Below are 111,706 nucleotides of genomic sequence, written 5' to 3' on the forward strand. Positions count from 1 at the left end.
GTAGAGGATTTGGCCGCCGCGCCATGCCCGGATAAAAAGTGAACGACCGTTCTCTTTGCGGTGCGTGCGGCGGCCAAATCCTCTACAATCCGCCGACGCCCGATGCGCCGCCCGCGCACCGGCGTGCTCCGCTTCGACCCCGACGCCGCTGCTGCGGCGCCAACGCGCGCATGCGCGAGGAACCCGCTACCCGATCATGAAAGTCATCAGCTCGATCCAGGAACTGCGCGACCAGCTGCGCGGCCAGAACCGCACGGCGTTCGTGCCGACGATGGGCAATCTGCACGAAGGTCACCTGTCGCTGATGCGCCTCGCGCGCCAGCACGGCGACCCGGTCGTGGCGAGCATCTTCGTCAACCGGCTGCAGTTCGGTCCGAACGAGGATTTCGACAAATATCCGCGCACGCTGCAGGACGATATCGAGAAGCTGCAGAACGAAAACGTCTACGTGCTGTTCGCGCCGACCGAGCGCGACATGTATCCGGAGCCGCAGGAGTATCGCGTGCTGCCGCCCGACGACCTCGGCGGCATCCTCGAAGGCGAGTTCCGGCCCGGCTTCTTCGCCGGCGTATGCACGGTCGTGACGAAGCTGATGTCGTGCGTGCAGCCACGCGTGGCCGTGTTCGGCAAGAAGGACTATCAGCAGTTGATGATCGTGCGCCGCATGTGCCAGCAGCTGGCGCTGCCGGTCGAGATCATCGCGGCCGAGACCGTGCGCGACGAAGACGGCCTCGCGCTGTCGTCGCGCAACCGCTACTTGACGGCCGACGAACGCACCGAGGCGCCCGAGCTCGTGAAAACGCTGCAGCGCGTGCGCGAAAGCGTGCTGGGCGGCGAGCGCGACCTCGGCAAGCTCGAGCAGCACGCCCGCGCGCATCTAGCCGAACGCGGCTGGGCGCCCGACTACATCGCGATCCGCCGCCGCGCGAACCTGATCGCGCCGAGCGCCGCCGAGCTCGAGGCGGGCGAGCCGCTCGTCGTGCTCGCGGCCGCGAAACTCGGCGCGACGCGCCTCATCGACAACCTGGAAATCTGACCGGCCGCGCCGCCTGTCACGCATCACGGAGATACCATGCAGCGCCATATGCTCAAATCGAAGATCCACCGCGCGGCCGTCACGCACTGCGAGCTGCACTACGAAGGCTCGTGCGCGATCGACGAAGACCTGCTCGAAGCGGCCGGCCTGATCGAAAACGAACGGATCGACATCTGGAACATCAACAACGGCGAGCGCTTCTCGACCTACGCGATCAAGGGCGAGCGCGGCAGCGGGATGATTTCGCTGAACGGTTCGGCCGCGCGTCGCGCGCAACTCGGCGACCTCGTGATCATCGCGGCGTTCGCGATGGTCGATGAAGCCGAGCTGCAGGCCGGCTGGAAGCCCAAGCTCGTGTTCATCGACGAAGGCAACAAGATCAAGGGCCACCGCGATCACGTCCCGACACAGAGCTGGACCTGATGCGCACGGCCGCCGGCACGTCGCAGCGGCTTGCCCGAGGCGGCCGCTGCGCCGCCGAGGCACGAAGGGCCTGATCGGGCACGCTGCCGGATCAGGCCCTTCGTCATTCGGCCGAGCTTCGCTGAGCGTCACTGAACGAGCCGGCAGGCGGGTGACGCCCGCCTGCCGCCGACGCGGCAGCGGCCAGTCGACTCACGACGCGCGGGCGGCCTTCTCCGCTTTCGGCGCGCGGCGCTCGGCCCATTCGACGATCGGCCGCCACTGTTCGAGATCCTTCTCGACGCGGCTCCTGGCGACGTCCCACAGCGTCAGGCCGTGCGCGGCGATCTGCACGTAGTTCTGCGTGTCGCGCACGTAGCCGAGCACCGGCAGCCCGAGCCCTTCGACGAAACGGTGCAGTTGGTCGGACGAGCGCGTGCGCGCGTCGACCCGCATCCCGACGATCCCGACCTCGACGCTGCCCTTGCGCACGGCCTTCTCGCCCGCGAGGCGCTCCAGAAACTGCTGGGTCGCGAGAATATCGAACATCGACGGCTGCAGCGGCACGATCACCTTGTCGGCCAGCCGCAGCGCGACGTCGAGCCGGTTGCCGTGCAGCCCGGCCGGCGTGTCGATGACCGCATATTCGAGGCCGCGCGGCGGCTTCGAAGGCGCGTCGGGGTCGAGATTCCACGCCTCGATCTGCGGCAGCCCGGCCGGCCGCAGATCGAGCCACGCATGCGCCGACTGCTGCCGGTCGAGATCGGCGAGCGCGACCCACGCGCCCTGCGCCGCGAAATAGCCGGCAAGATTGGTGGACAGCGTGCTCTTGCCGACGCCGCCCTTCGGATTCGCCACCACGATGACCGTCATGAATTCCCCCGAAAAAGCCGCGCGGCGCCCACCGTCCGGCAGGCGCCGCTCGATTGCGGATACAGGGAGCGATGATATCGGCAAACGGGGCATCACCGAAACCGGTGGAGCCGACGCGGGCGGCGCGCGGTTACGCGGTTACGCGGTTACGCGGTTACGCGGTTACGCGCTGCGCGGCGCGCCGAGCGCGAACGCGCCGCCGCCGAGCAGCGCCTGGACGGCCAGCGTGACGGCCCAGAACGCCGGATATTCCCAACCGCCGTGCGGCGACGCGAAGCTCCAGCCGTTCGGCAAATGCGCGCACACCGCGCCGAGCATGAACGGCAGCAGCACGAGCGCGGCAGTCCGTACGCGCACGCCCGCGAGCAGCGCGAGGCCGCCGGCCAGCTCGACGGCCGTCGTCAGATACGCGAGCCAGCCGGGCAGGCCGATCGACGCGAAGAACTGCGCGGTGCCGGGCAGCGTGAAGACGAACACCTTCTGTGCGACGTGCGCGAGATACAGCACGCCGAGCGCGACACGCAGCAGCGTCGCGCCGAGATCTTGCAGACGGGTGGGGTTCATGGCGGATTCCTTCGTGAGTGGATGACGATGGATCGCACTCTATTCGAAGCTATTTCACCGATAAATGCGCGATATGGCTTTGAATGATTCTCAACAGGAACGAATTGACCCGCAAAAAGGGGCATGCATGGGCCGTGGGCCGGTTATGCCTTGTGCCCTCTGCCGCGCGACGGCCTCCGCGCCGCCGCTGTCGCACCATGCGGCACCCGCCGCACCGAACTCCCGCGCGGCCAAGCCGAACGCGGACGCACGCACCATGCGGCGCCCGCCCTCTCGGCCCCGTCAGCGAAATTCCGCGTACAGCGCGCGCAGGTCGAGGTGCTCGGCGAACGAATCGGCGAGCCGCTCGATCGACGCCTCGCGCAGCGCCGGGTAATCGATGCGCTCCCCGCCGTCGAGCCCCGCCCATGCGAGCAGTGCCGCGCACGCAGCGGGCGTGTCGAACAGGCCGTGCACGTAGGTGGCGAGGAGCTGGCCGTCGGCGGACAGCGCGCCGTCGGCGCGGCTGCCGCCCGCTGCATCGTCCGCCGCCAGCTGCAGCGCCGGCGCCGCGAGCGCGGGGCCGCGCGTGTCGCCCATGTGGATCTCGTAGCCGCGCACGGCGGGCGCGCCGGGCAGCGCCAGTTGGCCGGTCACGTTCTTCAGCGTCTTGTGCGGCAGCAGCGTCGTGTCGAAATCGAACAACCCGAGGCCCGGCACGCTGCCCGGCGCGCCTTCCAGGCCGAGCGGATCGTCGAGCGTGCGGCCGAGCATCTGCATGCCGCCGCAGATGCCGATCACCTTGCCGCCATAGCGCAGATGCCGGCGGATCACCGTGTCCCAGCCCGCGTCGCGCAGCCATTGGAGATCGCGCTGCACGCTCTTCGAGCCGGGCAGGATCAGCAGATCGGCGGCCGGCACCGGGCCGCTCTTCCAGTAGGTGAATTCGACCTGCGGATGCGCACGCAGCGGATCGAAATCCGTATGGTTGCTGATGCGCGGCAGCGCCGGCACCACCACCCGCAGCACGCCCGCGCCGTCGCGCGTGGCGGCGCTGCGCGCCTGCCGCGGCAGCATGTCCTCGGCGTCGAGCAGCAGTCCGTGCAGGTACGGCAGCACGCCGAACACCGGCTTGCCCGTCTGCGCGCGCAGCCAGTCGAGCCCCGGCTCGAGCAGTCCGATGTCGCCGCGGAAGCGGTTGATCACGAAGCCGCGCACGCGCGCACGCTCGCTGTCCGACAGGCACGCGAGCGTGCCGACCAGATGCGCGAACACGCCGCCGCGGTCGATGTCGGCCACCAGCACCACCGGGCAATCGACGCGTTCGGCGAACCCCATGTTGGCGATGTCGCCGTCGCGCAGGTTGATCTCGGCCGGGCTGCCGGCGCCTTCGACGATCACCGTGTCGTAGCCGTCGCGCAGACGCGCATACGACTCGAGCACCGCGTCGAACGCGACCGGCTTGTAGTCGTGATACGCGCGCGCATCGAGGTTCATCCGCGCGGCGCCGTGGATGATCACCTGCGCGCCGCGATCGCTGGTCGGCTTCAGCAGCACCGGGTTGAAGTCGGTATGGGGCGCCACGCCGGCCGCGAGCGCCTGCAGCGCCTGCGCGCGGCCGATCTCGCCGCCGTCGGCCGTCACCGCGCTGTTCAGCGCCATGTTCTGCGGCTTGAACGGCGCGACGCGCGCGCCCGCGCGACGCGCGAGACGGCACAGGCCCACGACCAGCGTGCTCTTGCCCGCGTCGGAGGTCGTGCCCTGGATCATCAACGTGCCGCGCGGCGGTTCGGGTGCGTTCATCGTGGGAATCGTGGGGATCGGGAAGAAAAATCGTGCGACACAAAGCGGGCATTATCGCCCGCGTCGTGCTGCGCGCGCCGTTACAATCACGCGATGATTCCGCACGACCTCACCTTCGTCCTCGGCGGCGCGCGTTCGGGCAAGAGCGCGCACGCCGAGCGTCTCGCCGCCGACAGCGGCCGCCCCGTCACCTATGTCGCGACCGCGACGCCAAGCGCCGACGACGCCGAATTCGAACGCCGCATCGCCCATCACCGCGCGCGCCGGCCGGCCGACTGGGGCTTCGCCGCCGCGCCGGTCGATCTCGCCGGCACGCTCGCGCGGCTCGACGATCCGCACGCATGCGTGCTCGTCGACTGCCTGACGCTGTGGCTCACCAATCTGCTGTGCCCGCTCGACGGCGAACCGCTCGACGACGCGCAGTACGCGGCGCAGGTCGAGCGGCTCGAGCGCGCCTTGTGCGAGACGCGCGCGAAGGTGATCGTCGTCAGCAACGAAATCGGGCTCGGCGTCGTGCCGCTCGGCTCGGTCACCCGCCGCTACGTCGACGAACTCGGGCGGCTCAATCAGCGCATCGCCGCGCTCGCCACGCGCGTGACGCTGCTGGTCGCCGGGCTGCCGCTGACGATCAAGGCCGGAGCGTCGTCATGCTGATGCTGTCGCTGCCGGTCGTCGCCGTGCTCGCGGTCGCCGCCGCCTTGGTCGATCGGCTGATCGGCGAACCGGCCGGCTGGCATCCGCTCGTGGCGTTCGGCCGGCTCGCCGCGCGCATCGAGGCCGCGCTGAACACGGGCCGGCGCGGCCGCATCGTGGGCGTCGCCGCGTGGGGCGCGGCCGTGCTGCCGCCGGTGGCCGTCGCCGCGTGGCTCGCGAGCGTGCTGCCGTGGCCGCTCGCGGCCGCGCTGCACGTCGCGCTGCTGTGGTTCGCGCTCGGCGCGAAGAGCCTCGGCGAGCACGTCGCGCCGATCGCCGCCGCGTTGCTGCGGCACGATCTCGCCGCCGCGCGCGCGCTGACCGCTCGCATCGTCTCGCGCGACACGAGCGACGCCGACGAAGGCGCGCTGTCGCGCGCGGCCGTCGAATCGGCGCTGGAGAACGGCAACGACGCGATCTTCGGCGCGCTGTTCTGGTTCATCGTCGCGGGCGGCCCGGGCGCGCTGCTGTTCCGGCTCGCGAACACGCTCGACGCGATGTGGGGCTACCGCACGCCGCGCTTCCTGACCTTCGGCTGGGCCGCCGCGCGCATCGACGATGCGCTGAACTGGATTCCCGCACGACTGACGGCGGCGAGCTATGCGCTGCTCGGCGACACGGCCGCCGCATGGCGCTGCTGGCGCACGCAGGCGCGCCACTGGGACAGCCCCAACGCGGGGCCCGTGATGGCTGCCGGCGCCGGCAGCCTGAACGTGCGGCTCGGCGGCCCGGCCGTCTATCACGGCGCGCTCGAGGAGCGCCCGATGCTCGGCACCGGCGCGCCGGCGTCGGCCATCCACGTCGCGGCCGCGCTGTCGCTCGTCACGCGTACGCTCGCCCTGTGGCTCGCGCTGCTGGTCGCGAGCGGCGCGCTCATCCTCGCTACCCATCATGTCTGACGCACGTATCACGCACGGCGGCAACCTGCACGAAGCCGCGCGTCGCCATCGCATTCCGTACGACGCGTGGCTCGATCTGTCGACCGGCATCAATCCGGTCGGCTATCCGGTGCCGCCGGTGCCCGCCGACGCATGGCGCCGCCTGCCCGACGACGGCGACGCGCTCGCCGCACGCGCGGCCGCTTATTATCACGCGCCCGACGCCGCGCACGTGCTGCCGGTCGCCGGCAGCCAGGCGGCGATCCGCGCGCTGCCCGCGCTGTTGCCGCCCGGCGACGCCGCCGTCGCGGCGCTCGCCTACGGCGAATATGCGCCAGCGTTCTCGCGTCACGGCCATCGCATCGTCGCGCTCGACATCGAAGCCGACCGCCTGCCCGCGACGCTGCTGCACGCGATCGTCGGGAACCCGAACAATCCGACCGCCGACGCGGTGCCGGTCGAGCGACTGCTGGGCTGGCATGCGCAGCTGTCGGCGCGCGGCGGCACGCTGATCGTCGACGAGGCGTTCGCCGATACGGGCGCGACGCCGTCGCTCGCCGCGCACGTCGATCGCCCCGGCCTCGTGGTGCTGCGCTCGGTCGGCAAGTTCTTCGGGCTCGCCGGGATCCGCGCGGGCTTCGTGCTCGCGCAGCCGGAACGGATCGCCGCGCTCGGCGACATGCTCGGCGCGTGGACCGTCAGCGGCCCCGCCCGTCACGCGGTCACGGCCGCCTTCGCCGATCGCGCCTGGCAGGCCGCCGCGCGCGCGCGGCTCACGGCCGACGGCGAACGACTCGCCGCGCTGCTGCGCGCACACGGCTTCGCGGTGCGCGCGACGCCGCTGTTCAGCTGGACCGACGATCCGCGCGCGGCCGCCTTGCACGAGGCGCTCGCCGCGCAAGGCATCTGGACCCGGTACTTTGCCGCGCATCCGAGCGTGCGCGTCGGCCTGCCGGGCAACGACGCGCAATGGCAGCGCCTCGCGCATGCGCTCGCGCAGTGCGTGCCGACGCTGCACCGGGTGTCCGCGTGAACGCCGCCGTGTGGCGCGTCCCAGTCGCGCTCGCGGCGATCGTTGCGTTCGCACCGATCGCGCGCGCCGACGTCACGGCCCGCGACGACGCCGGCAATACCGTCACGCTGCCGGCGCCCGCGCAACGCGTGATCAGCCTCGCGCCGCACGCGACCGAACTGATCTACGCGGCCGGCGGCGGCGCGAAGCTGGTCGGCACCGTGACGTACAGCGACTATCCGCCCGCCGCGCGCGCGGTGCCGCGCGTCGGCGACAACAAGGCGCTCGACCTCGAACGGATCGCCGCGCTGAAACCCGACCTGATCGTCGTCTGGCGGCACGGCAACGCCGAGCGGCAGACCGATGCGCTGCGTGCGTTGCACATTCCGCTGTTCTTCAGCGAGCCGAAGCATCTCGACGACGTCGCGACGTCGCTGCACCGGCTCGGCACGCTGCTGGGCACCAACGCTGCCGCCGATGCGGCCGCGGCCGCGTACTCGCGCGACATCGCGGCGCTGCGCGCACGCTACGCGGCGCGCCCGGCCGTCACGATGTTCTTTCAGGTATGGGACCGGCCGCTGACCACGCTCAACGGCGCGCACCTGTTCAACGACGTCATTGCGCTGTGCGGCGGCCGCAACGTGTTCGCCGCGCTCGAGCCGCTCGCACCGACCGTCACCGACGAGGCCGTGCTCGCCGCGAATCCGGAAGCGATCGTGACGACGAGCGCCGGCGCGACGCGCTCGGACGCGCCGCTGCCGAGCCTCGCGCGCTGGCGTGCGTGGCCCGCGCTGACGGCCGTTGCACGCAACAACCTGTTCGCGATCGACGGCGATCTGCTGACGCGGCCGTCGCCGCGGATCGCGCAGGGCGCGGCCGCGCTGTGCGCGGATCTCGACGCGGCCCGCGCACGGCGGCCCGCGCATTGAGGGCGGCGCGCGAGCGATCGCCGGTCCAAGATCGGCACGCGGCGTCTACGCGTCCCAGTGGACGATCTTCCACGCACCGGCCGCCTCGCTCATCCGCAGCCACACGACCCCGCCCGTCGGCACCGGTCGCGCGAGCAGCGTGTCGAGCGGCACGCGCAACGCGTACGCGGCGAACGCGCGAATCACGCCCGCATGCGTGAGCGCCCATTGCGCGACGCCCGCCTGCTCGACCGCAGCCGCCACCTGCGCGACGCGCGCGGCGAACTGCGCGACGCTCTCGCCGCCGTGCGCGCATGCATGCAGCAGATCGGCCGCCCACGCATCGAGCGCGGCGCGGTCGATGTCGTCCCAACGCTGCAGCTCCCACGCGCCGAAGTCCATCTCCTGCCAGCGCGGGTCCGGCCGCAACGGCGCGTCGACTGCGTGTGCGAGCCGTTCGGCGACCGACGCGCAGCGCGCGAGCGGGCTCGTCCAGATCTGCTCCGGCAACGGCGCGCCCAGCGCCGCGAGACGCGCACGCACCGCCTGCGCACCGGCGTCCGCCGATTCCGCGAGCGGCACGTCGCTGCGCCCGTAGCAGACGCCGCGCTCGACGCCGACGGCCGGATGGCGAATCAGGACGACGTCCATCCGAGCACCACGAGATAGATCGCCAGTTCGTTCAGCTGCTGCGCGAAGCCGAGGCAGTCGCCCGTATAACCGCCGATCCGCTTCACGAAGTAGCGCGCGGCCCACGCGCGCACGAGCGCCAGCGCGATGAACGCCGCGACGCCCGCGCGCCAGTCCGGCCAGAACAGCCACGGCAGCCCGAACACCGCGGCGGCGCAGGCCGCGCGCGCGCTCATGCGTTGCGCGACGGGCTTCGCCTTGCCTTCCGGGCGGACGTAGTCGAGCGACATCAGCAGGCTCACCGCCGCCGCGCGGCTCGCCGCGTGCGCGGCGATCATCGTCCATGCGGCGCGCAGCGGCGGCATGGCGGCCAGCGCCTGCCATTTCAGGCCGAGCGCGATCACGAGCGCCGCCGCGCCGAACGTGCCGATCCGCGAATCGTGCATGATCCGCAGCACGTCGTCACGCGTGTAGCCGCCGCCGAACGCGTCGCAGCTGTCGGCCAGCCCGTCCTCGTGGAACGCGCCGGTCGCGAGCAAGGTCGCGGCCATCGACAGCCCGACCGCGATCGCCGCGGGCAGCACGCGCAGCGCGGCCAGATAGACCAGCGCGCCCCATGCGCCGACGCATGCGCCGACCAGCGGGAAGTAGCGCGCCGCCTGATCGAGATCGCCGGCCGCGTAGCCGATCGCGCGCGGCACCGGCACGCGCGTGAAATAGCCGAGCGCGACGAAGAAGTAGCGCAGTTCCGCGCGCATGCCGCGTGCCCGCTCACGCATCACGATCGTCGACGCCTGCGGATTCGAAGCTCGCCATCTCGGTCAGGAACGCGGCGGCCGCGCGCACCAGCGGCAGCGCGAGCGCGGCGCCCGTGCCCTCGCCGAGCCGCAGGTCGAGCGCGAGCAGCGGCTTCGCGCCGAAATGCTCGAGCATGCGCCGATGCCCAGCTTCGTGCGACGCGTGCGAGAACACGCAGTAGTCGCGCACGCCGGGCGCGATGCGTTCCGCGACGAGCAACGCGGACGTCGCGATGAACCCGTCGACGAGAATCGTCATCCGCTCGCTCGCGGCGGCCAGATACGCGCCGGTCATCATCGCGATTTCGAAGCCGCCGAACGTGGCGAGCACGTCGAGCGGCGCGATCGCATGCGCATGCCGCGCGAGCGCGCGGCCGAGCACCGCGCGCTTGTGGGCGAGCCCCTGGTCGTCGAGGCCGGTGCCGCGCCCGACGCACGCATCGATCGGCACGTCGAGCAGGCGGCTCATCAGGCACGCGGCCGACGACGTGTTCGCGATCCCCATCTCGCCGAAGCCGATCACGTTCGTGCCGAGCGCTGCGTGCTGGCGGACCCGCGCGGCGCCGGCGGCGAGCGCCGCGTTCGCTTCGTCGAGCGTCATCGCGGGCTCGAGCGCGAAGTTGCGCGTACCGCGCGCGATCGGCAGCGACACGAGCCGCTCCGACGCCGGCAGCGGCGACGCGACGCCCGCGTCGACGATCTCCAGCACGCTCTGCGCGACGCCCGCGAACGCGTTGATCGCGGCGCCGCCGGCCAGGAAGTTCGCGACCATCTGCGCGGTGACCGATTGCGGATACGGGCTCACGCCCTCGGCCGCGATCCCGTGGTCGGCGGCGAAGACGATCGTGACCGGACGCTGCACCTGCGGCCGCTCGGTGCGCTGGATCAGCGCGAGCTGCAACGCGAGCGCCTCGAGCTGGCCGAGACTGCCGGGCGGCTTGGTCTTGTGATCGATCACATGCTGCAGGCGCTCGCGCAGCGTAGCGTCGAGCGGCGCGAGCGCGGGCGGGAAGTCGGTCGGGTTCGTCATCGGGAAAGTGCCTCGTTGGCGCGGCCGGTGCCGCGTGCGAAAGAAGGAAGGTGGATCATCGTCGCTCGGGCCACGCCGGCAGCAGCGCGTCGCGGCCGTTCTCGCGAATCAGCACGAGCGGATAGCCGAACGCATCGCTCGCGCGCGCAGGCGTCAGCACGTCGTGCACGCGGCCCGCCCACGCATGGCCGCGGCCGTCGAGCAACAGCGCGTGAGTCGCGAAGCGGCGCGCGAGATTCAGGTCGTGACACGAAAACAGCACCGTGCGCGGGCCTGCGTCGACCCACGCGGTGAGCGCGGTCAGCGCGTCGATCTGGTGATGCAGGTCGAGATGCGCGAGCGGTTCGTCGAGCAGCAGCAGCGGCGCGTCCTGACACAGCGTCGCAGCCAGCGCGACGCGCTGCCGCTCGCCGCCCGACAGCGACAGTACGTCGCGCGAGGCGAGCGCGGCGAGCCCGAACGTCGCGAGCGCATCGCGCGCCGCGGCGCGGTCGCCGTCGCGCTCCCATCCCCAGCCGCCCAGATAGGGGAAACGGTTCAGCAAAACCGTATCGAACACCGTCGCGCTGAACGCGTCGTGCAGTTGCTGCGGCATCAGCGCGCGGCGGCGTGCGAGCTGCTCGGGCTGCCATGCCGCGAGCGGCCGGCCGTCGTACTCGACGTGCCCGCCGGCCGGCTGCTGCAAACCCGCGAGCGTCGCGAGCAGCGTCGTCTTGCCGGCGCCGTTCGGCCCGGCGACGCACCAGATCTCGCCCGGCCGGAACGCCTGCGTGAAGCCGTCGAGCAGCGTCCGCTCGCCGGCCTCGAGCGTGAGCGCGAGCGCCGTGCAATCCGCGTCGGCAGCGTGCGTCATCGCGGCGGCCTCCTCAGCAGCATCCACAGGAACACCGGGACGCCGATCAATGCGGTCATCACGCCGACCGGCAATTGCGCGGGCGCGATCGCGGTGCGCGCGAGCAGGTCGGCCGCCATCACGCCGCCGCCGCCCGCGAGCATCGCGGCCGGCAGCAGCATGCGCTGGTCGTTGCCGAACGCGAGCCGCAGCGCATGCGGTACGACGAGGCCGACGAAGCCGATCGTGCCGGCCGTCGTCACCGCGGCCGCGGCGGCCAGTGACGCGACCAGGTAAATGCGCACGCGCACGCGCGCGACCGGCACGCCGAGCGCCAGCGCGGTCGCGTCGCCGCGCAACATCACGTTCAGCTGCGGCGCGGCCGGCAGTGCCGCAGCGGCGGCGAGCAGCAACGCGCCCCATGCGAACCACGGCGCGCTCACGCCGCTCAGGTCGCCGGTCAGCCAGAAGATGATGCCGCGCAGCCGCGCGTCGGGCGCGAGCGACAGCAGCAGCGTGACGAGCGCGCCCCACCCGGCCGCAATCACGACGCCGGTAAGGAGCAGCCGCGGCGATGCATCGCGCGAGTCGCCGCGCCGCAATTCGCGGCGCGCCAGGCCGAGCACGAGCGTGACCGACACGAGCGCGCCCGCGAACGCGCACGCATCGACGAGCCACCACGCGGCGCCGGCGATCATCGCGACGAGCGCGAAGCCGGCCGCGCCGCCGGACACGCCGAGCACGTACGGTTCCGCGAGCGGGTTGCGCAGCAGCACCTGCAGCAGCGCGCCGGCCAGCGCGAGCAGCGCGCCGCACGCGAAACCCGCGAGCGCGCGCGGCAAGCGCAACGTGCGCACGATGTCGGCGAACAGCGCGTCGCCGCCGTGCGACACGAGCGATGCGAGCGCCTGCCACGGCGACATCGGCACACTGCCGATCGACAGCGACGCGACGAACAGCAGCGCCACCACGCCGGCGAGCGTGGTCCAGATCGCGACGGCACGCGCGGCATTCATGCGCCGCATCCGACGAAGGTCGAGCAGCGGCGCACGCGCGTGGCGCTGCGGTGAGACGAACGCATGACGGAGATTGCGTTGCGCCGAGGCGAACGCCGAACGGACGTCGCGCTGCGACGTGTCGAACCGATGTGCAGGTTGCCGGCCCCCGTACGGCGAGTTGCTGCGCCGCACTTCGGCGACGCCGGCCCGTGACGGTCGAGATCCATCGAACGGCCGGTCCGCGCGCACGGCGTCGCGCGCACGCTCGCGCCTCGCGCGCTTGCCGGTCGTGCGGCATCGCGCTCGCGTGCGAGGCCGCCGCACTCGCCGAACTCGCCGAGCCCGGCGCAGCCGCACTGGCCGCACGCAACGTGACGGCGGCACACGGCACGCGGCGGCATGCGCAGCGTCGTGCGAATGATTGGGGTCGGCATCGAAGACAGTTCCCGTGAAGCGCTGCGCACCCTGCTTCCCCGCAGCGCGCGCGTCATGAAGCCCGACGGGCTCCTCGTCTCGGCCGGTATCCGGGCTGACGGCGTGCCGGCTCGCCTTCCCGCGCGCATCGCGCGCAGTGGCCCGCGCCCGCATGCGCAAGCTGCATGCGAAACGCGCCCGAGCCGGCCTGCGTCGTACGACGCGGCCGCTTACCGTTGCGGGGGCAGCGCAGGTTGGCGAGCTCCTGGCGAAGCGCACGCCCTGCTTCCCGTTTAACCGCGCGACGCACGCGCGAGCACCGAGGCCGCGCCAGTTTAGGAGCGGGCCGCGCGAGCGTCAAGAAAGCGTCGGCACGCACGCGGCGCATGCGTCGGATGCGCATATTCGCGGCAAGAAGCCGGGGTGTTACGACTGGAAACGTTACAGATGTCGGAAAGCGGGGTATTCCGCGCTAAAATGCTGGGTCTTTAGAGGACGCAGCAGATGCTCAACGAACTCGAAACCTTATCTCAAAATATTGGCCGTCTGATTTCGCTGAACAAGCGCTATCACTCGGAACGGCTCGCGCTCGAGGAGCAGGTCACGCAATTGCGCGCGGACGCGGACACGGTCCGTGCGGAACTCGCGCAGCTGCGCGAAGAACGCAATGCGCTTGCGGCCGAGCGCGACACGCTGTCGGCAAAGATCGACGACGCCCAGGTCAAACTGAACGCGATCCTCGAGAAGCTGCCGCGCACGAAGAGCGTGGAGCAAGCCGACAACCAGCTCGACCTGCTGGATGGGCAGGCGCGCTCCGATAGCGACGACGCAGCCAGCCACGGAGAACATGCATGAGCACCAAGCAGATCGAAGTCTCGATTCTCGGTCAGCCGTATCGGCTCGCCTGTTCGGCCGAGACCGAAGCGGCACTGCTCGAGGCCGTCGCGCGCGTCGATGCCGAAATGTCGAAGATCCGCGCGAACAGCTCGGTGCGCGGCACCGATCGCATCGCGGTGATGGCCGCGCTGTCGCTCGCGTCCGAATTGCTGCGGCTGCAAACGAGCGTGCGGCACGGTGAAGCATTTCCGGCCGAGGAAATCCGTCGTACAATGCACCAGATGAACGAACAGCTCGGCGCTGTGCTCGCACAGCACGAGACGCAGTAACAAGCGCAGTAACGTTTGATTGTTGTGTCGATTCCCCTTGATCTCGGCGATCAACGGTGTTCAAATTGGCGCAACGAAACACAGTTTAGTCAGCTTCCCTGCCTGGTTCGCCAAGGTCATATATTCCTTGAACCAATGCCATGTGCACGGTTGCGGAAATTTGTAGCACGGGCGCGCGCGTCACTCTGTCTGATGTACCCGATGTGCTGCTAACTGCGACCAATTCTGAACCCCAGGTTCAGGATGCCGGCCTAGCGGCCAAGGCGGGGGCCTATTCAACGGCATCGGGCTTGTCCCGATGCCGTTTCCTTTTGCAACAGCCCTTTCTGCGTCGATCACGATCCATGCAATACTGGCTGATGAAGTCCGAACCGGACGAAGCAAGCATCGACGATCTCGCACACGCACCGCAGCGCTCGCTGCCATGGACCGGCGTGCGCAACTATCAGGCGCGCAACTTCATGCGCGACACGATGAAGATCGGCGACGGCGTGCTGTTCTATCACTCGAGTTGCCCCGAACCGGGCATCGCGGGCCTCGCCGAAGTTGCATCGGCGCCCTACCCCGACCCGACCCAGTTCGATCCGAAGAGCCCGTATTACGACCCGAAGTCGACGCACGAAACGCCGCGCTGGCTGCTCGTCGACGTGTGCTTCGTGAAGAAGTCGGCGCTCGTGCCGCTCGCCGCGCTGCGCGAACACGACGAGCTCGCCGACATGCGCGTGCTCGCGCGCGGCAACCGGCTGTCGATCACGCCGGTCACGCGCGCCGAATGGCGCTTCATCACCGAAAGGCTGATGAAGTAGTCGCGCATCGAAGGTCAAATCCGGTCAGAACGCGCGGCCGTCGAGGAACTCGCGGCGCGCTTGCGCAGCCTAAGCAACGGCCGTCGCCCGAACGGGCCGACGGCCGTTTTTTCGTCGCGCGGTACGCCCGCGTCGCGCACGCGCGATCCGCATGCGCGCTCTCGCACAAGGAGTCCAACAATGACCAAGAAATCCGCTCTCGCGCTGTCGCTCGCGCTCGCCGCCGCCGTGCCCGTCGCGCTGACGCTCGCGTCGCCGGCCGCGCACGCACAAACCGCCAACCCGCATTTTCCGGAGCCGGCCGGCGTGCTGTCGCTGTCGTCGCAGGCGAGCGCCGACGTGCCGCAAGACATCATCCACATCACGCTGTTCTACGAACAGCAGGCCAAGGACGCCGGTAGCCTGACGGCTACGCTGAACCAGCGCGCCGACGCCGCGCTCGCGCAGGCGAAGGGCGTGTCGGGCGTCACCGCGCATACCGGTGCGTTCTCCGTCTATCCGAGCACCGATCGCGACGGCAAGATTTCCGCATGGCGCGGCCGCACGGAAGTCGTGCTCGAGTCGCGCGACTTCGCGGCCGCGTCGAAGCTCGCGGGCCAGCTGTCGAACCAGATGCAGATCGCGAACGTCGAATTCTCGCTGTCGCCCGAAGCGCAGCGCGCGGCCGAGCAGAAGCTGACGACCGAAGCGATCAAGTCGTTCCGCACACGCGCGGACGAAGCCGCGAAGGCGTTCGGCTACAGCAGCTACTCGATCCGCGACGTGAACGTCGGCGGCAGCCGCAACGTGCAGCCGTATCCGCGCATGATGGCGATGGCCGCGGCGCCGATGGACAACGCGAAGATGAGCGCACCGATTTCCGTCGAAGGCGGCAAGGCCACCGTGTCGGTCACGGTCAACGGCTCGGTGCAGATGAAGTAAGCACGAAGCAACGCGCGGCGCGCAACGCCGCGCAGATGCGAAAACGCCGGCCCTCGGGCCGGCGTTTTTCGTTCGAGCATCTGCATGCGACGAGCACGTGTGGCGAGCCCGTCGGCGTGGCGTCACGCGGCATGCATGTCACGCAGCCGCATTCGCTCCACGGCGACGATACGCCCACACCAGCATCGCGATGCCGGCGACGATCATCGGCAGCGACAGCCATTGCCCCATCGACAGGCCGAGCGCGAGCAGGCCGAGGAAATCGTCGGGCTCGCGGGCGAACTCGACGGTGAAGCGCGCGAGGCCGTAACCGATCAGGAACAGCGCCGACACCGCCCCCATCGGCCGTGGCTTGCGCGAGAAGAAGAACAGCACGAAGAACAGCACGACGCCTTCGAGCGCGATTTCATAGAGCTGCGAAGGATGGCGCGGCAGCATCTGGTACTGCATGAACACGTCGGCGAGATGCCACTTCTCGACGAGCGCCGGGTGCTTCGGCAGCCATGCGGCGTCGTCGCGCATCGCGCCCGGGAACAGCATCGCCCACGGCGCGCTCGGATCGGTCACGCGGCCCCACAGCTCGCCGTTGATGAAGTTGCCGAGCCGCCCGGCCGCAAGCCCGGTCGGCACCATCGGCGCGACGAAGTCGGTCACTTGCAGCCAGTGCCGCTTGCGCTGCCATGCGAACAGGATCATCGCGAGCGTCACGCCGAGAAAGCCGCCGTGAAACGACATCCCGCCTTCCCATACCTTGAATATGTCGAGCGGGTGCGACAGGTAGAAGTCGGCCTTGTAGAACAGCACGTAGCCGAGCCGGCCGCCGAGCACGGTGCCGAGCACGCCGTAGAACATCATGTCGTCGATGTCCTTCGCGGTCCAGCCCTGCGCCGCGACGTGCGGCAGCTTCAGGCGGACCCGGCCGACGACGATCGCCGCGATGAAGCCGACGAGATACATGAGGCCGTACCAGCGCACGGCCAGCGGGCCGAGATGGATCGCTACGGGGTCGAAATTCGGGTGAATGATCATGAGTTCGCGATGAAGTTTTCGAATGCGGTACGGCTCGCACAGGGCACGCACCGCGCGTTGGACGGCGCCGACGCGCCATCGTTCGCATCGCGCGGCGACTCCGTGCACGCGTGACATCGACGAAGCGGGCGAGCACCGCGCCGACGTCACCGGTGCACCACACGAGCCGCGCGTCGACGACCGGCGCGTCGAGCACGCCGGTGCGCCGCAGGTTACGCAGCGACTGCGGCATCCGTGCGACATCCAGGCCGGCCGACACGAGGCTGACGATCGTCTGCATCTGAATCGCCTGCGGGTCGATCGGCGGGTTTGCCCGGCTGCACCGTAGCAGGCCGTAATGATGTCATAAAAGCCGGGTGCCAAACGAAGCCGGGAGATCACGCGTCGCGACGCGGCGAGGTCGGTCGAGCGCACTGGCCCTTCGGCTTCGGCTTCATCAGCGTCAGCGGCAGGCGCCGCGCCCACCGACCTCGCCATCACGGCCACCTCGCCCGCCATACCGCAGCGCGACTACCGTCACGATACAGCGCACCGCACCTGCGACCGCGTAGCGCGCCCCGACTCGGGAAACGCGCAAAACGCGCGTTCCCTTTGCTCTTATAATGCGCGGACCGTGAAGCCGGCCGTTCGCGCCGGCGGAGGACTGCATGAAACAGACGATATCCGCCGCGCTGCTCGCGGCGCTGTTGGCGGCCGGCGCAGCGGCGGCGCACGCCGAGCCGGCCGGCGACGGGCTCGCACTCGCGCAACGCAAGAACTGCATGGCGTGCCACGCGGTCAACAAGCCACTGATGGGTCCGTCGTTCCGCGACATCGCCGGCAAGTACGCGGCGCGCGCCGATGCGGCCGACTACCTCGCGCAGTCGATCGTGAAGGGCAGCGTCGGTGTGTGGAGCGGCGTGCCGATGCCCGCCAATACGCAGCTCACGAGCGCCGAAGCGCACACGCTCGCGCAATGGGTGCTGTCGCTGCGTTAACGCAATTCCGGGCACAACCCGGCGCGCGCGGCGGCGTCGTGCGACGCGGGCCGCTCCGGCACGCCGCCGCGCAGCAGGCCGCGCGCGTCATCCTAGCCGCGCAGCGCGTTACCCGAAACGACTACACACGCCGCGTGCCGGCCTCTCAGCCCGAATGACCGGCGCGGCGACGATCGATCTCTTCGTCGACCGCGTCACGCACCCATTCCATCACTTCGGTTTCCAACGCAAGCGCCACTTCGCGCGTGATCTGGCCGACCAGCCAGGCCGTGTGGTCGTGCAGCGCGTCGCGACAGCGCGCCTCGATCGCGTCGCGCCCGGCACCGGTCAAATAGTTCGTGAGCCGGTCGCGCAAACGCTCGGCGATATGCTGCGCGTCCTCGGGCGTCAGCGCCGCCGCGGCGGCGGGCGCGCCCAGCGGCGGCGGCGACGCGTCGGCCGGTCGATCCGCGAGCGCCGCGGCAGCGGCCGCAGCCGGCACGAGTGCCTGCGGCAGTGTCGCGTCGTCGAGCGGCGCCGCGGCGAGCTCGGGCTGCGACGGCGCATCGTCCGCCAGGACCGAGCGCAGCGGCGCCGGCGTGGCGGCCGCTTCCTCGGCCACCACGTGCCCGGCCGCGGCCGGTTGCGCCGGCGCATCGCTGTCGCCGGGCAGCTCGACGGTCGGCAGATACGGCGTCGGCACCGGCTCGACGATCACCGCCTCGGTGCCCACCGTGTCGTGATCGAGCGCGTCGAACGCTGCCGTTCGGCCGCGCGCAATCATGTCGTTCAGCACCGGAATGTCGGCATCGTCGCGCGATCGTGCGTCGCCCACTGACGGCGCGGCCGGCACCGGCTTGCCGGGCACCAGCACGTCGGTCAGCGTCGGGATCGAGAATGGTTCGGCTTGTGTCACGGGAACGCTCCGTCGCCGGTTTCGGCTAGCTGCCCTGCTTGTAATTGTTCAGCGCGTATCCGCGATCGCGGTAGAAGCGGTAGCGGTCGCGGCCCGCAGCCAGCTCGTCGGGCGCGTTGCCGACCACTTCGAGCAGGCGCTCGAAGCGCGCGAACTGCGCGGGCACCGTCGCGCCGAGGTTCAGCAGCACCTGATGATGCGGCGCCTGGTCGAGATCGGCGGTGAGCAGAATCGGCGTGGCGGCCGCGTGCGGGCTGTCCACGCTGCAGTGCGGGATGAAGTCGAGCGGCGAAAAGGTCCACAACCGCTCGTCGAGCGCGCGCAGGCGCGCGGCTTCGGCGAGCACGACGACCGGCTGCCCGGCCTGATAGGCCTTGCGCAGCAGCCGGCATGCATACGCGAGCGAATCGCCGACGTTTGAATGGAAATCGATTCGCGTCATTGCCCGCTCGCCCGCATCGTCGTGTGACCGGCCATCACTGCCCGGCGCGGTCGATCAGGAATTGCGCGAGCAACGGCACCGGACGGCCCGTCGCGCCCTTCGCCGCGCCGCTCTTCCATGCGGTGCCGGCGATGTCCAGGTGCGCCCACGGGTAGCTTTCGGTGAAGCGCGACAGGAAGCACGCCGCCGTCACGGCGCCGGCCGGCCGGCCGCCGATGTTCGCGATATCGGCGAAATTCGACTTCAGCTGATCCTGGTATTCGTCGTCGAGCGGCATGCGCCACGCCGCATCGTTCGCTTCGCGCGATGCGTCGAGCAGTTCGCCCGCGAGCGCATCGTCCTTCGAGAACAGGCCGCTGTTGTGGCCGCCGAGCGCGATCACGCACGCGCCCGTGAGGGTCGCCACGTCGATCACCGCGGCCGGCTTGAAGCGCTCCGCATAGGTGAGCGCGTCGCACAGGATCAGACGGCCTTCGGCGTCGGTGTTCAGCACTTCGATCGTCAGGCCCTTCATGCTCGTGACGATGTCGCCCGGCTTCGTCGCGTTGCCGCCCGGCATGTTCTCGCAGGTCGGCACGATCGCGACGACGTTGATCTTCAGGCCCATTTCGGCGACCGCACGCATCGTGCCGAGCACCGAACCGGCGCCGCACATGTCGTACTTCATCTCGTCCATGCCTTCGCCCGGCTTCAGCGAGATGCCGCCGGTGTCGAACGTGATGCCCTTGCCCACCAGCACGACCGGCGCGGCCTTCGCCGCGGCGCCCTGGTAGTGCAGCACGATGAACTGCGGCGGCTCGACGGATGCGCGCGCGACCGACAGGAACGAGCCCATCTTCAGCGCCTGGATCTGCTTGAGCCCGAGCACCTCGGCCTTCAGGCCCCAATCCTTCGCGAGCTTCTTCGCGGTGTTGCCGAGATAGGTCGGCGTGCACACGTTGCCCGGCAGGTTGCCCAGATCGCGCGTGAGGTCCATCCCGTTGGCCAGCGCGACGGCCTGCTTCGCCGCGAGCTTCGCCGCCTTTTCGTCGGACGGATCGACGCTGAACACGACGCGCTTGAGCGCGTGCGACGCCGGCTCCGGCTTGCTCTTCATCTGCGTGAAGCGGTACGTTTCGTTGCGCAGCGCGAGAATCGCGGCGCGCACGCCCCAGTCGGAGCCGCGCTCGTCGACCGGCAGCTGCGCGAGCGTGAACGTGACCTGCCCGACCTTGGTCGCCAGCAGCGCGCGCCATGCGGCCGTAGCCGCATCGTTATAGGCTTTCTGATTGAAAGCATCCTGCTTGCCGAGACCGACCAGCAGCACGCGCGATGCGCCGATCCCCGAGACCTCCGGCAGGAACAGCGTCTTGCCGCGCTTGCCGTCCATGTCGCCGGCCTTCACCACGCGCGAGATCAGCCCCTTGGTGGCCGTATCGATGTCGAGCGCCGCGCCCGAAAGAGTTTGCGCCTCGAAGATGCCGAGTACGATGCAATCGGACTTCCCGGTCAGGAACCCCTTGGCCTCGCCTTTGCTCCAATCACAGCCTTTTATGCTAAAGTCCATCGCGCTTGTCCTCGGATAAAATCTGGGCTAAGGATGAAAGCCGCAATTATCCGCTATTTTTCCCGTGGCGGCGCGAGCGCTCCACCACGCGTGCGCAGCCTCCCGCCCTCTTCTCATCAAGAATGATCTTCGAACGCTCCCTCCAGCGCGAGCTTGCGTATACGGCTGGCGCCGTGTTCATGGTGCTGCTCACGATCATGCTCACGACGATGATGATCCGCATCGTCGGCTACGCCGCGTCCGGCGAAATCGATCCGCGGGACGTGCTCGTGCTGATCGGCCTGACCGTGATCGGCTATCTCGCGGTGATGCTCGTCGTCACGCTGTTCGTGTCGATCCTGTTCGTGCTGACCCGGTGGTACCGGGACTCCGAAATGGTCGTCTGGCTCGCGTCGGGCGTCAGCCTCACGCGCCTGATCAAGCCGATCGGCGTGTTCGCGACGCCGATCATCCTGCTGATCGCGTTCTTCGCGTTCGTCGGCTGGCCGTGGTCGAACCAGCAGAGCAAGATGATCAAGGCGCGCTTCCAGCAGCGCGACGAAATCTCGCTGCTCGCGCCGGGCCAGTTCCGCGAATCGGCGTCGAACCATCGCGTGTTCTTCATCGAAAAAATGTCGCCGGATCAGAGCAAGGTCCAGAACGTGTTCGTCACGTCGACGGAGAACGGCAAGGTCAACGTCGTCGTGTCGCACGCGGGCCATACCGAGACGCGCGACGGCGACCGCTTCGTCGTGCTGGAGGACGGCCGCCGCTACGACGGCACGCCGGGCCAGCCGAACTTCAAGATCATGGAGTTCCAGCGTTACGGCGTGAAGATCACGAGCACGCCGGTCACCAACGTGCCGACCACCAACAGCACGCCGACGCCGGAGCTGCTCAGCAACCCGACGCGCAACAACCTCGCCGAGTTCGCATGGCGTGCGGGGCTGCCGCTGATCGCGATCAACCTGATGGTGCTCGGCATTCCGCTGTCGTACCAGAACCCGCGCCGCAGCCGCACGATCAACCTCGTGATGGCCGTGCTGATCTACCTCACCTACTCGAACCTGCTGAACGTCGTGCAGGCGCAGATCGAGCAGGGCAAGATGTCGTTCGGCGTCGGGCTCGTCGGGCTGCATCTGGCCGTCGCGGCGATCGTCGCGGTGATCTTCTGGTTGCGCGTGCGCAATCGCCCGCTGTTTACACGCGCGCTGTTCGGCCGCTCGGGAGCATGATCGATGCGGCTCTATGAAAAGTATTTCGCGCGACAGATCTACGTCACGTTCGTCTTCATCCTGTTCGCGTTCTCGGGGCTGTTCTTCTTCTTCGACCTGATCAGCGAACTGAACTCGGTCGGCCACGGCAATTACAAGTTCGGCTACGCGGTGCTGCGCGTGGCGCTGCAGACGCCGTCGCGCTTCTACGAGATCATCCCGGTCGCCGCGCTGATCAGCGCGATCTACGTGTTCGCGCAGATGGCCGCGAGCTCGGAATTCACGATCTTCCGCGTGTCGGGCCTCGCGACCAACCAGGCGCTGCGCTCGCTGCTGAAGATCGGCGTGCCGCTCGTGATCATCACCTATCTGATCGGCGAATTCGTCGGCCCGTACGCCGACCAGTTGTCGGAGCGGGTGCGATTGCAGGCGCTCGGCGCATCGGTGTCGTCGAACTTCCAGTCGGGCGTGTGGGTGAAGGACACGCTCGCGGCGCGCGAGAACGGCGAGCAGGTCACGCGCTTCGTCAACGTCGGCAGCCTGTCGCCGGATTCGACGATCAGCAACGTGCGCATCTACGAGTTCGATTCGAAATTCCAGCTGCAGAACGTGCGGATCGCGCAGACCGGCCGCTACGAGCCGCCCGGCCACTGGCTGCTCAAGGGCGTGACGGAAACCGAACTGACGCCGATCAAGCCGATCGCCGGTCAGCCGGCCGACGCGCTGAACCCGGTGTACCGGTCGCAGCAGGTGTCGCTGCCCGAATACCGGCTGCGCTCCGATCTGACGCCGCAGATCCTGTCGGTGCTGCTCGTGTCGCCCGAACGGATGTCGCTGATCAACCTGTTCCGCTACATCCAGCATCTGCGCGAGAACCAGCAGGACACGCAGCGCTACGACATCGCGTTGTGGCGCAAGCTGCTCTACCCGTTCGCGGTGTTCGTGATGCTAGTGCTGTCGCTGCCGTTCGCGTACCTGCATACGCGCGCCGGCGTGGTGGGCGTGAAGGTGTTCGGCGGCATCATGCTCGGCATGAGCTTCCAGCTGCTCAACACGCTGTTCTCGCACATCGGCACGCTGAACACGTGGCCCGCGCCGCTCACCGCGGCAACGCCGGGCCTCATCTATCTCGCGCTCGGCCTGTTCGCGCTGAAGTGGGTCGACCGGCACTGAGCGCCGCCACGATGGAGATCACGACATGAGTTCGCACGGCATCGTCCTGTTCGGTCACGGCGCGCGCGATCCGCGCTGGGCCGAGCCGTTCGAACGGCTCGCCGCGCGGTTGCGCGGCGCCGGCGAACCGGCCGCTCACGTGTCGCTCGCGTTCCTCGAACTGATGACGCCGTCGCTCGACGCGGCCGTCGCCGCGCAGGTCGCGGCGGGATGTACGCGGATCACCGTGGTGCCCGTGTTCTTCGGCCAAGGCGGCCACGTGCGGCGCGACCTGCCGCAGCTGATCGACGCGTGCCGCGCCGCGCATCCGCACCTCGACATCCGCTGCGCGACGGCCGTCGGCGAGGACGACGGCGTGCTCGACGCGATCGCGCGCTACTGCATCGATCAGATCGGCCGCGACGCGTAGCCGAATCGGCGGCATCCAAACAAAAAAGCGCTGGCTTCATCGAAGCCAGCGCTTTTTTTTGCCCGGACGCCAGGTCGATTCAGGCGGCGTTGCGCAACGCATCACCCTCGTTCGCGCGCGCGGCGCGTTCGGCGAACGCGTCGCCGATCATCAGCAGGCTCGGTTCGGCCGGATCGAGCCACGACTGCGCGTCGCCCGCGGCCATCTGCGCGAGCGTCAGCGTCAGCGTGCGTTCGCGCGCGGTGCTGCATGCCTCGACGATCGCCACCGGCGTCGCCGGGGCGCGGCCCGCGTCGATCAGCTGCTGCGCGATGCCCGGCGCGCTGTCGCGCCCCATGTAGTAGACGATCGAATCGGCGCGCGCGGCCTCGCGGATCTCGTCGCTGCCGGGCGCGCGGCTGTGCGTCGCGAACGCGACGCTGCGCGACACGCCGCGCAGCGTCAGCGAGCGCTTCAGCGTCGCCGCGCCGGCCAGCGCCGCGGTGATGCCCGGCACGACCTCGTAGTCGATGCCGGCTGCCTCGAGCGCGCGCATTTCCTCTTCGGCGCGACCGAACAGCATCGGGTCGCCGCCCTTCAGACGCACCACGCACGCATGCTCGCGCGCCGCATCGACGATCTGCTTGTTGATGAAGTGCTGCGCGGTCGAACGCTGGCCGCAGCGCTTGCCCACCGCGATGCGGCGCGCGTTCGGCGCGTAGTCGAGCATCGCCGGCTCGACGAGCGCGTCGTGCAGCACGACGTCGGCTTGCTCGAGCAGCCGCGCGCCGCGCACCGTGATGAGGTCCGCGGCGCCCGGCCCCGCTCCGATCAGATACACCTTGCCCATGTTTGTCGCTTCGCTAGTCGTGCCATGGCGGCTCGCGCGCCGCCGCAGAGGCGGCGCGCGGTGCCCCGCAGTGCCCGTTACGCCGAGAAGGCGCGGATCATGCCGGCGGCGACCGTGTGATGCGTCGCCTCGTCGATCAGCACGAACGCGCCCGTGCCCGGATGCGCGTCGTAGGTGTCGCAGACGATCGGCTTCTGCAGCGTCAGTGCGACGCGGCCGATGTCGTTCATCTTCAGTTCCTGACGGTCGGTCGCGTGCGACAGCGTATGCACGTCGAGCACCTCGTTGACCGCGCCGATCTTCGCGAACACCGTGCTGGTGGTCTGCTTCAGCAGGTACTTGCGCTGCGGCGACAGCGGCGTCTCGTCGAACCAGCACAGGTCCGCGTCGAGCTTCTTCGCCGGTACGACCGGCTCGGCCGCCGTCACGAACATGTCGCCGCGCGACACGTCGACGTCTTCGCCGAGGCGGATCGTGACCGTCTGGCCCGCGAACGCGTACGGGACTGCCGCGGTGCCGCCCGGCACCGGCGCGATGATCTCGGCGATCGTCGCGGTGCGGTTCGACGGCAGCACGACGATCTCGTCGCCGACCTTCACCTCGCCCGATTCGATCCGGCCCATGTAGCCGCGGAAATCGTCGGCCGAGCTGCCGTCCTGGCGCGCGACCCACTGCACCGGGAAGCGCAGCGCGTCATGCGCCTGCGTCTCGACCGGCAGCGATTCGAGCACGTCGAGCAGCGGCTCGCCCGCGTACCACGGCATGCGCTCGCTCGCGCCGACGATGTTGTCGCCCTTGAGCGCCGACACCGGCACGAAGCGCACGTCGGTCAGGCCGAGCTGCTTCGCGAGCGCGACGTACGCGTCGCGGATCTCGTTGAAGCGCGCTTCGCTGTAGTCGACCAGGTCCATCTTGTTGATCGCGACGATCACGTGCTGCAGCGCCAGCAGCTTGACGATCGCGCTGTGGCGTTTCGTCTGCGGCAGCAGCTGCGCGACGCCGTTCTCGATCGTCACGCGCGTCGCGTCGACCAGGATGATCGCCGCGTGTGCGGTCGACGCGCCCGTCACCATGTTGCGCGTGTACTGCTCGTGGCCCGGCGTGTCGGCGATGATGAACTTGCGCTTCGCGGTCGCGAAATAGCGGTACGCGACGTCGATCGTGATGCCCTGCTCGCGCTCGGCCTCGAGCCCGTCGGTCAGCAGCGCGAGGTCGAGCTCGTCGCCGACCGTGCGCTTGTTCTTCGCGCGCGACAGCGCGGACAGCTGGTCCGACAGCACGGCCTTGCTGTCGTAAAGCAGGCGGCCGATCAGCGTGCTCTTGCCGTCGTCGACGCTGCCCGCGGTGATGAAACGCAGCACGCCGAGGTCTTCGGTGTTCTCGATGATGCTCATGATGTGAATGTCCTCGTGTGCTTCAGAAATAGCCTTGCTTCTTGCGCTGCTCCATCGCAGCTTCCGACGCCTGATCGTCCATCCGCGTCGCGCCGCGTTCGGTGATCTCGGTCACGGCCGTCTCGGCGATGATCTTCTCGACGTCGTCCGCATCGCTCTCGACCGGGCACGTGCAGCTGATGTCGCCGACCGTGCGGAAGCGCACCTGCGCGAGCTCGCTCGTCTCGCCGTCACGCATCGGCGTGAGCGGCGTGACCGGCACGAGCAGCCCGTTGCGGCGCACGATCTCGCGCTGGTGCGCGTAGTAGATCGACGGCAGTTCGAGGTTTTCGCGGGCGATGTACTGCCACACGTCGAGCTCGGTCCAGTTCGAGATCGGGAACACGCGCAGGTGTTCGCCCTTGTGCAGACGCGCGTTGTACAGGCTCCACAGCTCGGGGCGCTGCGCCTTCGGGTCCCACTGGCCGAATTCGTCGCGGAACGAGAAGATCCGCTCCTTCGCCCGCGCCTTCTCTTCGTCGCGGCGCGCGCCGCCGATCAGCGCCGTGTAGCCGTGCTGCTCAATCGTCTCGAGCAGCGTGACGGCCTGCGCGGCGTTGCGCGAATCGGTTTCGCGGCGCAGCACGACGGTGCCGCGCTTGATCGAATCCTCGACGTGGCCGACCACCAGCTCGGCGCCGAGCTCTTGCGCACGGCGGTCGCGGAAGTCGATCACTTCCTCGTAGTTGTGGCCCGTGTCGATGTGCACGAGCGGGAACGGCAGCGTCGTCTTGCGGTTCGCGCCGAGGCCGAATGCCTTCAGCGCGAGATGCAGCACGACGACCGAATCCTTGCCGCCCGAGAACAACAGCGCCGGCTTGCTGCATTCGGCGACCAGTTCGCGCAGGATGTGGATCGACTCGGCTTCGAGCCAGTCGAGGTGGCCCATGCGGTTGTCGGCACCGGCGGGCGGGGCAAAGGCGGATTGCTCGAGCGTCGTGCTCATGATTTCGGTCCTTCTCTTCTGGGTTCGTGCGGCCCGTTGTCGCGGGCCGCGCAATATTCGGGTTCTGGTCGGCGTTCAGTGCGCGGCGCCGGCTTCGGCGCTCGCGGGAATCGGCGTGATCGTCGTGATGTGCAGCCCGCATTCCTTGGTGTCGCGCGACTCCCACCACCAACGGCCCGCGCGGCTGTCCTCGCCGGGGCGAATCGCACGCGTACACGGCTCGCAGCCGATGCTCGGGTAACCGCGCGCGTGCAGCGGATTGACCGGCACTTCGAACGCGTTAAGGTACGCCCACACGTCGGCTTCCGTCCAGTCGGCGAGCGGGTTGTACTTCGCGATCCCGCGCGATTCGTCCCTTTCTTCCTCGTGCAGCTCCGCGCGCGTCACCGACTGCTCGCGACGCTGGCCCGTGACCCACGCGCCGACGTCGGCCAGCGCGCGGTTCAGCGGCTCCACCTTGCGGATGTGGCAGCACGACTTGCGCAGCTCGACGCTGTCGTAGAACGCGTTCGCGCCGTGCTCGGCGACGTACTGATCGACCGCCTCCTGGTTCGGATGGAACTGCTCGATCTCGTAGCCGTAGCGCTCGCGCACGCGGTCGATCATGCCGAGCGTCTCCGCGTGCAGGCGGCCGGTGTTCAGCGAGAAGATGCCGATCGGCACCTGCTTCGACAGGATCGCGTGCGTCAGCAGCATGTCTTCCGCGGCGAGGCTGCTCGCGAACTTGACCTTGTCGTGGCTCGCGCCGATCTGCGCGAGCAGCGCGTCGAGCCGCTCGACCTTGGCGGCCAGTTCGGGCGTGAGTGCGGTCGCGGCGCTCATGCGTTCACCTTCGCGTCGGATGCAGCCGCGCGGCGGCGGAACAGCGGCGCCGGCTCGTCGAACGCGCCCTGGTAACGCTGCGTGAATTCGCCGAACGCGTTGAGCGCGTCGTGGATGTCCTTGTCGGCACGCACCGCGAACGCGTCGAAGCCGCAGCGCGACATGTACAGCAACTGATCGCGCAGCACGTCGCCGATCGCGCGCAGCTCGCCGGTCCAGCCGTAGCGCTCGCGCAGCAGCCGCGCGATGCTGTAGCCGCGGCCGTCCGCGAACCGCGGGAAGTCGACCGCGATCAGCGAGATCGCGCCGAAGTCGGCCGCCAGCTCGGCCGGCTCGCTGTCCGGCGCGAGCCATACGCCGAGTTCGTCCTTCGTCTTCGCCGCGACGAGCGCCGCGCGCTCCGCTTGCCACAACGCGAACGGCACCAGCACCTTGCCGGCCGGCAGTGCGTCGACCGCGGGCAGCGCGCCGTCTTCCGCCGCGCGCACGACCTGCCATGCGTCGTCGATCACTGCGCGGTTCTTGATAATCGAAGCCATCTGCAAATTCCTTCTAGCCGGTGGGTTAGGCGTTCACTGCCTGGCGCGCCGCATAGACGCGCTCCTTGAACGGCGCGATGCCGATGCGGTCGTACGTGTCGATGAAGCGCTCGCCGTCGGCGCGCGCATCGACGAACGTGTCGATCAGCTTCGCGATCACGTCGGGCACTTCGTCGGCGGAGAACGACGGCCCGATCACGCGGCCGAGACGCGCGCCGTTCTGGCCCGTGCCCTGCTCGCCGCCGAGCGACACCTGGTACCACTCGGCGCCGTCCTTGTCGACGCCGAGGATGCCGATGTTGCCGACGTGATGGTGACCGCACGAGTTCATGCAACCGGAGATGTTCAGCGACAGGTCGCCGAGGTCGTACACGTAGTCGAGATCGTCGAAACGCTGCTGGATCGCCAGCGCGATCGGGATCGACTTCGCGTTCGCGAGCGAGCAGAAGTCGCCGCCCGGGCACGCGATGATGTCGGTCAGCAGCCCGATGTTCGGCGTCGCGAAGCCAGCCGCCTTCGCCTTTTCCCACAGCGCGAACAGGTCGCGCTTCTTCACGTTGGCCAGAATCAGGTTCTGCTCGTGCGATACGCGCACTTCGCCGAACGAGTACGCGTCGGCCCATTCGGCCACTTGATCCATCTGCTCGGCGCTCGCGTCGCCCGGCGCGACGCGGTGATCCTTCAGCGACAGCGTGACCGCCGCGTAGCCGGCCACCTTGTGCGGCGCGACGTTGCGCTCGACCCAGCGCGCGAACGCCTTGTTCTCGAGCAGATGCTGTTCGAACGACGCGTCGGTGTCGGCCAGCTTCTCGTAGACGGGCGGCGCGAAATACTGCGACACGCGGTCGAGTTCGGCCTGCGTCAGCGTGGACGGGCCGTCCTTCAGGTGCTGCCACTCTTCTTCGACCTGCTGCGCGAACTTCGCCGGTGACAGCGCCTTCACGAGGATCTTGATCCGCGCCTTGTACAGGTTGTCGCGGCGGCCGTAGCGGTTGTACACGCGCAGCACGGCTTCGCAGTACGTCAGCAGATGCTGCCACGGCAGATCTTCCTTGATCACCGCGCCGACGATCGGCGTGCGGCCGAGGCCGCCGCCCGCGAGGATGTTCGCGACCACCTCGCCCTGCGCGTTCTTCTTCAGATAGACGCCGAGGTCGTGGATCTGCACGGCCGCGCGGTCGTCGTGCGAGCCGGACACCGCGATCTTGAACTTGCGCGGCAACCACGCGAATTCGGGATGGAACGTCGACCACTGACGCAGGATCTCGGCCCACGGACGCGGATCGATCTCCTCGTCCTGCGCGACGCCGGCGAACTGGTCGGCCGTGATGTTGCGGATGCAGTTGCCCGACGTCTGGATCGCGTGCATCTGCACCGAGGCGAGCTTCGCGAGGATCTCGGGCGTGTCTTCGAGCTCGACCCAGTTGAACTGGATGTTCGAGCGGGTCGAGAAGTGACCGTAGCCGCGGTCGTGCTCGCGGGCGATGCGCGCCAGCATGCGGAGCTGGTTGCTGCGCAGGTTGCCGTACGGAATAGCGATGCGGTGCATGTACGCGTGGCGCTGCATGTACAGGCCGTTCTGCAGGCGCAGCGGACGGAACTCGTCTTCGCTCAACTCGCCCGACAGGCGGCGGCGCACCTGATCGCGGTACTGTGCGACACGCTCGTCGACGATCGTCTGGTCGTACTGGTCGTACTGATACATTCGGGGACCCCAGGGTGTTCGTGGTGACCGCGCGACGTCCTAGCCACGTCGCGCCCGAATCTCTGTTTCGCCGCTCCGGCCGGCCTTCCGCTGCCCGGCTGGATTGCTAATGACGAAAACAGATATCCATATTTGAAAAACTCCGGTGAATCGTAATAAACTCGCCTTATATTTCAAACGACTAAAAAATTCTGTTGATATGCGGAAGGGTTATAAATGAACCTGCACCAATTTCGCTTCGTGCGCGAGGCCGTCCGGCAGAATTTCAACCTCACCGAGGCCGCCAAGGCGCTCTATACGTCGCAGCCGGGGGTGTCGAAGGCGATCATCGAGCTGGAGGACGAGCTCGGCGTCGAGATCTTCACCCGCCACGGCAAGCGGGTTCGCTCGCTCACCGAGCCGGGCAGAATCATACTCGCGTCGGTCGAGCGGATCCTGCAGGAAGTCGAGAGCCTCAAAAGGGTCGGAAAGGACTACGCCGCGCAGGACCAGGGCAACCTGACCATCGCCGCCACGCACACGCAGGCGCGCTATTCGCTGCCGGCCGCGATCGCCGAATTCAAGAAGCGCTTCCCGAAGGTGCATCTGTCGATCCTGCAGGGCAGCCCGACGCAGGTCGCCGAGATGGTCATCCACGACCAGGCCGACCTCGCGATCGCGACCGAGGCGATCTCTGACTACAAGGAGCTCGTGTCGCTGCCGTGCTTCCAGTGGCATCACGCGGCCGTGGTGCCGGCCGACCATCCGCTGCTCGAGCGCAAGCCGATCACGCTCGACGATCTCGCGCAGTATCCGCTGATCACCTACGACGACGCGTTCGCCGGCCGCAAGAAGATCAACCATGCGTTCGCGCTGCGCGGGCTATCGCCGGACATCGTGCTCGAGGCGATCGACGCCGACGTGATCAAGACCTACGTCGAGCTCGGGCTGGGCGTCGGGATCATGGCCGACATCGCGTTCAATCCGGAGCGCGACCGCAACCTGCGGCTGATTCCGGTCGGCCATCTGTTCGGCAGCAACGTGACGCGCGTCGCGCTCAAGCAGGGCGCGTACCTGCGCAGCTATGTGTATACGCTCGTCGAGCTGCTGTCGCCGACGCTGAACCGCAAGCTGATCGAGCAGGCGCTCAAGGGCGAAGCCGAATCGTACGAGCTTTGACGCACGCGGTATGAACGCGGGGGCGCGGTTCGATATCGCGCCCCTTTTGGTTGCCCGATGCAGATGGAGACTTCCGCATGACGCTTCCCGCCCTGTTGCGCCGCGCCGCTGCCGGCGCCCTGTTGCTCGGCTGCGCGGCCGCGCATGCCGACCTGAAGGTCGGCGTCGACCTGTCGTCGACCGGCCCGGCCGCCGCGATCGGCATCACCAGCAAGAACGCGATCCTGATGTGGCCGAAGACGATCGCCGGCCAGGCGGTGCAGCTGACGGTGCTCGACGATGCGTCCGATCCGGGCGCGGCCGTGCGCAATATCCGCAAGCTGGTCGACGAGGATCACGTCGACGTCGTGGTCGGGCCGAACATCACACCGGCCGCGCTTGCGGCGCTGGACGCGGTGGCCGCGTCGCAAACGCCGATGATCACGCTGGTCGGCTCGGGCGCGATCGTCGAGCCGCAGGAAGGCGCGCGCACCTGGGCGTTCAAGATGGCGCAGAGCGACAGCGCGATGGCCGACGTGATGACGCGCTACATGGCCAATCACGGCGTGAAGACGGTCGGCTTCATCGGCTTCGCGGACAGCTATGGCGACAGCTGGCTGAACGAGTTCACGCGCTTCGCCGAGATCCGCAAGATCCGCGTGATCGCGACCGAGCGCTTCAACCGGACCGACGCGAGCGTGACCGGGCAGGCGCTGAAGCTGATCGCGGCGAAGCCCGATGCCGTCCTGATCGCGGGCTCGGGCACGCCGGCCGTGCTGCCGCAGCGCACGCTGATCGAGCGCGGCTACAAGGGCGCGATCTACCAGACGCACGGAATCGCGACGCCGGAATTCATCCGGCTCGGCGGCAAGGACGTGGAAGGCACGCTGTTCCCGACGCAGCCGGTCGTCGTCGCCCGCACGTTGCCGGCCGACGACCCGGCGCGCAAGGCGGCGCTGGCGTTCGTCGATGCATATGAAGCGCGCTACGGCGCGGGCACGGTCACGCAGTTCGCGGGCGACGCGGCCGGCGTGTATCCGCGCCTCGCGGACGCGGTCGGCCGCGCGCTGAAGGCGGCGCAGCCGGGCACGCCGGCGTTCCGGACGGCGCTGCGGCGCGAACTCGAACGGGCGCACGAGCTGGTCGTGCCGAACGGCGTCGTCAACACGAGCGACAAGGACCACGTCGGACTCGATCAGCGCGCGAGCGTGATGGGGATCGTGAAACAGGGCCGGTTCGTCTACCTGAGCCGGTAACGGGCGGCGCGGCGCGCCGATGGCTTGCCCGACGCCCCATTTTCCGCCATAATCCGCGTTTCGCCGCGCAGCATCGCTGGTGCGGCAACGATCACAAGCCCAGGTGGTGAAATTGGTAGACGCAGGGGACTCAAAATCCCCCGCCGCAAGGCGTGCCGGTTCGATTCCGGCCCTGGGCACCATGACATAGTTCCGGGAAATTCCCGGAAGTCCCAAAACCCGCGACAGCACAAGGCTTCGCGGGTTTTTTCATTCCGGCAAAGTGCCGTGTGGTGCGTAGACAGCCGGGGGCAAGCGGGGGCAACATTGGGGGCAACCCATCCGAAATTGCCTTACCTGTCAGGAGTTGCCCCCGTGCCATTAACCGATACAGCCATCCGGAACGCCAAGCCTGCCGACAAGCCCGTGCGCCTGTTCGACGGAGGCGGCCTCTATCTGGAAATCGCCCCGAGCGGGGGCAAGTGGTGGCGCCTCAAGTACCGATTTGGGGGCAAGGAAAAGCGCTACTCGCTCGGCGTCTACCCGGAAGTTACATTGGCGACCGCACGGAAGAAGCGCGACGAAGCCCGTGAAAAGCTCGCTGCCGGCATCGATCCGGGTGAAGCAAAGAAGGCGGAAAAAAGAGCCAGCCTGCTCGCGGCCGCCCATTCGTTTGAGGTTGTCGCCCGTGGCTGGATGGCCGAGCGCAAGACGACCGTGGAGCCAGCGCAGCATGTCAAGACGCTCGCCCGCATGGAGAACGATGTATTCCCATGGCTCGGCAAGCGCCCTATCGCTGAAATCGACGCCCCGGAGATACTGGTCGTGCTGAAGCGCGTAGACGGGCGTGGAGCCAGATTTACCGCCCATCGCATCCGCAGCGAGATTAGCCGGGTATTCCGCTACGGCATCAAAGAGGGGCACTGCAAGGCCGATCCGGCCCGCGATCTGGTTGATGCAATCCCGCCCGCGCAGACAACACACTTTGCCTCAATCACCGAGCCGGAGAAAGTGGGCGAGATGCTTCGCGCGTTCGACGGCTTCACAGGCACGTTCCCGGTTCTCTGCGCGCTCAAGCTAGCCCCCATGCTGTTCGTTAGGCCGGGCGAGTTGCGGAAGGCAGAATGGGCGCAATTCGACCTCGACAAAGGCGAATGGCGCTATTTCGTCAACAAAACGAAAACGGATCACCTTGTTCCGCTGGCCGCGCAGGCTGTCACGATTTTGCGCGAGCTTCACGCCCTGACTGGCGAAGGCGTCTACGTGTTCCCTGGTGCTCGCGACCGAAATCGGCCGATGAGCGAGGCCGCTATCAATGCAGCCCTTCGTCGGCTCGGCTACGACACTCGCACCGAGATTACCGGTCACGGCTTCCGGGCAATGGCACGGACGATCCTGCATGAAGAGTTGGAGGAAAAGCCGGAAGTGATCGAGCACCAACTAGCGCATACCGTCCCTGACAGCCTGGGGCGGGCGTACAACCGAACGAAATTCATCAAGGCCCGACGTTCGATGATGCAACAGTGGGCGGACTACCTCGACAAGCTCAAAGCCGGTGCGGAAATCATTCCGATCGCGGCGGCAAGATAGATCCGTACCGCTGCGAGTATGACCCCCTTCCGTGCGTCTCCCACCAGTAAAACGGACACGGCCTAGGCATAGGGTAAGCCGTTGATTTGGCCCCTTATTATTATGTGCCCCCCTTGTTTCCGCCGTCAGTAGAGAAAAGACGCGGGTGTGAGCCCCCGCGTCTTTGCCCTAGACGCAGGGTCCCCCGCTTTCCGCCCGCCCCGACACTTGCGGCCGGCGCAACAATGCCCGATCGAGGCGCATCGCGGGCACCCCCCTCCAAAACACGCATCCGACGCCCGTCAAATCCCGGAGAGCCGCGCTCCGCTTGGCTTCGAGTTCGATGGCGTAGGTCGACGTCTCTCCGCTCAGCGCAAATCGAGTTGGAGATTTGGAGATAAACGCCTGAATCGGCCACAAAGCCTTATGGGGTAAGGCTTCGCGTGTCTCCAAACGATTTGGAGAACGCTGGAGATACTGGAGATAAACCGGGCTGGATTGTTACGGAGGCGGCAAGATTCGCGGCAGCCGCCGGCCCGGTTCCGTCTGGAGCGGATCGCTCAAAGTAACTTTGACGCGCGGGCCAAAATGCCGCGCAAAGGAATGCCCGCCACCGCCCTCCCGGACGGCGGCGGCGTCTTTCACAGCTCAAGCGTGAAGATCGACGGCAGCACGCGATAAACCATGAACTTGCCGTGACCGGGGATGTATTCCTGCCGGTACGGATAGCCGTCGCTACGCGGCATCAGCACGCCCCGCTTCATCAGTGCCTTGGCGACGATCTTGTGATCGAAGCCGGCGCACACGTCTTTGCGGAATACGGCCGCTTCGATCAGGTATTCCGTCTCGACGCTTTCCGCATCGTCGGCGCTCATCTTGCCGCCGAACTCGGCGTAATACTCGCGATCGGAGGCGATGGGCGTGCGGCGCTCGTCGCGCTTCACGTGCTGCTTGAAGCCCGCTCGATGCGGCACGTTCGGCCGATGGTCATCCTGCGCCCGGTTCATCCACACGAAACGGTTGTCTCCGTGTGCGGCGAGGAAATGCTGTACCTGCCGCACGGCTTCGGCCTCGTCCGAATTGCCCGTGCCGCCGCGCAGTTCGAGCCAGCCTTCGAAGCAGCGACGCGCGGCCTCGACCGCTTCGCCACGCGGCCAGCCGGTCAGCCCGTGCGCCGTTGCCAGCTCGCCGGCCACCGCAACGAGGCAGAACCGCTTAGCCACGCGTGCAACCTGCGAATGCGAGCCGTCCGGCACCCATTGCCGGACCAGCTCGTCGACGCGCATGCGCAGATGCTCGGCCAGCTCGCCGGCCTGCGACGACGCCCACTCGATGAACGCGGGGCCGGCCGTGCCGTAGTGCATGCCCGCGTGCCGCTCTAGATGCTCGATCAGCGCGGCCGGCGTCGGGAAGCCGTGCAGCTTCTCCACCACGCCCATTTCGCCCACCTCGGCCGGGATCGCGGGCAAGCGCACCTCGATACCGCCTTTCATAGGCTTGTTGCCCTCGGCCATCAGGGCGGACACGCTCTTTTCGCCGTTCGACAGGAACAGCAGCCGCCATGTGAGCACGGGCTTTGCCGAGCCGCTACGCGACGCGCGAGCCTTGCCCGACTCGTTCGCGAGCATGTAAATCACATCGCCGACCAAGCGCGGCTCGACCTGCCCGATTTCATCGAGGATCAGCAGCGCGTCGCTATGCTGCGTGGCCACGGCTTCGAGCGCGTTATCGGTCGCCTTCCAGCTCCGCACGTAGTCCGGCGAGCCAAACACGGATGCGGCGATGACGCCGCCCGTCGACTTGCCTTTCGACGTCGTGCCGAGCAGGTGAAAGCCGCCCGACTGAAGCCCGGAGAAGTGCAGCAACGGACCAGCGAAGGCGGTTGCGACGCAGAACAGCAGCCGGCTATTGCCGACGCAGTAGGCTGCAACCTCCCGTTGCCAGTCGTCCAGCGTGCCGCGCTCTTTGAACTGGCTCTGGATCGGCGTATCGGCCTGATAGATCAACGCCTCTTTGCCGGTGCCGATGACGCGATCGGGCAGCACGAACGCGCCGTGATGCCAGCCGACGCGCGGCACGCAGCGCACGCGCTCGTCCGGCTGCGCCATCTGCACATAGTTCGCGATCTGCGTGCGGGCGATCTGCGTCACGCCAAGCTTCACGCCCATATCGAGCAGCATGCGGCGCAGCTCCGTGCCGTCGCCGGCAAAGAGGCCGGCCGGCACCGCCCACCGTTTCAGGATGCCGTCGCGATCCGTGAATTCGAGCAGGTAGCCCCACTCGCTGTTCATCTCGTTTCGCGTCTCCGCAATCACGTCGATACGCGTGCTGACCCAGTGCGGCGGGAGCGGATCGCCCTGATTGTTGAAGCCGTGAAACCACACGCCCTTGTCGTCGACGACGAACCGCGACTTGCCGTCCTGCGCGCGGGCCGTTTTCGGGCGCTTGGCGGGCTTCGCGACGGCTGGAGCAGCCTTGCCCTTGTCGGCATCCGCCGAGCCGGCCGGTGCGAGCGCAGCACGCACGGCGGCGGCCACCGCATCCGGGCCGAGGTGTGCAGCCAGGTCGTTGAAGTCGGTGCCGGCCGGAGGACGGTTCGAGCCGAAGTCGGGCACGGCGACGATGCCGGCGACGGCCTCGGACGCCGCACGGGCCTTCGTCACGCCCGGATTGCCCTTCGTCGTGTGATCGTCGTCGGCGCACACGACGATGCGGGTGTCCGGATACTGGCCGCGCAGGGTCGTCGCGACCGCGTGCAGGTTGCCGGCGTCGAACGCGACAGCGGCCGGATAGCCCGTCGCGGCCGCGAGCGTCGCGCACGTGGCGTAACCCTCGCCAATCAGCAGCGTGGACGATACTGGACCGCCGATCAGCGAGAAGCAGCCCGCCTTGCGGCCGTTCGGCAGATAGCGTTTCTGGCCGTCCGTGAGGACGAACTCCAGCGTCCACAGCTTGCCGTCCGCGTCACGCGCCGGGATGACGAGGGCGCCGTCGCATGCGGCCGTGCCGATGCACAAGCCGCCGCGATAGACGCGCAGCGCGTCGGCGGGGATGCGCTTGCGAACGAGGTACGGATGATCGGCCGACGCAGGTTCGGCCGCCGACCAGATCGATTCAGCGAGTGCCGACGCGGCTTGCTGTTTCTCGGTCAGTTCGGCCAGCTCGGCCGCTTCGCGGGCCGCGCGATCGGCTTTCTGCCGCTCGCGCTCCGCAGGATCGACCGGCTTCGCTCGATGCGCACGCGGATCGAAGCCACCTTGTTTGGCAAGGTGAAACAGCGTGTTGATGGTGATCTTGCCGCCCTTGAACGACTTCCACACATCGCGCGCGTCCTTGCCGTTGTAGTTCTGCGCGCCTTGGCTCCATTCGTTCCAGAGGGCGAAGCCCTCCTCGCCGAACTCGGCCTTGAGCGCCATCCCCACCTGACTCCACGTGTCGCGGTCGTCGGGCGGAACATAGCCGAGCGCGACTCTCGCCCGCTCGAATTCGGACATGGGTGCGTTACTCATAGGTTCCCACTGGACGCGCGTCGGTCGGCTTCCGATTAGTAGTCCATATCGGGCAAGCAGCCACCCGACGCGCGAAGAATTGAATGATTCGACGATGCCTAGCGGCGCAGCGTCAGCCGGCCGCGCGAGGCACCGACAGAACCGCCCCGCCGGCCGTGACGTCGTTGCTGTAGACGTAGCGGCCGAGCCGCGACTCGCCAAGGGCATCGTTGGCCGCCTCCAGCGCCGCGCCGATCGACGGCAGGGACGCGCGGAACAGGCTCAGCACAAGCCAGTAGTCGTCGTCGGACATGGCTTTGTCGGCCGCCCAATGCAGGCTGTCCAGCAGCTCCATGGCGTCGCTGATGCGCGTGCCGATGCGGTTGCCGTCCGGCCGATTGACCTCGGCCACGAAGTGCGACGCGAGCGGTTGCATGGTTTTCTTGTTCGTCTTTGCCATGGCCGCCCCTCAGTGCGTCGTGCGCGGTTCGCGCGTGACGAGCCCGAGCGCCGCGAACAGGTGCTGTTGCACGCGCCCCATCAGGCCGGCCGCAAACGCTTGCCGGCTGATCGTCACGCGGTGCGCGTCGACGTCGCCTGCGTCCTGCATGGCGGCTTCCATGCCGCGCGCGAACGCGGCGGCTTGATGCGCCGCGTAGTCATGCAGCCGCACGTCGCCTTTCAGGTCGAGCCATGCGTCGGCGCAGATCGCGCCCAGGTCGACGGCGAATTGCAGCTCGATCGGAGCGCCGGTATCGAGTGGCGGTGCGTTGTCGAATCCGTCGACAACCGCGGTTCGGATGCGCCGGTCAGTCATGGCACACCTCCGGCTGCGCGGTACGGCGCATTTCGGCCGAATACCGGCTCGCGACGCTTTGCCCCATGTCGACGAGCGCGCGCTCGTAGGTGCCCTCCGCAAGATGCGAACGGACAGCATCGAACAAGGCTTCGAGCTGGGCGAACTGATGGGCCGCACACACGGCGATCATCGTGACTTCGTTCGGCAGGCGGTATTTAGACATGGCGCACCTCCAGAATCGACGCGAGGAGTTGCCCGACATCGATCGTGCAATCCAGCTCCGCTTCGCCGCGAATCGGCGTGAGGTTCCAGTCGTAGACGGCCGCGTGCATGAAGTCGCCAGACCGGCGACCGCAGACGCTACGCCCCGAGACGGGGCCGCCCAAGATCCGCACGCGCCAATCGTGATCGGGCGTCGGTCGAGCCGATGCCACCTCGACCAGCATGCCGATACGCGAGCGAGCATCGCACTTCGTGACGATCGCCAGATCGCCAATCTTGCAGCGCAGGTCAGCCATGACGCACCTCCGTACGGACGAGCGCGGCGATGGCCGCCAATGCTGCGCCGGTTGCATCGAGCGCGTCTTGATACGTGCTGGCGGTTGCTGCGTCGCGCAGTGCTGCGCGGACGATGGATTGAATGAGGTGGGATTGCTGCCCGGTACGGGCGTGCGTGGACTGGCGCATTGAATGCGACCTCCTTGGACGGGTTGAACCCGCTCCCCACTGCAAATTGGGGTGGGCGGGCAGACGGCAGGGTTTGCAGACCGGCGTCCAAGGGAACCGGCAGGCCGAAGCCTCCCCACCGTCGCCCACCCATTGATCGTAGAGGCGCGCGAAGGCACACGGACGTAAAAAAACCGCACTGCGGCGGTCGTCCGCCTTGGAACTGTCGGGCTGCAAATCCCGGTCGCTGTTGTCTCAGCGACGCGCACAGGATACCGCGCGATGCTGGACGACGCAAATCGCGAGGCCCACGCCGTATATTGCCTAGTGCAAAGCGACTTTGGGCGAGCATCAGGCGGCCTCCCCCTTGAGCACGGCGGTCGCCAGCTTGAGCTGTTCGATATCCAGTCGCGAGCTGCCCTGCGCCAGTGATTGGCCGAGCGCGACACCCCGCAGCAGGGCACTAACTTGCAAGCGGCGCGTCCCGTCCGTGCACTGCGCATCGATGTCGTTGTAAAGCGCACGATAGGCTTTCCGCAGCTGTCGATACTGCCGACGACGATAGTTCGCCGAATCCTGTTCAGCAGCGGCGATCGCCTGGACGAACTTCTCGCACGCGGTGCCAAGTTGCTTTGTCGTCAGATGCGGGGCTTCGAGCGCGAGCGTCGAGGCGAGCGTGACGGCGATCGCTACGAGCTTCCCGGCGTCATCGCCACGATTCCAGAAGCAACCCTCGATGTCATCGAGGATTCCTGCGAGCTTGCGGAGGCGGGCGTCGCGGCAACGCACGAACGCGGCGTCGCGCGCCGTGACGGCCGCGCCCATCGCGCGACCATACGGGCCGCCGCGATCGATCATAAGGGAGGGCGCGCTCATGCTTGCTCCCGCGTCGATTGGCGGGATTCGACCCAGTTCTGGACGTCTTGCGCGCGCCAGCCGACGCTCCTGGCCCCTAACTGGACCGGCGCTGGAAACTTGCCTTCACGAATCCAGCGATACAGCGTCGTTTTCTTGACGCCGACGCAATCCAGCACACCAATAAGTCGAAGAATCTTAAGAGCCATTTTCTGTTCAGAAATGGCCTGTTCCGCAAGAAGGAGGAAAGCGGCGGCAATAAACCACGCCGTACTATCAAAGTACGGGCACAATGAAGTTCGGGGGAGACGCGCAAAGTAACTTTGCAAAGTTACTTTGCACGGCGCGCCGCGCGCGGTATCATTCGTCCTAACAAGAGCTATGCGTTTCCTAGGCGCGGTGGCTCTTGTGGTTCCTCCAATTATGGAACAGGCAGCCAAGCCAAAAATCGCCGGCGGGATGTGTTGGTAGCACACCCCCGGCACCCTCTCGTCAGCGCGACGAAATATGCTCAACGATTGAGCATTCCCCGCCTTTTTCATTGCATCGCCCACAGATTCCTAGAACCGTGTTCGATTAGGTGCTAACAAGTACCGCAATTATATCGAAAGGTCTGCCCCCACAAAAGATTTGTCTCGGATTATCTAAGACCGTAATACGTGGTGTCACTGTTCGACTACAAGCGGTCTGTCGTGATTGTGGACCACGTATTCGCTTTAGTCCTGATTGCGATCATTTAGCTCGACATATACGGGAGTGATCACATAGCTTCAAAAAGTGCCATTCGTGGCCGGCAGCTATGTCACTCCTGTCGCACGGGCCGCAAGCGCGCGGCCCGCGTATCCGGCGCTTACAGCATCGCCCCAAGTCTGCGGAACCACCCCTCAACCTCTCGTGCGGGATCCCTTTCGGCCAGCCGCTCCGCAGTCATCATGGGAAATGCCTTATCCGCGAGGCGTAGCTTTGCTTTTTCATCGCCCATAACCCCATCGTACTGTTGCTTCGCAGAGAAGGCTTCAGCGAAAATCTTCGGGACAGACTTCCCGTCGGCGCCGGGCTGATCGACGACGACAATCTCGACGCCAAAAGCATCCTTGATCGCGTCCGCATGCAGATAGCATTCGATCTCGTGCTTGTTCGTTTGCACGGCCCAGGAGCCATCCGTGCGCAGGTTTACCTCAGCGACAGATTCCGCATACTTGGCCACGTCGCTGTCGTAGATATGGACCTCGGGACGATTGAGCGACCGGAGATAATGTTGTGTGACCCAATGCTTGAGCGTTGAGCCACCGAGCAATACGAAGGCAACTCGGTCATCCGAAGCTAGGTTCGGCAGGGTTGGGTCGGTCGAATGTAACGCCCGACTGAGAGATTTAAAGGCGGCCACGTCTGTCGGTCCTTCGACGCAAAGTAGGACTTTGACACGACTATCCGGCACGACACCGAGCGTTTCAGCCACCTGCCCGAATACGTCTGCGCCCTCCAGGATCACGGGTTGAAGAGCCGCGTCTCGCGTTACAAACCTGATACTGGCGGTAGGCAGATCCGACGCGAAGCCGGGGCTGTGCGTCGTGAGCAAAACCTGACATCCGGGCTCCAAAGCCAACGTCTTGAATGACTCTATAAGGATGCGTTGGTTGTTCGGGTGCTGCGCCGTCTCGGGCTCCTCGATCGCGTAAATGATGCTCCTGCTGGTGCCGGCCTTCAACCTGCGCTCCGCTTCCGCCTTGAAAAAGGCAACCAAGACAAGGCGACGGACGCCGCTGCCGCGCTTGTTTAGCGGAATACCGTCGTCGGTGTCCATGCCGACCGAAAACAACCCGGTCCACTTGGCTGCAGTCGGTGGCATGAATTGCGGCGTCAGCTCCTTGGCAAGGTTGGGGTCGATCGTCTTCAAAGCTTCGTGAGTGATCTTCGCAATTAACTCGGCTTTCTCGCGAACCTTTTCCTGAATCCGGTTGATGTCGTCCTGCACTTCGGCGATGGCGGCTGCCACTGCTGCCCTCATTGGATTTTGTACCTCCCCGTCAGAATCGCGGCTGCTCCGATCGCTCTGAAACAGCGCATACATCGGCAAGTAGTTTTCGAGCTGATCCCAGATCCGCTTGCTATCCTCCTTCGGCTTGGTGACAGGAAGAGCCACTTCCTGCAGTTCGAGGTCTTTCGCCGCCGCCCACAAGGCCCGCCGCATACCTGGATTCCCTTTAAGCGCGGCATCGAGCTTCTGGTCTTTTACAAGCTTTTGAAGATCCTTTTCCTTCAGATCAAGAAGGTCTGCAACCCCGGTTGCCGTCGGGTGATTCGCAAGGATATACACTTCGGCGGACGGCGTCTTCTTGCTGCAATCGAATACCTTTTGGATCTTCAGGGTGCCCCTGGCAGAGAGAAGGTATTCTGCTGCTAGAGTCGTCTCTGCCCCTGCGTCGAGGCTCAACTGGGATGGCAAATCAGAAAATTCGCAGGTGATAGAAACCAGGGGGGCGCCGCTGTAGATGTTCGCGTCACCCTGTTCTATCTTGACAGTTTCGTTGTTGAAGAAGATCTCCAGCGCCTCGAGGACCGAGGACTTTCCTATGTCATTTTTCCCAACAAAAGTCGTCAGGTCCGCCATAGATACCGTGGTCTCTTCACGGTAGCAACGGAAGTTTTTTATCGAAACAGATTCCAGTCTCATCTCGCCCTCCTTATTTGTAGCCCGACAGTTCGAGCCGTCAAATATTACTCTGAGGTGGACGGCGGACCTCTGAGCGCAGCGAACAGAGTCTTGGCCGACGGTTGCCGGCAAAAAACACGCCTTCGCGGCCCAGTTCGAGGAGTGGTCACGTGGGATCCGAGAGCGGCGCGTAACGAGCATCCATATTCAATGCCGTATATTCCACAGCCGTGGATAACCACTTCGACAACGGGTTATCAGATAACGCATGGAACGGCTGGAGTTGCGGTCACGCAGAGGTGGGGGGAATTACAATGCAGCTCATAACGCCGCCCGAACAGGATCATTCAAACACTACATGGCGATCGCGGAGTGGGCGCACCAAGACCTCAATCGACAAACGAAAGTCCTGGTGGCGCCAACGCTCAAGTTCGTGCGGTCGACGTCGTAGGTATCGTCTATAGCAACCGGAACCACCGAACGCCCGCATCAAGCCAACGCTATGAGCCACTTTGACGAGCTACCGCGTCGTGACGGTAATCACGAGATCGAAGACGAGGCGATTGCCGCCTTCCAGATGCGGCTCACCGATAGTGGCGCTTTCATCCTTCAGGCGCAGGACCGCAAGGACTACGGAACGGACTGTCAGATCGAGGTGGTGGCTGATGGGCATGCCACCAACGCCCGGGTACACGTCCAGCTAAAGGGCACTGAGAGTGCGTTGAACGCTGACGGCTCGCTCAGTGTCGAAGTTCGCCGCACGAACCTCAACTATCTGCTTATGCAGCCCTACAGCGTTTACGTTGCCTATCACGCACCGACAGGTTCCTTACGCATTCGCACGGCAGAAAGTGTTGCCCGTCAATATGAGCATAGCGGGAAAAACTGGACCGACCAGCGGTCGCTGACTGTCTCTTTCGTTGAGGAGCTGTCGATTGAGCGCCTTGGCCGGCTCGCGGCTCTCGCCCGTGCCGGGGCAAAGTCATCACGCGATCGGCGCGTAGGCCAAGTCGGGGTGGCCGCCGCCGACCTATCCAATCACGTTCTGGGGTCGCCGCGTGATATTCACGTTCCCCAGGAGACGGCCCTGGCGCGCGAGCTTCTCGTACAACTCTACGAGAAGAACGCCGACGAGGAGATTAGCGCCGGCTTCGCCAAGTTCGCGGCCGTTTTCGGCGTTGGCAGTGACGAAATGGGCGTTTGCTACATGGCCGAAATCAACCTCGGCATGGATGGCATGAGCCGGCACCCAGAGAGAATCGAGGAAGCCATCAGTTTTTTTCGGATCAGGCTTGCAGATGATCGTTATCAAATCGGCGACCTGCACTACACGATCGGAAACGCCTTCCATGCTCTCGGTAACGAGCAAGAAGCAAAGCGGGCTTTCGAAGCCGCGCTCGCCGATCCTGCGCTCGCTGCCACTTCCGAACTAGCAGCTCAGATCCACAAAAACCTCGGCTCCAGTTGCGCCGTGCTTGGCGACGATGGGCAGGCGGTGGCTCACTACCGCGAAGCTTTGCGGTTGAATCCCGATCTTGCGGAGGCCCACAACTCCCTGGGCACCCACTACGTTCGTTTGGGCAAGTACGAGGACGCTTTGCGTCATCTCGACCGAGTCGTCTTCTCGGATCAAAAGCAGGGCAGGACTTCTGCGGTCGTCGGCTGGCGCGCCAACGTTCTTTTCAATCTCGGCGACGGCCGTGCTGCGTTTCGCGAGATCAACGGCCTGGTAGCTCAGGCTGACCGCTTCCGTTGGATTTGGCCGTGGTGTTCCCGTCTGGTCACGGCCTTCGGACGCGCGAATGTGGACAACGCCCGTCAGGCTTTGCCCTTCTGGCAACGCTACGTGAGGGCGAACCCTGAGGATCCCGCCGGAAATTGGGAACTTCTCATGACAACGTTCTATCTGCGCGGCCGAGGAGAGGATGTCTCGAAAACCTATAGTGAATTCCGCGAGGAATTCGATAGGCACATCGCCCACATCGACCCCGACGATGCCGCGCTGCCTTGGGATCGTCTGGGCCACTGGGCGCAGGACGACCAGGACTGGGCGGAGGCGGAGCGCTGCTTTCGCAAGGCGTATGAATTGGCGGGCGGCGAATACGGCTATTGCATGGCGATTGCCCTCATGGAATTGGGGCGGTTCGATGAGAGCGTGCCGCTCCTGCTGGAACAGGCTCAGACCATTCAACCGGATGCCAAGAGCTGGTTTCAGCTGGCTGCAGCTTACGCCTCCCTTAGCAGGTGGTCAGAGGCGATTGACGCCTACGAGAGGACGCTTGGGCTCGACCCAGACGATGCCGTGGCGATGTTCGACCTTGGCGGTGCCCACTGGAATAGTGGTGATGCAGCGACGGCGCTGGACATTTGGACGGCTGCGATAGAACGTTTCCCTAACCATGAACTCAGCGCCAAGCTTAAGCGCGATTTCCCGTCGTTGTTTAGTGATCCGGATACCGACCAACCCGCCGATGGCACTCGGTAGAGGTTCGGGTCTGTCCCAGCGACCGACCGGAAGGCAATCGGCCTCCAATCAAATGCGCCCGTCCAAAACCGATCCCTTTCGGACAACCCCTTTCCGCCCTGTCCAAAAATAAGGGTTGAAGTATTTTGGACAGGCGTCTATATTCGGACATCTATTTCGTACAGATTGAGTGCCCGATATGTCCCGAACCTTCGCTTATGCCCGCGTCAGCACGTCCGACCAGACCACCGCGAACCAGTTACGCGAGATCGAGGCGGCCGGCTTCTCCGTCGACAAGCGCCGCGTCGTATCGGAAAGCATCTCAGGGAGCGTGAGCGCCGATCAGCGGCCGGGCTTCGAAAAGTTACTTGACCGGATGGAAGAAGGCGATGTGCTGATCGTGACGAAGCTCGATCGGCTCGGCCGCAATGCAATGGACGTGCGGGCCACGGTCGAGGGTTTGGCCGAGCGCGGTATCCGGGTTCATTGTCTCGCCTTGGGCGGCGTCGATCTGACGAGTGCGGCCGGCCGGATGACGATGCAGGTGTTGAACGCGGTGGCCGAGTTCGAACGCGATCTGCTGATCGAACGAACGCATGCCGGCATCGCTCGCGCTAAGGCAGAAGGCAAGACGATGGGACGGCCGTCCGCCCTGTCGGACCAACAGCGGGCGGAGGTGCTGCGCGAGCTGGATGCGGGGGCGAGCGTGGCCGCGCTCGCCCGACAATTCGGCACGAGCCGCCAGACAATCATGCGGGTACGCGACGCGGCGTAACGCCTCTCCTACCAAATTCACTTTTCACGGGCCGCAAGGCCCGTTTCTGTTTCTGCGCGCGGAGGAGTGGCGGCACGGGAGATTCTTTGCGCGCAGCGTCCCAGACGGCGGGCCAATTCCCGAGCTGGTCGACGTGGCTCGATGCATTCGACGCTTATCTCCAAACTTATCTCCAGAAAAATAGGTGTGTTGGAGATACACTTGGAGATAACCAAAGCCCCGCCAGATAAGGCAGACAGGCCGAGTTGAGCCGTTATCTCCAACTCTCCAGAAAATTTCGCATCTGGCGAGGCAAGAATGGACCTTGATCTCTTCGTATAGTGGCTGCGCCGGCAGCGCGGGGGCAACTCCGGGGGCAACTCCACAACACCCTCCAAGCAATCCCCTTACAGCACGGGCCTTACAGCGAATAATTTCATTCCGGCCCTGGCACCAGTCTTTCGCAGCGTCGTGCGCTGCGTCTGTCGACACCCGCGCAAGCTCGCCGCTTCGCGGGTTTTTTGTTGGTGCCGCGCGTTCCGCAGCGCATCGGCTAACCGGCGGCGGCCAGCCGCCCGGTGCGCTCAGACCATCAGCTCGCGGACGAAGTCCAGAAACACCCTCACCTTCGCCGAAACGAGATTCGACGCATGGTGATACGCGTAAAGCGGGAAAGTCTCGTCCGCCCACTCGGGCAACAACTGCACCAACCTTCCATCGGCCAGGACGTCCCGCGCATAGAGTTCGAGCAGTTGCGCAATGCCGACGCCGCCCAGGCACGCGCCGAGCAGTCCGCCCGTATCGTTCACCGTCAGCCTGCCGGCGGCGTCGACCGGCACGACTTCGTTGCCGCGATGAAACTCCCATTCATACGGCCGCCCGGTCACCGGATCGCGGATCAGCACGCACCGGTGACCGTCAGCGAGATCCCGCGGGTGCAGCGGTTCGCCATGACGCGCGATGTAGGCCGCCGACGCGCACGTCAGCACGCGCGTCTCGAGCAGCAATCGCGCGCGATATGACGACGGCTCCGGGATGCCGAAGCGCACGGCCACGTCGAAGCCGTCCGCGACGAGGTCGCCCATCCGGTCGCGCACACTGATCTCGACCGACAGCTCCGGATAACGATCGAGAAATTCCGCCATCCGCGGCGCCAGCACGTAGTGGCCGAACGTGCCGTCCACGTTGACCCGCAGCCGCCCTCTCACGCGCGCCTTCGACTGGCCGGCGTCGAGCGCCGCCTCCTCAATGCCGGCCAGCAGCGGCGCGACCGTCTCGTAGAAGCGCCGCCCTTCGTCGGTCAGCGTGATCGCACGCGCCGTCCGGTTGAAGATCCGGATCCCGACGCGCTCCTCCAGCCGCGCCACCGCACGGCTCACCGCCGGCTGCGTCAACCCCATCGCCTCGCCCGCCCGCGCGAAGGTACCCGCCTCGATCACCGCGGAGAGCACGCCGATACCGCTGAGCAATCTGCTGTCGAATCCCATGAGACATACTTTCAGTCATTCATTGACTGATCATTATTCATTATTTTTATTTATCGAGGAAGCCTACAGTGGTCCTGTCGCCGGATCGAACGGCACTCATCCACTCGACAGGAGCAGAACATGAGCACATCGGACCAGGTCGCCATCGTCACAGGTTCGTCGCGCGGCATCGGCGCGGAAATCGCGCGCCAACTCGCCCGGGACGGCTTCCGGGTCGTCGTCGACTATGCCGGGAGCGCCGGCCCGGCCCGCGAAGTGGTCGACGCGATCATCGCCGACGACGGTCAGGCGATCGCCGTGCAGGCGAACGTCGCCGATCCGGCCGCCGTCACCGCGCTGTTCGACGCGGCCCGCGATGCCTTCGGCGGGATCGACGTGGTGGTGAACTCAGCGGGCGTGATGAAGCTCGCGGCGATCGCCGAGTTCGACGACGCGGTGTTCGACGACACGTTCGCGATCAACGTGAAGGGCACGTTCAACGTATGCCGCGCGGCAGCGCAGCGCGTGCGCGACGGCGGCCGGATCGTCAACCTGTCGACCAGCGTGATCGGGATGCGCATGCCGACCTACGGGCTGTACGTCGCGAGCAAGGCGGCGGTCGAAAGCATGACGCAGGTGCTCGCCCAGGAAATGCGCGGGCGCGGCATCCGCGTGAACGCCGTCGCGCCGGGACCGGTCGCGACCGAGTTGTTCCTGCAGGGCAAGAGCCCCGAACTTATCGATCGGCTCGCGAAGCTGAACCCGCTCGAGCGGCTCGGCCAGCCCGACGACATCGCGCGCGTCGTCGCGTTCCTCGCCGGCCCGGACGGCGCGTGGATCAACGGCCAGATCCTGCGCGCCAACGGCGGCATGTGCTGACGGACCGCTCGCCGCCCCCTCATCTTTCCGCCAGGAGATTGCTCATGAAGGAAGTCGTCCTCGTCACCGGCGCGTCCAGCGGCTTCGGCTTGCTGACGGCCCAGGCGCTCGCCCGCGCCGGTCACACGGTCTACGCCTCGATGCGCGAGAGCGCCGGGCGCAATGCACCGCGCGTCGCCGCCGTCGCCGCCTATGCGCAACAACACGGCGTCGATCTGCGCAGCGTCGAACTCGACGTCGGCGACGACGCATCGGTCGACGCCGCCATCGATCGCGTGATCGCCGACAACGGCCGCCTGGACATCGTCGTCCACAACGCCGGTCACATGGTGTTCGGGCCGGCCGAAGCGTTCACGCCCGAACAGCTGGCGCAGCTCTACGACGTCAACGTCGTGTCGACCCAGCGCGTGAACCGCGCGGCGCTGCCGCACCTACGCCGCCAGCGCCGTGGCCTGCTCGTGTGGGTGTCGTCCTCGTCGGCGCGCGGCGGCACCCCGCCGTTCCTCGCGCCCTACTTCGCCGCGAAAGCCGCGATGGACTCGCTCGCGGTGTCCTACGCGGCCGAGCTCGCCCGCTGGGGCATCGAAACGTCGATCGTCGTGCCGGGCGCGTTCACCCGGGGCACGAATCACTTCCTCCATGCGGGCAAGCCGGCCGATACCGTCGTGCAGGCCGCCTACGACGGCGGGCCGTACGCGGGTGTCGCCGATCAGGCGTTGAAGGGCCTCGCCGCGCTCGAACCGGCCGACGCCGACGCCGACGCCGTCGCCACGGCCATTGCCGAACTCGTCGCGGCGCCGGCCGGCAAGCGCCCCTACCGCGTGTTCGTCGACCCGTCGCAGGACGGCGCCGAGGAAGTGTTCCGCGTCGGCGATCGCATCCGCCGCGAGATGTTCAGGAACATCGGGCTCGCCGATCTGCTCGCGCCGCGCGTCGGCGGCTGATCCTTCGCGCGCCGGGCCGGCCGGCACCGTGCTGCTGGCGCGCGCGACACGCCGTACGCGTACGCGCGCAACATGGTCGGCATGGAGCGCGAAGTGCGCGCGCGGCTGCGCGCCGCGTCGATCTTGCCGAGCAGCCACTGCATGCCGGCCAGATGCCGCCGGTCGTGGCGGCACAGGTAGTGGACGAGCCCGCGCACGGTCAGCGAACCGCAGCCGTCGAACTCGCCGTACGCTCGAACTGAACGAACGGGCGCCGCGCGGCGTTCCGGCAGCTTACCGACGCATGCGCGTTCATGCCGTCCCTGCGCCGCCGCTTGGTAGAATGCGCGCGCTATGGACCTCGAAAGCATTCTCTACACGCAGGGCTTCGGCTCGCGCCGCCAGTGCCGCGGCCTGATCGAATCGGGCCGCGTCACCGTCGCGGGCGCGAGCGCGACCGACCCGGACGCAGCCTTCGACACGGACGGCCTCGTGTTCACGCTCGACGGCACCGCGTGGCCGTATCACGCGCGCGCCTATCTCGCGCTGAACAAGCCGGCCGGCTACGAATGCTCGCGCGACCCGCAACACCACGCGAGCGTGTTCAGCCTGCTGCCCGCGCCGCTCCTCGCGCGCGGCGTGCAGTGCGTCGGCCGCCTCGACCAGGACACGACCGGCCTGCTGCTGCTGTCCGACGACGGCCAGTTCGTGCATGCGTACACGTCGCCGAAGCGCAAGGTGCCGAAGACCTACGTCGCGACCGTGCGTCATCCGCTCGACGAAACCCAGTTGAACGCGCTGCGCAGCGGCGTCCAACTGCACGGCGAGCCGAAGCCGATCGCGGCAGTCGCGGCGGTCGCACGCGATACCCACACGCTCGCGCTGACCGTCCTCGAAGGCAAATACCATCAGGTCAAGCGGATGGTGGCGGCCGCCAGCAACCGCGTCGAGGCGCTGCACCGCGAGCGTATCGGCGGTTTCGCGCTGCCGGCCGGGCTGGCGCCCGGTAGCTGGTGCTGGCTCGCAGAGGCTGAGCTGGCAGCGCTGCGCAATCCGGTCGAAACCCTGTAAGGGAAAATCCGCACGACCGTTCGACGCCGCTGCGCATCGCGGCCGCCCGATCCCCCGCTATACTCAAATCACAAGCTGTCCGAGCAGCGAAGCAGGGGAGACATCATGGGCGTCAACCACTCTTTCGAACTGTCGTACGTGATGATCGCGTTCGCAATCATCGGTGTCGTGGCAATCGGCGCGCTGCTGGCCGCGATGCATCTGAAGCACCGCTATCACCCGAACCTGATCGGCGCGCTGATCGGCGCGTTGCTGTGCTTCCTGTTGATCGAGGCGCTACCGGCCCTCACCTGACGCGCGACGCTGCGCCAGCGTTTGAAGGAATTCGTCTACGGTCGGATAGCGCAGCGTCACGCACAATTCGGCCTTGAGGCGGGCATTGGACAGGCGCCGCGACTCGCGCATGAACGACAACAGCGTCGGCTCGAGCCGGCCTTCGGCGTCCGCGCGGCTGATGCGTGGCGGCGGCGGCAGGCCGAACGCCTGCGCGACCCGGTCGAAGTACTCTCCCATCCGCAGTTCGCTGTCGTCCGACGCGTGCACCGCGCGCGCCGGCCGGCCGCGCACGGCCGCACGCCGCAGGATCGCGGCGAGATCGTCCGCGTGGATGTGGTTCGTATAGACGTCGTCGGCCGGCAGCAGCGCCGGCGTGCCGCGCTCGAGCCGCGCGAGCGGCAAGCGGTTCGCCGCGTAGATGCCCGGGATGCGCACGATGCGGGCGGACACCACGCCGCGCACCGTCGCCGCCCGCAGCTGACGCTCGGCCGACACGCGCCGGAACGCGCGCGGATTCGCGGGCCGCAGCGGCTGCGTCTCGTCGATCCGCGCGCCGCCGCAATCGCCGTATACGCCGGTCGTGCTGGCATAGACGAGCGTGGGCGCGCGAAGGGCCTCGGGTACAATACGCGCTGCCCGCGGCGCCACGCCGGCCTGTCGGGTCGCGGCGCGCAGCGTGCGCAGCCGGCCGACCGACGCTACCGCCGGCGCGTGCAGCTGCCGCGCGGGCATGGACAATGCGGCGATCAGCGCGCGAGTGCGCCGGTCGTCGCGACCGTCGGATTGCGGCGGCGCGAGATGCAGGATCGTGCGCGCGACTCGCGCGATGCGCTCGAGCGTGGCCCGCTGGTCGAGGTTGCCGACGATCGGCGTCACGCCTGCCGCACGCAATGCGTCGCGGCGGTCCGGATGGCTCGTCAGTGCGACGATGCGCAGGTCGCGGCGCGCGGCGCGCCATTGCGCGACGCACCGCAGCCCGACGTCGCCGCAGCCGACGATCAAGGCGCGCGGCCGGCGCAGGATTCGAGTCGCGATCATGTTGGTTGCGAAATGAGTAGCCACCGTTGCGCGGCGCACAACGGTTTTGCATTGTAGCTGCCGTGCGCGACATGCACGGTTTCCCCATTTTGTTCTATTCGGTTCTATGGCATTCAACGTTACTCTCAAGCAAAGCGGCCGGCAGTTCCAGGTCGAGTCGGACGAAACCGTGCTGGCGGCGGCGCTGCGCCAGAACGTCCACCTGCCGTACGGCTGCAAGAACGGCGCATGCGGCTCCTGCAAGGGGCAGATCGTGTCGGGCCAGATCGAACAGGGCCCGCACGCAGCATCGGCGCTGTCCAGCGACGAACGCACGCGCGGCCTCGCGCTGCTGTGCTGCTCGAAGGCGCAATGCGACCTCGAGATCGACGTGCGTGAAATCGCCGGCGTCGACGGCGTGCAGGTCAAGAAGCTGCCGTGCCGGGTCGCCGCGCTCGAGCGCCGCGGCGACGACGTGATGATCGTGAAGCTGCAGTTGCCGGCGAACGAACGCCTGCAATACCTGGCCGGCCAGTACGTCGAATTCATCCTGAAGGACGGCTCGCGCCGCAGCTACTCGATGGCGAACGCGCCGCACGAGGAAGGCCCAATCGAGCTGCACATCCGTCACATGCCGGGCGGCAAGTTCACCGATCACGTGTTCGGCGCGATGAAGGAACGCGACATCCTGCGCTTCGAAGGCCCGCTCGGTACGTTCTTCCTGCGCGAGGATTCCGACAAGCCGATCGTGCTGCTCGCGTCGGGCACCGGCTTCGCGCCGATCAAGGCGATCATCGAGCACGTGAAGCACGCGGGCATCACGCGCCCGATGACGCTCTACTGGGGCGCGCGCCGCAAGCAGGACATCTATCTCGGCGAACTCGCCGAGCAATGGGCGCGCGAGATCCCGAACTTCAAGTACGTGCCGGTGCTGTCCGAACCGGAAGACGCCGACCAGTGGACCGGCCGCACCGGCTTCGTCCACCGCGCGGTGATCGAGGATCTGCCCGACCTGTCCGGCTACCAGGTGTACGCATGCGGCGCGCCGGTGATGGTCGAATCGGCGCAGCGCGACTTCACGCAACACCACGCGCTGCCGGCCGACGAGTTCTACGCCGACTCGTTCACGAGCGCCGCCGATCTCGTGAATCCGGTCTGAGCGCCGGGCGCACGCGCGCCCCGCTGCGCGCCGCCGTGTCACATCCGTGGCATCGCGGCGGTTTACAGTGGGGCGCGGGATGCCTTATGCTTGCGCACATGAACCGCTTCCTGTCCGCTCTCCGACGTCGCCGCTCGCCGCTCCTCCCGGATGCCGCCGGCTCGTCACGGACTCGCGCGTAACCCACCTCCGCTTCACCGGTTACGCACAAGCTGTTCGATCCACCAGCCACGGCCTTCCGTGGCTTTTTTATTGCCCGTTTCCCTTTCAACGCCCGCTGGAGTCTGTTGCCATGCCCCTGAACGATTACCCGATCGACTCGCTGATGTACATCACGAACCGCCCCGACATCGTGTTTACGCACGGCAAGGGCTCGTGGCTCTACGATCACACGGGCAAGCGCTATCTGGACTTCATCCAGGGTTGGGCGGTCAACAGCCTCGGTCACTGCAACGACGGCATCGTCGAAGCGCTGAAGACGCAGGCCGAGAAGCTGCTGAACCCGTCGCCGGCGTTCTACAACGAACCGATGGCGAAGCTCGCGGGCCTGCTCACGCAGCACAGCGTGTTCGACAAGGTGTTCTTCACCAACAGCGGCGCGGAAGCGAACGAAGGCGCGATCAAGCTCGCGCGCAAATGGGGCCGCAAGTTCAGGAACGGCGCATACGAGATCATCACGTTCGACCACAGCTTCCACGGCCGCACGCTCGCGACGATGTCCGCGAGCGGCAAGCCGGGCTGGGACACGATCTACGCACCGCAGGTGCCGGGCTTCCCGAAGGCCGAGCTGAACAACATCGAGTCGGTCGAGAAGCTGATCACCGACAAGACCGTCGCCGTGATGCTCGAGCCGATCCAGGGCGAAGGCGGCGTGATCCCCGCGACGCGTGAATTCATGCAGGCGCTGCGCGCGCTGACGCGGCAGCACAACCTGCTGCTGATCGTCGATGAAGTGCAAAGCGGCTGCGGCCGCGCCGGCACGTTGTTCGCGTACGAGCTGTCGGGCATCGAGCCGGACATCATGACGCTCGCGAAGGGCATCGGCGGCGGTGTACCGCTCGGCGCGCTGCTGTCGAAGGCCGACGTCGCGGTGTTCGAGGCCGGCGACCAGGGCGGCACCTACAACGGCAACCCGCTGATGACGGCGGCCGGCTATTCGGTGATCTCGCAACTCGTTGCGCCCGGCTTCCTCGAAGGCGTGCGTGCGCGCGGCGAATACCTGAAGCGCAAGCTGCTCGAGCTGTCGGAGGAGCGCGGCTTCGAGGGCGAACGCGGCGAAGGCATGCTGCGCGCGCTGCTGCTCGGCAAGGACATCGGCCCGCAGATCGTCGAGAAAGCACGCGACATGCAGCCCGACGGCCTGCTGCTGAACGCCGCGCGTCCGAACCTGCTGCGCTTCATGCCGGCGCTGAACGTCACGACCGAAGAAATCGACCAGATGATGGCGATGCTGCGGTCGATTCTCGACACGCTCTAAGGAGACCGCCGCGATGGATGCCGCCGCCGATGTCGTCACCATCCGTCCGTTCGAACGCGCCGACACCGCAGCGGTCCTCGCCGTCTGGCGCGACGCGTTCCCGAACTACAGCGCGGCCGGCGCGCCGCCGCATCGCGATCCGCTGCGATCGATCGAGCTGAAGTTCGCGACGCAGCCGGAGCTGTTCTTCGTCGCGATCTGCGGCGGCCGGCTGGTCGGCACGCTGATGGCGGGCTTCGACGGACATCGCGGCTGGCTCTACTCGTTCGGCGTGGCGAACGACGCGCGACGGCTCGGCATCGGCCGCGCGTTGCTCGATCATGCCGAGCGCGCACTCGCCACGCTCGGCTGCCTGAAGATCAATCTCCAGGTGCTGCCGGGCAACGACGATGCATGCCGCTTCTATGCGGCGCTCGGCTATCGCGTCGAGGAGCGCATCACCTTCGGCAAGGCGCTGCCGGCTGCCTGACGGCACCGGCGCGCCGGCGCATGCCGGCGTCAGTGCGTGATCGGCCCGGCGCCCGGCAGCGGGTTGCCGAGTGCGTCGGTCGGCACGGCCTGCTGCTCGAACGCCGCGAAATACGCGGCCCATTGCGACTCGCTCACGCACACGAACAGCGCGCCGTCCTGCCACACGTCGTTGTGATCGTTGTGGTCGTCGCCGGCGCGATGCAGGTAGTTCGAGCCCGTCGAGCCCTGGTTCATGTGCGTGTCGTGAATCCCGTTGCCTTCCGAATACGTGCGGCCGAACACGACCACGTCGAGCCCTTGCGACTGCGCCGCGTTCACGAGCCGCAGCAGCGACGGAATCGGCTCCGCGTGCTCGGTGCCGTCCATCACCGCGCTCGCGCGCCAGGTGCCCGTTTCGTTCAGGATGTCGCTGCGCAGATAGTCGAGCGCCGGCAGCGCGCTCTGCCCGGTGAGATCGGTATAGCCTTCGGCCGCCGCCGCGAGCGTCGCCGTGAGCGGATGGTGGAAATCGTAGACGAGCTTGTAGTTCAGCAAGTCGTCCGCGTCGTTGGTGCCGACGTTGATCGCGACGTCCCAGTCGCCGCCCGGCAATGCGAGCGTCAGGTGGACGTGATACTGGATCTCGCCGCCATGCGGCGAGCCCTTGAGCCGCGCCACCGACGTCACCTTGGCCTTCACGAAACCGTAGTCCAGACTCATGCGTGCTCTCCGTGTCCTGATGGATCGACCATGCTACGCAATCCGCGTGTCGGTTTGCGCAGCGCCGCCTGCCGGCGTTCGCCTGCCCGGCTTGCGCCCTGTCGAGACAATGGAGTCGCATCGGCGCGCACAGTTCGCCGCGCGGCGCGCCGCATGAAAAAAGGCTGCCACGGTATCCCGTGACAGCCTTTCGAAAGCACCCGGCGACACGCCGGCATGCGCCGGCGCCTCGCCGCGGCGTTCATTCGCCCAGATACGCGGCGCGCACCTTCGGGTCGTCGAGCATCTGCTTCGCGTCGCCTTCCATCGTCACCGTGCCGGAATCCATCACGTAGCCACGGTCGGCGGCCTGCAGCGCGAGGCGTGCGTTCTGCTCGACCAGCAGCACCGTGATCCCTTCCTTCGAGATCTCGCGCACCACTTCGAAGATCTTCTCGACCATGATCGGCGACAGACCCATCGACGGCTCGTCGAGCAGCAGCAGCTTCGGCTTCGACAGGATCGCGCGCGACATCGCGAGCATCTGCTGCTCGCCGCCCGACAGCGTGCCGGCGAGCTGCGTCGCACGCTCCTTCAGACGCGGGAAGAAGCCGAACATGCGGTCGACGTCCTTCTTGATCTGGTCCTTGTCGTTGCGCAGATAGGCGCCCATCTGCATGTTCTCGATGATCGACATCCGCGCGAAGATCCCGCGGCCTTCCGGCACCATCGCGAGGCCGCGCTTGAGCAGCTCGTGCGGCGGAATGCCCTTGATCGACTTGCCCTCGTACTCGATGTCGCCCGCCGAGTACGGCTTCAGGCCGGTGATCGCCTTCATCGTCGTGGTCTTGCCTGCGCCGTTCGCGCCGATCAGCGTCACGAGCTCGCCCTGGCGAACTTCCATGTCAACGCCCTTGACGGCCTGGATGCCGCCGTAGTTGACCTGCAAGCCCTTGATTTTCAACATTGCCGCTGCCATCAGTGCACCCCTGCGCCGAGATATGCCTCAATCACCTTCGGATCCTTCTGCACGTCCTGCGGCAGACCCTCGGCGATCACCTTGCCGTAATCGAGCACCGTCATCCGGTTGCACAGACCCATCACGAGCTTCACGTCGTGCTCGATCAGCAGGATCGTGCGGCCGTCCGAGCGGATCTTGTCGAGCAGGCGCGTGAGTTCGACCTTCTCGGTCGCGTTCATCCCGGCCGCCGGCTCGTCGAGCGCGAGCAGCTTCGGATCGGTCGCGAGCGCACGGGCGATCTCGAGACGGCGCTGGTGGCCGTACGACAGGTTGCGCGACGTGTAGTCCGCGTACTGCAGCACGCCCACGTAATCGAGCAGCTCGATCGCGCGCTCCTTGATCTCGCGCTCTTCCTGGCGCTCGGCCGGCGTCTGGAACACTGCGCCGAGCAGGCCGTGCTTGGTGCGCACGTGGCGGCCCACCATCACGTTCTCGAGCGCCGTCATCCCGCCGAACAGGCGAATGTTCTGGAACGTACGGGCGATGCCGGCCTTCGCGACCTGGTGCACGGCCGTCGGCGTGTAGTTCTGGCCGTCCAGCTTGAAGTCGCCGGAGTCCGGCGTGTAGAGGCCGGTGATCACGTTGAAGAACGTGGTCTTGCCGGCGCCGTTCGGGCCGATCAGCCCGTAGATCTCGCCTTCCCTGATCTGGAGGCCGACGTCGGACAGCGCCTGCAGGCCGCCGAAGCGCTTGTTCACGCCCTGGACGGACAATCGGATTTGCTTGTCGCTCATGTGTGATATCCCCTTGTCCGTTGGTTAAGCGCGCACCGGCTTCTTGCTGTTGCGCTTCGCCAGTTTCGCGATCTTGTCCTCATGCTTCGGCGCCGGCCACAGGCCTTCGGAGCGATACAGCATGATGACGACCATCGCGAGGCCGTACAGCGCCTGACGGATCACTTCGGTGTCGACGATGTCGTGGCCGAACAGCGCGTGCTGCAGCGGGCTCATCGTCGAACGCAGGAATTCCGGGAAGATCGCGAGCAACACCGCGCCGAGGATCACGCCGGGGATGTGGCCCATGCCGCCGAGCACGACGCATGCGAGCACGACGATCGATTCCCAGAACGTGAACGACTCGGGCGACACGAAGCCCTGGAACGCGCCGAACATCGCGCCCGACAGGCCGCCGAACGATGCGCCCATCGCGAACGCGAGCAGCTTCACGTTACGGGTGTTGATGCCCATCGCCTTCGCCGCGATTTCGTCTTCGCGGATCGCCGCCCATGCACGGCCGATACGCGAGTGCTGCAGACGCGTACAGACCCAGATCACCAGCAGCGAGCACAGCACGAACAGGTAGTAATACATGTAGACCGACGGCAGCTGGAAGCCGAAGAGCGAGTGCGTCTGCGACAGGTTGAAGCCGCCGATGTGCACCGGATCGATACCCGTGATCCCCTTCGGGCCGTTCGTGATGTTCACCGGACGGTCGAGGTTGTTCATGAAGATCCGGACGATTTCACCGAAGCCGAGCGTCACGATGGCCAGGTAGTCGCCGCGCAGGCGCAGCGTCGGCGCACCGAGCAGGATCCCGAAGGTCGCCGCCAGCGCCATCGCGATCGGCACGATGATCAGGAACGGGATGTGCAGCCCGTTCGGCGCGAGCGCCGCGATCCACTCGAACTGCGAGGTCAGGTGCGGCGAGCTCAGCAGCGCGGCCGTGTAGGCGCCCACCGCGTAGAACGCGATGTAGCCCAGGTCGAGCAGGCCGGCGAAGCCGACCACGACGTTCAGGCCCAGCGCGAGCATCACGTACAGCATCGCGAAGTCGAGCACGCGGACCCAGTAGTTGCCGCCTGCCGAGCCGATGATGATCGGCGCGGCGATCACGAAGGCCGCGGTCAGGATGCCGATGAGGACGGTCTTCGTCGTGTTGCGCTCTTCGACGAGCGACGTCGACGATTCGATCGGTTGAATGGATGTCATGTTGTTTGCTCCCCTTCCGTTACGCGCGGTCCGCGACACGTTCGCCCAGCAGGCCCGACGGACGGAACACCAGCACGATGATCAGCACCACGAACGCGAACACGTCCTGGTAGTTACTGCCGAACACGCCGCCCGTGAGGTTGCCGATGTAGCCCGCACCCAGCTGCTCGATCAGACCGAGCACCACGCCGCCGACCATCGCGCCGCCGAGGTTGCCGATCCCGCCGAGCACCGCCGCGGTGAACGCCTTCATGCCGGGGATGAAGCCCATGTAGAAGTGCACGTTGCCGTATTCGGACGCGATCATCACGCCGGCCAGCGCGGCGAGCGCGGAGCCGATCATGAACGTCGCCGAGATCACGAAGTTCGGGTTCACGCCCATCAGGCTCGCGGTGTTGGGGCTTTCGGCGATCGCACGCATCGCGCGGCCGAGCTTGGTCTTGTGCACCAGCAGCAGCAGGCCGGCCATCACGATGAACGCCACCGCGATGATCACGATTTCGGTCACCGAGATCACGGCGCCCGGCGTCGTGTCGGTTGCCTTGATCACGTTGATCGGATCGGTCGGCAGCAATTGCGGGAACGGCAGCGGGTTACGCGACCAGATGATCATCGCGGCCGTCTGCAGCAGGATCGACACGCCGATTGCGGTGATCAGCGGTGCGAGACGCGGCGCGCGGCGCAGCGGCCGGTATGCGACGCGCTCGATCGTGTAGCCCACGCACGCGCAGACGACCGCCGCGATACCCAGGCCGATCGTCAGCGTCGCGACGTTGCCGAGTTGGGGGAAGTGATTCTGCAGCACGGTGATCGCCGACAGGGCGACCATTGCGCCGATCATCAGCACGTCGCCGTGCGCGAAGTTGATGATGCCGAGAATGCCGTACACCATCGTGTAACCCAACGCGATGATGGCGTACACACTGCCGAGCACCAGCCCGTTGAGGATCTGTTGGATGAAAATATCCATTTAAAGCTCCTTGGCCCATGCTGCCGGATGACGTTGCGCCCCGCGGGTAAGCGAGGAATCGCGCCTTCTCGGCGACACTGCGGGTACTAGTCGATACCGGTAAGGGTGGATCGTCCCGGCGCGCACCGCCCGGCCTGTACGGCCGGGCTTGCCGCCGGAGCGGATACAAAAACGGCACCGCACTGTTTCGGTGCCATCATGAGTCCTGTCGCTAAATCGTCACGACGTCGAGGACGGTGTACTTGGCCTCCTTGAAGTCGTAGGGCAGCGTGCCGACACGCCCGGCGTCCGGCTGTCCGGAATCCGTGCCTTTTTCCGTCCGGGCCGCGGCGAACGCCGTGTCCGGGCCGATCAGGTTCCGCGCCGCGTCGCCCGCGGGCTCGACCACCTTGGCGACGCACGCGCCGATGTCGCCAAGGGTTTGTACTCCGATGCCGAACGGCGCCGCCTGCGCTGCAAGCCCGCCGTCCGCTGCCCGCGCGGCGCCGGAACCGGCTGCGCGAAGAACGCGCCCGACTTTCGTCCGGCACGCGTCGGAATTCATGGACCGAAACAGGCCGCCGGCCACGACGCGATGCGTCGTGCCGACACGCTGCCAGGTCGAATCGATATGAAAGGAGAGCGGTGCCATCTGCACGTCGCCTGCGTTGCCGCGGGTCTTGCCGCGAATCTGGCCGCAAAGCGCACGCGCCGGCGGTGTGCCGCGTGCCGCCGTCGTCGCCTCGCGGTTGCCCGCGCGGGCTGCGGCAATCGCCGTGCCCGTTGCGCTGCCGCGCGCGGCGCACCGTGCCGAATGCATGCCGTGCTTCGGGCGCTGCGCGTTGAATGCGTCGCTCGCCAAACCTGCCCCGTTATCCGTATCACTGTCCGATTGCGCGATGCGGCACACGGCCCGCCGCGCATGACCGGTGATGGCAACGCGCACGTCGTTGGCTGCCGGAACCGCATATGCCACTACTGCCCTGCCATCGCTCTTTTTGCTGCCCCGGCCGAGCATTGCAACCGGTGCGGCGACGGACATGGCGTACACCAACTTCACATGCATTGAATAGGTCTCCCGCGCCTTGCCAAAACCCGATTTCAAAGCCATTCCGGCCTGAAAACGGGCGCATTGTAACTCCATTTACAAGACGCCAATAATCCTGATGCGATGGGGTTTTCCTGCATTGCAACCAATTTTGAGAGGGGCTTAATCGCGCGGATAGCAACCCGGTTGCACCAATGGTGTGAATAATGGTTGCGCCTGCATTTTCGCGGTGCAAAAAAAAGCGCGCCGGGAGGCGCGCTTCGGGTATTGCGAAAGCGGAGCGGACAATCAGGCGGCGGGCGGCAGATTCAGCCCGCGCGGCAGCGGAAACGCCACGTTTTCCTCGATGCCTTCGAGTGCGCGGACATTGCGCACGCCGAGTTCGCGCAGCCGGGCGATCACGGCCTGCGCGAGCACTTCCGGCGCCGATGCGCCGGCCGTCACGCCGATGCGGCGCTTGCCGGCGACCCACGCCGGATCGATCTGCTCGGGCGCGTCGACCATGTACGCGGCCACGCCGCGCTTCTCCGCGACTTCGCGCAGGCGGCTGGAATTCGAACTGTTCGGGCTGCCGACCACGATCACGACGTCGCACTGCGGCGCCATGAACTTCACCGCGTCCTGACGGTTCTGCGTCGCGTAGCAGATGTCCTGCTTCTTCGGCTCGCGGATCTTCGGGTACTTCGCCTTCAGCGCGCCGATGATTTCGGCTGCGTCATCAACGGACAGCGTCGTTTGCGTGACGAGCGCGATGCGCTCCGGATCGGCGAGTTCGAGCTTCTGGACGTCCTCGACGCTTTCGACCAGATGCATGCCGCGCTCGACCTGCCCCATCGTGCCTTCGACTTCCGGGTGGCCCTTGTGGCCGATCATCACGATGTCGACGCCGTCCTGGCGCATCTTCGCGACTTCGACGTGCACTTTCGTGACGAGCGGGCAGGTCGCGTCGTAAATGCGCAGTCCGCGCACGTCGGCCTCGTCGCGCACGGCTTTCGACACGCCATGCGCACTGAAGATCACCGTGTTGCCGGCCGGCACTTCCTCGAGCTCTTCGACGAAGATCGCGCCCTTCTTCCTCAGATCCTCGACCACGTACTTGTTGTGGACGATTTCGTGACGCACGTAGATCGGTGCACCGTGCATCGCGATCGCGCGCTCGACGATCTCGATCGCGCGGTCGACACCGGCGCAGAAGCCGCGCGGCTGTGCCAGCAGGATTTCGGCATCGGCTGCGACGGTCTGCCCGGGCAGCGTATCGGTGTTGCTCATGGTTACAGAATTCCGATGATTTTCACTTCGAACGTGAGCGCTTGGCCCGCGAGCGGATGATTGAAATCGAACAGGGCCGAGGTTTCGCTGACTTCCTTCAGCACACCTGCATAGCGGCCGCCGTCCGGCGCGTTGAATTCGATCAGGTCGCCCGGCGTGAAGTCTTCGCCGACCATGCCGTTCTCACGCAGCGTCGACAGCGTCACGCGCTGCAGCATGTCGGGATTGCGGGGACCGAACCCTTGCTCCGGCGTTAGCTGAAAAGTCGAATGGTCGCCGACCCGCAGCCCGAGCAGAATCTGTTCCAGCGACGGCGCCAGTTGTCCAGCGCCGAGCAGCAGCGTGGCTGGCTTGTCGGAAAAGGTGTTGACGATGTCGGCGCCGTCGGCCAGCGCAAGCCGGTAATGCAGCGTGACATGGGAACCGGGCTTCACTTCGGATAGATCGATGAGGCTCATGAATGACTCGTGTTCGTCGGCGCCCGAACGGGCCGCAAGGCCCGGCGCAAAGTCAATATTGTAAGTCACCTTCGCGCGCAAGGCTGAAAGTGCGACGACGTCGCGCCCGCGCCCGCCGCCATTGGAGTTTCGAACATGCCTTCATCCTGCGTCGTCGCCCCGGCGACGGAATGTCGCGACCTCGCGGACCCCGCGCCCGCTCCGGCCCACCGGGTCGCCATCGAGTGGCCGCGCAAGCGGCGCGCGCGGAACTGGAAGCCGCACCTGCCGCGCGAGCGGCTGCTCGAACGCGGGCCGGCCGCGCTGACCGACGCGGAACTGGTCGCGCTGCTGCTCGGCACTGGCGGCGGCGGCCGCGACGTGTTCGACAGCGCGCGCGCCCTGCTCGCCCGGTTCGGCGACTCACTGCGCGACATGCTCGATGCGCAGCCCGGCGTATTCACCACGCATCCCGGCATCGGCGACGCGCGCGCCGCGGTGCTGATCGCCGTGACCGAGATCACGCGGCGCGCGCTGGTCGAGAAGGCGCGCAGGCGGATGCCGATCGACTCGCCCGGCGCGGTGGAGGACTATCTGCGGCTCAGGATCGGCATGCGCCCGTACGAAGTGTTCGTCACGCTGTATCTGGATGCGCGGCACGGCCTCATCGAGGTCGAGGAAAGCGCGCGCGGCTCGCTCACGCGGATGGCCGTCTATCCGCGCGAAATCGTGCGGCGCGCGCTGATGCTCAATGCCGCGTCGCTGATCATCGCGCACAATCATCCGTCGGGCGCCGTGCAGCCGAGCGCGGAAGACCGTCGGCTCACGCGCGTGCTGCACGAGGCGCTCGCGCTCGTCGACGCGAAGCTGCTCGATCACGTCGTGGTCGGCACGGCCGATACATTTTCCTTCGCACGCGCCGGTTGGCTGTAGACTGTGGCCCGGCGAACCGTTTGCGGGTCGCCGCGACGGCAACGCGAAATTAGGTTTGATTTTTCTGAACTTTTTCTGCTAGAATCGCCGTCTGTCTTTTTTCCAACCAGTTCTAGCCATCGAAGGGCCTTGTCTGTAAGGGCTTCGGCGTTCTGAGTGCAGCCATGGATCACGTGGCGGTGCGATGAGAACCTTCACCGGCGATCGAACCCCGAATTTAGCGTATTAGGAGTGCTCTCATGGCACGCGTATGCCAAGTAACTGGGAAAGCGCCGATGAGCGGCAACAACGTTTCCCACGCCAACAACAAGACGAAGCGCCGCTTCCTGCCGAACCTGCAAAACCGCCGGTTCTGGGTAGAGAGCGAAAACCGCTGGGTGCGCCTGCGCGTTTCGAACGCCGGCCTGCGCCTGATCGACAAGAACGGCATCGATTCCGTGCTCGCTGACCTGCGCGCACGCGGCGAAGCCTAAGCCCAAGGAGCACAATCATGGCAAAAGGCGCACGCGACAAGATCAAGCTCGAGTCGACCGCTGGTACGGGTCATTTCTACACGACCACGAAGAACAAGCGCAACATGCCGGAAAAGATGGCGATCAAGAAGTTCGATCCCGTCGTCCGCAAGCATGTGGAATACAAAGAAACCAAGATCAAGTAATCTCCTGGTTTCTGCAGCCTGACGGCGACCGAGAAGCCCCGCACATGCGGGGCTTTTCGTTTTGCACGCACGTTTCCGCACGCACATGCAAGCCCGACGCGGTATGCTCTCCCCTTTCCGTCGCGACGGCCGACGGAGCGCACGAGACCTGAAGCGTAACGATGGAGATAGCATGAAATTCGATGTGGCGATCGTCGGCAGCGGCCTGGCAGGGCTGTCGGTCGCGCTGAATCTGGCCAGCACGCGGCGCGTCGCGCTGATCGCGAAACGATCGATGATGGAAGGCGCCAGCGACTACGCACAAGGCGGCATCGCCGCCGTGCTCGACTCGGCGGACAGCATCGAGAATCATGTCGACGACACGCTCGTCGCCGGCGGCGGGCTATGCGACGAAGGCGCGACGCGCTACATCGTCGAGCACGGCCGAGAAGCGATCGAATGGCTGATCTCCCACGGCGTGCCGTTCACGAAGGACGACGCGGCCGAACTCGGCTTCCACCTCACGCGCGAAGGCGGCCATAGCCACCGCCGGATCATCCACGCGGCCGACGCGACCGGCCATGCGGTGCTCGCGACGCTGTCCGAGCGCGCACGCCAGCATCCGAACATCACGTTCTTCGAGAACCACCACGCGATCGACCTGATCACGTCGGACCGGCTCGGCCTGCCCGGCCGGCGCTGTCACGGGTTGTACGCGCTCGACGTCGACAACGACCGCACGATCACCATCGAGGCGCCGCACACGGTGCTCGCCACCGGTGGCGCCGGCAAGGTCTATCTGTACACGACCAATCCCGACACCGCGACCGGCGACGGTATCGCGATGGCGTGGCGCGCAGGCTGCCGCGTGTCGAACATGGAGTTCATCCAGTTCCATCCGACCTGCCTGTTCCATCCGTATGCGAAGTCGTTCCTGATTTCGGAAGCCGTGCGCGGCGAAGGCGGCCTGCTGAAACTGCCCGACGGCACGCGCTTCATGCCCGCGCACGATCCGCGCGCCGAGCTGGCGCCGCGCGACATCGTCGCGCGCGCGATCGACTTCGAAATCAAGAAGCGCGGCATCGACTGCGTGTATCTCGACATCAGCCATCAGCCGGAGGCGTTCCTGCGCGAGCACTTCCCGACGATCTACGCGCGCTGCCTCGAATTCGGCATCGACATCGCGAAGCAGCCGATTCCGGTCGTGCCGGCCGCGCACTACACGTGCGGCGGCGTCGTCACCGACCTCGCCGGACGCACCGACCTCACCGGCCTGTATGCGGTCGGCGAAACGTCGTACACCGGGCTGCACGGCGCCAACCGGCTCGCGAGCAACTCGCTGCTCGAATGTCTCGTGATCGGCCGCGCGGCCGCCGAGGCGATCGAGGCGGCGGGCTTCGACACCCAGACGCCGGCCGAGCTGCCCGCATGGGACGAAAGCCGCGTGTCCGATGCGGACGAGGAAGTCGTCGTCGCGCACAACTGGGACGAACTGCGCCGCCTGATGTGGAATTACGTCGGCATCGTGCGCACCGACAAGCGCCTGGAACGCGCGAAGCACCGGCTGTCGCTGCTGCGCGACGAGATCCAGGAGTATTACGCGAACTTCCGCGTGACGCGCGATCTGCTCGAACTGCGCAATCTCGTCGATGTCGCGACGCTGATCGTGAAGAGCGCGTATTCGCGCCGCGAAAGCCGCGGGCTGCACTTCAGCCGCGACTGGCCGCACACGCTGCCGAAGGCGCTGCCGAGCGTGCTCACGCCGCGCTCGCGCCGCTGAGCGGCTACGCAGGTCGCAAAAAAAAGCCGCCGGCGTGCAAGCGCCGGCGGCCTTTTCATATCGGACGACAGGTCGGGCTCAGTCGACGATGCGCATCGAATAGTCCGTTGCGCGCACGTCCTTCGTCAGCGCGCCGATCGAGATGCGGTCCACGCCCGTCTCCGCGAACGTGCGCACCGTATCGAAATTGACGCCGCCCGACACTTCGAGCACCGCCTTGCCGGCCGCGACGCGCACGGCCTCGCGCATCATGTCGAGCGTGAAGTTGTCGAGCAGCACCGACTGCGCGCCATGGGCGAGCGCCGTGTCGAGCTGCGCGAGCGTCTCGACCTCGATCTGCACCGGCACGCCGGCGTTCAGCGCGAACGCGGCGTCGAGCGCCTCGCCCACTCCGCCGGCCGCCGCGATGTGGTTTTCCTTGATCAGAATCCCGTCGTACAGCGCGAGCCGCTGGTTCTCGCCGCCGCCGACGCGCACCGCGTACTTCTGCGCGAGCCGCAGGCCCGGCAGCGTCTTGCGCGTATCGAGGATCTTCGCGCGCGTGCCTTCGACACGATCGACGTAACGGCGCGTCGCCGTCGCGACGCCCGACAGCAACTGCAGGAAGTTCAAGCCGTTGCGCTCGGCGGTGAGCAGCGCACGCGCCGGCCCGTCGAGCTCGCAGACGGTCGAGTCGGCCGTCATCCGGTCGCCTTCGCGATAGCGCCACTGCACGACGATCGACGGATCGATGCGCGCGATCACGGCCTCGAACCACGGCACGCCGCACAGTACCGCTTCCTCGCGGACGATGATGCGCGCGCGCCGCCGCTCGTCGGCCGGCACGAGGCGTCCGGTCTGGTCGCCGGCGCCGACGTCTTCGGCAATCGCGTCGGCGACGTTGCGCGCGATCGCTTCGTCGAATGCCGCGCCGTATTGCACACGGACGCTGTCGAACAGCGGGGATACCGCGTCGCTCATGCCGCCCCCACGTTCGCGAACAGTTGCTGATCGCGCTGCAGATCGCCGCTCGCCTGCACGCGCTTCTTGTGGGCCGCTGCGAAATCGAGCATCCGGTCGATCGGCACGCGCGCACGCGCGGCGATCACCGGATCGACGAAGATCTCGTTGTGGCCGCGCTCGAGCACGTCGGCGAGGTTCGCGAGGCCGTTCATGGCCATCCACGGGCAATGCGCGCAGCTCTTGCAGGTTGCGCTGTTGCCTGCCGTCGGCGCGGCGATGAAGGTCTTGCCCGGTGCGGCGAGCTGCATCTTGTGCAGGATGCCGAGATCGGTCGCGACGATGAAGTGCGTCGCGTCGAGCTTCACCGCGGCGTCGATCAACTGCGTCGTCGAACCGACGACGTCCGCCTGCGCGACGACGTTTTCCGGCGACTCGGGGTGCACGAGCACCTTCGCGTCCGGGTATTCGGCGCGCAGCAAGTCGAGCTCGATCCCTTTGAATTCGTCGTGCACGAGGCACGAGCCTTGCCACAGCAGCATGTCGGCGCCGGTTTTCTTCTGGATATAGCTGCCGAGATGGCGGTCCGGCGCCCAGATGATCTTTTCGCCGCGTGCGTGCAGGTCGGCGACGATCTCGAGGCCGATCGACGACGTGACCATCCAGTCCGCGCGCGCTTTCACGGCGGCGCTGGTGTTCGCATAGACGACGACGGTGCGATCGGGATGGGCGTCGCAGAACGCGGAGAATTCGTCGGCCGGACAGCCGAGGTCGAGCGAGCAGGTGGCGTCGAGATCGGGCATCAGCACGCGCTTGCCGGGGCTGAGGATCTTCGCGGTTTCGCCCATGAAGCGCACGCCGGCGACGACGAGCGTTTGTGCGTCGTGGTCGCGGCCGAAGCGGGCCATTTCGAGCGAATCGGCGACGCATCCGCCGGTTTCGTCGGCCAGTTCCTGCAGTTCGGCGTCCACGTAATAGTGGGCGACCAGCACGGCCTTTTCGCGTGCGAGCAGCGTCTTGATGCGTGCCTTGAGAGCGGCGCGCTCTTCGGCGGACGGTGCATCGGGCACTTTGGCCCATGCTTGCCCGACGCTACAGACGGTCCCGGCCGAGACCGGTCGGTCGTACTCGACGGCTTTGATCGTCGATTCCATCTCCATATCTCCTGTCGACCCACGTTAGCGCTTTAGCGCTTACGTGGGTCCCATGCTTCGCGGTCGACCCACGTTGGCGCTTCAGCGCTTACGAAGGCCCCATGCTTTGCGGTCGGCCCACCTTGGCGCTTCAGCGCCTACGTGAACTCCACACTTCCCGGACGCCCGAAGTTTCAACCCTATTCCGCCGCCTTCATCCGACCTGGACAAAACGTCGGCCCAAAAGAAAAAACCCCGCCAGCGCGGGGTTTGTGACGTCCTAAGATTCTAATCGATTTCGAATCAGGCGTAGCGACGCAGGCGCGTCGCAAATTCCTGCAGCGACTTGATGCCGCTTTGTTCCGCGCGATGGCACCAATCCTGCAATTGCGCGAGCAGCTGTTCTCGCGATGCGGTAGAGCGATCCCAGATCGCAGCCAGATCCTGGCGCAGCTGGTAGTACGTATGCAACTTCTGGCTGTTCGCGAAAATCTCCGGGAGCAGCTTCTTCTGCGGCTCGTCGAGACCGTCGGCATCCTTGTGGAACCACTTGCGCGCGCCGCGCATCAGCTGGTACTTGTCACGCGAACCGAGCTCCTTCAGATGCGCAAGCTCCTGACGGTACGCACGCTTGACGGCCTTGCCGTAGCGCGCCATCACTTCGTAGCGGTTCGACAGCACGGCCTGCAGCGTTTCCTGGTCGAGCACCGTCTTCGGTTTGTTCAGGCGCGGCGTCGGCGCGATCTTCTTCACCTTCGCGAGGCTGAATGCCGACATGATGCGGATGTACATCCAGCCGATGTCGAACTCGTACCACTTGTTCGACAGCTTCGCCGACGTCGCGAACGTGTGGTGGTTGTTGTGCAGCTCTTCGCCACCGATCACGATGCCCCACGGGAACAGGTTCGTGCTCGCATCGGCCGAGTTGAAGTTGCGGTAGCCCCAGAAGTGGCCGAAACCGTTCACGACACCGGCGGCCCAGAACGGGATCCAGACCATCTGCACGGCCCACACGGTCAGACCGAGCACGCCGAACAGCGCGACGTCGATCACCATCATCAGGCTCACGCCGAGGATCGGATACTTCGAGTACACGTTGCGCTCGATCCAGTCGTTCGGCGTGCCGTGACTGAACTTGCGCATCGTCTCCTCGTTCTTCGCTTCGGCGCGATACAGCTCGGCGCCTTCGAGGAATACCTTCCAGATGCCGCGCGTCTGCGGGCTGTGCGGGTCTTCCTCGGTTTCGCACTTCGCGTGATGCTTGCGGTGGATCGCGGCCCACTGACCCGTCAGCATGCCGGTCGTCATCCACAGCCATACGCGGAAGAAGTGGCTGGCGATCGGATGCAGCTCCAGCGCGCGGTGCGCCTGGCAGCGGTGCAGATACACCGTCACGCCGATGATCGTCACGTGCGTGACGGCCAGCGCGAACAGCGCGACCTGCCACCACGAAAAGCGCAGAAGCCCGTGGGAAAGAAAATCGAGCAGGGAATTCAACAAGGCAGTTACCTGTGGTGAGAGCGATGCCGGCCAAGCCGACGTCAGAAAAATGAAAGCATACCGCGTGTAGACCGGAATTTTACTTCAACCGTTCCAAGTCTTTGTAAAAAATGAATATTTTCTTGTCATGACGCAACGACGATAGTCCACCTCCGGACCGGTGACGGCCAACGATCCGGTTGTGGCCGCCGCTGCGTCAGACTCGCAGCGCCCGCCGCGCTACGCCGCCGACGCATGCCCGGCCGGGGCGCTGGCATCGGCCGAAACCGGCGAGCCTTCCGCCACCACGCCGGTCGCGCCAAAACCAAAACCTTCCGGCAGCCCGACCACGCGCACTTCCCGCTGCGGAAACGGGATCGAGATGCCGTGCTCGGTGAACAGCCGCCAGATGTTGCGATTCACGGCCGAACGCACGCCCGACGTGCCCTTCGCCGAATCCTCGATCCAGAAACCCAGCTCGAGGTCGATCCCGTCCGCCCCGAAGCCGACCAGATACGGCGTCGGCGCCGGTTCGTCGAGCACGCGCGGCACGCCCTGCGCAGCCTCTGCCAGCAAGGCGAGTGCCTGCTCGACGTCGCTCGTGTAGGCGACCTGTACCGCGAGCTTCGCGTAGCCGCGCGTCAGGTACGACGACTGGTTCTGCACGACGTCCGTGATCAGTTTTTCGTTCGGAATCAGCGTCTCGTTGCCGTCCAGCCCGCGCACGACCGTATAACGCGTGCGGATCTGCGTGACGACGCCTTGCAGGCCGCCGACGCTGATCGCATCGCCGAGCCGCAGCGAACGATCGAGCAGGATGATGAAGCCCGATACGTAGTTGCTGGCGATCTTCTGCAAGCCGAAGCCGAGGCCGACGCCGAGCGCGCCGCCGAACACGCCGAGCACGGTCACGTCGATGCCGACCAGCGACAGGCCGATCAGGACCGCCGCGAACACCAGCAGCGCGCGGCCGACGCGCGACATCACGACCTTCAGGTTCGCGTCGAGCGTGGTCGCGCGCGCAAGACGCTCCTCCAGCACCGAGCCGAGCCACATTGCGACCATCAGCGTCACGCAGACCCACAGCGCGCCGGAGATCACCGACAGCAGCGTCAGATGCGCGTTCGCGACGCGAAACTGCACGCTGTCGAGCCAGCCGAGCACGTCGCGCTGGATGCCGAGCACGGTCAGCACCATCGCGACCCAAACGACGCTCGACACGATCTTCTCGACGATCGACAGCCACGCATGCGTGTGTCCGTCGCGCGCGAACACGCGCCGCGCGAAGAAGAACAGCACGTAGATCAAGCCGATGCCGAACAGCGGCACCAGCGCGAGCGACAGCAGCGACGTCGACATGAACGGCTCGAAGCCGAGCTCCGCGATGCCGACGAACACCCCGCCGAACAGCGGAAACAGCGCACGCTGCAGGCTCTGCGCGCCCGCGCCGGGCGCACGGCCGGCCGCCCGGCGGCGCGCGTCGATGCGCGCGTGCGCGAAGCGCGCGGCGAGCCACGCGAAGCACAGCGCGCCGACGAGGATCGCCGCCTGCCAGATCATCACCGGCTGGTGGAAATCGCGAATCACCGACGCCAGCCGGTGCGACAGCAGACGGCTCTGCAGACTCTCCATCATGCCGGCCCGCCGTCGTTACTGCGCACGCCGCTCGAGCACCGCGGCGAAGAAGCCGTCGGTCGCGTGGCGATGCGGCCACAGCGACAGGTAGTCGCCGGTATCGAGCTCGATGCGCTGGTCGGCCAGCACCTTCTGCGCGGGCACGAGCACGAAGTCGGGGTGATCGGCCAGGAACTGCTCGACGATCGCCTCGTTCTCCGCGTCCAGCACGCTGCAGGTCGCGTACACGAGCCGGCCGCCCTTCTTCACGAGCCGCGCGGCGCTCGCGAGGATCGACGCCTGCTTCGGCGCGAGCTCGTCGATCGACGTGCGCGTCTGACGCCACTTCAGGTCGGGATTACGGCGCAGCGTGCCGAGCCCGCTGCACGGCGCGTCGACCAGCACGCGGTCGATCTTGCCGGCGAGCCGCTTGATCTTCGCATCGTGCTCGCTGTCGATCAACACCGGGTTCACGTTCGACAGCCCGCTGCGCGCGAGGCGCGGCTTGAGCTTCGCGAGACGCTTTTCCGACACGTCGAACGCGTACAGGCGCCCGGTCGAACGCATCATCGCGCCGAGCGCGAGCGTCTTTCCGCCGGCGCCCGCGCAGAAATCGACGACCATCTCGCCGCGACGCGGCGCGACCAGCGAGCACAGCAGCTGGCTGCCCTCGTCCTGCACTTCGATCTGGCCTTCCTCGAACAGCTTCAGGCGCGTGAGCGCCGGCTTGCCGACCACGCGCACGCCGTTCGGCGCGAACGGCGTCGCGCCCGCCTCGATACCGTTCGCGCGCAGCGCGTCGATCACCTGGTCGCGCGTCGCCTTCTGCACGTTGGCGCGCAGGTCGAGCGGCGCCGGGTAGTTCAGCGCGGCGGCGAGCTGCGCGAGCTCGTCGGCATCGAAACGCGCCGACAGCGCCTGGTAGATCCAGTCCGGCAGGTTCGTGCGCACGCGCACCGGCAGGCTCGCCGGGTCGATCTTCGACACGTGCTCGAGCCACGCGGCCTCGTTGTCCGACACGAACGGCTTCAGCGCGTTGCGGCCGAGCGTCTGCATCAGGCCCAGCAGCGTCAGGCGCCGCGCGGGGCTGCCCGTGCCGCTTTCGGCGAGGTGCGAAAACTCCATCTTGCGGCGCAGCACCGCGAACACCGCCTCGGCGATCACGCCGCGCTCGGCATGGCCGAGCTTCGGGTGCGCGCGGAAGAACCGGCTCGTGGTCGCGTCGGCCGGGCCGGCGAACTTGAGCACCTCCGCCAGCAAGGTCTCGGTCTGGCCAATCAGAAATCCGTGCAGCTTCATACGCCCTCGCTCGTTTCGGTATGCGGTTGATCCGCGAAAATCCAGCGCGCCTCTTGCGGCGCCACCACTGCCCGGCCGTTCTCGAGGCGCAGGCTGCCTTCGACGAACCAGCGCACCGCACGCGGATACAGCACGTGCTCGACCGCCAGCACGCGCTGCGCGAGCGCCGCGGCGTCGTCGCCGGCCAGCACGGGCACCGCGCCCTGCGCGACGATCGCGCCGCTGTCGAGTTCGGGGCTGACGAAATGCACGGTCACGCCGTGCAGCGCGACGCCGGCGTCCAGCGCCTGCTGATGCGTGTGCACGCCCTTGAAGCTCGGCAGGAGCGACGGATGGATGTTCAGCAGCCGACCCTCATATCGTCTGACGAAATCGGGGGTGAGAATGCGCATGAAGCCGGCCAGCACGACGAGATCGGGCGCGAAGCGGTCGATTTCGGCGGCGAGCGCCGCGTCGAAGCTGTCGCGGCCGTCGAAGGCGCGATGGTCGACCACCGCGGTCGCCACGCCGTGCGACGCGGCAAAAGCCAGGCCGGCCGCGTCGGGCCGGTTGGCGATCACGGCGGCGACCTGGGCCGGCCAGCGTTCCTGCGCGCACGCGCGGACGATGGCCTCCATGTTGCTGCCGCGACCGGAAATCAGGATCACGAGTTTTTTCATCCGCGAATTTTACCATTCGCCCCCGCGTTTCCTGCCTTCTCGGCCGCCAGGCCGCCCGAACGTTTATAATCTTCTGCTTTGCGGCATTCCACCGCTCATTCCCCGACGCTGCATCCGCTATCGTGAAAGTCTTCCGCGGCCTGCCCAACGCCGAGAGCCGCGCGCCCTGCGCGCTGACGATCGGCAACTTCGACGGTGTCCATCGCGGCCACCAGGCCTTGCTCGCGCGCGTGCGCGCGGCAGCGGACGCGCGTGGGCTGCCCGTGTGCGTGATGACCTTCGAGCCGCATCCGCGCGAGTTCTTCAACCCGGCCGGCGCGCCGCCGCGCATCGCGATGCTGCGCGACAAGCTCGAGGCGCTGCGCGAGCACGGCGTCGATCGCGTCGTCGTCGAGCACTTCAACCACACGTTCGCGAGCCAGTCGCCGCAGGCGTTCGTCGAACGCACGCTGGTCGGCGGCCTGCACACGCGCTGGATGATGGTCGGCGACGATTTCTGCTACGGCGCGAAGCGCGCGGGCACCTTCGACACGCTGAAGGCCGCCGGCGAGCTGCACGGCTTCGAGGTCGAGCAGATGGACACGGTGGCCGGCAGCGACGGCACGCGCATTTCGAGCTCCGGCGTGCGCGCGGCGCTCGCCGCCGGCGATCTCGACGCGGCCGCGCAGGCGCTCGGCCACGGCTACGCGATCAGCGGCCACGTCGCGCACGGGCTGAAGCTCGGCCGCGACCTCGGCTTCCCGACGCTGAACCTGCCGATCGCGCACAAGCGGCCGGCGCTCGCCGGCATCTTCGTCGTGCAGGTGCACGGCCTCGGGCCGGCGCCGCTGCCGGGCGTCGCGAGCCTTGGCGTGCGCCCGACCGTCGACGATTCCGGCCGCGTGCTGCTCGAAGTCCACCTGCTCGACTGGCATGGCGACGCGTACGGCAAGCTGATCCGCGTCGAATTCCTGAAGAAGCTGCGCGACGAGGCCAAATACGACGATCTCGAGGCGCTGTCGCGCGCGATCGCGCTCGACGTCGCGAACGCGCGCGCGTATTTCGTGGAGCGCGCACGCGCACCGGGCAGCCGCGCGACCGGCTTCTCGACGTCGGCGACCGACCGAATTAGCTGATCCGGACGGCGGCGCCGCGCGCCGCACCCTCGCGCCGCCGAACCGCGCGCATCCCCGATTCACGACGCTCGAGCGTCCCCCGATTTAGATAGCGATCCCACCATGAGCAACAAGAAAGCCGATTCGAAACCGCAGGCCAAGTATCCGGTCAACCTGCTCGACACGCCGTTCCCGATGCGCGGCGATCTGCCCAAGCGCGAGCCGCAGTGGGTGAAGGAGTGGGAAGAGCGCGGCATCTACGAGAAAATCCGCGCGGCCAGCAAGGGCCGGCCGAAGTTCATCCTGCACGACGGCCCGCCGTATGCGAACGGCGACATCCACCTCGGTCACGCGGTCAACAAGATCCTGAAGGACATCGTCGTGAAGTCGCGCAACATGGCCGGCTTCGACGCGCCGTACGTGCCCGGCTGGGATTGCCACGGGATGCCGATCGAGATCCAGATCGAAAAGCAGTTCGGCAAGTCGCTGCCGGCCGCCGAAGTGATGAGCAAGGCGCGCGCGTACGCGACCGAGCAGATCGAGAAGCAGAAGGTCGGCTTCAAGCGCCTCGGCGTGCTCGGCGACTGGGCCAATCCGTACAAGACGATGAACTTCGTGAACGAGGCGGAAGAGATCCGCGCGCTCGGCAAGATCATCGAGAAGGGCTACGTGTACCGCGGGCTCAAGCCGGTGAACTGGTGCTTCGACTGCGGCTCGGCGCTCGCCGAGGCGGAAGTCGAGTACAAGGACCGCACCGACCCGACGATCGACGTGATGTTCGCGTTCGCGGAGCCGGAAAAGACCGCACAGGCGTTCGGCCTGCCGGCGCTGCCGCGCGCCGACGGCGGCATCGTGATCTGGACCACCACGCCGTGGACGATCCCGGCGAACCAGGCGCTGAACCTCCATCCCGAGATCGTCTATGCGCTGGTCGACACCGAGCGCGGGCTGCTGATCATCGCCGAGGAGCGCGTCGAAGCCTGCATGGCCGACTTCAAGCTGACCGGCCGCATCGTCGCGACCGCGCCGGGCGTGAAGCTCGCGAACCTGCGCTTCCACCATCCGCTCGCCTCGGCCCACCCCGGCTACAAGCGCACCGCGCCCGTCTACCTCGGCGACTACGTGACGACCGACACCGGTACCGGCGTGGTCCATTCGTCGCCCGCGTACGGCATCGAAGACTTCGTCTCGTGCAAGTCGCACGGGATGACCGACTCCGACATCATCAACCCGGTGATGGGCGACGGCCGCTACATCGAATCGCTGCCGCTGTTCGGCGGCCTGTCGATCTGGGATGCAAACCCGAAGGTCGTCGAGGCGCTGCGCGCGGCCGGCTCGCTGCTGCGCAGCGAGAAGTACACGCACAGCTACATGCACTGCTGGCGCCACAAGACGCCGATCATCTACCGCGCGACGTCGCAGTGGTTCGCCGGCATGGACGTGACGCCGCACGCCGGCGGCAAGACGCTGCGCGAAACGGCGCTCGAAGGCATCGACGCGACCGCGTTCTACCCGTCGTGGGGCAAGCAGCGGCTGTTCAGCATGATCGCGAACCGTCCCGACTGGACGCTGTCGCGCCAGCGCCAATGGGGCGTGCCGATGGCGTTCTTCGTGCACAAGGAAACCGGCGAGCTGCATCCGCGCACGCTCGAGCTGCTCGAGGAAGTCGCGAAGCGCGTCGAGCAGTCGGGCATCGAGGCGTGGCAGTCGCTCGACCCGCGCGAGCTGATCGGCGACGACGCGAACCTCTACGAGAAGAACCGCGACACGCTCGACGTGTGGTTCGACTCGGGCACGACGCACTGGCACGTGCTGCGCGGGTCGCACAAGGATCAGCTGCAGTTCCCGGCCGACCTCTACCTCGAAGGCTCGGACCAGCATCGCGGCTGGTTCCACTCGTCGCTGCTGACCGCGTCGATGATCGACGGCCGCGCGCCGTACAAGGGGCTGCTCACGCACGGCTTCACGGTCGACGGCGAAGGCCGCAAGATGAGCAAGTCGCTCGGCAACGGCATCGATCCGCATGAAGTCGCGAACCGCCTCGGCGCGGAAATCATCCGGCTGTGGATCGCGTCGACCGACTATTCGGGCGAACTGGCGATCTCCGAAGAGATCCTCAAGCGCGTGACGGAAGGCTACCGCCGCATCCGCAACACGCTGCGCTTCCTGCTCGCGAACCTGTCGGACTTCGATTTCGCGCAGCACGCGGTGCCGGTCGACGAATGGCTCGAGATCGACCGTTATGCGGTCGCGTTCTCCGCGCAGCTGCAGACCGAGCTGCTCGGCCACTACGAGAAGTACGAGTTCCATCCGGTCGTCGCGAAGCTGCAGACGTACTGCTCGGAAGATCTCGGCGGCTTCTACCTCGACGTGCTGAAGGACCGGCTGTACACGAGCGCGGCCGATTCGCGCGCGCGCCGCTCCGCGCAGACGGCGCTCTACCATCTGACGCAGGGGCTGCTGCGCGTGCTCGCGCCGTTCCTGTCGTTCACCGCGGAAGAGGCATGGAAGGTGTTCCAGCCGGCGAGCGACACCGTGTTCACGGAGACGTACTACGCGTATCCGGAAGTCGCCGGCGCGGCCGCGCTGATCGAGAAGTGGGCGCTGCTGCGCGACGTGCGCGGCAACGTGACGAAGGCGCTCGAGGAAGCCCGCACCGCCAATCGCATCGGCTCGTCGCTGCAGGCCGAAGTGGCCGTGCACGCGAGCGGCGCGCGCTACGACGCGCTCACGAGCCTCGGCGACGATCTGAGGTTCGTGCTGATCACGTCGGCGGCAAGCGTCGTGAAGGTCGACGACGAAGCGCACGAAAGCGTCGACGTCGCGGCGTCGAAGTACCAGAAGTGCGAACGCTGCTGGCACTACCGTGAAGACGTGGGCGCGCACGCCGAGCATCCGACGCTGTGCGGCCGCTGCTTCTCGAACCTGTTTGAAAACGGCGAAATCCGGAGCGCTGCGTAACCATGGCGAAAACCCTGTCGAAACCGGCCAGCGGCGCGCTCGCGCCCTGGCTCGGCATTTCGCTGATCGTGATCCTGTTCGACCAGCTGTCGAAGATCGCGATCCTGAAAACGTTCGCGTACGGCGCGCAGCATGCGCTGACGTCGTTCTTCAATCTCGTGCTGGTGTACAACCGCGGCGCCGCGTTCGGCTTCCTGTCGACCGCGAGCGGCTGGCAGCGCTGGGCGTTCACCGCGCTCGGCATCGGCGCGACGCTGGTGATCTGCTACCTGTTGCGCCGGCACGGCCAGCAGCGGCTGTTCAGCCTGTCGCTCGCGCTGATCCTCGGCGGCGCGCTCGGCAACGTGATCGACCGGTTGCTGTACGGCCACGTGATCGACTTTCTCGATTTCCATCTCGGCGGCTGGCATTTCCCGGCGTTCAACCTCGCCGATTCCGCGATCACGGTCGGCGCGGTGCTGCTGATCTACGACGAACTGCGTCGCGTGCGCGGCACGCGCTGAGCGCGCATACTCCGTGTCGACGGCCGGCTTCACGCCGGCCGTTCCGTTTGATCCTTGGAGACCCGAGTTGGCACACGCAGAACTCGCAGGAAAACACCTCGTCCTCGGCCTCACGGGCGGCATCGCCTGCTACAAGATCGCCGAGCTCACACGGCTGCTGACGAAGGCCGGCGCGACCGTCCAGGTCGTGATGACCGAAGCCGCCGCGCAGTTCATCACGCCCGTCACGATGCAGGCGCTGTCCGGCCGGCCCGTCTACACGAGCCAGTGGGACGCCCGCGTCGACAACAACATGGCGCACATCGACCTGTCGCGCGAAGCCGATGCGATCGTGATCGCGCCGGCCTCCACCGACTTCCTCGCGAAGCTCGCGCACGGGTTCGCCGACGACCTGCTGTCGACGCTGTGCGTCGCGCGCGACTGCCCGCTGCTCGTCGTGCCGGCGATGAACCGGCAGATGTGGCAGAACCCGGCCACCCAGCGCAATGCGGCGCAGCTGCGGGCCGACGGCGTGTCGGTGCTCGGCCCCGATTCGGGCGCGCAGGCGTGCGGCGAGGTCGGCGACGGCCGCATGCTCGAGCCCGAGGCGATCTACGAAGCGATCGTCGCGCACTTTGCGCCGAAGCTGCTCGCGCACCGCCGCGTGCTGATCACGGCCGGCCCGACGTTCGAGCCGCTCGATCCGGTGCGCGGCCTCACGAACCGCTCGAGCGGCAAGATGGGCTTCGCGCTCGCGCGCGCCGCGCAGCAGGCCGGCGCGGACGTGCATCTGGTGGCCGGGCCGGTCGCGCTCGACACGCCGTGGGGCGTGTACCGGCAGGACGTGCAGACCGCGCAGCAGATGTACGACGCGGTCATGCATGCGGTATCGGACGCGGACATCTTCATCGCGGTGGCCGCGGTCGCCGACTGGCGCGTCGAGCAGCCGGCCGAGCACAAGATGAAGAAGACCGCCGATCGCAAGATGCCGGCGCTCACGTTCGTCGAGAACCCCGACATCCTCGCGTCGGTCGCCGCGCTGCCCGATCCGCCGTACTGCGTCGGCTTCGCGGCCGAAAGCGGCGACCTCGACGTGCACGGCGACGAAAAGCGCAAGCGCAAGAACGTGCCGCTGCTGATCGGCAACCTCGGCCCTCTGACGTTCGGCCGCGACGACAACGAAGTGGTGCTGTTCGAAGCGGCCGGCCTCACGCCGCTGCCGCGCGCGCCGAAGGACGAACTCGCCCACGTGCTCGTCGCCGAAATCGCGCGGCGCCTGCCCGACAACCGACTGATCTGATCTCCCGCGCGGCGGCTCGCGCCGCCGCGCCCTACCCGAACGACTCGACCACCGCATGAAACTCGATCTGAAGATTCTCGACGCGCGCATGCGCGACTACCTGCCCGCCTATGCGACTACCGGCAGCGCAGGCCTCGACCTGCGCGCGTGCCTCGACGCGCCCGTCACGCTGCAACCGGGCGAAACCACGCTGGTGCCGACCGGCCTCGCGATCCATCTGGCGGACCCCGGCTATGCGGCGCTGATCCTGCCGCGCTCGGGCCTCGGTCACAAGCACGGGATCGTGCTCGGCAACCTCGTCGGCCTGATCGATTCCGACTACCAGGGCCAGCTGATGGTGTCGACGTGGAACCGCGGCCAGAGCGAGTTCGTGCTGAACCCGTTCGAACGGCTCGCGCAACTGGTGATCGTGCCGGTCGTGCAGGCGCAGTTCAACATCGTCGACGACTTCGCGCAAAGCGAGCGCGGCGAAGGCGGCTTCGGCAGCACCGGCCGGCACTGAGCCGCGCCGCATCGAAAAGGGGCCGCGCGGCCCCTTTTGCTTTTCCGGGTGCCACTCAGCGGCCGGCCGTTTGCGCGATGCGCACGGGTGTCCGCTCGCGGCGCCGCGCCTGCGCGATGCTCGCGTAGATCACCATCGCGACCAGCACGCCGAGCAATACGGCAGACGAGCCGACCGTGCCGAGTGCCAGGCCGCCCTTGGCGGCCGGTTTCGTGAGCCAGTCCCCGAGCGTCGCGCCGAACGGACGCGTGAGCACGAACGCCGCCCAGAACAACAGCACGCCGGAGACGCGGGTGAGATAGCGCGCGAGCACGATCGCCGCGAGCAGGCTGCCGATCAGCAATGCGCCGCCGCCGAAACCGAGGCCCGAACTGTCCGCGAGAAAGTCGCCGAGCGCGGTGCCGAGCGTGTTCGAGAACAGGATCGCCACCCAGTACAGCAGCTCGACGCGACGCGTGCGGATCAGGTCCACCGAAAGCGATTCGCCGCTGAGCCGCCACACCGCGAAAGTCGCCAGCAGGATCGCGACGAGAATCGACGAGCCGGCTGCGTAGCCGAGGCCGAGCGTGCGGTCCATGAAGTCGGACATCGTCGTGCCGGCCGTGCTGGTGGCGACGATCACGGCCCAGTAGAGCGCCGGGCGATAGTGCGTGGCCCGCAGCTGCGCGCCGAGCGTGACGAGAAAGAAACCGAGCAGCAGCAGCGAGCTTGCCGCGTAGCCGACGTCGAGGGTCATCGACAGCAGGTCGCCGCCCGTTTCGCCGAGCGTCGTCGCGCAGATCTTCATGATCCAGAACGCGAGCGTGATTTCAGGAAGCTTCTTCATCCGAACCCCTTTGCGAATGGCGATGGGCCGCCAGGCGGCCCTGAATCGCGAACGGGTTCGACTGTACGCGCCGCCGGCTTAACGCAAGCTTAGCGGCTCGCCGGCGCGCCCGGCCGCGTGCCGCCATGCATCACCGCGCGTGCTGGTGCCGGTAATGCAGCGCGTACGCGAGCGTCAGCAGCACGACGAACACGACGCCGACCACCATCGTCATCCGGAATGCGTGCGTGAACGCGGTCGTGAGCAGGATCGCGCCGACGAGCGCCGCACCGAGCAGGCTGCCGAACGGATGCGCCCACATGCGGAACGCGAGCGCCGGGCCGCGGTAGCGCGCACGAAAGCGCAGGTGCGTGACGAAGATCATCAGCCACGTGAACAGCGCGCCGAACATCGCGATCGCCATCATCACGGTGAACGCGGTGCCGGGCGAAAGCGCGACCAGCACGGCCGCGACCGCGACGCCGCTGGTCGAGATCCACAGCGCCGCACGCGGCACGCCGTTGTCGCCCACCCGCCCGAACACCGCCGGCGCGAGCCGCGCGCGCGACAGGCTGAACATCATCCGCGTCGTCACGTAGAGCTGGCTGTTCATCGCCGACAGCGCCGCGATCAACAGCACGAAGTTGATCACGCCGGCCGCGTAAGGCACGTGCGTCGCGGCCATCACCTTCACGAACGGGCTTTCGTCGGTGCCGGCCTGCGTCCACGGCACGATCGCGAGCATCAGCGCCAGCGTCAGCAGATAGAACAGCACGAGCCGGAATACCGTCGAGCGGAACGCGCGCGTGACCGCATGCTGCGGATCGCGCGCCTCGCCGGCCGCGATCGCGACCGCCTCGATGCTCATGTAGCTGAAGATCGCGACGATCACCGCGACCCAGGTGCCCCACGGCCCTTTCGGCATGAAGCCGCCGTGGCCGGTGTAGTTCGCGAAGCCGATGCCGGACGCCGGCGGCGCCGACCACACCAGATAGGCGCCGAGCACGATGAACACGATGATCGCCGCGATCTTCAGCAGCGAGAACGCGTATTCGACCGACCCGTACAACGTGACGCTCGCGAGGTTCACGGCGATCAGCAGCGCGGAGAAGCCGATCACCCAGTACCAGCCGGGCACGGCGGGAAACCAGTACTTCATGAACACGGCGATCGCGCTGATCTCGGTGCCGATCGCGAACACCACGGCGAACCAGTACGCGTAGCGCACCAGAAAGCCCGCGAGCGGACCGACGTAGTGCTCCGCATAGGCGCCGAACGAGCCGGCCGTCGGATGCGCGACCGTCATTTCGGCGAGCGCGCCCATCAGCAGCAGCGCGATCAGCGCGCCGATCGCATACGAAACCAACACGCTCGGGCCCGCGAGCCCGATCGCGAACCCGCTGCCGAGGAACAGCCCCGTGCCGATCGCGCCGCCGATCGCGATCATCGCCATCTGCCCCGATGTGAGCGCGTGGCGCAACCCTTGTTCGCGCGCGACGATGTTGTCGAACGATCGTTGTTGTCGTGTCACTGCGTTACCACTCCCCTGCACCGCCGTGGCGCCGCTGGCGCCGGATAAAACGAAACGGCGCGGAGAACTTCCCGCGCCGTTCGCATGAACCGCCAATTATCGCTTACTCGACTTCGACCGTCTCTTCGTTCGGCTTGTGCGGCGGATTCGCCAGCTTGTCGAACGACAACTGCACCTTGTCGTTCTCGTCGACGTCGACCGTCACGTGACCGCCCGCCACCAGCTTGCCGAACAGCAGCTCGTCCGCCAGCGCACGACGGATCGTGTCCTGGATCAGCCGCTGCATCGGCCGCGCGCCCATCAGCGGGTCGAACCCGTGCTTGGCCAGATGCTTGCGCAGCGCGTCGGTGAACAGCGCATCGACCTTCTTCTCGTGCAGCTGCTCCTCGAGCTGGATCAGGAACTTGTCGACCACGCGCATGATGATTTCCTCATCGAGCGAGCGGAAGCTGATGATCGCGTCCAGACGGTTGCGGAACTCCGGCGTGAACAGGCGCTTGATGTCGTTCATCTCGTCGCCCGTCTCGCGCCGCGTCGTGAAGCCGATGGTCGCCTTCTGCATCGACTCGGCGCCCGCGTTCGTCGTCATGATGATGATGACGTTGCGGAAATCCGCCTTGCGGCCGTTGTTGTCCGTCAGCGTGCCGTGGTCCATCACCTGCAGCAGCACGTTGAAGATGTCCGGATGCGCCTTCTCGATTTCGTCGAGCAGCAGCACGCAATGCGGCTTCTTCGTGACGGCTTCGGTCAGCAGCCCGCCCTGGTCGAACCCGACGTAGCCCGGCGGCGCGCCGATCAGACGGCTCACCGCATGACGCTCCATGTATTCCGACATGTCGAAGCGGATCAGCTCGATGCCGAGCGTAAACGCGAGCTGGCGCGCCACTTCGGTCTTGCCGACGCCGGTCGGGCCGGAGAACAGGAACGCGCCGATCGGCTTGTCCATCTTGCCGAGGCCCGCGCGCGCCATCTTGATCGACGCCGCGAGCGCGTCGATCGCCGGATCCTGGCCGAACACGACGCTCTTCAGGTCGCGATCGAGCGTCTGCAGCTTGCTGCGGTCGTCCTGCGACACGCTCTGGGCCGGCACGCGCGCGATCTTCGAGATGATTTCCTCGATCTCGCTCTTGCCGATCGTCTTCTTCTGCTTCGACTTCGGCAGGATGCGTTGCGCGGCGCCCGCTTCGTCGATCACGTCGATCGCCTTGTCGGGCAGATGGCGGTCGGTGATGAAGCGCGCCGACAGTTCGGCCGCGGCCGACAGCGCGCCCGACGAATACTTGACGCCGTGATGCTCCTCGAAGCGCGACTTCAGCCCGCGCAGGATCGCGACCGTCTGCTCGACGGTCGGCTCCGACACGTCGACCTTCTGGAAGCGCCGCGACAGCGCCGCATCCTTCTCGAAGATGCCGCGATATTCGGTGAAGGTGGTCGCGCCGATGCACTTGAGCGTGCCCGACGACAGCGCGGGCTTCAGCAGGTTCGATGCGTCGAGCGTGCCGCCCGACGCGGCGCCCGCGCCGATCAGCGTGTGAATCTCGTCGATGAACAGGATCGCGTGCGGACGCTCCTTGAGCTCCTTGAGCACCGTCTTCAGACGCTGTTCGAAGTCGCCCCGATACTTGGTGCCCGCGAGCAGCGCGCCCATGTCGAGCGAATACACCTGCGCGTTCGCGAGAATGTCCGGCACCTCGCCGCGCGTAATGCGATAGGCGAGCCCTTCGGCGATCGCCGTCTTGCCGACGCCGGCTTCGCCGACGAGCAGCGGATTGTTCTTGCGCCGACGGCACAGCACCTGCACCACACGCTCGACCTCCGGCTCGCGGCCGATCAGCGGATCGATGCGGCCGTCCTTCGCCATCTGGTTCAGGTTCTGCGTGAACTGGGCGAGCGGGGTCTCCTTCTGCGCGTTCGCGTCTTCGCTTTCCGCATTGCCGTCGGTCGACTTCGCGGCTTCGCCGCCATTCGTCTTCGCGATGCCGTGCGAAATGAAGTTCACCACGTCGAGACGCGTCACGCCCTGCTGCTGCAGGTAATAGACGGCATGCGAATCCTTCTCGCCGAAGATCGCGACCAGCACGTTCGCGCCGGTCACCTCCTTCTTGCCGTTCGACGTCGACTGGACGTGCATGATCGCGCGCTGGATCACGCGCTGGAAACCGAGCGTCGGCTGGGTATCGACATCGTCGGTGCCCGGCACGGTCGGCGTGTTGTCGTGGATGAAATTGCGCAGGTTCTGACGCAAGTCCTCGATATTGGCCGCACACGCGCGCAACACCTCGGCTGCCGTCGGATTATCCAGCAGGGCCAGCAACAGGTGCTCTACCGTAATGAATTCATGGCGCGCCTGACGTGCTTCCATGAACGCCATGTGCAGGCTGACTTCCAATTCCTGGGCAATCATGCTTCCTCCATCACGCACTGCAGCGGATGCCCGGCCTGCCGCGCATGGGTAACGACTTGCTCAACCTTGGTCGACGCGATGTCCCGCGTATAGACCCCACATACCCCTCGCCCTTCGCGATGGACCTTCAGCATGATCTGCGTGGCCGTCTCGCGATCCTTCTTGAAATACTCCTGGACGACCATGACGACGAACTCCATTGGCGTGAAGTCGTCGTTGAGCAGCACCACCTTGTACATCGAAGGCGGCTTGAGCTTCTGCTGCTTGCGTTCCAGGACGGTGCTGTCCTGCTTGTCCGGGATAATCGCCATACACCCATTCTAAACAACTCGGACAGGCCCGCAATCCTGCCATTACCCGACCGACAGGCCGGCGCCCTTCGTGGTTCCCGACGACGCGCGATCGTCTTCGTGCCATACGAAAGCCGGCTGCGGTGCCGGCTTTCACGCGTGGCGCGGAACACGAACCGTCAGGAGGAAACCGCACCGGACCGTCGCATCCGCATCCAGTATCCCACAAGCCGGGACGACTCGATCGCGTGTCACTCGAGCCTGGTATATGAACCGATTATGCGACTTTTCAAGTGCGCGCGCTCGGCGGCATGCTGCGAAGCAAAGCCGGAAAAACCCTGAAAATGGGTTCTTTACAACGTCCCTCCAAACGTCTAAAAATTCCGCTTGACACTCAAATAAAGAGCGCCAACAATCAAGCTGGCACCTTTTTTCATTCGCCGGCTGGCGAAATGAAAAGGGCCGAAGGTGAGCTTGTGAGGGGGGAACGGCTGTATTTACGGTCGTTTAGCTTTTCGAGCGTGCTCGTGGTAAGTAGCAGCGACTGTGTGACAGGGGAAGTAGGAAATGGCAACTGGTATCGTTAAGTGGTTCAACGACGCGAAGGGCTTCGGTTTCATCACTCCCGACGAGGGCGGTGAAGATCTGTTTGCGCACTTCTCGGCCATCAACATGCAGGGCTTCAAGACCCTGAAGGAAGGCCAGAAGGTAAGCTTCGAGGTCGTTCAAGGGCCGAAGGGCAAGCAAGCGTCGAACATCCAGGCCGCGTAAGGGCACCGGATATCGGACGAAGAAACCCGGCATTGCGCCGGGTTTCTTTTTTTCAGGCCGGCCAATCGTTAATTCGATTGGCCGGCCTTTTCGTTCAATCCCAATAATTGAACGCGCATTGTCCACGCGTACACGCAAATCGAATGCGTTCATACGCGTGAAACAAAATGATTCGCCGTTACACGACTTTCAGCGTGCCCATCATGCCCAGGTCCTCGTGCTCCAGAATATGGCAGTGAAACATGCGCTCGCCGGGCATGTCCTGCTTCACCAGTAGCGTGACGGTTTCGCCGCTGCGCACGTTCACCGTATCGCGCCAGGCACGGAACGGCTCGGCCGTGCGCGTGCCGCCGGATGCACGTTCGGTCACCTGAAACTGCGTGCCGTGCAAGTGGAACGGATGATCCATGTCGGTGGTGTTGCGGATCGTCCAGCGCTCGAGTTCGCCGCGCCGGCTCGTCAGCGTCGCCCGGTGCGGCGCGTAGGTCGCGCCGTTGATCATGAAGCGCATCCCGGCCGGCCGGCCGTGCGCCGGGCCGCTCATCATCGCGTTCATGTCCATCGCCTCGCCGAGCGCGACGTCCTTGTCCGCGACCGGCTCGCCCGGCGCGGGCACGGCGCGCAACGTGGCCGGCAGCGCCCGCGCGGCGGCCGGCGCGAACGTGACGTCGGCCAGCGGCAGCGCCGGATCGGGCGGCAGGCTGCCGCGGCCGCCGTCGTGCGACATCGCCATCTTGCGGCGATCGTATTCGGCCGCCTGCAGCACGGCGCGTGACGCGCGATCGCCGGCCCGCACCAGCAGTTCCGCGCGCTCGCCCGGAGCCAGCAGCAGCGAGGTCACGCGACGCGGCGTTTCGAACAGCCCGCCGTCGGTGCCGACATGCTCGAATGCGCGTCCGTCGTCGAACGCGACGCACACGTAGCGCGCGCTGCATGCGTTCCAGACGCGCCAGCGCTCGTCGCCCGCGACGTCGATGCGCGGCCGGCGCGCGCCGTTGACCAGCGCGAACTGGCCTTCGCGGCCGTTCATCCAGTCCATCATGTCGTTCGGCGGAATCGAGCCGTCGCTCGCGAGCTTCAGATCCGACACGAACAGGTGGCGCTCGGGCCAGCCGGCGAGCGGATCGTCGGCCGCACGCACGATGAACGGACCGGCCAGCCCGCGAAACGCCTGCTCGGCCGTCATCATGTGCGGATGCGGGTGATACCAGTACGTGCCCGCACTGCCCTTCGGCAGCGTGAAGCGATAGACCCGCGACGCGCCCGGCGCGACCGGATCCGACGGGTTGCCGTCCTGCTCGGGCGGCACCGGCAGGCCGTGCCAGTGGATCGTCGACGGCTGCGGCAGCTTGTTCACGAAGCGGATTTCGACGGTGTCGCCCTCGTGCACGTCGATCAGCGGGCCGACCACCGGCCCGGCAGTGCCCGCGCCGAACTGCCAGAAGGTCGTCGGATGCGTATGTTGCAACATCGGACGCGCGACCGGCTGCGCGACCAGCGTCGCGCGGAACGTGCCGGCTTCGCCGCTTTCGTTCGCGAGCGTGCGCAACGGTGCGAGCGGCGCGCCGGCCGGCAGCGCGTCGACGGCCGCGAGCGCGGCCGGTGCAGGCTTCGCGTGCTGCGCGTGATCCGCCATCCCCGCCATGCCGGGCATGTCGTCCATCGGTTCCATGCCGGCCATGCCCGCATGAGCGGCCTGCTGCGCCCACGCGCTGCGTGCAAACAGCGATGCGGCTGCGACACCGATCGCGTACGACAGGAAGGTTCTCCGTATCATCAATCGTTCCTCGTTATGGGTGCTGTATCGCGCGGCCGCCGCGACACCGGTGCCACCGGTGCCACCGGTGCCGCCGGTGCCGCCGGTGCCGCCGGTGCCGCCGGTGCCGCCGGTGCGTAATGGACCCGCCGCGACGAGAAACCGGATGGCCGCGCCATCATAACCGCAGCCTCGGGCGACGGCGCAGCGCGGGCCGCCAAGGGCCTGCCCGCGTCAATACGCCGCAGCGCTCGGGGGCTCGCATGACTCGCCTGCCTCGAGCGGCGCCTGCGCGCGATTCCCGACGCCCCGACGCGCTCCAGACCCCGCTCCAACGAGCCCGGCCACACCACACGCTATGCGCAATCGACACAGCGTTCGCCGGTTGTATCTACCGGCCTAACCCGCGCGACAGGCGCGCCCTGTCGAAAATCCGCCAATTTTTCACGATGCGGAACAACGCCTTGCGTTATAAAAATTCGTGGTGCAGGGCACAAATTCGCTGTTTCGCGATGCCAAAAATCGTTCCGCAATACAAAACACACGACGTAAGCCAATGTTTATAAAGCAATATTTTTCTCTCGAAAAAGCACTCTACGCGCACCATCGGACGCGGCCGCAGACGTAGACTTTGTTCCATGCACTGACGCTTCGCCGCGACGTTCAACACGGCACCCGATACGGACCACCGGCCGGGCCACCGTCGGACCAACCGGCAGACGTCACAACAGAATCGCTTGCAATCAGATAGGGAGAACGGAAATGAAGGGATTTCGCTTTGGTTCGGCGCTCGGGTCGTTCTATATCCTGCCCGGCAACGGCGGCTGGGAAGCCAGCTTCGGCAACGCTCGGCTCGGCGCGTTCTCGTGCCCCGAAGTCGCAGCCGACCACATCTCCCGCGGCGACTGCGAGCAGTTGTCCGACCTCGACACGGCCACGCTCGAAGTGCCGCACGAAATCGCCGAATGGGAAATCGTTCACGTCTGAATGAACGCCCCGCAACGCAAAACGCCCCGGGCGACCGGGGCGTTTTCATGTTCGGCGCGACGGCGAGCCGCGCAGGCTGCTGCCGTCGCCGCGACGCGGCCGCTGTCAGGCGACTGCGTCGACGATCGCGTTCAGCGTCGCGCTCGGACGCATCGCCTGGCTCGTCAGCGCGACGTCCGGACGGTAGTAGCCGCCGATCGCCTGCGCCTTGCCCTGCGCCGCACCGAGTTCTTCCAGAATGCGCGCTTCGTTGTCGGCGAGCGACTTCGCGACGCCTTCGAATTGCGCCTTCAGTGCTGCGTCCTCGGTCTGCTCCGCCAGCGCCTGCGCCCAGTACATGCACAGGTAGAAGTGGCTGCCGCGGTTGTCGATGCCGCCGACCTTGCGCGCGGGCGAGCGGTTTTCATCGAGGAACTTGCCGGTCGCGCGATCGAGCGTCTTCGCGAGCACCAGCGCCTTCGGGTTGTGGTACGCGTTGCCGAGGTGCTCGAGCGACGCAGCCAGCGCGAGGAATTCGCCGAGCGAATCCCAACGCAGGAAGCCTTCTTCGACGAACTGCTGCACGTGCTTCGGCGCCGAACCGCCCGCACCCGTTTCGAACATGCCGCCACCGGCCATCAGCGGCACGATCGACAGCATCTTCGCGCTGGTGCCGAGTTCCATGATCGGGAACAGGTCGGTCAGGTAGTCGCGCAGCACGTTGCCGGTCACCGAGATCGTGTCCTTGCCCGCACGGATGCGCTCGAGCGAGAAGCGCGTCGCGTCGACCGGCGTCATGATGCGGATATCGAGGCCGTTCGTGTCGTGATCCTTCAGGTAGCGTTCGACCTTCGCGATGATCTGCGCGTCGTGCGCGCGCACCGGGTCGAGCCAGAACACGGCCGGTGCGCCGGTCGCGCGCGCGCGGTTGACCGCGAGCTTGACCCAGTCCTGCACCGGTGCGTCCTTCGTCTGGCACATGCGCCAGATGTCGCCCGACTCGACCGCATGTTCGAGCAGCACGTTGCCGGCTTCGTCGGTGACGCGCACCACGCCGTCAGCGGGGATCAGGAACGTCTTGTCGTGCGAACCGTACTCCTCGGCGGCCTGCGCCATCAGGCCCACGTTCGGCACGCTGCCCATCGTGACCGGGTCGAACGCGCCATGCTGCTTGCAGTCCTCGATCACCGCCTGATAGACGCCCGCGTAGCAGCGGTCCGGAATCACGGCCTTCGCGTCGTGCAGCTGGCCGTCGACGCCCCACATGCCGCCCGAATCGCGGATCATCGCCGGCATCGACGCGTCGACGATCACGTCGCTCGGCACGTGCAGGTTGGTGATGCCCTTGTCCGAGTTGACCATCGCGAGGCGCGGGCGCACCGCGTACTCGGCCTTGATGTCGGCTTCGATCGCTTCGCGCGTATCGGCCGGCAGGTCCTTCAGGCGCGCGTACAGGTCGCCGATCCCGTTGTTCGGGTTGAAGCCGGCCTGCGCGAGCACGTCGGCGTGCTTCGCGAGCACGTCGCCGTAGAACACCGACACGAAGTGGCCGAACATGATCGGGTCCGAGACCTTCATCATGGTCGCCTTCAGGTGCACCGAAAACAGCACGTCCTGCGCCTTCGCGTCGGCGATTTGCGCTTCGATGAAGCTGCGCAGCGCCTTGCGGCTCATCACCGATGCGTCGATGACTTCACCGGCCTTCACGGCCGTCTTTTCCTTCAGCACCTTCTTCACGCCGTCGGTCGTCGTGAGTTCGATCTTGACGCTGCCGGCGTCGGCGATCAGCGCCGACTTCTCGCTGCCGTAGAAATCGCCGTCGGTCATGTGCGCGACGTGCGACTTCGACGTGGGCTTCCATGCGCCCATCTTGTGCGGATGCTTGCGTGCGTAGTTCTTCACCGACAGCGGCGCGCGGCGGTCCGAGTTGCCTTCGCGCAGCACCGGGTTCACCGCGCTGCCCTTGATCTTGTCGTAACGGGCCTTGACCGCCTTTTCCTCGTCGGTCGACGGCTCTTCCGGATAGGCGGGCAGCTTGTAGCCCTGAGCCTGGAGTTCGGCGATCGCCGCCTTCAGCTGCGGCACCGATGCGCTGATGTTCGGCAGCTTGATGATGTTCGCTTCAGGCTTCAGCGTGAGCTGGCCCAGGTCGGCCAGATCGTCGGAACCCTTCTGCTCCGGCGGCAGCACGTCGGCGAATGCCGCGATGATGCGGCCGGCGAGCGAGATGTCGCGCGTTTCGACGGCGACGCCCGACGAGTGCGTGAAGGCCTTGACGATCGGCAGCAGCGAGTAGGTCGCGAGCGCGGGCGCTTCGTCGGTGAGGGTGTAGATGATCTTGGGCGAAGTGGACATGGTCGATGCGTTGCTACGTGAAAATTTGGGGCTGAATAGCGCCGGCGGTAACCGGCGGGGGAGCGACCGGGTGGATCGCGAAAGGAGCGCGCCGGCTAGCCGGGCGGTGGTGTTGCGAGGGCCGTCATGTTCTACCTTGCAGGGCATGCACGCCGCTTCGCGGCGCCGCGGCCCGCATGCCGGACCGTCCTGCCAACAAACCTGCCGTTCGTGAAACGCCCCGGCGCCGGCAGTAGGCGCCGGGGCGGCCGGCATGCGCCGGCCTGCCCGCGAGGGGCGCTTACATGTTCTCGATCAGCACGTCGCCGAAGCCCGAGCACGACACCTGCGTCGCACCTTCCATCAGGCGCGCGAAGTCGTACGTGACGCGCTTCTGCAGGATCGACTTCTCCATCGCGGCGATGATCGTGTCGGCCGCTTCCGTCCAGCCGAGGTGGCGCAGCATCATTTCGGCCGACAGGATCTCGGAACCGGGGTTCACGTAGTCCTTGCCCGCGTACTTCGGCGCCGTGCCGTGGGTCGCCTCGAACATCGCGACCGAGTCCGACAGGTTCGCACCCGGCGCGATCCCGATCCCGCCGACCTGCGCGGCCAGTGCGTCGGAGACGTAGTCGCCGTTTAGGTTCAGCGTGGCGATCACGTCGTATTCGGCCGGACGCAGCAGGATCTGCTGCAGGAACGCGTCGGCGATCGAATCCTTGATGACGATCTCGGCGCCCGTCTTCGGGTTCTTCACGCGCATCCACGGGCCACCGTCGATCAGCTCGCCGCCGAATTCCTTCTGCGCGAGCGCATAACCGGCGTCACGGAACAGGCCTTCCGTGAACTTCATGATGTTGCCCTTGTGCACCAGCGTGACCGACTTGCGATCGTTGTCGATCGCATACTGGATCGCCTTGCGCACGAGACGCTCGGTGCCTTCGGTCGACACGGGCTTGATGCCGATCCCCGAGGTTTCCGGGAAGCGGATCTTCTTCACGCCCATCTCGTCCTGCAGGAACTTGATGACCTTCTTCGCCTGCTCGGAGCCGGCCGCCCACTCGATGCCCGCGTAGATGTCTTCCGAGTTCTCGCGGAAGATCACCATGTCGATCTTCTGCGGCTCGCGCACCGGCGACGGCACGCCCTTGAAATACTGGATCGGGCGCAGGCACACGTAGAGGTCGAGCTCCTGGCGCAGCGCGACGTTCAGCGAGCGGATGCCGCCGCCGACCGGCGTCGTGAGCGGCCCCTTGATCGAAACGACGTATTCCTTCAGCACCTGCAGCGTTTCGTCGGGCAGCCATACGTCCGGGCCGTACACCTTCGTCGCCTTCTCGCCGGCGAAGATCTCCATCCAGTGGATCTTGCGCTTGCCCTTGTACGTATGCGCGACCGCCGCATCGACGACCTTGATCATCACCGGCGTGATGTCGAAGCCGGTACCGTCGCCTTCGATGTAAGGGATGATCGGCTGATCGGAAACGTTGAGCGAGAAGTCCTTGTTGACGGTGATCTTGTCACCGCCTTCCGGAACCTTGATGTGCTGATACGGCATGATCGACTCCAGTGACGTGGCTGAGCAGGTGATGCTGGTCGAAACTGCGCGCGCGGCGGGTGGCCCTTGCCACCGTCGTGACGGCAACAGCGAGCCGCTATTCTAGCGCCCCAACCGCGGCCGGCGGCACGAAGCGCGACGCTGCGTATCAAGTCTTCCCTTATGTCTTATATAAGACAGAGGACTTGCCGTTCCGTATTATGCATTAAGATTCCGCCATTTGCCATAGACCGCCCGCCGCGCCGCCCGCGCCTTGCGCACGACAGGCCGCGGGCCGCCCCGCCATGACCTTGATCGCCCTCAACAAGCCGTTCGGCACGATTTGCCAGTTTTCCGCGCACGAGACGCGGCCGTCGCTCGGCGACTGGGTAAAAACGCCCGGCGTGTACGCGGCCGGCCGGCTCGACGCCGACAGCGAAGGGCTGCTGCTGCTCACCGACGACGGCGCACTGCAGGCGCGCATCGCCGAGCCGCGCCACAAGCTCGTCAAGCGCTACTGGGCGCAGGTCGACGGCGCGCCGGACGCGGCCGACCTGAAGGCGCTCGCGCGCGGCGTCGATCTCGGCGACTATGTGACGCGCCCGTGCCGCGCCGAATTCATCGAGCCGCCCGCCGCGCTGTGGCCCCGCACGCCGCCGATCCGCTACCGCGCCGCGATCCCGACCACCTGGATCGAACTCGCGATCACCGAAGGAAAGAACCGCCAGGTGCGCCGGATGACGGCCGCGGTCGGCTTCCCGACGTTGCGTCTCGTGCGCGTCGGCATCGGCGCACTAGATATATTCGCGCTCGGCATTGCGCCGGGCGAAACAATCGAGCTGCCGCCGCGGGCGCCATGGGACGGTTTCGCGCGTGCCGACTGAAAGCTCGGCCGGGCCGAAAATCGAGCGTCGATTTTTTCGTCATCTGTTTCGTCAACCGCCCGCGAAGATCGCGCGTTAAACCACGCAGATGCCACCCTGAGCTATCCGGCATTGGCAGCCGAGCCGTTATTTACGCGTTTGCGTCACGAAAGTGACGTTTTCTTCGAATACGATTCGGCGCCCGCAGCGCAATGAGAAATTTCTCGAAGCGTCTGTCAACCGAAAGGTGGATGGCACCGTTAGACGTCATGACTCCTATGCCGGGTCATTTGGTTAATTAACTAAAGCTGAGGAACACAACATGAACAAACTGATCGCCGCTCTGGTCGCTGGCCTCTTCGCAACGGCTGCTTTCGCACAAGCATCGGCTCCGGAAGCTGCTTCGGCTGCTGCTCCGGCAGCTGCTTCGGCACCGGCAAAGCACGCTGCCAAGAAGCACCACGCAAAGAAGAAGCACCACGCAGCTAAGAAGGCAGCTAGCGAAGCCGAAGCTCCGGCAGCTGCTTCGAACTAAGCAAGCTTGCTGTAATAACGCAGTCAAGAACACGCAGTCTTGCCGTTCTTACGGCGTTGAAAGGCAGATCACCGCGAGGCGATCTGCCTTTTTCCTTTTGTGCCCGCCGCTACGCTTCGCGTACCATGCGGGTCTCGTTTTCCCGATAGGAGCCTTGCTGTGCGACTCTCCCTGCGCTCGTCGCTCGGCCGCCTTGCGCGCGCCGCCGTGTTTCCCGCCGCGCTCGCCGTGCTCGCGCTCGGCATGCAGACCGTCCACGCCCAGGTGCCGCCCGGCGCGAAGCAGCCGAGCGAGTTCCCGCGCGTGAAGCTGCGCGCCGGCATGTACGTGATCGACGCGGCCGTCGCCGCCAATGACGCCGATCGCGAACAGGGGCTGATGTACCGCTCGCAGCTCGCGCCGAACGAAGGCATGCTGTTCGTGTTCAACGAGAACGCCGTGCACTGCTTCTGGATGAAGAACACGCTGATCCCGCTGTCCATCGCGTTCATCCGCGCCGACGGCACGATCACCGACATCGACGAGATGAAGGCCGAGACGACCGACAACCACTGCCCGCGCAACAACGGCGTGTATGCGCTCGAAATGAGCAAGGGCTGGTTCGCGGCGAAAGGCATCAAGCCGGGCATGAAGCTCGACGGGCTGCCCAAGGCCCCGTAATACATCGGCGGCGGCACCGCCGCGCATCGAACCAGGCCGGTCGCCCGTGGCGCACCGGCTTTTTTTGCGCCGCCCGCCGGCCCTCGCCTTGATTCGGTCGCCGCCGACCGCATCTGCAAAAGCCACGGACAAGCGCTATCCTTTAAATCTCGCTAGTTCCAGTCCGGGCCGCCATATCAGCCGGCCCGCTTACGATCCGAACCACCAGGAGGTTCACGTGCCCCGCAAAACCCCCATCGAGCGCTATCGCAATATCGGGATCAGCGCTCACATCGATGCCGGCAAGACCACCACGACCGAGCGCATCCTGTTTTACACCGGCGTGAGCCACAAGATCGGTGAAGTGCACGACGGCGCGGCCACGATGGACTGGATGGAGCAGGAGCAGGAACGCGGCATCACGATCACGTCGGCCGCCACCACGGCCTTCTGGAAGGGCATGGCCGGCAACTATCCGGAACACCGCATCAACATCATCGACACCCCCGGGCACGTCGACTTCACGATCGAGGTCGAGCGCTCGATGCGCGTGCTCGACGGCGCGTGCATGGTCTACGACTCGGTCGGCGGCGTGCAGCCGCAGTCCGAAACGGTGTGGCGTCAGGCGAACAAGTACAAGGTGCCGCGCATCGCGTTCGTCAACAAGATGGACCGCATCGGCGCGGACTTCTTCCGCGTGCAGAAACAGATCGGCGAGCGCCTGAAGGGCGTCGCCGTGCCGATCCAGATTCCGATCGGCGCGGAAGATCATTTCCAGGGCGTCGTCGACCTCGTCAAGATGAAGGCGATCGTATGGGACGACGAAAGCCAGGGCGTGAAATTCACGTACGAGGACATCCCGGCGAATCTCGTCGAGCTCGCGCACGAGTGGCGCGAGAAGATGGTCGAGGCGGCCGCGGAAGCGAGCGAGGAGCTGCTCGAGAAGTACCTGCACGACCATGAATCGCTGACCGAGGACGAGATCAAGGGCGCCTTGCGCAAACGCACGATCGCCAACGAGATCGTGCCGATGCTGTGCGGCAGCGCGTTCAAGAACAAGGGCGTGCAGGCGATGCTCGACGCGGTGATCGACTATCTGCCGTCGCCGGTCGACGTGCCCGCGATCCTCGGCCACGACTTCGCCGATCCGGACAAGCCTGCGGAACGTCATCCGAGCGACGACGAGCCGTTCTCGTCGCTCGCGTTCAAGATCATGACCGACCCGTTCGTCGGCCAGCTGATCTTCTTCCGCGTGTATTCGGGGGTCGTCGAGTCGGGCGACACCGTGCTGAACGCGACCAAGGACAAGAAGGAGCGGCTCGGCCGGATCCTGCAGATGCACGCGAACGAGCGCAAGGAAATCAAGGAAGTGCGCGCGGGCGACATCGCGGCGGCGGTCGGCCTGAAGGAAGCGACCACCGGCGACACGCTGTGCGACCCGGCCAAGCCGATCATCCTCGAGAAGATGGAGTTCCCGGAGCCGGTGATCTCGCAGGCCGTCGAGCCGAAGACGAAGGCCGACCAGGAAAAGATGGGCCTCGCGCTGAACCGTCTCGCGCAGGAAGACCCGTCGTTCCGCGTGCAGACCGACGAGGAATCGGGCCAGACGATCATCTCCGGGATGGGCGAGCTGCACCTCGAAATCCTGGTCGACCGGATGAAGCGCGAATTCGGCGTCGAGGCGACGGTCGGCAAGCCGCAGGTCGCGTATCGCGAAACGGTGCGCACCACGGCGACCGACGTCGAGGGCAAGTTCGTCAAGCAGTCGGGCGGGCGCGGCCAGTACGGCCACGCGGTCATCACGCTCGAACCGAATCCCGGCAAGGGCTACGAGTTCCTCGACGAGATCAAGGGCGGCGTGATTCCGCGCGAATACATCCCGGCCGTCGACAAGGGCATCATCGACACGCTCAAGAGCGGCGTGCTCGCGGGCTACCCGGTCGTCGACGTGAAGGTGCATCTGGTGTTCGGCTCGTACCACGACGTCGACTCGAACGAAAACGCGTTCCGGATGGCCGGCTCGATGGCGTTCAAGGAAGCGATGCGCCGCGCGAAGCCGGTGCTGCTCGAGCCGATGATGGCCGTCGAGGTCGAGACGCCCGAGGACTTCATGGGCAACGTGATGGGCGACCTCTCCAGCCGCCGCGGCATCGTGCAGGGGATGGAGGACATCGCGGGCGGCGGCGGCAAGCTGGTGCGCGCCGAAGTGCCGCTCGCCGAGATGTTCGGCTACTCGACGTCGCTGCGCTCGGCGACGCAGGGCCGCGCGACCTACACGATGGAGTTCAAGCACTACGCGGAAACGCCGGCGAACGTGTCGGAAGCCGTGATCAACGCGAAAACGAAGTAAGCGCGGGGCGGCGCGCGCCGCTGCGCGGCAAGCTGCCATCCGTCCAGCCCGTCCGAATCCGGACGGGCTTTTTTTCGTCCGCGCGCGGGCACGCGTTTTTGACCCGCGAACCCGGCGACTTTTTCGCGTGACACAATCGGCGCTCGATTCGTCCGAAGGAAACGCCGCGATGCCGCCGACCCCTGCCCTGCGCCGCCTGCTGATGCTGTATGCCGGCTTGATCGCCGCCAACTTGGCCGTCTGGGTTTGGGCGCTCGCGGTGCTGCGCGACCATCCGCTGCTGCTCGGCACCGCCGCCGTCGCGTACGGGCTCGGGCTGCGTCATGCGGTGGACGCCGATCACATCGCGGCGATCGACGTCGCGACCCGCAAGCTGATGCACGACGGCCGGCGGCCGGTCACGGTCGGCCTGTTCTTCTCGCTCGGCCATTCGACGATCGTGGTCGCCGCGACGCTCGGCGTCGCGCTGACCGCGTTCGCGCTGCGCGAGCGCTTCGACGCGTTCCGCGAACTCGGCGGCACGCTCGGCACCGCGGTGTCGGCGGCCTTCCTGCTGGTGCTCGCATGCATGAACCTCGCGATCCTGCGCGACGTGTGGCGGCGCTATCGCCGCGCGCCCGGTCACGCACACGGCGGCACGCATACGCATCGCCCGGCCGGCTTCGTCGCGCGGCTGCTGCGCCCGCTGTTCCGGTTCGTGTCGAAGAGCTGGCACATGTATCCGGTCGGCGTGCTGTTCGGACTCGGTTTCGACACCGCAACGGAAATCGCACTGCTCGCGATCGCGGCGGCACACGCGAGTCACGCGCTGCCGGTCTATGCGGTCATGCTGTTCCCCGCACTGTTCGCGGCCGGCATGACGCTGATCGACTCGACCGACAACGTGCTGATGATGCATGCGTACGGATGGGCGATGGACGACCCGCAACGCAAGCTGCTCTACAACGCGAGCATCACGTTGGTGTCGGCGGTCGTGGCACTGGCGGTCGGCGGGATCGAGGCGGCCGGCCTGCTGGCGGACAAGCTGTCGTTGACCGGCCCCGTGCGCGATGGGCTCGATGCCGTCGGTCAGCACTTCGGCGCGCTCGGCTACGGGATCGTCGCGCTGTTCGTCGTCGCCTGGGTCGCGTCGATCCTCTGTCATCGCTGGCCGCGCGCGGCCGACACGACGGCGCGCTGAACGTAGTCCGACGCTTCATCGCGGCAACACAGCGCACACCGGCGACGGTGTTTCCAACGCTGTAGTGCGGCATATCCGCGCGTAGTCGGTCGATGGCGTGAGCTCGCCGTCTGCGCGGTACACGGCGGTCCGTGTGCGCAGAAGCGAACGACAACGGCAACCGCGGCGCCACCAACCGGCGCACCGCATCCCGCAATCGCTTCAGAGCATTTCGAGCGCGCGCTTGCTGCGCGGCGGACGGAAGTACGCGTCGAGCTGCGCGCGCTCGTCGTCGCTCAGCACGAGATCGAGCGCCGCACGATTGTCGCGCACGTGTTCGATCCGCGACGCCTTCGGAATCGCGATCACCTGCGGCTGCGCGAGCACCCATGCAAGCGCGACGCGCATGACCAACACGCCGCGCTGCCGCGCGATCTCGTCGAGCGGCGAATGCTTCGGCAACCGTCCGTGATCGACCGGGCTGTACGCCATCGCCGGTATCCGGCGCTCGCGCAGCCACGGCAGCAGATCGAATTCCGGACCGCGGCGCGCCAGGTTGTACAGGATCTGGTTGGTCGCGCAGGCGCCGCCGCCCGCGTCGTCGACGAGTTCGGCCATGTCCGACGTGTCGAAATTGCTGACGCCCCAATGGCGAATCTTCCCGGCGCGCCGCAGCGCCTCGAAGCCGTCGACCGTCTCGTCGAGCGGCACCGCGCCGCGCCAGTGCAGCAGGTACAGGTCGATGCGATCGGTGTGCAAGCGCTTCAGGCTCGCGTCGCACGCAGCGACGACGCCGCGCCGGCTCGCATGATGCGGATACACCTTGCTGACGATGAAGACATCGTCGCGCAGGCCGGCGAGCGCGTCGCCGACCAATTCCTCGGTCGCACCGTCGCCATACATCTCCGCGGTGTCGATCAGCGTCATCCCGAGCGCGATGCCCTCGCGCAGCGCGGCGATCTCGTCCGCGCGCCGGGCGGGCCGCTCGCCCATTTCCCAAGTACCGAGGCCGAGCTTCGGAATCGTCTCACCGTTCGGCAGGACGACCGTGGCGATCGTGTCTGTCATGCGCTCCTCGCTGCGGATAGTCGGCCGCACACCGCGGCCGACGCATGGGCCAGTGTAGTCAATCGCCGCGCGGCCCGCCTGTTACTGGGCAAAATCCCGTTATAACGGCACCGCATGTTGACTTAGAATGGCCGGCAACCTGATCGATACCCATTCCATGAAGGCACCCACGGACGACCGCTGGCAGGACCTGCGCCCCGACCCCGACAACGACACGCCGCTTTATCTGCAGCTCGCCCGCAAGCTCGGCGACGCGATCCACGACAACCGCTGGGCGGCCGGCGAGGCGCTGCCGTCCGAGCGCGTGCTGTCCGAAGCGCTCGGCGTGTCGCGCATCACCGCGCGCAAGGCGATCGCGCTGCTGGTCGAGCAAGGGCTGATCCGCCGCACGCAGGGCGCCGGCAATTTCATCCAGCCGCGCTACGAGGATCCGCTGTCGCGGCTGTCGAGCTTCAGCGAGATGCTCGAGCGCCGCGGCTTCAAGCCCAGCTCGCAATGGCTCGAGCGCGAGATCCAGCCGGCGAACCGCGACGAAGTGATCCAGCTCGGCCTGTCGCCGGCCGCATCGGTCACGAGGCTCAAGCGCCTGCGCCTCGCCGACGGCATCGTGATGGCCGTCGAGAACTCGACGTTTCCGGCCACGCTGATTCCCGATCCGCAGGCGATCAGCGGTTCGCTGTACAGCTATCTCGAAGCACGCGGCACGCCGATCGTGCGCGCGCTGCAGCATTTCCGCGCGGTCAACGCGAGCGACGAGATCGCGCAGCAGATGGGCATCGCGCCGCACGACGCGCTGCTGCTGATCACGCGCATCGGCTACACGGCCGACCAGCGCGCGATCGAGCTGACCGACACCTACTGCCGCAACGACTACTACGACTTCGTCGTCGAACTGCGCAGGTAGCGCGGGGCGCGCCGCCTTGGCTCACAGCCAGCGCGCGTCGTCGCTGCCGAGCGGCACCGGCGGTTGCGTGAAGCGCGGCGGCGTCGCCGACAGGCGTTCGGCCGGACGCACGGCATCGATCGTGCCGAACGGCGACGCCATCCGCTCCAGCCGGTCGCGCACGTCGTCCGGCGCGAACTCCGGCGCTTGCAGGCCGTCGGGCACGACACCGAACGATTGCAGCCAGCGCCCCGTCTGCGCCAGCGATACGCGCACGTGCCAACTGCCGCCTTGCGTCGCACGCCGCGCGAGCGCGATCATCGCGCCGAACGCCGCGAGATAACCCGTCGCGTGGTCGAGCGCCTGGCACGGCAGATGGCGCGGGCTCGCCGCACCGGCCGCGTGCTGCTCCTGCCACGCGATGCCGCTCGCCGACTGCACGAGGCTGTCGAAGCCGCGCCGCTTCGACCACGGCCCCGCATGCCCGTACGCGGACACCGACACGCAGACGATACCCGGCCGTCGCTGCGCGAGCGCCTCGGGCACGAAGCCGCGTGCCGCGAGCGCGCCCGGGCGGTACGACTGCACGAACACGTCCGCGTCGCGCGCCAGCGCATGCAGCGCGGCGGCGCCTGCGGCGTCGCGCAGGTCGATCCACGTCGAGCGCTTGCCGCGGCCGTTGTCGATCACGAGCGACGCGATGTTCGGCAGGTGCGGGCCGTTGACGAGCAGCGTCTGCGCCCCGTGCGATGCGAGCGTGCGGCCGGCGACCGGCCCCGCGATGATGCGCGTGAGGTCCAGCACGCGTACGCCGGCGAGCGGCCGGTCCGGCTCGCCGCGGCCGATCGCCTCGACCGGCGCGTCGCCGATCCGCTCGATCTCGAACAACGGCAGCGCCGCAAGCGCGCGCGCCTGCTCGTGCGTGGCCCATTCGTCTGCGCTCCTGATCAAGGCCGCGCACAGGCCGGCCTCGGCCAGCGCGGTATCGAGCGCCGCGCCGTCCCAGGTGCGAATCGCCGCGGCGACGTCATCGGGCTGCGGGCCGCAGCCCAGCACGTCGAGAATCCCGTGCAGATGGTGCGGGAAGTTCGCGTGCAACTGGATCCAGCGCGCATCGCGCGTCGCATAGAAGCCGGTGACCGGATGGCGCGGCTCCGGCGGCGGCCCGCCGTCGACGCGCAGATAGCGCTCGCTGCGGAACGCGACGAGCGCGTCGCGCAGCGACACGTCGACACGCTGCGCGACGCCCGTGCGCAGCCGATGACATTCGGCGGCCGCGAGCCCCGCCGCCGCGATCGTCGCCGCGGCCAGCGTGCCGACGTGGAAGGTGGACGGCAACGTCGGGTCCTGCCCGGTCACGGTCACGCGAGCCAGTGCGTCGGGCTCGCCGTGTGCGAGTTGCCACAAACGGGTCAATGCGAGTTCGGGTGTCATCGTGCGAGTGCGCCGTTGGGAAAACGGAATCGAGTCTAGAATTCGCGACGGACGCGATCAATCTTGATTGCGCGAATCAACGCATAACGAATAGTTGTAGCCGGGCCGCGCTTCATGCGCACCGACAGGAGTGATCGAATGAGGTCTCTCAGCGCGCCGCAAGCCGCGGACATTCTCGGCGTCAGCATCAGCACGCTCTATGCGTACGTGAGTCGCGGCCTGCTGCGCTCGCTGCCGGACGGCGCGAGCAAGCGCCGCCGCTACGATGCGGACGAAGTGCATCTGCTCGCACGCCGCCGCGCCGATGCGAAGCGCGCGGGCGGCGTCGCCGAGCGCTCGCTCGACTGGGGTGTGCCCGTGCTCGAATCGAGGATCACGCAGATCGCCGATGGCCGCCTCTACTATCGTGGCATCGATGCGCTCACGCTCGCCCACGACGCGACGCTCGAGGAAACGGCCGCGCGGCTATGGGATTGCGCGCCGGCGCGGCTTGCCGCTGCGTCGCTCGCGTCGACCGGTTTCGACGCCGCGCAATGGCGCGACTGGGCGCGCCGCTGGGCGCATCTCGCGCCGCTGGAGCGCACGCTGGTGCTGCTGCCGGCCGCGGCCGCATCGCTGCCCGGCCGGTGGGCGCCAGGATGCGACGCGCAACTCGACACCGCCGCGCTGCTGCTGCGCGTGACGGCCGCGGCGCTGGCCGGCGTCGCGCCGCGCGACGCGCCCGTGCATCGGCAGCTCGCCGCCGCGTGGGGCATCCGGCGGCGCGCCGACGCCGATCTGCTGCGCCGTGCGCTCGTGCTGTGCGCCGACCACGAGCTGAACCCGTCGACCTTCGCGGTGCGCTGCATCGCGTCGACGGGCACCCATCTGTTCGGCGCGATCGCGGGCGGGCTCGCCGCACTGTCGGGCCCGCGGCACGGCGGCGAGACGTTGCGCGCCGGTGCGCTGCTCGACGAAGCGGCGCACGCCGCCGACCTCGATCGCTACCTCGCGCAGCGGCTCGCGCGCGACGAGCGCAGCGAGGGCGCGCGCACGGCGCTGGCCGGCTTCGCGCATCCGCTCTATCCCGACGGCGATCCGCGCGCACGCGCGCTGCTCGATGCGCTTTGCACGACGCAGCCCGAACGGCAGCCGCTGCGCGCAGCGGGCGCGCTGGCCGCGCGCGTCGAGGCGGCCACCGGCCTGCGGCCGACGATCGATTTCGCGCTCGCGGTGCTGGAGCGCACGCTCGCGCTGCCCGCAGGCGCCGGCTTCACGCTGTTCGCGGCCGGCCGCACGGCCGGCTGGATCGCGCATGCGATCGAACAGTATGCGGACGGCAAGCTGATCCGGCCGCGTGCGCGTTACGTCGGCAGCGACGCGCCGGGCTGACCCACGCGGCCGCGCGCAGCGTCGAGCCAGCGCCACGTGAGCGGCACAGCCTGGCGAGCGCGAGCGGCCTGCGGACCGAACGCGAACACCGCACCGCCGGCCGCCGCGCTGACCCACACGCGCATGCCGGGCAGCAGCGCCAGCGATTCGCCGGCGTGCAGCCAGTAATCGGCCGGGCGGCCCTCGATCGTCACCCACAGGTCGCCGTCGGCGACGTGCAGGTCGGTGCGATCGACGATGCGCCACCGCGCGGCCGGTTCGTTGCCGTCCATTTCGTAGAGTCGCAGTTCGCGCATGGTCGCCTCCGGTCCGCGTGGTTTCGATGGCTCCAGTATTCCGGACCCGGGCACGACGCCGACAGATACGCCTGCGGACAGTTTCGGCTGAACTGTACCGGCGCGCCGGCGCACGAGCGTCCGTTCGACGCTGCTGCGGCGGCTGCCCCGTTCTGCGGGGTTCGGCGGCTTTCCCTACAATGGCGGCTGTCCCGCACCATCGGTCCACTCCATGTTCCAGCGCCCGCCCGCCGCCGCTCCCGGCGAAAAGAACCTCACCGTGATGCTCTGGCTCGTTGCAACGGGCTTCTTCATGCAGACGCTCGATGCGACGATCGTCAACACGGCGCTGCCGTCGATGGCCGTGAGCCTCGGCGAATCGCCGCTGCGGATGCAGTCGGTCGTGATCGCGTATTCGCTGACGATGGCCGTGATGATCCCCGTGTCGGGCTGGCTCGCCGACACGTTCGGCACGCGCCGCGTGTTCTTCAGCGCGATCCTCGTGTTCTCGCTCGGTTCGCTGCTGTGCGCGAACGCGCATACGCTGTCGCAACTCGTCGTGTTCCGCGTCGTGCAGGGCGTGGGCGGCGCGATGCTGTTGCCGGTCGGGCGGCTCGCGGTGCTGCGCACCTTTCCGGCCGAGCGCTATCTGCCCGCGCTGTCGTTCGTCGCGATTCCGGGGTTGATCGGCCCGCTGATCGGCCCGACGCTCGGCGGCTGGCTCGTGAAGATCGCGTCGTGGCACTGGATCTTCCTGATCAACGTGCCGGTCGGCATCGCCGGCTGCGTCGCGACGTTCTACTCGATGCCCGATTCGCGCAATCCGGCCGTCGGCCGCTTCGACCTGAAGGGCTATCTGCTGCTGACGATCGGGATGGTCGCGATCTCGCTGTCGCTCGACGGCCTCGCCGATCTCGGCATGCAGCACGCGGCGGTGCTCGTGCTGCTGATCCTGAGCCTCGCGTGCTTCGTCGCGTACGGGCTCTACGCGGTGCGCGCGCCGCAGCCGATCTTCTCGCTCGAGCTGTTCCGGATCCACACGTTCAGCGTCGGCCTGCTCGGCAACCTGTTCGCGCGCATCGGCAGCGGCGCGATGCCGTACCTGATCCCGCTGCTGCTGCAGGTGAGCCTCGGCTATTCCGCGTTCGAGGCCGGGCTGATGATGCTGCCGGTCGCCGCCGCGGGCATGTTCTCGAAGCCCATCATCACGCAGCTGATCACCCGGCACGGCTACCGCAAGGTGCTGCTGGTGAACACGATCATGGTCGGCGTGATGATGGCGAGCTTCGCGCTGATGCGCGACACGGTGCCGGTCTGGGTGAAGGTCGTCCACCTCGCGCTGTTCGGCGGCTTCAACTCGATGCAGTTCACCGCGATGAACACGCTGACGCTGAAGGATCTCGGCACCGGCGGCGCCAGCAGCGGCAACAGCCTGTTCTCGCTCGTGCAGATGCTGTCGATGAGCCTCGGCGTCACGGTCGCGGGCGCGTTGCTCGCCACCTTCACCGGGATGCTGCGCACGGTGACGCCGAGCAACACGCTGCCGGCGTTTCACGCGACCTTCGTCTGCGTCGGGATCATCACCGCGGCGTCCGCGTGGATCTTCGCGCAGCTCGCGCCGGAAATCCGCGGCCGCGCGCCGCACAAGACCGATCCGTCCGAACGCGCATGATGCGCGCCCACGGGCGCCGATCATGCGCCGACGATCGCCACGGCACGCCCGCGATCGCCACGACGGCGCGTGGCGCACCATGTCGGTGCAGCGCCGCCGCATCGGGCCGCAGCAAAGGACGGCAGACGGTCGCGGCGGGCCGCTGCACGGGGCGCAATGCCGTGCATGCTTCTTGCTGACCTATTCTGTAGGTAAACTGGCAGTCTTCCTCCGGCCGACATCATGAGCATGATCGACATCGATCCCCCCGGCTTTCAGCCGCCCCGCCCCGTTGCCGGCGACGACGGCAAGCGCCGCACCGTGCTGTACGGCGCCTACACCGTATTCAGCGTGTTCCAGCCGGTCTTCTCGGTGTCGCATCGCCGCGCGATCGGCTATCACGCGTCGCTGCGCGCGCACGACGAGGAAGGCCGGCAGGTCGCGTCGCACGAGGTGTTCACGCAGGCGGCGCGGCGCGGCGATCTGCTCGAACTCGGCCGTCTCGCCGAATCACTGCACCTCGGTAACTTTCACGCGTTCGACAGTCACGACGAATGGCTCTTCCTGAGCCTGCATCCGGCCGCGCTGATGGACACCATCTACGGCGACGCGCTGCTCGCGAACCTGAAGGCGCTCGGGCTGCCGCCGCATCGCGTGGTGCTCGAGGTGCCCGAGCAGGCCGGCGGCGAGACGCCGCGCTACGCGGCGATCGTCGACGGGCTGCGCAAGGCCGGCTTCCTGATCGCGCTCGGCGGCTTCGGCGCGAAGCATTCGAACATCGACCGCGTGTGGCACCTGCATCCGGACATCGTCACGCTCGACCGCGGCATCCTCGCGCAGGCGAGCGAACACTCGCATCTGGAACGCGTGCTGCCGGGGCTCGTGTCGCTGCTGCACGAATCCGGGCAGCTCGTGCTGATGGGCGGGCTCGCGACTGAGCGCGACGCGCTGATCGCGCTCGAGTGCGACGTCGATTTCGTGCAGGGACAATACTTCGCCGGTCCGAGCGTCGACCCGGTGCAGCCGCAGGCCGCGGCCGGCTGCATGGATACGCTGTCGGCCGCGTTGCGGCTGCGCGTCGCGCAGCGCGAGCGCACGCAGGCCGAACGGCTCGCGCCCTACGTCGCCGCGCTCGAGGAAGCGAGCCGCAAGCTCGCCGCGGGCGAACCGCTGATCGACGCGGCCGGCTGCGTGCTCGGGCTGGCCGAGACCGCGCGCTGCTTCCTGCTCGACGCATCGGGCCGCCAGATCGGCGACAACGTGCTCGCACGCGGCAGCGTTTCGCAGCGCGCGAAACGCTTCCGGCCGCTGCTGCATTCTGAAGGTGCGAGCTGGGAACGCCGGCCGTACTTCATCGAAGCGATGCGCGCGCCGGGCCGCGTACATCTGACGGCGCCGTACCTGTCGATCAACGAGGCGCACCTGTGCGTGACGGCGTCGATCGCCGCGCCGGCCGCGCAGGGCATGCAGGTGCTCTGCGTCGACATCAACTGGGAAGCGGCGCTCACCCGCGCATGAACGCGCGGGCCGCGCTCATGCCGTGGCCGTGCGGCGCGCGATCAGCCGGTGCACGCGCTTGCCTGACGACGCACTGACCACTTCGTGCTCGTCGAGCACGTCCATGTCGGCGCCGAGCGCGGCACGCATGCGCGCCGCATCGAGCGGCGTATAGAGCCGGCCGCGGTCGTCGCGCAGCGCGCCGTTGCCGGCGACTCGCCAGCTCAGATAGAGCGTGCCGCCGGGCATCAGCAACGTGGCCAGCCGCGCAACCGCCGCGGCCGCATCGGCATGCTCGAGGTGCATCACCACCGTCTCGCACAGCACGTTACGAAACGCGCCGGACGGCACGCCGTCGAGCGCCGGCAGCGCGGCGAGCTCGAACGTCAGCGACGGATGCGACGCGCGCGCCTCGGCGAGCAGCGCGGCGCTCGCGTCGTAGCCGCGCACGTCGTATCCCTGCGACGCGAGCCACGCGGCGTCGCGCCCGACGCCGCAGCCGACGTCGGCCGTCGGCCCCGGCGTGAAATACTGCTCGAGCAGCGCATACATGTCGTCTGGCGCGGCCTGGTCGAGCCAGTCCTGCGCGTATTGCGCGGCATGCGTGTCGTACGCATCCAGAGTCGGGCGATCCGCCATGGCGATTGCTCCACGTAAGCGTCGGATGACGCACCCAGCATCTTAGCCGCTGCGCCGCGCGCACGATACGCGGCCGCAGCAGCGGCCGGCGCCGCCCTTACGCCCTTGCCGCGCGGGCGACGCTCACACGTGCGAATGCGCGCCGCCGCGCAGCGGCCCGGCGCGCCGCTCGACTTCGCGGCGCAGGTCGCCGCGCAGGCCGGCGAAGAACGCCACTTCGGCGACGACGAACAGCGGCCCGACCGCCAGCCCGATCAGATCGTCGACGAACGCGGGCTTGCGTCCCTCGAACCAATGACCGACGAACTGCACGATCCAGCCGACCACGAACGCGCCGATGCCGATGCCGAGCCAGCGCGCCGTCGGCAACAGCGCGACGGTGTGCGCCGCCCACAGGCCGACGGCGAGCAGCGCGGTCATCGCGAGCCCGAAGCGCAGATCCAGGCGCAGGTAGAACGCCGCGAACGCGGTCGCGAACAGCAGCGCCGGCGACCCCGCGACGCCGGCCAGCGTGCCGAGCAGCGGCCGCGACAGCAGCACTTCGACCGCGAACACGATCAGCGGAATGCCGACCAGATGGGTCGCGATGTTGCGCACGTCGCGGTGGTAGGCCGCATACTGGGACAGGTGGTCTTCGAGGGTCTTCATCGCGTCTCCTGAACGGTCATCGAGCGCTATGATGCGCGTCACGCCCGAGAACCTCTGTCAGCTATCCGACATCGCGCCGCCATGACCTCGTCGCTCGCCCCGTACCTGCCGCAACTCGAAGCGCACCCGTGGTTCGCCGCGCTGCCGCCGGCGTTGCGCGCGGCGCTGCTCGAGCGCGCCGCGCTGCGCCGCCTGCCGGCCGGCCATCCGCTGTTCCGGCGCGGCGATCCGCCGTGCGGGCTGTATGCGGTGCTGAGCGGCTCCATCACGATAGGCGCCGTCGACGCGCACGGCAAGGAAGCGCTGCTGACGGTCGCCGAGCCCGTCACGTGGTTCGGTGAAATCGCGCTGTTCGACGGCCTGCCGCGCACCCACGATGCGGCCGCGCTCGACGACACGCTGCTGCTGCACGTGCCGCAGCCCGCGCTGCTCGCGATCCTCGACGCGACGCCGCAATACTGGCGGGAGTTCGCGCTGCTGATGGCGCAGAAGCTGCGGCTGAGCTTCGTGTCGGTCGAATCGCTGAGCATGATGACGGCCGCGCAGCGGCTGGCGGCGCGCCTCGCGATGATCGCGGACGGCTACGGCGGAGTCAGCGTCGGCCGCACGCGGGTCCGGCTGTCGCAGGAGAAGCTGGCGGCAATGCTGTCGCTGACGCGGCAGACCACCAACCAGCTGCTGAAGGCGCTGGAAGCGGACGGCGCGGTGCGGCTGCACGTCGGCGAAATCGAAATCGTCGACCTCGACGCGCTGCGGCGCGCCAGCGGACTGCCCGACGACATGCCGTGACGGCGGCTGCGGCCGCGTGCGTGAAGCCGCCGCGCTATCGCAGCGCCGCATTTCCGTCGTCACGGCATCGCACTATCGCGCTATCGTGGCGACGCCTCCCCTCTCACCTCTTGCCCGAATCCACTCTTGAACCACGACACCTCGACCGTCACCGCTGCACCGCGCCACGCATGGCCCGTGTTCGTCGCGTTCCTGCGGCTTGGCCTCACGTCGTTCGGCGGCCCCGTCGCGCATCTCGGCTACTTCCGCGAGGCGTTCGTCACGCGGCGCGGCTGGCTCAGCGAGCGCGCGTATGCGGATCTCGTCGGCCTGTGCCAGTTCCTGCCGGGCCCGGCGAGCAGCCAGGTCGGGATGGCCATCGGGCTGTCGCGCGCCGGCTATGCCGGGATGTTCGCCGCGTGGCTCGGCTTCACACTGCCGTCCGCGCTCGCGATGACGCTGGTCGCGCTCGGCATGCACGCGGCCGGCATGCCGATCGCGACCGGCGCGCTGCACGGGCTGCGGATCGTGTCGGTCGCGGTGATCGCGCAGGCGGTGTGGGGCATGGCGCGCACGCTGTGCCCGGATGCGCGCCGCGTCACCCTGATGGCGCTCGCCGCGTGCGTCGCGCTGTTCGCGCCGGCCGCATGGCTGCAGGTCGTCGTGATCGCGGCGGCCGGCGCGGCCGGCCTCGTGCTACTGCCGCAGCCCGAGCGCGGCGCGCACGAGCCGTTGCCGCTGCACGTCTCGCACCGCGCGGGCGCGTTGTGGCTCGTGCTGTTCGCCGCACTGCTCGTCGCGCTGCCGCTCGCGGCCGATGCGCTCCATTCGCACGCGCTCGCGGTGGTCGACGCGTTCTTCCGCACCGGTGCGCTGGTGTTCGGCGGCGGCCACGTGGTGCTGCCGCTGCTGCAGGCCGCCGTCGTCGCGCCGGGCTGGGTCGGCGATTCGGCGTTTCTGGCCGGCTACGGTGTCGCGCAGGCGGTGCCGGGGCCGCTGTTCACGTTCGCGGCGTTCCTCGGCGCGGCGCTGCGCGATGCGCCGAACGGCTGGCTCGGCGCAACGCTCGCGCTCGTGTCGATCTTCGCGCCGTCGTTCCTGCTGGTCGCGGGCACCACGCCGTTCTGGGAACGCCTGCGCCGCAGCACGCGCATGCAGGCGGCGCTCGCGGGCGTCAATGCGGCGGTCGTCGGGCTGCTGCTCGCCGCGCTGTATCAGCCGGTATGGCGCGAGACGATCGTGTCGGCGCGCGATTTCGCGGCCGCGCTCGTCGCGTTCATTGCGCTGGTGTTCTGGCGCGTGCCGCCGTGGGCCGTCGTGATCGCGAGCGCGGCGCTCGGCTGGGCGGCGACGACGTTGATCTGATCCCGCGCCGCGTGAGGCGCAGCGCGACGGAAAACGAAAAAGCCCTCGAAGCGTTCCGTTTCGAGGGCTTTTAGCTGGAGCGCACGGCGCGCCGTGACGGCGCGCGGCACCCGCGGACTTACGCGAAGTTCTTCGCTGCGAAGTCCCAGTTCACGATGTTCCAGAACGCTTCGACGAACTTCGGACGTGCGTTGCGGTAGTCGATGTAGTACGCGTGTTCCCACACGTCGATCGTCAGCAGCGGCTTGTCGGCCGTCGTCAGCGGCGTCGCGGCGTTGCTCGTCGACACGATGTCGAGCGAACCGTCGGCCTTCTTCACGAGCCATGCCCAGCCCGAACCGAACGTGCCGACCGCAGCCTTCGTGAAGGCTTCCTTGAATGCGTCGTACGAACCCCACTTCGCGTTGATCGCGTCGCCCAGCGCGCCCGACGGTGCGCCGCCGCCGTTCGGCGACAGGCTGTTCCAGAAGAACGTGTGGTTCCAGATTTGCGCGGCGTTGTTGAAGATGCCGCCCGACGACTTCTTCACGATCTCTTCCAGCGGCAGGTTTTCGAATTCCGTGCCCGGGATCAGATTGTTCAGGTTCGTGACGTATGCCTGGTGATGCTTGCCGTAGTGGTACTCGATCGTCTCTTTCGAGATGGTCGGCGCGAGTGCGTCTTCTGCGTACGGGAGCGGCGGGAGCGTATGAGCCATGGCAATTCCTTCGTTGAGTATGTAGGGGGGCTGTGTTGAATGCTGCCGAGCGTCCGATTGTAGGCGAGTCCGAATATCCCCGCAAACTCACGGGTATTCGTCCGCCGTATGCGGAAAATCGGCGCTGGCGCTGCATCCGGCGGGATAGCGGGCAAGCCGATGCGGCGCGCAGTATCCGTTCCTGCCGCGCGCACGGCGCACACGTGCGCGCGACGTGCGCAGCGCAGCCGCCGCGGGCGGTCAGATCGTGTCGGTGAGCCGCGGCTGCACGTCGGCGAGCGACACGTCGGCGGAGCCTTCGGCGAGATGCACGGTCAGGCGCCGCTGCGGCTTCAGCGCGCTCGGCGAGCGCACCGCACGGCCCGTCTGCGCGTCGATCAGCGCCGCGTAGCCGCGCTCGAGCGTGCGTTGCGGGCTCAGCACCTCGAGCCGCGCCGCGCATGCCGACACGCGCGCGCTGTCGCGCTCGTGGCGGCGCTGCAGCGCGACCGCGAGACGCTGCGACAAACCGGCGAGCACGTGACGCGCCTGCGCCGGATCGGGACGCGCGCGTTGCCAGCGCAGCTGCGCGAGCGCGAAGCGCGCACGCGCGTCGCGCACCGGGCGCGACGCCGCCGACGCGAGCCGCGCGGCCAGTTGGTCGACGTGGACGCGTTGCCGCTGCAGCCGCTCGGCCGGGCTGACGAGCCGGCGCGCGAGCCAGTCGAGCTGCTGCGCGCGCTGCTCGAGCCCGCGCGCGACGCAGCGCGCGAGCGCACGCTGCCGCTCGCTCAACTCTCGCAGCAACAACGCGCGCTGCGGACTCGCGAGCTCGGCCGCGCCGGTCGGCGTCGGCGCGCGCACGTCGGCCGCGAAGTCCGCGATCGTGAAATCGGTTTCGTGGCCCACGCCGCAGACGACCGGCAGCTCGCTCGCGGCGATCGCCCGCGCGAGCGCTTCGTCGTTGAACGACCACAGATCCTCGATCGATCCGCCGCCGCGACACACGAGCAGCACGTCCACCTCGCGCCGCGCGTTCGCGGTCTGCACGGCCGCGACGAGCTTCTCGGCGGCGCCCGCGCCCTGCACGGGCGCCGGGTAGACGATCACCGGCAGATGCGGCGCGCGGCGCGCGAGCGTGGTCAACACGTCGCGCAGCGCGGCCGCCTGCAGCGACGTGACGATGCCGATCGCGCGCGGATGCACGGGCAACGGCCGCTTGCGCTCGGGCGCGAACAGCCCCTCGGCCTCGAGCTGCGCCTTCAGGCGCAGGAACGCCTCGTACAGGCGCCCCTGCCCGGTGCGCCGCACGGCCTCGACGTTGAGCTGCACCTCGCCGCGCGGCTCGTACATCGTGACGACCGCGCGCACCTCGATGCGATCGCCCTCGCGCGGCGTGAATTCCGCATACTGCGCCCGGCCGCGAAACATCACGCAGCGCATCTGCGCCTGCTGGTCCTTGATCGAGAAATACCAGTGCCCGCTCGCGGCGCGCGTGAAGTTCGACACTTCGCCCGCGATCCACAGCAGCGGAAACGAGCGCTCGAGCATCGTCGAAATCGCCCGGTTGAGCGCCGAAACGGGGATCACTTCGTCGCCGCCGCGCGAGGCGCCGGGTGCGGAAAAAGGGGTATCGGAAGGCATGAGCGGTCGGATGAATGCTGGCGGCGACACGATAGTCCGACGCGCGCGCCGCGTCCAGCGCCGACCGTCCGCGGCGCGCCGCTGAAAATGTTTCCACATTCCGACAATCGTCCGGCAAAACCATTTGAAAAGCCCGGAAAAAGCCAGACGATTCTTCGCAACGCATTGATTTTTATATATTTTTAAGCCTTGCAAGGCGATTCGGAGTCGATTCGATGTCCGTCCGACGGGCATTCGGCGGGAGCGGACGGGGAGTTCTTCACAGAGTTGTCCACAGGCCACCTCGATCCGGCCCCACCAGCGGCGTCGGCCGGCGGCGCTTGCCGCGTGCGCCTGCGGCGCGCTAGAGTGCCGCCTTCCGAAGACCTAGCGGCATCCGCCGCCCAACGGAGCATCCGTGTTGACGAATCCGTTCCACGCCGCGGCGCACGACACGCCGCGTCCGGCCCGATGAGCGCCCGCGGCGGCCCGCTCGCGCGGCTCGAAGCGCGCATCACGCGCGAATGGCAGCGCCGCGGCGCGCTCGCGTGGGCGCTCACGCCGTTCGCGTGCGTATTCGGCCTGTGCGCGGCGCTGCGCCGGACCGCGTACACGCAGGGCTGGAAGCAGCCCATCGACGTCGGCGTGCCGGTCGTCGTGGTCGGCAACGTGACCGTCGGCGGCACCGGCAAGACGCCGACCGTGATCGCGCTCGTCGATGCCCTGCGCGCGGCCGGCTTCACGCCGGGCGTCGTATCGCGCGGCTACGGCGCGAACGTGCAGGCGCCGACCGCCGTCACCGCCGCGTCGCGCGCGAGCGCGGCCGGCGACGAGCCGTTGCTGATCGCCCGCCGCACCGGCGCGCCCGTGTGGGTGTGCCCCGACCGCGTGGCGGCCGCGCAGGCGCTGCGCGCCGCGCATCCGGAGGTCGACGTGATCGTCAGCGACGACGGGCTGCAGCACTACCGTCTCGCCCGCACGGTCGAACTGGTCGTGTTCGACCACCGGCTCGGCGGCAACGGCTTCCTGCTCCCGGCCGGGCCGTTGCGCGAGCCGCTGTCGCGCCATCGCGACGCGACGCTCGTCAACGATCCGTACAGCGGCGCGCTGCCGCCGTGGCCCGACACCTACGCGCTCGCGCTCACGCCGGGTGCCGCATGGCATCTCGACCAGCCGACGCTGCGCCGTCCGCTGTCGCAGTTCGCGAACGAGCGCGTGCTCGCCGCGGCCGGCATCGGCGCGCCCGAGCGCTTCTTCGCGACGCTGCGCGCGGCCGGCCTCGCGCCGGCGACGCGCGCGCTGCCCGACCATTACGCGTTCGCCGACAATCCGTTCGTCGACGACGCCGTCGACGCGATCCTGATCACCGAGAAGGATGCAGTAAAATTGGGCGCTTCCTGGCGCGACGCTCGGCTGTGGGTCGTCCCCGTCGAAGCCGCGCTCGATCCTCGCCTCATTGCCCTCGTTGTGGAGAAACTCCGTGGACGCTCGCCTGCTTGAAATTCTTGTGTGCCCTATCTGCAAAGGCCCGCTCCACTATGACCGTGCCGCGCAGGAGCTGATCTGCAACGCGGACAAGCTCGCCTACCCGATCCGCGACGGCATCCCCGTGATGCTCGTCGACGAGGCGCGCCAGACCGTCGAAGGCACGCCGGTCGATCCGGCCGGCCCCGCCGGCAGCTGAACG

The 111,706-nt window shown here is 67.2% G+C and carries 107 protein-coding genes, 1 tRNA gene, 1 other RNA gene, 2 pseudogenes and 1 riboswitch; of the genes and pseudogenes, 52 read left to right on the forward strand and 59 right to left on the reverse strand.

Annotated elements, in window-relative coordinates; all coding sequences use genetic code 11:
- Positions 1-196 precede the first annotated feature (196 nt).
- On the forward strand, positions 197-1,036 hold the full coding sequence (gene panC / locus C3Y15_RS07425) for a pantoate--beta-alanine ligase (protein ID WP_011885715.1): 840 nt from the start codon (positions 197-199) through the stop codon (positions 1,034-1,036).
- A gap of 36 nt (positions 1,037-1,072) precedes the next feature.
- The gene (gene panD / locus C3Y15_RS07430; RefSeq protein WP_011885716.1) at positions 1,073-1,459 is read left to right on the forward strand and encodes an aspartate 1-decarboxylase; all 387 of its coding nucleotides are present in this window, start codon (positions 1,073-1,075) and stop codon (positions 1,457-1,459) included.
- A 192-nt stretch (positions 1,460-1,651) separates the two neighbouring features.
- On the opposite strand, the gene C3Y15_RS07435 is transcribed toward panD, so the two are convergent.
- The 3 genes from C3Y15_RS07435 to C3Y15_RS07445 form a co-directional block, all read right to left on the reverse strand.
- Positions 1,652-2,311, reverse strand: a complete 660-nt coding sequence (locus tag C3Y15_RS07435; RefSeq protein ID WP_011885717.1) for a ParA family protein — start codon at positions 2,309-2,311, stop codon at positions 1,652-1,654.
- A gap of 162 nt (positions 2,312-2,473) precedes the next feature.
- Positions 2,474-2,875, reverse strand: a complete 402-nt coding sequence (locus C3Y15_RS07440) for a DoxX family protein (RefSeq protein WP_014723466.1) — start codon at positions 2,873-2,875, stop codon at positions 2,474-2,476.
- Between the two features lie 282 nt (positions 2,876-3,157).
- Positions 3,158-4,657 carry a cobyric acid synthase gene (locus C3Y15_RS07445; RefSeq protein ID WP_060044848.1) on the reverse strand — a complete coding sequence of 500 codons (1,500 nt, stop codon included), beginning with the start codon at positions 4,655-4,657 and terminating at the stop codon, positions 3,158-3,160.
- A 93-nt stretch (positions 4,658-4,750) separates the two neighbouring features.
- On the opposite strand from C3Y15_RS07445, the gene cobU reads away from it, so the two are divergent.
- From cobU to C3Y15_RS07465, 4 genes are read left to right on the forward strand one after another with little or no spacing between them, the layout of a single operon-like run.
- The gene (cobU, locus tag C3Y15_RS07450) at positions 4,751-5,311 is read left to right on the forward strand and encodes a bifunctional adenosylcobinamide kinase/adenosylcobinamide-phosphate guanylyltransferase (RefSeq protein ID WP_059668399.1); all 561 of its coding nucleotides are present in this window, start codon (positions 4,751-4,753) and stop codon (positions 5,309-5,311) included.
- A complete protein-coding gene (gene cbiB / locus C3Y15_RS07455) occupies positions 5,305-6,249 on the forward strand; it encodes an adenosylcobinamide-phosphate synthase CbiB (RefSeq protein WP_045578872.1) in 945 nt (314 codons plus the stop codon). The genes cobU and cbiB overlap by 7 nt, the downstream gene beginning before the upstream one ends.
- The gene (cobD, locus tag C3Y15_RS07460) at positions 6,242-7,261 is read left to right on the forward strand and encodes a threonine-phosphate decarboxylase CobD (RefSeq protein WP_124259765.1); all 1,020 of its coding nucleotides are present in this window, start codon (positions 6,242-6,244) and stop codon (positions 7,259-7,261) included. The genes cbiB and cobD overlap by 8 nt, the downstream gene beginning before the upstream one ends.
- Complete coding sequence (locus C3Y15_RS07465; protein ID WP_069246391.1) at positions 7,258-8,169, forward strand: cobalamin-binding protein; 912 nt, start codon at positions 7,258-7,260, stop codon at positions 8,167-8,169. The genes cobD and C3Y15_RS07465 overlap by 4 nt, the downstream gene beginning before the upstream one ends.
- Positions 8,170-8,214: 45 nt before the next feature.
- Here the strand turns inward: C3Y15_RS07465 and cobC are convergent, their stop codons facing one another.
- The 5 genes from cobC to C3Y15_RS07490 are packed head-to-tail and all read right to left on the reverse strand — an operon-like array spanning position 8,215 to position 12,462.
- Entirely contained in the window at positions 8,215-8,799 is a 585-nt protein-coding gene (gene cobC / locus C3Y15_RS07470; RefSeq protein WP_011885724.1) for an alpha-ribazole phosphatase, read from the reverse strand.
- A complete protein-coding gene (locus C3Y15_RS07475; RefSeq protein ID WP_224056643.1) occupies positions 8,784-9,536 on the reverse strand; it encodes an adenosylcobinamide-GDP ribazoletransferase in 753 nt (250 codons plus the stop codon). The genes cobC and C3Y15_RS07475 overlap by 16 nt, the downstream gene beginning before the upstream one ends.
- 13 nt (positions 9,537-9,549) lie before the next feature.
- Positions 9,550-10,605: a nicotinate-nucleotide--dimethylbenzimidazole phosphoribosyltransferase gene (gene cobT, locus C3Y15_RS07480; RefSeq protein ID WP_011885726.1), complete on the reverse strand. Its 1,056-nt coding sequence runs from the start codon at positions 10,603-10,605 to the stop codon at positions 9,550-9,552.
- Between the two features lie 55 nt (positions 10,606-10,660).
- The gene (locus C3Y15_RS07485) at positions 10,661-11,458 is read right to left on the reverse strand and encodes an ABC transporter ATP-binding protein (RefSeq protein WP_011885727.1); all 798 of its coding nucleotides are present in this window, start codon (positions 11,456-11,458) and stop codon (positions 10,661-10,663) included.
- Positions 11,455-12,462, reverse strand: a complete 1,008-nt coding sequence (locus tag C3Y15_RS07490) for an iron ABC transporter permease (RefSeq protein WP_224056644.1) — start codon at positions 12,460-12,462, stop codon at positions 11,455-11,457. Before C3Y15_RS07490 ends, C3Y15_RS07485 begins: the two co-directional genes overlap by 4 nt.
- A 470-nt stretch (positions 12,463-12,932) precedes the next feature.
- Positions 12,933-13,188, reverse strand: a riboswitch (cobalamin riboswitch).
- 165 nt (positions 13,189-13,353) lie between these two features.
- Between C3Y15_RS07490 and C3Y15_RS07495 the strand changes: the two genes are divergently transcribed.
- From C3Y15_RS07495 to C3Y15_RS07515, 5 genes are all read left to right on the forward strand, one after another.
- Positions 13,354-13,704: a hypothetical protein gene (locus C3Y15_RS07495; RefSeq protein WP_046425691.1), complete on the forward strand. Its 351-nt coding sequence runs from the start codon at positions 13,354-13,356 to the stop codon at positions 13,702-13,704.
- Positions 13,701-14,015, forward strand: a complete 315-nt coding sequence (locus C3Y15_RS07500; protein WP_011885730.1) for a cell division protein ZapA — start codon at positions 13,701-13,703, stop codon at positions 14,013-14,015. The genes C3Y15_RS07495 and C3Y15_RS07500 overlap by 4 nt, the downstream gene beginning before the upstream one ends.
- 92 nt (positions 14,016-14,107) lie before the next feature.
- A non-coding RNA gene (ssrS, locus tag C3Y15_RS07505) (6S RNA) lies at positions 14,108-14,289 on the forward strand.
- 70 nt (positions 14,290-14,359) lie between these two features.
- On the forward strand, positions 14,360-14,821 hold the full coding sequence (locus tag C3Y15_RS07510; RefSeq protein ID WP_059460516.1) for an EVE domain-containing protein: 462 nt from the start codon (positions 14,360-14,362) through the stop codon (positions 14,819-14,821).
- A gap of 180 nt (positions 14,822-15,001) precedes the next feature.
- Positions 15,002-15,742 (forward strand): SIMPL domain-containing protein, encoded by a 741-nt coding sequence (locus C3Y15_RS07515; protein WP_011885732.1) that lies wholly within the window; start codon positions 15,002-15,004, stop codon positions 15,740-15,742.
- Between the two features lie 138 nt (positions 15,743-15,880).
- Here the strand turns inward: C3Y15_RS07515 and lgt are convergent, their stop codons facing one another.
- Positions 15,881-16,771: a prolipoprotein diacylglyceryl transferase gene (gene lgt / locus C3Y15_RS07520; RefSeq protein WP_034192612.1), complete on the reverse strand. Its 891-nt coding sequence runs from the start codon at positions 16,769-16,771 to the stop codon at positions 15,881-15,883.
- A gap of 88 nt (positions 16,772-16,859) precedes the next feature.
- A pseudogene (locus C3Y15_RS32190) lies at positions 16,860-17,230 on the reverse strand (LysR family transcriptional regulator); the annotation flags it as partial.
- Positions 17,231-17,418: 188 nt separating this feature from the next.
- Here C3Y15_RS32190 and C3Y15_RS07530 point away from each other — a divergent pair.
- Positions 17,419-17,748 (forward strand): c-type cytochrome, encoded by a 330-nt coding sequence (locus tag C3Y15_RS07530; protein ID WP_011885733.1) that lies wholly within the window; start codon positions 17,419-17,421, stop codon positions 17,746-17,748.
- A 145-nt stretch (positions 17,749-17,893) separates the two neighbouring features.
- Here the strand turns inward: C3Y15_RS07530 and C3Y15_RS07535 are convergent, their stop codons facing one another.
- The 3 genes from C3Y15_RS07535 to C3Y15_RS07545 are packed head-to-tail and all read right to left on the reverse strand — an operon-like array spanning position 17,894 to position 20,631.
- Positions 17,894-18,643 (reverse strand): DUF2486 family protein, encoded by a 750-nt coding sequence (locus tag C3Y15_RS07535; RefSeq protein ID WP_011885734.1) that lies wholly within the window; start codon positions 18,641-18,643, stop codon positions 17,894-17,896.
- Positions 18,644-18,668: 25 nt separating this feature from the next.
- Positions 18,669-19,085 (reverse strand): DNA polymerase III subunit chi, encoded by a 417-nt coding sequence (locus C3Y15_RS07540; RefSeq protein ID WP_011885735.1) that lies wholly within the window; start codon positions 19,083-19,085, stop codon positions 18,669-18,671.
- A 34-nt stretch (positions 19,086-19,119) separates the two neighbouring features.
- On the reverse strand, positions 19,120-20,631 hold the full coding sequence (locus C3Y15_RS07545) for a leucyl aminopeptidase (protein ID WP_011885736.1): 1,512 nt from the start codon (positions 20,629-20,631) through the stop codon (positions 19,120-19,122).
- Positions 20,632-20,753: 122 nt separating this feature from the next.
- On the opposite strand from C3Y15_RS07545, the gene lptF reads away from it, so the two are divergent.
- Genes lptF through C3Y15_RS07560 form a run of 3 tightly spaced genes read left to right on the forward strand, consistent with a single transcriptional unit; the run spans position 20,754 to position 23,406 of the window.
- On the forward strand, positions 20,754-21,845 hold the full coding sequence (gene lptF / locus C3Y15_RS07550) for an LPS export ABC transporter permease LptF (RefSeq protein WP_011885737.1): 1,092 nt from the start codon (positions 20,754-20,756) through the stop codon (positions 21,843-21,845).
- A 3-nt stretch (positions 21,846-21,848) separates the two neighbouring features.
- Complete coding sequence (gene lptG, locus C3Y15_RS07555; RefSeq protein ID WP_011885738.1) at positions 21,849-22,997, forward strand: LPS export ABC transporter permease LptG; 1,149 nt, start codon at positions 21,849-21,851, stop codon at positions 22,995-22,997.
- A 25-nt stretch (positions 22,998-23,022) separates the two neighbouring features.
- The gene (locus tag C3Y15_RS07560) at positions 23,023-23,406 is read left to right on the forward strand and encodes a CbiX/SirB N-terminal domain-containing protein (protein ID WP_011885739.1); all 384 of its coding nucleotides are present in this window, start codon (positions 23,023-23,025) and stop codon (positions 23,404-23,406) included.
- A gap of 79 nt (positions 23,407-23,485) precedes the next feature.
- On the opposite strand, the gene cobA is transcribed toward C3Y15_RS07560, so the two are convergent.
- From cobA to C3Y15_RS07590, 6 genes are all read right to left on the reverse strand, one after another.
- Positions 23,486-24,235, reverse strand: a complete 750-nt coding sequence (gene cobA, locus C3Y15_RS07565) for a uroporphyrinogen-III C-methyltransferase (RefSeq protein WP_011885740.1) — start codon at positions 24,233-24,235, stop codon at positions 23,486-23,488.
- Positions 24,236-24,312: 77 nt separating this feature from the next.
- Positions 24,313-25,629: a sulfate adenylyltransferase subunit 1 gene (locus C3Y15_RS07570; RefSeq protein ID WP_059460515.1), complete on the reverse strand. Its 1,317-nt coding sequence runs from the start codon at positions 25,627-25,629 to the stop codon at positions 24,313-24,315.
- Positions 25,630-25,651: 22 nt separating this feature from the next.
- A complete protein-coding gene (cysD, locus tag C3Y15_RS07575; protein WP_034192618.1) occupies positions 25,652-26,614 on the reverse strand; it encodes a sulfate adenylyltransferase subunit CysD in 963 nt (320 codons plus the stop codon).
- A 75-nt stretch (positions 26,615-26,689) separates the two neighbouring features.
- A complete protein-coding gene (locus C3Y15_RS07580) occupies positions 26,690-27,436 on the reverse strand; it encodes a phosphoadenylyl-sulfate reductase (RefSeq protein ID WP_014723478.1) in 747 nt (248 codons plus the stop codon).
- Positions 27,433-27,975, reverse strand: a complete 543-nt coding sequence (locus C3Y15_RS07585) for a DUF934 domain-containing protein (protein WP_011885744.1) — start codon at positions 27,973-27,975, stop codon at positions 27,433-27,435. The genes C3Y15_RS07580 and C3Y15_RS07585 overlap by 4 nt, the downstream gene beginning before the upstream one ends.
- A 25-nt stretch (positions 27,976-28,000) precedes the next feature.
- Complete coding sequence (locus tag C3Y15_RS07590; RefSeq protein ID WP_124259764.1) at positions 28,001-29,680, reverse strand: nitrite/sulfite reductase; 1,680 nt, start codon at positions 29,678-29,680, stop codon at positions 28,001-28,003.
- Positions 29,681-29,896: 216 nt separating this feature from the next.
- On the opposite strand from C3Y15_RS07590, the gene C3Y15_RS07595 reads away from it, so the two are divergent.
- From C3Y15_RS07595 to C3Y15_RS07610, 4 genes are all read left to right on the forward strand, one after another.
- On the forward strand, positions 29,897-30,838 hold the full coding sequence (locus C3Y15_RS07595; protein WP_011885746.1) for a CysB family HTH-type transcriptional regulator: 942 nt from the start codon (positions 29,897-29,899) through the stop codon (positions 30,836-30,838).
- Between the two features lie 77 nt (positions 30,839-30,915).
- Positions 30,916-32,073, forward strand: a complete 1,158-nt coding sequence (locus C3Y15_RS07600) for an ABC transporter substrate-binding protein (protein WP_059460514.1) — start codon at positions 30,916-30,918, stop codon at positions 32,071-32,073.
- Positions 32,074-32,170: 97 nt separating this feature from the next.
- Positions 32,171-32,255, forward strand: a tRNA-Leu gene (locus C3Y15_RS07605).
- A gap of 172 nt (positions 32,256-32,427) precedes the next feature.
- Complete coding sequence (locus tag C3Y15_RS07610; protein WP_124259763.1) at positions 32,428-33,642, forward strand: integrase arm-type DNA-binding domain-containing protein; 1,215 nt, start codon at positions 32,428-32,430, stop codon at positions 33,640-33,642.
- A gap of 620 nt (positions 33,643-34,262) precedes the next feature.
- On the opposite strand, the gene C3Y15_RS07615 is transcribed toward C3Y15_RS07610, so the two are convergent.
- From C3Y15_RS07615 to C3Y15_RS07660, 9 genes are all read right to left on the reverse strand, one after another.
- On the reverse strand, positions 34,263-37,115 hold the full coding sequence (locus C3Y15_RS07615) for a DUF927 domain-containing protein (protein WP_166677045.1): 2,853 nt from the start codon (positions 37,113-37,115) through the stop codon (positions 34,263-34,265).
- A 127-nt stretch (positions 37,116-37,242) separates the two neighbouring features.
- Positions 37,243-37,569 (reverse strand): hypothetical protein, encoded by a 327-nt coding sequence (locus C3Y15_RS07620; protein ID WP_085504166.1) that lies wholly within the window; start codon positions 37,567-37,569, stop codon positions 37,243-37,245.
- A gap of 9 nt (positions 37,570-37,578) precedes the next feature.
- On the reverse strand, positions 37,579-37,926 hold the full coding sequence (locus C3Y15_RS07625; protein WP_119637671.1) for a hypothetical protein: 348 nt from the start codon (positions 37,924-37,926) through the stop codon (positions 37,579-37,581).
- Positions 37,919-38,131 carry a hypothetical protein gene (locus C3Y15_RS07630; RefSeq protein ID WP_006758151.1) on the reverse strand — a complete coding sequence of 71 codons (213 nt, stop codon included), beginning with the start codon at positions 38,129-38,131 and terminating at the stop codon, positions 37,919-37,921. The genes C3Y15_RS07625 and C3Y15_RS07630 overlap by 8 nt, the downstream gene beginning before the upstream one ends.
- Positions 38,124-38,426: a hypothetical protein gene (locus tag C3Y15_RS07635; RefSeq protein WP_124259767.1), complete on the reverse strand. Its 303-nt coding sequence runs from the start codon at positions 38,424-38,426 to the stop codon at positions 38,124-38,126. Before C3Y15_RS07635 ends, C3Y15_RS07630 begins: the two co-directional genes overlap by 8 nt.
- Positions 38,419-38,595: a hypothetical protein gene (locus tag C3Y15_RS07640; protein ID WP_122836041.1), complete on the reverse strand. Its 177-nt coding sequence runs from the start codon at positions 38,593-38,595 to the stop codon at positions 38,419-38,421. The genes C3Y15_RS07635 and C3Y15_RS07640 overlap by 8 nt, the downstream gene beginning before the upstream one ends.
- Before the next feature lie 330 nt (positions 38,596-38,925).
- Entirely contained in the window at positions 38,926-39,450 is a 525-nt protein-coding gene (locus tag C3Y15_RS07650) for a hypothetical protein (protein ID WP_085509506.1), read from the reverse strand.
- Positions 39,447-39,722 (reverse strand): AlpA family phage regulatory protein, encoded by a 276-nt coding sequence (locus tag C3Y15_RS07655; protein WP_243860197.1) that lies wholly within the window; start codon positions 39,720-39,722, stop codon positions 39,447-39,449. The genes C3Y15_RS07650 and C3Y15_RS07655 overlap by 4 nt, the downstream gene beginning before the upstream one ends.
- A gap of 557 nt (positions 39,723-40,279) precedes the next feature.
- The gene (locus C3Y15_RS07660) at positions 40,280-42,103 is read right to left on the reverse strand and encodes an ATP-binding protein (protein WP_076891693.1); all 1,824 of its coding nucleotides are present in this window, start codon (positions 42,101-42,103) and stop codon (positions 40,280-40,282) included.
- A 481-nt stretch (positions 42,104-42,584) separates the two neighbouring features.
- Between C3Y15_RS07660 and C3Y15_RS07665 the strand changes: the two genes are divergently transcribed.
- Together C3Y15_RS07665 and C3Y15_RS07670 are read left to right on the forward strand one after the other, a co-directional pair.
- Entirely contained in the window at positions 42,585-44,567 is a 1,983-nt protein-coding gene (locus C3Y15_RS07665) for a tetratricopeptide repeat protein (RefSeq protein ID WP_124259761.1), read from the forward strand.
- A 178-nt stretch (positions 44,568-44,745) separates the two neighbouring features.
- Entirely contained in the window at positions 44,746-45,321 is a 576-nt protein-coding gene (locus C3Y15_RS07670) for a recombinase family protein (RefSeq protein WP_124259760.1), read from the forward strand.
- Positions 45,322-45,884: 563 nt separating this feature from the next.
- Here the strand turns inward: C3Y15_RS07670 and C3Y15_RS07675 are convergent.
- Positions 45,885-46,787 carry a LysR family transcriptional regulator gene (locus C3Y15_RS07675; protein ID WP_011885748.1) on the reverse strand — a complete coding sequence of 301 codons (903 nt, stop codon included), beginning with the start codon at positions 46,785-46,787 and terminating at the stop codon, positions 45,885-45,887.
- A 120-nt stretch (positions 46,788-46,907) separates the two neighbouring features.
- Here C3Y15_RS07675 and C3Y15_RS07680 point away from each other — a divergent pair, with 120 nt between their 5' ends.
- The gene (locus C3Y15_RS07680; RefSeq protein WP_059460513.1) at positions 46,908-47,645 is read left to right on the forward strand and encodes an SDR family oxidoreductase; all 738 of its coding nucleotides are present in this window, start codon (positions 46,908-46,910) and stop codon (positions 47,643-47,645) included.
- A gap of 44 nt (positions 47,646-47,689) precedes the next feature.
- Positions 47,690-48,589, forward strand: a complete 900-nt coding sequence (locus C3Y15_RS07685) for an SDR family oxidoreductase (RefSeq protein WP_059460512.1) — start codon at positions 47,690-47,692, stop codon at positions 48,587-48,589.
- 110 nt (positions 48,590-48,699) lie between these two features.
- Here C3Y15_RS07685 and C3Y15_RS07690 read toward each other — a convergent pair.
- A pseudogene (locus tag C3Y15_RS07690) lies at positions 48,700-48,816 on the reverse strand (DinB family protein); the annotation flags it as partial.
- Between the two features lie 106 nt (positions 48,817-48,922).
- Between C3Y15_RS07690 and C3Y15_RS07695 the strand changes: the two are divergent.
- Both C3Y15_RS07695 and C3Y15_RS07700 read left to right on the forward strand, forming a co-directional pair.
- Complete coding sequence (locus C3Y15_RS07695) at positions 48,923-49,639, forward strand: 16S rRNA pseudouridine(516) synthase (protein WP_011885751.1); 717 nt, start codon at positions 48,923-48,925, stop codon at positions 49,637-49,639.
- A 105-nt stretch (positions 49,640-49,744) separates the two neighbouring features.
- Positions 49,745-49,933 (forward strand): hypothetical protein, encoded by a 189-nt coding sequence (locus tag C3Y15_RS07700; RefSeq protein WP_011885752.1) that lies wholly within the window; start codon positions 49,745-49,747, stop codon positions 49,931-49,933.
- Here C3Y15_RS07700 and C3Y15_RS07705 read toward each other — a convergent pair.
- Positions 49,916-50,953: an NAD-dependent epimerase/dehydratase family protein gene (locus C3Y15_RS07705; protein ID WP_045578849.1), complete on the reverse strand. Its 1,038-nt coding sequence runs from the start codon at positions 50,951-50,953 to the stop codon at positions 49,916-49,918. The genes C3Y15_RS07700 and C3Y15_RS07705 overlap by 18 nt on opposite strands.
- Positions 50,954-51,059: 106 nt before the next feature.
- Between C3Y15_RS07705 and C3Y15_RS07710 the strand changes: the two genes are divergently transcribed.
- From C3Y15_RS07710 to C3Y15_RS07720, 3 genes are all read left to right on the forward strand, one after another.
- Positions 51,060-52,091 (forward strand): CDP-6-deoxy-delta-3,4-glucoseen reductase, encoded by a 1,032-nt coding sequence (locus C3Y15_RS07710; RefSeq protein ID WP_011885754.1) that lies wholly within the window; start codon positions 51,060-51,062, stop codon positions 52,089-52,091.
- A gap of 292 nt (positions 52,092-52,383) precedes the next feature.
- Complete coding sequence (locus tag C3Y15_RS07715; protein ID WP_011885755.1) at positions 52,384-53,568, forward strand: acetylornithine transaminase; 1,185 nt, start codon at positions 52,384-52,386, stop codon at positions 53,566-53,568.
- A gap of 13 nt (positions 53,569-53,581) precedes the next feature.
- Complete coding sequence (locus C3Y15_RS07720) at positions 53,582-54,037, forward strand: GNAT family acetyltransferase (RefSeq protein WP_011885756.1); 456 nt, start codon at positions 53,582-53,584, stop codon at positions 54,035-54,037.
- Positions 54,038-54,066: 29 nt separating this feature from the next.
- Here the strand turns inward: C3Y15_RS07720 and C3Y15_RS07725 are convergent, their stop codons facing one another.
- The 8 genes from C3Y15_RS07725 to C3Y15_RS07760 all read right to left on the reverse strand — a co-directional run bounded on the left by C3Y15_RS07725 (position 54,067) and on the right by C3Y15_RS07760 (position 61,390).
- Positions 54,067-54,738 carry a DUF2278 family protein gene (locus C3Y15_RS07725; RefSeq protein ID WP_046427470.1) on the reverse strand — a complete coding sequence of 224 codons (672 nt, stop codon included), beginning with the start codon at positions 54,736-54,738 and terminating at the stop codon, positions 54,067-54,069.
- 241 nt (positions 54,739-54,979) lie between these two features.
- Entirely contained in the window at positions 54,980-55,696 is a 717-nt protein-coding gene (locus C3Y15_RS07730; RefSeq protein WP_011885758.1) for an ABC transporter ATP-binding protein, read from the reverse strand.
- Positions 55,696-56,472: an ABC transporter ATP-binding protein gene (locus tag C3Y15_RS07735; RefSeq protein ID WP_011885759.1), complete on the reverse strand. Its 777-nt coding sequence runs from the start codon at positions 56,470-56,472 to the stop codon at positions 55,696-55,698. Before C3Y15_RS07735 ends, C3Y15_RS07730 begins: the two co-directional genes overlap by 1 nt.
- A gap of 24 nt (positions 56,473-56,496) precedes the next feature.
- On the reverse strand, positions 56,497-57,666 hold the full coding sequence (locus C3Y15_RS07740; protein WP_011885760.1) for an ABC transporter ATP-binding protein: 1,170 nt from the start codon (positions 57,664-57,666) through the stop codon (positions 56,497-56,499).
- Positions 57,667-57,685: 19 nt separating this feature from the next.
- Positions 57,686-58,636 (reverse strand): branched-chain amino acid ABC transporter permease, encoded by a 951-nt coding sequence (locus C3Y15_RS07745; RefSeq protein ID WP_011885761.1) that lies wholly within the window; start codon positions 58,634-58,636, stop codon positions 57,686-57,688.
- A 211-nt stretch (positions 58,637-58,847) separates the two neighbouring features.
- Positions 58,848-59,726 carry a hypothetical protein gene (locus C3Y15_RS07750; protein ID WP_043291467.1) on the reverse strand — a complete coding sequence of 293 codons (879 nt, stop codon included), beginning with the start codon at positions 59,724-59,726 and terminating at the stop codon, positions 58,848-58,850.
- A 225-nt stretch (positions 59,727-59,951) separates the two neighbouring features.
- Positions 59,952-60,932, reverse strand: coding sequence for a 4-hydroxy-3-methylbut-2-enyl diphosphate reductase (ispH, locus tag C3Y15_RS07755; protein WP_011885763.1), 981 nt, complete (start codon positions 60,930-60,932; stop codon positions 59,952-59,954).
- A gap of 2 nt (positions 60,933-60,934) precedes the next feature.
- On the reverse strand, positions 60,935-61,390 hold the full coding sequence (locus C3Y15_RS07760) for a peptidylprolyl isomerase (protein ID WP_059455004.1): 456 nt from the start codon (positions 61,388-61,390) through the stop codon (positions 60,935-60,937).
- A 135-nt stretch (positions 61,391-61,525) separates the two neighbouring features.
- Between C3Y15_RS07760 and radC the strand changes: the two genes are divergently transcribed.
- From radC to nadB, 4 genes are all read left to right on the forward strand, one after another.
- Positions 61,526-62,302 carry a DNA repair protein RadC gene (radC, locus tag C3Y15_RS07765; RefSeq protein ID WP_060044839.1) on the forward strand — a complete coding sequence of 259 codons (777 nt, stop codon included), beginning with the start codon at positions 61,526-61,528 and terminating at the stop codon, positions 62,300-62,302.
- Between the two features lie 239 nt (positions 62,303-62,541).
- Positions 62,542-62,775 carry a 50S ribosomal protein L28 gene (gene rpmB, locus C3Y15_RS07770; protein WP_004186391.1) on the forward strand — a complete coding sequence of 78 codons (234 nt, stop codon included), beginning with the start codon at positions 62,542-62,544 and terminating at the stop codon, positions 62,773-62,775.
- Positions 62,776-62,792: 17 nt separating this feature from the next.
- Positions 62,793-62,960 (forward strand): 50S ribosomal protein L33, encoded by a 168-nt coding sequence (rpmG, locus tag C3Y15_RS07775; RefSeq protein WP_006478046.1) that lies wholly within the window; start codon positions 62,793-62,795, stop codon positions 62,958-62,960.
- A gap of 172 nt (positions 62,961-63,132) precedes the next feature.
- Positions 63,133-64,719, forward strand: a complete 1,587-nt coding sequence (gene nadB, locus C3Y15_RS07780) for an L-aspartate oxidase (protein ID WP_011885766.1) — start codon at positions 63,133-63,135, stop codon at positions 64,717-64,719.
- A gap of 78 nt (positions 64,720-64,797) precedes the next feature.
- Here the strand turns inward: nadB and nadC are convergent, their stop codons facing one another.
- From nadC to purN, 6 genes are all read right to left on the reverse strand, one after another.
- On the reverse strand, positions 64,798-65,679 hold the full coding sequence (gene nadC / locus C3Y15_RS07785; RefSeq protein WP_045578847.1) for a carboxylating nicotinate-nucleotide diphosphorylase: 882 nt from the start codon (positions 65,677-65,679) through the stop codon (positions 64,798-64,800).
- On the reverse strand, positions 65,676-66,812 hold the full coding sequence (nadA, locus tag C3Y15_RS07790) for a quinolinate synthase NadA (RefSeq protein WP_014723490.1): 1,137 nt from the start codon (positions 66,810-66,812) through the stop codon (positions 65,676-65,678). Before nadA ends, nadC begins: the two co-directional genes overlap by 4 nt.
- Before the next feature lie 282 nt (positions 66,813-67,094).
- Positions 67,095-68,291: an acyl-CoA desaturase gene (locus C3Y15_RS07800; protein ID WP_069246302.1), complete on the reverse strand. Its 1,197-nt coding sequence runs from the start codon at positions 68,289-68,291 to the stop codon at positions 67,095-67,097.
- Positions 68,292-68,510: 219 nt separating this feature from the next.
- The gene (locus C3Y15_RS07805; protein WP_011885770.1) at positions 68,511-69,902 is read right to left on the reverse strand and encodes a mechanosensitive ion channel domain-containing protein; all 1,392 of its coding nucleotides are present in this window, start codon (positions 69,900-69,902) and stop codon (positions 68,511-68,513) included.
- Between the two features lie 18 nt (positions 69,903-69,920).
- On the reverse strand, positions 69,921-71,183 hold the full coding sequence (locus C3Y15_RS07810; protein ID WP_011885771.1) for an RsmB/NOP family class I SAM-dependent RNA methyltransferase: 1,263 nt from the start codon (positions 71,181-71,183) through the stop codon (positions 69,921-69,923).
- Positions 71,180-71,842: a phosphoribosylglycinamide formyltransferase gene (purN, locus tag C3Y15_RS07815; protein WP_011885772.1), complete on the reverse strand. Its 663-nt coding sequence runs from the start codon at positions 71,840-71,842 to the stop codon at positions 71,180-71,182. Before purN ends, C3Y15_RS07810 begins: the two co-directional genes overlap by 4 nt.
- 122 nt (positions 71,843-71,964) lie before the next feature.
- Here purN and C3Y15_RS07820 point away from each other — a divergent pair, with 122 nt between their 5' ends.
- From C3Y15_RS07820 to dut, 5 genes are all read left to right on the forward strand, one after another.
- A complete protein-coding gene (locus tag C3Y15_RS07820; RefSeq protein ID WP_011885773.1) occupies positions 71,965-72,957 on the forward strand; it encodes a bifunctional riboflavin kinase/FAD synthetase in 993 nt (330 codons plus the stop codon).
- A 102-nt stretch (positions 72,958-73,059) separates the two neighbouring features.
- The gene (ileS, locus tag C3Y15_RS07825) at positions 73,060-75,897 is read left to right on the forward strand and encodes an isoleucine--tRNA ligase (RefSeq protein WP_034192629.1); all 2,838 of its coding nucleotides are present in this window, start codon (positions 73,060-73,062) and stop codon (positions 75,895-75,897) included.
- 2 nt (positions 75,898-75,899) lie between these two features.
- Positions 75,900-76,400 (forward strand): signal peptidase II, encoded by a 501-nt coding sequence (gene lspA / locus C3Y15_RS07830; RefSeq protein WP_011885775.1) that lies wholly within the window; start codon positions 75,900-75,902, stop codon positions 76,398-76,400.
- 67 nt (positions 76,401-76,467) lie between these two features.
- Positions 76,468-77,679 carry a bifunctional phosphopantothenoylcysteine decarboxylase/phosphopantothenate--cysteine ligase CoaBC gene (coaBC, locus tag C3Y15_RS07835; protein ID WP_011885776.1) on the forward strand — a complete coding sequence of 404 codons (1,212 nt, stop codon included), beginning with the start codon at positions 76,468-76,470 and terminating at the stop codon, positions 77,677-77,679.
- Positions 77,680-77,734: 55 nt separating this feature from the next.
- Complete coding sequence (gene dut / locus C3Y15_RS07840; protein ID WP_011885777.1) at positions 77,735-78,181, forward strand: dUTP diphosphatase; 447 nt, start codon at positions 77,735-77,737, stop codon at positions 78,179-78,181.
- 55 nt (positions 78,182-78,236) lie between these two features.
- Here the strand turns inward: dut and C3Y15_RS07845 are convergent, their stop codons facing one another.
- From C3Y15_RS07845 to clpS, 4 genes are all read right to left on the reverse strand, one after another.
- Positions 78,237-79,007, reverse strand: coding sequence for a membrane protein (locus C3Y15_RS07845; RefSeq protein ID WP_011885778.1), 771 nt, complete (start codon positions 79,005-79,007; stop codon positions 78,237-78,239).
- Between the two features lie 130 nt (positions 79,008-79,137).
- Positions 79,138-80,517, reverse strand: a complete 1,380-nt coding sequence (locus tag C3Y15_RS07850; protein WP_045578846.1) for an amino acid permease — start codon at positions 80,515-80,517, stop codon at positions 79,138-79,140.
- Positions 80,518-80,620: 103 nt separating this feature from the next.
- The gene (gene clpA / locus C3Y15_RS07855; RefSeq protein WP_011885780.1) at positions 80,621-82,921 is read right to left on the reverse strand and encodes an ATP-dependent Clp protease ATP-binding subunit ClpA; all 2,301 of its coding nucleotides are present in this window, start codon (positions 82,919-82,921) and stop codon (positions 80,621-80,623) included.
- Positions 82,918-83,232 carry an ATP-dependent Clp protease adapter ClpS gene (gene clpS / locus C3Y15_RS07860; protein WP_006398529.1) on the reverse strand — a complete coding sequence of 105 codons (315 nt, stop codon included), beginning with the start codon at positions 83,230-83,232 and terminating at the stop codon, positions 82,918-82,920. Before clpS ends, clpA begins: the two co-directional genes overlap by 4 nt.
- A 546-nt stretch (positions 83,233-83,778) precedes the next feature.
- On the opposite strand from clpS, the gene C3Y15_RS07865 reads away from it, so the two are divergent.
- The gene (locus C3Y15_RS07865) at positions 83,779-83,982 is read left to right on the forward strand and encodes a cold-shock protein (protein ID WP_004196460.1); all 204 of its coding nucleotides are present in this window, start codon (positions 83,779-83,781) and stop codon (positions 83,980-83,982) included.
- A gap of 178 nt (positions 83,983-84,160) precedes the next feature.
- Here C3Y15_RS07865 and C3Y15_RS07870 read toward each other — a convergent pair whose 3' ends face one another.
- Positions 84,161-85,759 carry a multicopper oxidase family protein gene (locus C3Y15_RS07870; RefSeq protein ID WP_069246304.1) on the reverse strand — a complete coding sequence of 533 codons (1,599 nt, stop codon included), beginning with the start codon at positions 85,757-85,759 and terminating at the stop codon, positions 84,161-84,163.
- Between the two features lie 741 nt (positions 85,760-86,500).
- On the opposite strand from C3Y15_RS07870, the gene C3Y15_RS07880 reads away from it, so the two are divergent.
- Positions 86,501-86,725 carry a hypothetical protein gene (locus tag C3Y15_RS07880; RefSeq protein ID WP_011885782.1) on the forward strand — a complete coding sequence of 75 codons (225 nt, stop codon included), beginning with the start codon at positions 86,501-86,503 and terminating at the stop codon, positions 86,723-86,725.
- Positions 86,726-86,830: 105 nt separating this feature from the next.
- Here the strand turns inward: C3Y15_RS07880 and C3Y15_RS07885 are convergent, their stop codons facing one another.
- Both C3Y15_RS07885 and icd read right to left on the reverse strand, forming a co-directional pair.
- On the reverse strand, positions 86,831-89,059 hold the full coding sequence (locus tag C3Y15_RS07885; protein WP_014723497.1) for an NADP-dependent isocitrate dehydrogenase: 2,229 nt from the start codon (positions 89,057-89,059) through the stop codon (positions 86,831-86,833).
- Positions 89,060-89,339: 280 nt separating this feature from the next.
- Positions 89,340-90,596 carry an NADP-dependent isocitrate dehydrogenase gene (gene icd, locus C3Y15_RS07890; protein ID WP_011885784.1) on the reverse strand — a complete coding sequence of 419 codons (1,257 nt, stop codon included), beginning with the start codon at positions 90,594-90,596 and terminating at the stop codon, positions 89,340-89,342.
- Between the two features lie 284 nt (positions 90,597-90,880).
- On the opposite strand from icd, the gene C3Y15_RS07895 reads away from it, so the two are divergent.
- The 5 genes from C3Y15_RS07895 to C3Y15_RS07915 all read left to right on the forward strand — a co-directional run bounded on the left by C3Y15_RS07895 (position 90,881) and on the right by C3Y15_RS07915 (position 96,142).
- Positions 90,881-91,459, forward strand: coding sequence for a pseudouridine synthase (locus C3Y15_RS07895; protein WP_014723498.1), 579 nt, complete (start codon positions 90,881-90,883; stop codon positions 91,457-91,459).
- A 301-nt stretch (positions 91,460-91,760) separates the two neighbouring features.
- Entirely contained in the window at positions 91,761-91,973 is a 213-nt protein-coding gene (locus tag C3Y15_RS07900) for a hypothetical protein (RefSeq protein WP_072465376.1), read from the forward strand.
- Positions 91,974-92,132: 159 nt separating this feature from the next.
- Positions 92,133-92,633 (forward strand): DUF192 domain-containing protein, encoded by a 501-nt coding sequence (locus tag C3Y15_RS07905; protein ID WP_059739857.1) that lies wholly within the window; start codon positions 92,133-92,135, stop codon positions 92,631-92,633.
- A gap of 217 nt (positions 92,634-92,850) precedes the next feature.
- Positions 92,851-94,962 (forward strand): elongation factor G, encoded by a 2,112-nt coding sequence (fusA, locus tag C3Y15_RS07910; RefSeq protein ID WP_011885787.1) that lies wholly within the window; start codon positions 92,851-92,853, stop codon positions 94,960-94,962.
- 169 nt (positions 94,963-95,131) lie between these two features.
- Positions 95,132-96,142, forward strand: coding sequence for a HoxN/HupN/NixA family nickel/cobalt transporter (locus C3Y15_RS07915; protein ID WP_124259759.1), 1,011 nt, complete (start codon positions 95,132-95,134; stop codon positions 96,140-96,142).
- A 201-nt stretch (positions 96,143-96,343) separates the two neighbouring features.
- Here C3Y15_RS07915 and C3Y15_RS07920 read toward each other — a convergent pair whose 3' ends face one another.
- Positions 96,344-97,189 (reverse strand): aldo/keto reductase, encoded by an 846-nt coding sequence (locus tag C3Y15_RS07920; protein WP_124259758.1) that lies wholly within the window; start codon positions 97,187-97,189, stop codon positions 96,344-96,346.
- A 157-nt stretch (positions 97,190-97,346) separates the two neighbouring features.
- On the opposite strand from C3Y15_RS07920, the gene C3Y15_RS07925 reads away from it, so the two are divergent.
- Positions 97,347-98,093: a GntR family transcriptional regulator gene (locus C3Y15_RS07925; protein ID WP_034192708.1), complete on the forward strand. Its 747-nt coding sequence runs from the start codon at positions 97,347-97,349 to the stop codon at positions 98,091-98,093.
- Between the two features lie 21 nt (positions 98,094-98,114).
- Here the strand turns inward: C3Y15_RS07925 and C3Y15_RS07930 are convergent, their stop codons facing one another.
- Complete coding sequence (locus tag C3Y15_RS07930; RefSeq protein ID WP_124259757.1) at positions 98,115-99,506, reverse strand: CoA transferase; 1,392 nt, start codon at positions 99,504-99,506, stop codon at positions 98,115-98,117.
- A gap of 138 nt (positions 99,507-99,644) precedes the next feature.
- Between C3Y15_RS07930 and C3Y15_RS07935 the strand changes: the two genes are divergently transcribed.
- Positions 99,645-100,877 carry a citrate/2-methylcitrate synthase gene (locus C3Y15_RS07935; RefSeq protein WP_124259756.1) on the forward strand — a complete coding sequence of 411 codons (1,233 nt, stop codon included), beginning with the start codon at positions 99,645-99,647 and terminating at the stop codon, positions 100,875-100,877.
- Here C3Y15_RS07935 and C3Y15_RS07940 read toward each other — a convergent pair.
- Positions 100,850-101,173: a DUF2917 domain-containing protein gene (locus C3Y15_RS07940; RefSeq protein WP_014723505.1), complete on the reverse strand. Its 324-nt coding sequence runs from the start codon at positions 101,171-101,173 to the stop codon at positions 100,850-100,852. The genes C3Y15_RS07935 and C3Y15_RS07940 overlap by 28 nt on opposite strands.
- Positions 101,174-101,384: 211 nt before the next feature.
- Between C3Y15_RS07940 and mdtD the strand changes: the two genes are divergently transcribed.
- On the forward strand, positions 101,385-102,824 hold the full coding sequence (mdtD, locus tag C3Y15_RS07950) for a multidrug transporter subunit MdtD (RefSeq protein WP_011885793.1): 1,440 nt from the start codon (positions 101,385-101,387) through the stop codon (positions 102,822-102,824).
- Positions 102,825-103,046: 222 nt separating this feature from the next.
- Positions 103,047-104,321 carry an EAL domain-containing protein gene (locus C3Y15_RS07955; protein WP_011885794.1) on the forward strand — a complete coding sequence of 425 codons (1,275 nt, stop codon included), beginning with the start codon at positions 103,047-103,049 and terminating at the stop codon, positions 104,319-104,321.
- A 15-nt stretch (positions 104,322-104,336) separates the two neighbouring features.
- Here C3Y15_RS07955 and C3Y15_RS07960 read toward each other — a convergent pair whose 3' ends face one another.
- Positions 104,337-104,939, reverse strand: a complete 603-nt coding sequence (locus C3Y15_RS07960; RefSeq protein ID WP_059475199.1) for a methyltransferase domain-containing protein — start codon at positions 104,937-104,939, stop codon at positions 104,337-104,339.
- Between the two features lie 123 nt (positions 104,940-105,062).
- Positions 105,063-105,587, reverse strand: a complete 525-nt coding sequence (locus C3Y15_RS07965; protein ID WP_011885796.1) for an Mpo1-like protein — start codon at positions 105,585-105,587, stop codon at positions 105,063-105,065.
- Positions 105,588-105,668: 81 nt separating this feature from the next.
- Between C3Y15_RS07965 and C3Y15_RS07970 the strand changes: the two genes are divergently transcribed.
- Together C3Y15_RS07970 and chrA are read left to right on the forward strand one after the other, a co-directional pair.
- Positions 105,669-106,376 (forward strand): Crp/Fnr family transcriptional regulator, encoded by a 708-nt coding sequence (locus tag C3Y15_RS07970; RefSeq protein ID WP_059460505.1) that lies wholly within the window; start codon positions 105,669-105,671, stop codon positions 106,374-106,376.
- Between the two features lie 126 nt (positions 106,377-106,502).
- Complete coding sequence (gene chrA / locus C3Y15_RS07975; RefSeq protein ID WP_059460504.1) at positions 106,503-107,720, forward strand: chromate efflux transporter; 1,218 nt, start codon at positions 106,503-106,505, stop codon at positions 107,718-107,720.
- A gap of 118 nt (positions 107,721-107,838) precedes the next feature.
- Here chrA and sodB read toward each other — a convergent pair whose 3' ends face one another.
- A complete protein-coding gene (gene sodB / locus C3Y15_RS07980) occupies positions 107,839-108,417 on the reverse strand; it encodes a superoxide dismutase [Fe] (RefSeq protein WP_014723511.1) in 579 nt (192 codons plus the stop codon).
- Between the two features lie 240 nt (positions 108,418-108,657).
- Entirely contained in the window at positions 108,658-110,040 is a 1,383-nt protein-coding gene (gene xseA / locus C3Y15_RS07985) for an exodeoxyribonuclease VII large subunit (protein ID WP_011885809.1), read from the reverse strand.
- A 450-nt stretch (positions 110,041-110,490) separates the two neighbouring features.
- Between xseA and lpxK the strand changes: the two genes are divergently transcribed.
- A complete protein-coding gene (lpxK, locus tag C3Y15_RS07990) occupies positions 110,491-111,519 on the forward strand; it encodes a tetraacyldisaccharide 4'-kinase (RefSeq protein ID WP_059455023.1) in 1,029 nt (342 codons plus the stop codon).
- Positions 111,500-111,703, forward strand: coding sequence for a Trm112 family protein (locus C3Y15_RS07995; RefSeq protein WP_006750935.1), 204 nt, complete (start codon positions 111,500-111,502; stop codon positions 111,701-111,703). Before lpxK ends, C3Y15_RS07995 begins: the two co-directional genes overlap by 20 nt.
- The last annotated feature ends 3 nt before the right edge of the window (positions 111,704-111,706 follow it).

It is taken from the genome of Burkholderia sp. B10, assembly GCF_004368385.1.
GTDB classification, from domain to species: Bacteria; Pseudomonadota; Gammaproteobacteria; order Burkholderiales; family Burkholderiaceae; genus Burkholderia; species Burkholderia vietnamiensis.

Bases quoted from the DNA above. Each gene is read 5' to 3' on its own strand.
- panC (WP_011885715.1), top strand. From the start codon at position 197: ATGAAAGTCATCAGCTCGATCCAGGAACTGCGCGACCAGCTGCGCGGC.
- panD (WP_011885716.1), top strand. From the start codon at position 1,073: ATGCAGCGCCATATGCTCAAATCGAAGATCCACCGCGCGGCCGTCACG.
- C3Y15_RS07435 (WP_011885717.1), bottom strand. From the start codon at position 2,311: ATGACGGTCATCGTGGTGGCGAATCCGAAGGGCGGCGTCGGCAAGAGC.
- C3Y15_RS07440 (WP_014723466.1), bottom strand. From the start codon at position 2,875: ATGAACCCCACCCGTCTGCAAGATCTCGGCGCGACGCTGCTGCGTGTC.
- C3Y15_RS07445 (WP_060044848.1), bottom strand. From the start codon at position 4,657: ATGAACGCACCCGAACCGCCGCGCGGCACGTTGATGATCCAGGGCACG.
- cobU (WP_059668399.1), top strand. From the start codon at position 4,751: ATGATTCCGCACGACCTCACCTTCGTCCTCGGCGGCGCGCGTTCGGGC.
- cbiB (WP_045578872.1), top strand. From the start codon at position 5,305: ATGCTGATGCTGTCGCTGCCGGTCGTCGCCGTGCTCGCGGTCGCCGCC.
- cobD (WP_124259765.1), top strand. From the start codon at position 6,242: ATGTCTGACGCACGTATCACGCACGGCGGCAACCTGCACGAAGCCGCG.
- cobC (WP_011885724.1), bottom strand. From the start codon at position 8,799: ATGGACGTCGTCCTGATTCGCCATCCGGCCGTCGGCGTCGAGCGCGGC.
- C3Y15_RS07475 (WP_224056643.1), bottom strand. From the start codon at position 9,536: ATGCGCGCGGAACTGCGCTACTTCTTCGTCGCGCTCGGCTATTTCACG.
- cobT (WP_011885726.1), bottom strand. From the start codon at position 10,605: ATGACGAACCCGACCGACTTCCCGCCCGCGCTCGCGCCGCTCGACGCT.
- C3Y15_RS07485 (WP_011885727.1), bottom strand. From the start codon at position 11,458: ATGACGCACGCTGCCGACGCGGATTGCACGGCGCTCGCGCTCACGCTC.
- C3Y15_RS07490 (WP_224056644.1), bottom strand. From the start codon at position 12,462: ATGCGGCGCATGAATGCCGCGCGTGCCGTCGCGATCTGGACCACGCTC.
- C3Y15_RS07495 (WP_046425691.1), top strand. From the start codon at position 13,354: ATGCTCAACGAACTCGAAACCTTATCTCAAAATATTGGCCGTCTGATT.
- C3Y15_RS07500 (WP_011885730.1), top strand. From the start codon at position 13,701: ATGAGCACCAAGCAGATCGAAGTCTCGATTCTCGGTCAGCCGTATCGG.
- C3Y15_RS07510 (WP_059460516.1), top strand. From the start codon at position 14,360: ATGCAATACTGGCTGATGAAGTCCGAACCGGACGAAGCAAGCATCGAC.
- C3Y15_RS07515 (WP_011885732.1), top strand. From the start codon at position 15,002: ATGACCAAGAAATCCGCTCTCGCGCTGTCGCTCGCGCTCGCCGCCGCC.
- lgt (WP_034192612.1), bottom strand. From the start codon at position 16,771: ATGATCATTCACCCGAATTTCGACCCCGTAGCGATCCATCTCGGCCCG.
- C3Y15_RS07530 (WP_011885733.1), top strand. From the start codon at position 17,419: ATGAAACAGACGATATCCGCCGCGCTGCTCGCGGCGCTGTTGGCGGCC.
- C3Y15_RS07540 (WP_011885735.1), bottom strand. From the start codon at position 19,085: ATGACGCGAATCGATTTCCATTCAAACGTCGGCGATTCGCTCGCGTAT.
- C3Y15_RS07545 (WP_011885736.1), bottom strand. From the start codon at position 20,631: ATGGACTTTAGCATAAAAGGCTGTGATTGGAGCAAAGGCGAGGCCAAG.
- lptF (WP_011885737.1), top strand. From the start codon at position 20,754: ATGATCTTCGAACGCTCCCTCCAGCGCGAGCTTGCGTATACGGCTGGC.
- lptG (WP_011885738.1), top strand. From the start codon at position 21,849: ATGCGGCTCTATGAAAAGTATTTCGCGCGACAGATCTACGTCACGTTC.
- C3Y15_RS07560 (WP_011885739.1), top strand. From the start codon at position 23,023: ATGAGTTCGCACGGCATCGTCCTGTTCGGTCACGGCGCGCGCGATCCG.
- cobA (WP_011885740.1), bottom strand. From the start codon at position 24,235: ATGGGCAAGGTGTATCTGATCGGAGCGGGGCCGGGCGCCGCGGACCTC.
- C3Y15_RS07570 (WP_059460515.1), bottom strand. From the start codon at position 25,629: ATGAGCATCATCGAGAACACCGAAGACCTCGGCGTGCTGCGTTTCATC.
- cysD (WP_034192618.1), bottom strand. From the start codon at position 26,614: ATGAGCACGACGCTCGAGCAATCCGCCTTTGCCCCGCCCGCCGGTGCC.
- C3Y15_RS07580 (WP_014723478.1), bottom strand. From the start codon at position 27,436: ATGAGCGCCGCGACCGCACTCACGCCCGAACTGGCCGCCAAGGTCGAG.
- C3Y15_RS07585 (WP_011885744.1), bottom strand. From the start codon at position 27,975: ATGGCTTCGATTATCAAGAACCGCGCAGTGATCGACGACGCATGGCAG.
- C3Y15_RS07590 (WP_124259764.1), bottom strand. From the start codon at position 29,680: ATGTATCAGTACGACCAGTACGACCAGACGATCGTCGACGAGCGTGTC.
- C3Y15_RS07595 (WP_011885746.1), top strand. From the start codon at position 29,897: ATGAACCTGCACCAATTTCGCTTCGTGCGCGAGGCCGTCCGGCAGAAT.
- C3Y15_RS07600 (WP_059460514.1), top strand. From the start codon at position 30,916: ATGACGCTTCCCGCCCTGTTGCGCCGCGCCGCTGCCGGCGCCCTGTTG.
- C3Y15_RS07615 (WP_166677045.1), bottom strand. From the start codon at position 37,115: ATGTCCGAATTCGAGCGGGCGAGAGTCGCGCTCGGCTATGTTCCGCCC.
- C3Y15_RS07620 (WP_085504166.1), bottom strand. From the start codon at position 37,569: ATGGCAAAGACGAACAAGAAAACCATGCAACCGCTCGCGTCGCACTTC.
- C3Y15_RS07625 (WP_119637671.1), bottom strand. From the start codon at position 37,926: ATGACTGACCGGCGCATCCGAACCGCGGTTGTCGACGGATTCGACAAC.
- C3Y15_RS07630 (WP_006758151.1), bottom strand. From the start codon at position 38,131: ATGTCTAAATACCGCCTGCCGAACGAAGTCACGATGATCGCCGTGTGT.
- C3Y15_RS07635 (WP_124259767.1), bottom strand. From the start codon at position 38,426: ATGGCTGACCTGCGCTGCAAGATTGGCGATCTGGCGATCGTCACGAAG.
- C3Y15_RS07640 (WP_122836041.1), bottom strand. From the start codon at position 38,595: ATGCGCCAGTCCACGCACGCCCGTACCGGGCAGCAATCCCACCTCATT.
- C3Y15_RS07650 (WP_085509506.1), bottom strand. From the start codon at position 39,450: ATGAGCGCGCCCTCCCTTATGATCGATCGCGGCGGCCCGTATGGTCGC.
- C3Y15_RS07660 (WP_076891693.1), bottom strand. From the start codon at position 42,103: ATGAGACTGGAATCTGTTTCGATAAAAAACTTCCGTTGCTACCGTGAA.
- C3Y15_RS07665 (WP_124259761.1), top strand. From the start codon at position 42,585: ATGAGCCACTTTGACGAGCTACCGCGTCGTGACGGTAATCACGAGATC.
- C3Y15_RS07670 (WP_124259760.1), top strand. From the start codon at position 44,746: ATGTCCCGAACCTTCGCTTATGCCCGCGTCAGCACGTCCGACCAGACC.
- C3Y15_RS07675 (WP_011885748.1), bottom strand. From the start codon at position 46,787: ATGGGATTCGACAGCAGATTGCTCAGCGGTATCGGCGTGCTCTCCGCG.
- C3Y15_RS07680 (WP_059460513.1), top strand. From the start codon at position 46,908: ATGAGCACATCGGACCAGGTCGCCATCGTCACAGGTTCGTCGCGCGGC.
- C3Y15_RS07685 (WP_059460512.1), top strand. From the start codon at position 47,690: ATGAAGGAAGTCGTCCTCGTCACCGGCGCGTCCAGCGGCTTCGGCTTG.
- C3Y15_RS07695 (WP_011885751.1), top strand. From the start codon at position 48,923: ATGGACCTCGAAAGCATTCTCTACACGCAGGGCTTCGGCTCGCGCCGC.
- C3Y15_RS07700 (WP_011885752.1), top strand. From the start codon at position 49,745: ATGGGCGTCAACCACTCTTTCGAACTGTCGTACGTGATGATCGCGTTC.
- C3Y15_RS07705 (WP_045578849.1), bottom strand. From the start codon at position 50,953: ATGATCGCGACTCGAATCCTGCGCCGGCCGCGCGCCTTGATCGTCGGC.
- C3Y15_RS07710 (WP_011885754.1), top strand. From the start codon at position 51,060: ATGGCATTCAACGTTACTCTCAAGCAAAGCGGCCGGCAGTTCCAGGTC.
- C3Y15_RS07715 (WP_011885755.1), top strand. From the start codon at position 52,384: ATGCCCCTGAACGATTACCCGATCGACTCGCTGATGTACATCACGAAC.
- C3Y15_RS07720 (WP_011885756.1), top strand. From the start codon at position 53,582: ATGGATGCCGCCGCCGATGTCGTCACCATCCGTCCGTTCGAACGCGCC.
- C3Y15_RS07725 (WP_046427470.1), bottom strand. From the start codon at position 54,738: ATGAGTCTGGACTACGGTTTCGTGAAGGCCAAGGTGACGTCGGTGGCG.
- C3Y15_RS07730 (WP_011885758.1), bottom strand. From the start codon at position 55,696: ATGGCAGCGGCAATGTTGAAAATCAAGGGCTTGCAGGTCAACTACGGC.
- C3Y15_RS07735 (WP_011885759.1), bottom strand. From the start codon at position 56,472: ATGAGCGACAAGCAAATCCGATTGTCCGTCCAGGGCGTGAACAAGCGC.
- C3Y15_RS07740 (WP_011885760.1), bottom strand. From the start codon at position 57,666: ATGACATCCATTCAACCGATCGAATCGTCGACGTCGCTCGTCGAAGAG.
- C3Y15_RS07745 (WP_011885761.1), bottom strand. From the start codon at position 58,636: ATGGATATTTTCATCCAACAGATCCTCAACGGGCTGGTGCTCGGCAGT.
- C3Y15_RS07750 (WP_043291467.1), bottom strand. From the start codon at position 59,726: ATGGCTTTGAAATCGGGTTTTGGCAAGGCGCGGGAGACCTATTCAATG.
- ispH (WP_011885763.1), bottom strand. From the start codon at position 60,932: ATGAGCAACACCGATACGCTGCCCGGGCAGACCGTCGCAGCCGATGCC.
- C3Y15_RS07760 (WP_059455004.1), bottom strand. From the start codon at position 61,390: ATGAGCCTCATCGATCTATCCGAAGTGAAGCCCGGTTCCCATGTCACG.
- radC (WP_060044839.1), top strand. From the start codon at position 61,526: ATGCCTTCATCCTGCGTCGTCGCCCCGGCGACGGAATGTCGCGACCTC.
- rpmB (WP_004186391.1), top strand. From the start codon at position 62,542: ATGGCACGCGTATGCCAAGTAACTGGGAAAGCGCCGATGAGCGGCAAC.
- rpmG (WP_006478046.1), top strand. From the start codon at position 62,793: ATGGCAAAAGGCGCACGCGACAAGATCAAGCTCGAGTCGACCGCTGGT.
- nadB (WP_011885766.1), top strand. From the start codon at position 63,133: ATGAAATTCGATGTGGCGATCGTCGGCAGCGGCCTGGCAGGGCTGTCG.
- nadC (WP_045578847.1), bottom strand. From the start codon at position 65,679: ATGAGCGACGCGGTATCCCCGCTGTTCGACAGCGTCCGTGTGCAATAC.
- nadA (WP_014723490.1), bottom strand. From the start codon at position 66,812: ATGGAATCGACGATCAAAGCCGTCGAGTACGACCGACCGGTCTCGGCC.
- C3Y15_RS07805 (WP_011885770.1), bottom strand. From the start codon at position 69,902: ATGGAGAGTCTGCAGAGCCGTCTGCTGTCGCACCGGCTGGCGTCGGTG.
- C3Y15_RS07810 (WP_011885771.1), bottom strand. From the start codon at position 71,183: ATGAAGCTGCACGGATTTCTGATTGGCCAGACCGAGACCTTGCTGGCG.
- purN (WP_011885772.1), bottom strand. From the start codon at position 71,842: ATGAAAAAACTCGTGATCCTGATTTCCGGTCGCGGCAGCAACATGGAG.
- ileS (WP_034192629.1), top strand. From the start codon at position 73,060: ATGAGCAACAAGAAAGCCGATTCGAAACCGCAGGCCAAGTATCCGGTC.
- lspA (WP_011885775.1), top strand. From the start codon at position 75,900: ATGGCGAAAACCCTGTCGAAACCGGCCAGCGGCGCGCTCGCGCCCTGG.
- dut (WP_011885777.1), top strand. From the start codon at position 77,735: ATGAAACTCGATCTGAAGATTCTCGACGCGCGCATGCGCGACTACCTG.
- C3Y15_RS07845 (WP_011885778.1), bottom strand. From the start codon at position 79,007: ATGAAGAAGCTTCCTGAAATCACGCTCGCGTTCTGGATCATGAAGATC.
- clpA (WP_011885780.1), bottom strand. From the start codon at position 82,921: ATGATTGCCCAGGAATTGGAAGTCAGCCTGCACATGGCGTTCATGGAA.
- clpS (WP_006398529.1), bottom strand. From the start codon at position 83,232: ATGGCGATTATCCCGGACAAGCAGGACAGCACCGTCCTGGAACGCAAG.
- C3Y15_RS07865 (WP_004196460.1), top strand. From the start codon at position 83,779: ATGGCAACTGGTATCGTTAAGTGGTTCAACGACGCGAAGGGCTTCGGT.
- C3Y15_RS07870 (WP_069246304.1), bottom strand. From the start codon at position 85,759: ATGATACGGAGAACCTTCCTGTCGTACGCGATCGGTGTCGCAGCCGCA.
- C3Y15_RS07880 (WP_011885782.1), top strand. From the start codon at position 86,501: ATGAAGGGATTTCGCTTTGGTTCGGCGCTCGGGTCGTTCTATATCCTG.
- C3Y15_RS07885 (WP_014723497.1), bottom strand. From the start codon at position 89,059: ATGTCCACTTCGCCCAAGATCATCTACACCCTCACCGACGAAGCGCCC.
- icd (WP_011885784.1), bottom strand. From the start codon at position 90,596: ATGCCGTATCAGCACATCAAGGTTCCGGAAGGCGGTGACAAGATCACC.
- C3Y15_RS07895 (WP_014723498.1), top strand. From the start codon at position 90,881: ATGACCTTGATCGCCCTCAACAAGCCGTTCGGCACGATTTGCCAGTTT.
- C3Y15_RS07900 (WP_072465376.1), top strand. From the start codon at position 91,761: ATGAACAAACTGATCGCCGCTCTGGTCGCTGGCCTCTTCGCAACGGCT.
- C3Y15_RS07915 (WP_124259759.1), top strand. From the start codon at position 95,132: ATGCCGCCGACCCCTGCCCTGCGCCGCCTGCTGATGCTGTATGCCGGC.
- C3Y15_RS07920 (WP_124259758.1), bottom strand. From the start codon at position 97,189: ATGACAGACACGATCGCCACGGTCGTCCTGCCGAACGGTGAGACGATT.
- C3Y15_RS07925 (WP_034192708.1), top strand. From the start codon at position 97,347: ATGAAGGCACCCACGGACGACCGCTGGCAGGACCTGCGCCCCGACCCC.
- C3Y15_RS07930 (WP_124259757.1), bottom strand. From the start codon at position 99,506: ATGACACCCGAACTCGCATTGACCCGTTTGTGGCAACTCGCACACGGC.
- C3Y15_RS07935 (WP_124259756.1), top strand. From the start codon at position 99,645: ATGAGGTCTCTCAGCGCGCCGCAAGCCGCGGACATTCTCGGCGTCAGC.
- C3Y15_RS07940 (WP_014723505.1), bottom strand. From the start codon at position 101,173: ATGCGCGAACTGCGACTCTACGAAATGGACGGCAACGAACCGGCCGCG.
- mdtD (WP_011885793.1), top strand. From the start codon at position 101,385: ATGTTCCAGCGCCCGCCCGCCGCCGCTCCCGGCGAAAAGAACCTCACC.
- C3Y15_RS07955 (WP_011885794.1), top strand. From the start codon at position 103,047: ATGAGCATGATCGACATCGATCCCCCCGGCTTTCAGCCGCCCCGCCCC.
- C3Y15_RS07960 (WP_059475199.1), bottom strand. From the start codon at position 104,939: ATGGCGGATCGCCCGACTCTGGATGCGTACGACACGCATGCCGCGCAA.
- C3Y15_RS07965 (WP_011885796.1), bottom strand. From the start codon at position 105,587: ATGAAGACCCTCGAAGACCACCTGTCCCAGTATGCGGCCTACCACCGC.
- C3Y15_RS07970 (WP_059460505.1), top strand. From the start codon at position 105,669: ATGACCTCGTCGCTCGCCCCGTACCTGCCGCAACTCGAAGCGCACCCG.
- sodB (WP_014723511.1), bottom strand. From the start codon at position 108,417: ATGGCTCATACGCTCCCGCCGCTCCCGTACGCAGAAGACGCACTCGCG.
- xseA (WP_011885809.1), bottom strand. From the start codon at position 110,040: ATGCCTTCCGATACCCCTTTTTCCGCACCCGGCGCCTCGCGCGGCGGC.
- lpxK (WP_059455023.1), top strand. From the start codon at position 110,491: ATGAGCGCCCGCGGCGGCCCGCTCGCGCGGCTCGAAGCGCGCATCACG.